This window comes from Acinetobacter pittii ANC 4050, from assembly GCF_000399685.1.
Taxonomy (GTDB): Bacteria; Pseudomonadota; Gammaproteobacteria; order Pseudomonadales; family Moraxellaceae; genus Acinetobacter; species Acinetobacter pittii_E.
The window spans coordinates 3,541,422-3,656,764 of the sequence record NZ_KB976987.1; the positions used below are offsets into that span (position 1 = coordinate 3,541,422).

Here is a 115,343-nt window from a genome sequence, read left to right on the forward strand (position 1 = left end):
GTAGTTCAAGATCACACGTAGACGTTGATAAATATTTAGTTAACCAATGTCTTGTTAATGCTGACTCTTGTCGTGCTGCTGACGCATATGCCAAGAAAAAATAGATATCAGCATGTTCATGATGTGCTAATGGCTTCAAAATTTGTTGAGTAATCAACGCAAAACGTTTTTCTTTATTTAATTCAAAATAAAGCATATACGCTTTGGCTAAGTGTAAAGACAAATTAAGGTACAAGCTCAATGGCATTTCTTCATATTCCATACGAGCTTGTTCAAGCAGAACAATAGCTTCTTGTAAAAAATGAAGTTGCTCTTGGCGAACACGACTTAACACTACAAGTTGCATGCGTAAATCAGCACGCTCTAAAGCAAGCTCAGGCGTATTTTCAGTCAAATAAAGTTGGTCTGTTTCACCAATTCGGTTGACAATTGTTTTACTTTCAATAGACATACGCCATCACCTTTTCTAATCAATAGCTTTTATATCGGGTTCATTTAGCAAATTTAAAGAGTAACCTTTAGACCCAGATGGAATTTCCACTACGAAGCCAAGCTGTAATAGAGAGTCTTTGTTGTTTTGAGGTTAATACTTCATGTAATAAATCGCTTTGAAATATTACCAGGCGATTGGGTTCAGGATTAACAATATGCCATTTCTCATTTTTATCTTGTAGTCGTAATTGTCCACCCCAATCTTCTTGCCATTCTGGATGTAAGTAATAGACAGTTGACATCATACGATCATTTTTTTGTTGGGGATTGTCTCGGTGTAAAGCATAGAATTCACCCAAATTATAACGAGCAAAATGAGCTTCAACTTCTTTAATTCCTAAATAGAATTCTTGATTTAAATTTTGTGAAAATAAACTTAAAGTTTCAATATGTTGCTGAGCAATAGGAAGCTGATCGTTAATCCAAAGAATATGGTCACTACGAATATTACTAACTACGCCGTTTTGAATACCTGCTTCTCTAAATTCATCCATGTGATGGCTGCACTCATTGGCGACCTGAGCGCGATATTGATCGGGATAGGCCTGATTTATAATGGCAAAGCCATGCGTATTTAAATCATCTAAAATTTGATCCAAATTCCATGAATCAGGAAGCGAGTGAGAGTGCATATAACCTCAGGTAGATCGTAAAAATATCAAGCAGCTCTATTTTAGATGATCACAACCTTACGAAAGAATATTTTTTTCATGTTAAACTATTTGTTGAATTGAGGAATTAAAGTCAACATGAATTACCGTCACCATTTCCATGCGGGCAACTTTGCAGATGTTATGAAGCATGTGCTTTTGCTACAGCTGCTCAACCGTTTAAATGCTAAAGATAAACCTTATCGTTATATCGATACGCATGGAGGGGCAGGCAAATATGATTTATCTCTGGCACCTGCACAAAAGTCTGGAGAGTTTCTCACAGGCATTCACCGTCTAGTTCAACTATCTGATATGGAAAAGCGTCAGGCACCTGAAGCGATCCAGCAATATTTGAAATTGGTTGAACAATTACGTTCTGAGGAAGGAAAGGGTAGTTATCCTGGTTCTCCTTGGTTTGCTTTGCAAGGCATGCGGGAAATCGACAAAGCGACTATATTTGAAATGCAGCGCGATGTATTTCAGCAATTACGTCATAACATTCGTGATAAACGTGCAGGTTTACATGAACGCGATGCATATGAAGGCTTGCTCGGTGTAATTCCGCCAAAAGAAAAGCGCGGTCTGGTTATGATCGACCCTCCTTACGAATTAGAACGTAAAGACTTTCCGCAATTGGTTGAACTTTTACAACAAGCCTATAAAAAATGGCCAACAGGCGTTTTTGCAGTTTGGTATCCAATTAAAGACCGAGCGATGATTGAACGTTTTGAAAAGAAAATGTTTAAAACGGGTATTCGCCGTCAGTTAGTTTGTGAAATTTGTGTATGGCCAGATGATACTCCTGTAGGTCTAAATGGTTGTGGTTTATTAGTGATTAACCCACCTTGGCAGTTCTCAGAACAAGCAGACCAAGCACTACAGTGGTTATTCCCGCATCTACGTATGCAAGAAACTGGTGGTCATGCTGCTGTTCGCTGGTTAGTAGGTGAGTAACAGTTAACTTAAATCAATGCACATGTTTGGAATAGAAAATAATGACAAATGCGCCTAAACCAGAGCAAGATTTAACTCATAATGAACATTCATTTGATGGGATTACATTTGAAGTGGTTGAAGAAGAAGATAATCCGGAAGGACAAAAAGTGAAGCGCCGAGGTATTTACCTTTGGCCTAACTTAATTACAACCGCTGCTCTGTTGTCCGGTTTCTATTCCATCATTGCAAGTATGAATGGGGATTTTAACCAAGCGATCTATGCCATTTTTATTGCAGCGCTACTTGACGGTTTAGATGGTCGAGTTGCTCGAGCGATTGGTGCACAAAGCGCTTTTGGTGAACAATATGATTCTCTATCAGACTTGTTAGCTTTTGGTGTGGCTCCAGCAATGCTGATGTATAGCTGGAGTTTGCATGATTTGGGTCGTATTGGATTAGCATGCTGTTTTGTTTATACAGCCTGCGCAGCCTTCCGTTTAGCACGTTTTAATGTGCAAATTGGAGTTGTTGATAAGCGTTATTTTATCGGCATAGCAAGTCCACTTGCTGCCATTATCATTATTTCACTTGTCTGGGTGGCTCGCGACTATCCTTTCATTTTTGACTTACGTGATATTGCGATTAAAACTATTAATGCCGTTCTTATGGTTGTTGTGGGATTACTCATGATTTCCAATATTAAATACTATTCTTTCAAGCAGATGGATCGTAAACGTGTTCCTTTTGTAGTTATGTTGCCAGTAGTACTGATTTTTGCGGCAATCATTTATAATATTCCAATGGGCATTTTGACTGTTTCGATTATCTATGCCCTCTCTGGTTTTGTTACAACTCTATTGGCACGCAAGAGTAATGAAACAATAAAAACATAAAATAGAAGAGGTTCAGTATGCCTAAGTTGATAAGTCAAATTAATCAATTACAGCAGCTGGGCCTTAATGCTAAAGAGGAGGTTGTTTATCGACCTTCTCGTGGCTTTTTTAAAATTGTTTATCAAGGCTTGATTCTTCCAAATTTACCAACCCCGCTTCGTTATTTTAATTACATTAGTTTGGTAGGACAGCCGCGGATCCCTCTTTGTTATAACACTCACAGCATTACAACTTCGGCAATTGATACTGCAACTGTGCTCGTAAGTAATAGCCAACATAGCGTGGGACATTTAAAAACATATTCTATTCGTCGCCAATGTCAGTTTGATTCGTCTCTCTATCAGTTTGATAAAATAGATGTGATTCAATGGCAAATTCCAACGATTCGCCTTCAGCGTTTAGACCCCGAAATGGGTTGTGATCTTTTAATTCAAGTCCCAGAGAATATTTCTAATGCCTCTGCATTACAGTGGGGCGTTTCTGACTATTGGTCAACACTGTGTGTTTGTAAAGGAGAAATTTTTTATAAAGGGCAAAAATATCAAATTGAAGGATTGGGGCGATTTAAACACGCAAGGGCTCTGCATTTACCGTTCTTATCTTTATGTTTCTATACATGCCAAATTATTAATTTGAATGAGACGACACAGCTTACATTCCTACAAATAAGAAATCAGTGGAATATCATTTTATGCTCAAGACTAGAAATACAAGAATTTGGGAAACCTGTTGAAAGCTTTACCGAAGATGTAAATTTACATATTCATCGGGTTTATCCAAAAGTTAAAACTCCGAATGGTAAAGAGATGTATTTGCCACGAGAATTTTCTTGGCAGTGTAAGAAAAATGGAAAAATAATTTTTGAACTATATGCACAAAGCCGTGGTGACTACAAGTTTGGATTGGCAGCTGGATATGTAGGAAGCTTTCAATATCAATTAAGCTGGAATGAACAGTGTCTACAGGGTGAAGGTGGATATTGTGAATATATTGATTGTCGGCCACTTAGATGGCAAGAAAAGAATCAAGATGAGAAAATTTTAGATAAATTGATGCTTTTACAGCCATGTTTATATAAAAAATGACTATTTTTATCATTTTTGATTAAAAAGCGAACTGTTGTTGCACTAATATTAAAAAAGGGGTTGCAAAGGGGATGGGATGGTCTATAATGCACATCCATCGGCGGTGATGCAGATAGAAACTTGTTGAAAAACAGTTACTTGTGATTAAGTTGGTTGCTTTAAGCGATGAATTTGATGAGAAGTTGGTTTTGAGATTAAGTTTTAAAAATATCGAAATTACCTGTTGACTTTTAAGAGATTAAGAGTAATATAGCCGACCTAGCTTGCTGGTGACGAACCAGGAAGAAGATCATTAAGAGAATTGAAGAACAACTTGTGTGGATTTTTACTGGTTGATTAATCGAAATAATTTTCATTGATTGATTGGTTTAAATTACTCGAAGTTTATTTGAGCGAAATTTAAGTCAGTAATTGATGAGCCAGAATTGGCACCTTGTCTTTAAATAAGGTGCAAAATGATTTTAACTGAAGAGTTTGATCATGGCTCAGATTGAACGCTGGCGGCAGGCTTAACACATGCAAGTCGAGCGGAGAGAGGTAGCTTGCTACTGATCTTAGCGGCGGACGGGTGAGTAATGCTTAGGAATCTGCCTATTAGTGGGGGACAACATTTCGAAAGGAATGCTAATACCGCATACGTCCTACGGGAGAAAGCAGGGGATCTTCGGACCTTGCGCTAATAGATGAGCCTAAGTCGGATTAGCTAGTTGGTGGGGTAAAGGCCTACCAAGGCGACGATCTGTAGCGGGTCTGAGAGGATGATCCGCCACACTGGGACTGAGACACGGCCCAGACTCCTACGGGAGGCAGCAGTGGGGAATATTGGACAATGGGCGCAAGCCTGATCCAGCCATGCCGCGTGTGTGAAGAAGGCCTTATGGTTGTAAAGCACTTTAAGCGAGGAGGAGGCTACTGAAGTTAATACCTTCAGATAGTGGACGTTACTCGCAGAATAAGCACCGGCTAACTCTGTGCCAGCAGCCGCGGTAATACAGAGGGTGCAAGCGTTAATCGGATTTACTGGGCGTAAAGCGCGCGTAGGCGGCTAATTAAGTCAAATGTGAAATCCCCGAGCTTAACTTGGGAATTGCATTCGATACTGGTTAGCTAGAGTGTGGGAGAGGATGGTAGAATTCCAGGTGTAGCGGTGAAATGCGTAGAGATCTGGAGGAATACCGATGGCGAAGGCAGCCATCTGGCCTAACACTGACGCTGAGGTGCGAAAGCATGGGGAGCAAACAGGATTAGATACCCTGGTAGTCCATGCCGTAAACGATGTCTACTAGCCGTTGGGGCCTTTGAGGCTTTAGTGGCGCAGCTAACGCGATAAGTAGACCGCCTGGGGAGTACGGTCGCAAGACTAAAACTCAAATGAATTGACGGGGGCCCGCACAAGCGGTGGAGCATGTGGTTTAATTCGATGCAACGCGAAGAACCTTACCTGGCCTTGACATAGTGAGAACTTTCCAGAGATGGATTGGTGCCTTCGGGAACTTACATACAGGTGCTGCATGGCTGTCGTCAGCTCGTGTCGTGAGATGTTGGGTTAAGTCCCGCAACGAGCGCAACCCTTTTCCTTATTTGCCAGCGAGTAATGTCGGGAACTTTAAGGATACTGCCAGTGACAAACTGGAGGAAGGCGGGGACGACGTCAAGTCATCATGGCCCTTACGGCCAGGGCTACACACGTGCTACAATGGTCGGTACAAAGGGTTGCTACCTAGCGATAGGATGCTAATCTCAAAAAGCCGATCGTAGTCCGGATTGGAGTCTGCAACTCGACTCCATGAAGTCGGAATCGCTAGTAATCGCGGATCAGAATGCCGCGGTGAATACGTTCCCGGGCCTTGTACACACCGCCCGTCACACCATGGGAGTTTGTTGCACCAGAAGTAGCTAGCCTAACTGCAAAGAGGGCGGTTACCACGGTGTGGCCGATGACTGGGGTGAAGTCGTAACAAGGTAGCCGTAGGGGAACCTGCGGCTGGATCACCTCCTTAACGAAAGATTGACGATTGGTAAGAATCCACAACAAGTTGTTCTTCATAGATGTATCTGAGGGTCTGTAGCTCAGTTGGTTAGAGCACACGCTTGATAAGCGTGGGGTCACAAGTTCAAGTCTTGTCAGACCCACCATGACTTTGACTGGTTAAAGTTATAGATAAAAAGATACATGACTGATGATGTAAGCTGGGGACTTAGCTTAGTTGGTAGAGCGCCTGCTTTGCACGCAGGAGGTCAGGAGTTCGACTCTCCTAGTCTCCACCAGAACTTAAGAGAAGTTCGGATTACAGAAATTAGTAAATAGAGATTATATGATCTTGGTTTATTAACTTCTGTGATTTAAGTATCACGGTATTAAGCATGACCTGACGAAGGCATGTTTATTCATTAACAGATTGGCAAAATTGAGTCTGAAATAAATTGTTCACTCAAGAGTTTAGATTAAGCAATTAATCTGAATGAATTGAGAACTAGCAAATTAACTGAATCAAGCGTTTTGGTATATGAATTTAGATTGAAGCTGTACAGTGTTTAAGTACACAGACAACAGATAGTAGCGATGAAGAATCGCACGGACAACACTCACTTGTAGGTGTTGACGACTGTTTGGGGTTGTATAGTCAAGTAATTAAGTGCATGTGGTGGATGCCTTGGCAGTCAGAGGCGATGAAAGACGTAATAGCCTGCGATAAGCTCCGGGGAGGCGGCAAATATCCTTTGATCCGGAGATTTCTGAATGGGGAAACCCACCTACTTTAAGGTAGGTATTGCAACATGAATACATAGTGTTGCAAGGCGAACGAGGGGAAGTGAAACATCTCAGTACCCTTAGGAAAAGAAATCAATTGAGATTCCCTCAGTAGCGGCGAGCGAACGGGGATCAGCCCATTAAGTTATGTGTGTTTTAGTGGAACGCTCTGGGAAGTGCGAACGTAGAGGGTGATATTCCCGTACACGAAAGGGCACACATAATGATGACGAGTAGGGCGAGGCACGTGAAACCTTGTCTGAATATGGGGGGACCATCCTCCAAGGCTAAATACTCCTGACTGACCGATAGTGAACCAGTACCGTGAGGGAAAGGCGAAAAGAACCCCTGTGAGGGGAGTGAAATAGATCCTGAAACCGCATGCATACAAGCAGTGGGAGCACCTTCGTGGTGTGACTGCGTACCTTTTGTATAATGGGTCAGCGACTTATATTCAGTAGCAAGGTTAACCGTATAGGGGAGCCGTAGGGAAACCGAGTCTTAATAGGGCGTTTAGTTGCTGGGTATAGACCCGAAACCAGGCGATCTATCCATGAGCAGGTTGAAGGTTGGGTAACACTAACTGGAGGACCGAACCCACTGTCGTTGAAAAGCCAGGGGATGACTTGTGGATAGGGGTGAAAGGCTAATCAAGCCTGGTGATAGCTGGTTCTCCCCGAAAGCTATTTAGGTAGCGCCTCGGACGAATACCATAGGGGGTAGAGCACTGTTTCGGCTAGGGGGTCATCCCGACTTACCAAACCGATGCAAACTCCGAATACCTATGAGTACTATCCGGGAGACAGACTGCGGGTGCTAACGTCCGTAGTCAAGAGGAAAACAATCCAGACCGCCAGCTAAGGCCCCAAAATCATAGTTAAGTGGGAAACGATGTGGGAAGGCATAGACAGCTAGGAGGTTGGCTTAGAAGCAGCCACCCTTTAAAGAAAGCGTAATAGCTCACTAGTCGAGTCGGCCTGCGCGGAAGATGTAACGGGGCTAAAACTATGTGCCGAAGCTGCGGATTTGACATTAGTCAAGTGGTAGGGGAGCGTTCTGTAAGCCGATGAAGGTGTATTGAGAAGTATGCTGGAGGTATCAGAAGTGCGAATGCTGACGTGAGTAACGACAAAACGGGTGAAAAACCCGTTCGCCGAAAGACCAAGGGTTCCAGTCCAACGTTAATCGGGGCTGGGTGAGTCGACCCCTAAGGCGAGGCCGAAAGGCGTAGTCGATGGGAAATTGGTTAATATTCCAATACTTCTGTGTAATGCGATGAGAGGACGGAGAAGGTTAAGTCAGCCTGGCGTTGGTTGTCCAGGTGGAAGGATGTAGGTATGTATCTTAGGCAAATCCGGGGTACTCTATACTGAGATCCGATAGCAAGCTGTACTTGTACAGCGAAGTGGCTGATACCATGCTTCCAGGAAAAGTCTCTAAGCTTCAGTTACACAGGAATCGTACCCGAAACCGACACAGGTGGTCAGGTCGAGTAGACCAAGGCGCTTGAGAGAACTCTGCTGAAGGAACTAGGCAAAATGGTACCGTAACTTCGGGAGAAGGTACGCTGTTGTTGGTGATGGAACTTGCTTCCTGAGCTGACGACAGCCGCAGAAACCAGGCCGCTGCAACTGTTTATTAAAAACATAGCACTCTGCAAACACGAAAGTGGACGTATAGGGTGTGATGCCTGCCCGGTGCTGGAAGGTTAATTGATGGGGTTAGCGTAAGCGAAGCTCTTGATCGAAGCCCCAGTAAACGGCGGCCGTAACTATAACGGTCCTAAGGTAGCGAAATTCCTTGTCGGGTAAGTTCCGACCTGCACGAATGGCATAATGATGGCGGCGCTGTCTCCAGCAGAGGCTCAGTGAAATCGAAATCGCTGTGAAGATGCAGTGTACCCGCGGCTAGACGGAAAGACCCCGTGAACCTTTACTGCAGCTTGACACTGAACTTTGACCTTACTTGTGTAGGATAGGTGGGAGGCTTTGAAGTTGGAACGCTAGTTCCAATGGAGCCGTCCTTGAAATACCACCCTGGTAATGTTGAGGTTCTAACTCTGTCCCGTTATCCGGGACGAGGACCGTGTCTGGTGGGTAGTTTGACTGGGGCGGTCTCCTCCTAAAGAGTAACGGAGGAGTACGAAGGTGCGCTCAGCGTGGTCGGAAATCACGCGTAGAGTATAAAGGCAAAAGCGCGCTTAACTGCGAGACCCACAAGTCGAGCAGGTACGAAAGTAGGTCTTAGTGATCCGGTGGTTCTGTATGGAAGGGCCATCGCTCAACGGATAAAAGGTACTCTGGGGATAACAGGCTGATACCGCCCAAGAGTTCATATCGACGGCGGTGTTTGGCACCTCGATGTCGGCTCATCTCATCCTGGGGCTGAAGCAGGTCCCAAGGGTATGGCTGTTCGCCATTTAAAGAGGTACGCGAGCTGGGTTTAGAACGTCGTGAGACAGTTCGGTCCCTATCTACCGTGGGCGCTGGAAATTTGAGAGGATCTGCTCCTAGTACGAGAGGACCAGAGTGGACGAACCTCTGGTGTACCGGTTGTGACGCCAGTCGCATCGCCGGGTAGCTATGTTCGGAAGGGATAACCGCTGAAAGCATCTAAGCGGGAAGCCTACCTCAAGATAAGATTTCCCTAGGAATTTATTCCTCTAAAGAGCCGTTCGAGACTAGGACGTTGATAGGTTGGATGTGGAAGCATAGTGATATGTGAAGCTGACCAATACTAATTGCTCGTGAGGCTTGACTATACAACACCCAAGCAGTTGTATATGAAGCATCAATCGATTCATAAACATGCAAAGCAACTTGATTTAGTTAAACGCTTAGCTAAAATGAACAGATAAAGTAAGATTCAATCAGCCCATCTGTAAAGATTTGGAAAACGCAACGTATCACCATGTGAATAAAACGAAGCAAGTATCCATACCAGTTGTGCTGGCGACCATAGCAAGAGTGAACCACCTGATCCCTTCCCGAACTCAGAAGTGAAACCTCTTAGCGCTGATGGTAGTGTGGGGTTACCCATGTGAGAGTAAGTCATCGCCAGCTCATTATTCAAACACCCCAGACTCAATGGTCAGGGGTGTTTTTTTATGCCTAAAAGATATTTGTGGGGAATTAAGTGGAAACTTAATCGCCAATTCTTCAAACATTAAAATTGAGTCAAATTATAAAGAAATAAAGCTAATCTAAAATTATTTACCTAATTAGAAATTTAATATGCAATGGATCGTAGTTAAAACTTTCTCGTTTCCTTATGAGGCTCAAAAGGAAAAAAAGATGTAAGCGTTGTGGACACTTTTGGAATTAAATATATAGTAAAAGATTATTTATTATCTTAACTATGGAACCTAATGTAGAGATATTGGATTTAGTTCTACTCTGCAATTAATGTTCGAGGCAGAGAAGCGCTAGATATTAAAGAAAGAAAATTAATTATTTTGATGGACGTTCAGTTTAAGAAATATAAGGATTTATTCCATGACAACTAAAAACCAGTTATCTCCAAAACAAATAGAGGTTTTAATTGAGCTATTAAAAGCTAGATTTGAAAAGAATTCACATCGCCATAAAGAAATTGAGTGGACAAATGTGCGAACAAAATTAATAGAGTCACCAGAAAAATTGTGGTCATTGCAAGAAATGGAGAATACAGGGGGAGAGCCAGACGTTGTCGCGTATAACCAGCAAAAAGATGAATATTTATTTGTAGATTGCTCTGCTGAAACACCCAAAGGTCGTAGAAGCCTTTGTTATGATCGTGAGGCCTTACAATCTAGAAAAGATCATTCTCCTAAAAGCAGTGCAATAGATGTGGCTCAGGAAATGGGAGTCGAACTCCTAACAGAAGAGCAGTATTATCAATTGCAACAGATTGAAGAGTTTGACCTTAAAACATCAAGTTGGATTGCAACCACAGCGGAGATTCGTAAATTAGGCGGAGCGCTTTTTGCTGATCGTCGCTATGGTCGAGTCTTTATTTATCATAATGGAGCACAATCATATTATGCTGTCCGTGGTTTTCGCTGTTGCTTAAGAGTATAGGTGTTTCACTCAAATAAAAATAATTCTATTTGATGTTTTATGCCAAGAAAATGGAGATTCTTGCAACTTTTGATTGAGGGCAAACATGACAAGATAGGTGCTGGATTTAAATAAAAACATCAGGACATTTCTACACATGCAACTCAACCCAATTTACTATAATGAACAACATATTGCTTTTGCTGATAATGTTCGTCGATTTGTACAAAAAGAAATGGCACCTTTCGTTAATGAATGGGATGAAGCCGAGACATTTCCTAGAGAGCTTTATAGAAAGGCTGCTGAAATTGGTCTATTGGGGCTAGGCTTTTCTGAAGAATATGGTGGCATTCCAGATGCAGATCCATTTTATTCATTACTGGCTGGTATCGAAATGGCAAAGGCGGGTTCGGGGGGAGTGCATATCTCGTTAATGGTACACACAATTGGTGCTCCACCAATCCAGCACTTTGGAAGTGAGGAGTTAAAAGCTAGAGTCCTGCCAAGTATTATTTCTGGTGAAAAAATTTCTGCACTAGCAATTACAGAACCGGGTGGTGGTTCTGATGTAGCCGCATTACAAACTAAAGCCATTCGTGATGGTGATTATTATATTGTCTCTGGTGAGAAGACCTTTATTACGTCGGGAATTCGTGCAGATTACTATACAGTTGCAGTGCGTACAGATCCGACAAAAACAGGTGCTGAAGGTATTTCAATGTTGCTCGTTGATGCGCACAGTGCGGGGATCACTAAAACACCTTTGAAGAAAATGGGATGGTGGGCTTCTGATACAGCTCATTTGCATTTTGATCAAGTACGAGTTCCTGCATCACATCTTCTTGGCAAAGAAAATGCTGGCTTTAAAGTCATTATGAATAACTTTAATATGGAGCGTTTTTTCTTAGGCGTGGTGGCTTATGGTTATGCTTTAGTCTGTTACGAAGAAGCTTTAGACTGGGCGCAGCAACGTAAAACTTTTGGTAAAAGATTAATTGATCATCAAGTGATTCGTCATAAACTAGTAGATATGGCAACGCAATTGACCTCAACACGGGCATTGCTTGAAGAAACTGCGTGGAAAATGACTCAGCCGAAGTTACAAGGACCTGAGTTAGTGGCACAAATTTCAATGCTTAAAAATGTTGCGACTCGTACTATGCAATTTTGTGCTGATGCAGCAGTACAAACTTTGGGAGGCATGGGATTTATGCGTGGGACTAAGTCTGAACGTATTTACCGTGAAGTGAAGGTCAATATGATTGGTGGTGGTGCCGAAGAAATTATGAAAGATTTGATTAGTAAGCAGTTGGGTTATTGATTCTTCTAAGGTGGTCATTGAGCCACCTTTTTTATTTCAAAGCCATTTCCCAAACCATTTCCGTTAACTCATCAATTTTAACTTTACCCTCAGATTTATACCAAGTTACGGTCCATGAAATCGCACCACCAACTAATCTTCGCCAAATAAAGGCATCATGTTTTATTTTGCCCTGAGTGTGCAACTTTTCAATAATATCTAGCCAGATTTGTTCATATTCATTACGCATTTTTAAAAGATAATTTTGTTTTTCTTTTGACAGTGCAAACCACTCATAAACCAAAACAGCCATTGCTGCACCCGTATCTCCGGTAATTGAGTTAAGTTCAGCTTTAATAAGGGCACGTAATTGTTGTTCTGGATCGGTAGATTGAGCTGCTGCATCTTCTAAACGAGCAAGATTGTAAATAATAGTTTCTTCCATTACGTGAGCAAGGATGTCATCTTTACTTTTGAAGTGATGAAATAAGCTCCCTGATTGAATCCCAATAAATTGAGCAAGTTCGCGTACAGTGGTTTTGTCATAACCTTGTTTGTGAAATAGATAGGCAGCCCCATGTAATAAACGACCACGTGGGCTGTCATCAAAACAAGAGATATTTGGAATCTGTTCAATTGAAGTCGCAATCATACGAAAGCTAAATCCTTTATATAAAAATACTTAACGGAAAAATTTGCCAAATTTTCTTCTGTTTTCACTTAATGGTTAAGTTTGGCAGTTTTAGTCAGTTTCACAATAACATTTTGCTCTTTACAAACCAAGCGCTTGCTTGGTAATGTTGAGTGTAATTTTTAAACAAAATAATGAGAAATAAAATGGTAAGTGATCAGCAGGATGGTAAGCGTGTCTTAAAAATAGGTTGTGCCTCAGGTTTTTGGGGGGATACCAATACTGCCGCTTTCCAATTAGTACATTTAGCTGATATTAATTATTTGGTTTTTGATTACTTATCAGAAATCACCATGTCGATTATGGCAAAAGCGAAAATGGTAGAGCCAAAACATGGCTATGCATTGGACTTTGTCAGTCGGGTGATGGCACCTTTACTTAAAAAAATTGCAGTAAAAAAGATTAAGGTCATTAGTAATGCTGGTGGTGTTAATCCATTGGCATGTCGAGATGCTTTGCAAAAAATAATTAAAGAATATGGTCTAGATCTGAGAGTTGCTGTGGTTTTAGGCGATGATCTTTTAGCACAGCATGAACAACTCAAGCAGCAAAATATTCGGGAAATGTTTAGCGGGGAAGCTTTGCCAGATCAGGTAGCGAGCAGTAATGCCTATTTAGGTGCGGTTGCTATTCGTGATGCCTTAGACTTAGGCGCCGATATTGTGATAACTGGCCGTGTGGTTGACTCTGCGGTGGTACTTGCACCCTTGCTTCATGAATATAAATGGTCGCTTGATGATTATGACAAATTGGCGCAAGGTTCACTGGCAGGTCATGTGATTGAATGTGGTGCGCAATGTACGGGTGGTAACTTTACCGACTGGCAATTGGTGCAGGGCTTCGACAACATGGGGTTTCCAGTCGTTGAAGTGAGTGAAGATGGCTCATTTATTGTGACTAAACCACAGGGGACAGGAGGACTGGTATCTCCGGCAACTGTTGCTGAGCAAATTGTTTATGAAATAGGTAATCCTCAAGCATATTTATTACCCGATGTAATTGCGGATTTTAGTCAGGTGCATTTAGAGCAAGTCGGGGAACATCGAGTTCGTGTGACAGGGGCAAAAGGACAAGCACCGACTGCACAGTATAAAGTCAGTGCGACTTACCCAGATGGATATCGGGTTTTAGTCAGTTTTTTAATTGCAGGTCGCGAAGCTCCACAAAAAGCACAAGTCATTGCCGATGCGATTTTGAGTAAATGTGAGCGGGTTTTAGCAATGCGCTCAGTGCCACCTTTTAGTGAAAAATCGGTTGAAATCTTAGGGATTGAAAGTACCTATGGTGCACATGCTCAGGCATTAAATAGTCGTGAAGTGGTCGTTAAAATCGCTGTAAAACACATGTTTAAAGAAGCCTGTATGTTCTTTGCTTCTGAAATTGCACAGGCCTCTACAGGCATGGCTCCAGCCTTGGCAGGAATTGTTGGAGGACGTCCAAAAGCGTCTCCAGTCATTAAGTTATTTTCATTTTTAATTGATAAAAATCAAGTTAATGTCGAAATCGATTTTGAAGGCAAACGTTATCCAGTTGAGGTTCCACAAATAATTTCTACAGAGCAATTACCTACATTAACAGCAGGCGAAAATGCAGTTTATCAAGGAGATGAAATTGAAGTTCCTTTGATTGAAATTGCACATGCCCGCAGTGGTGATAAAGGTAATCATAGCAATATCGGTGTGATTGCGCGTAAAGCAGCATATTTACCGTGGATTCGTGCGGCACTGACTGAACAGGCGGTTGCAAGCTATATGCAGCATGTTTTGGATGCAGAGAAAGGGCGAGTGATTCGTTATGAGTTGCCGGGTTTAAATGCACTGAATTTTATGCTGGAAAATGCTTTAGGCGGTGGTGGGGTTGCAAGTTTGCGTATTGACCCACAAGGTAAAGCATTCGCACAGCAATTATTGGATATGCCTGTCAAAGTTCCGGCACAGCTTTTAGAAAAATAAAATGAATGGAAGAAACAAAGATGAGTTATCAATCAACTTTTAGACCAGATGCTTTCGCCAATAAAGTCATTATTGTGACAGGCGGTGGCTCAGGAATTGGCCGTTGTACTGCACATGAGCTCGCTGCTCTTGGTGCCCAAGTAGTGATTACAGGACGCAAAATTGAGAAATTAGAGAAAGTAAGCCAAGAAATTATAGAAGATGGTGGTTTGGTTCATTTCATTGTTTGTGATAACCGTGAAGAAGAACAAGTGAAAAATATGATTGCCGAAGTGATTGAAAAATTCGGCAAATTGGATGGTTTGGTGAACAATGCGGGCGGCCAGTTCCCCTCAGCTTTAGAGAATATCTCTGCAAATGGTTTTGACGCAGTTGTGCGTAATAACTTGCACGCGACTTTCTATTTGATGCGCGAAGCTTATAACCAATGGATGGCAAAACATGGCGGCAGTATTGTCAATATGACTGCCGATATGTGGGGTGGAATGCCGGGAATGGGACATTCTGGCGCTGCGCGTTCGGGAGTTGATAACTTAACCAAAACAGCATCGGTCGAATGGGGGAAATCTGGTGTACGTGTAAATGCGGTTGCGCCAGGGTGGATTGTCTCATCTGGTATGGATAATTATAGTGGTGATTTTGCCAAAGTGATTATTCCAAGTCTTGCTAGCAATGTGCCGTTAAAACGTATGGGAACCGAGTCAGAAGTATCCTCGGCGATTTGTTATTTACTATCTGATGCTGCGGCTTTTGTGTCGGGTGTGACTTTGCGTATTGATGGCGCAGCATCACAAGGTACACGTATGTATCCACTAGGCGAAGCCACAAATAGTCAGTCTTATAATGGTTTCCACCGTGCATTTATTCCTGAAATTTTTAAAAAACAAACTGAGGAGGAATAACGATGACAATTCTTCCATCAGAGATTGCAGTAGGCAGTGAACAGTATCAAAACAATAAAGAAGCACTGCTTGCTCAGTTGAATGAAGTACGTGCAATTCAGCAAAAAAGTATTGAAAAGTCATATGCTGCCAAACCGAAGTTCGATAAGAAAGGCAAGATTTTGCCGCATGAGCGTGTACGGTTGTTGCTCGATGCCGATTCACCTTTTGTTGAGCTGTGTGGTTTGGTCGGTTACAACATGCATGATGATAAAGATGGTTCTGAAGCGGGTGGCGGCGTGATTGCTGGCATTGGTTTTGTCAGTGGTGTGCGTTGTCTCGTATCTGCAAGCAATAGCGCAATTAAAGGCGGGACCATGTCACCTATGGGTGTACAAAAAACGTTGCGTTTGCAAAAAATTGCATTAGAACAAAAGCTCCCGTTAATTACGCTGACTGAAAGTGGCGGCGCTAACTTAAATTATGCTGCGGAAGTATTTACCTATGGCGGCATGACTTTTGCCAATCAGGCACGTCTTTCTGCAGCAGGTATTCCACAACTTGCTGTGGTGCATGGTAATGCAACGGCAGGTGGTGCTTATCAACCCGGTCTTTCAGATTATGTCATTGCCGTGCGTAAGCAAACCGAGATGTTGCTTGCAGGTCCACCTTTACTTTTGGCTGCCACGGGCGAAGTAGCAACAGCCGAGGAATTAGGTGGGGCAGAAATGCATGCACAGATTGCTGGAACAGCAGAATATCTGGCTGAAAATGATGCTGATGGGATTCGACTGGCACGTGAAATTTTTGAACACCTGAACTGGAAAGAGCAAATCAAGCCAGTTGAAACGACTTATAAAGAACCTCGTTACGATACCGAGGAACTGTTGGGTGTTATTCCAAGTGACCCTAAACAACCATTCAATATGAAAGAAGTGGTTGCTCGTATTATTGATGATTCGGATTTTCTAGAATTTAAACAGGAATATGATGATTTAACAGTATGTGGCTGGGCAAAAATTGGTGGCTTGTATATCGGTATTATTACTAATAATGGCCCGATTACACCTCAAGGGGCAGCGAAGGCAGCGCAGTTTATACATCTGTGTGAACAGACCAAGCGTCCATTATTATTTTTGCATAACACCACGGGTTTTATGGTAGGAACTGACGCAGAGCAAAACGGTATTATCAAACACGGCTCGAAATTGATTCAAGCGGTTGCCAATTGTACTGTACCTAAAATTTCAATCGTTGTAGCAGGGTCATATGGTGCTGGTAACTATGCGATGTGCGGTCGGAGTTTATCACCAGATTTTATTTTTGCTTGGCCGAATTCGCATGTTGCTGTAATGGGTTCTGCACAGGCTGGAAAGGTACTACGCATTGTGGCTGAAGGAAAGCAAAAAGCTTCAGGGCAGGAGCCGAATCCGCAGATGCTCGATTTTCTTGAGCAAAGTACGGCGATGAAATTAGAGCAGCAATCTACCGCACTTTTCAATACGGCCATGCTACATGATGATGGCATTATTGACCCGCGAGACACTCGAAAATTATTAATTTTCCTTTTACAAACTATTTATGAAGCACAGCAAAGAGAGTTGAATCCAACTCGTTTTGGTGTATCTCGTTTTTAATCAACCTTTACCGCAATTAAAAAAATTAATAGGAATAACACCATGAAATTTACTGCCGAACATGAAGCATTGCGCCGTACAGCTCGTCAATTTGTTCAAAATGAGTTGAATCCACATATTCCAGAATGGGAGGCTGCGGGACGTTTCCCAATCCATGAAGTATTTAAGAAGATGGGTGATCTTGGTTTATTAGGAATTTGTAAGCCAGAAGAAAATGGCGGTTTAGCTCTAGACTATTCTTATAACCTTGTGGTTGCTGAAGAAATTGGCTATGCAGCTTGTGGTGGCGTGCCTTTGGCGATTGGTGTGCAAACCGATATGGCAACACCAGCTTTGGCCCGTTTTGGTAGTAAAGAATTACGTGATGAGTTTTTAACACCAGCGATTGCCGGGGAGTATGTCGCATCGATTGCGGTATCTGAAGTGCATGCCGGTTCAGACGTTGCTGCTATTAAAACCACAGCTAAAAAAGATGGCGATGACTACGTTATTAACGGCAGCAAAATGTGGATTACCAACTCATTACAAGCTGACTTCTTTTGTCTTTTAGCCAACACGTCTGATGATAAACCCCACGTTAATAAGTCAATGATTATTGTGCCCGCAAAAACGAAAGGGATTAGTTTTTCAGAACCCCTTAATAAATTAGGGATGCGTTCAACGACCACAGCGCAAGTTTATTTGGACAATGTCCGTGTACCGCAGCGTAATTTGGTTGGCGTTGAAGGCATGGGCTTTATGATGCAAATGATGCAATTTCAGGAAGAGCGGTTATGGGCTTGTGCTAATGCTATTGGTGGTTTGGAAAATTTAATCCAGAAGACTATCGACTATACCAAAGAGCGTACCACGTTTGGCCAGCCACTCATCAATAACCAATATATACATTTCCGTTTTGCTGAACTTATGACTGAAGTAGAAGCACTTAAAGCACTCACCTATCAGGCGTGTGAGCAGCATATTGCGGGTGAAGATGTGACCAAGCTGGCTTCTATGGCAAAACTAAAAGCAGGCCGTTTAAGCCGTGAAGTTGCCGATAGCTGTCTGCAATATTGGGGCGGCAATGGCTTCATGTGGGATAACCCTGCATCACAACTGTACCGTGATGGTCGTTTAGGCTCTATTGGTGGTGGGGCAGATGAGATTATGCTGGGGATTATCTGTAAGTTGATGGACATCCTACCTAAAAAACAGAAATAAAAATAAGGAATCGACCATGACACTTTCAGCATCTCTACAAGCTATAGATATTGACGACAGCATTCAATTAGAACAAGACGGCAGTATTTTATATCTCTGGTTAAACCGACCAGAGAGCCGTAATGCCATGAACTTCAAGATGGTCAATGCCATTCAACAAGTCTTTAATGCCATTCGCGATGACCTTTCGATTCGTGCTGTCATCATTCGTGGTGAAGGTGGAACTTTTTGTGCGGGTGGTGACATCAAAGACATGGCAGCTTTACGTGTTGAGGCAGCTAATGTTGGCAGTCTACAACCTTATGTGGACTTTAACCGCCGTTTTGGTGCCATGCTTGAGCAAGTTGAAGCCGCACCGCAAACGGTTGTGGTGATTTTAGAAGGCGCGGTGTTAGGTGGTGGTTTTGGTCTGGCATGTGTTTCCGATGTTGCTATTAGCCGTGACAATGCTCAGTTTGGTTTACCTGAAACCGGTCTTGGAGTGATTCCTGCGCAAATTGCTCCTTTTGTAGTGAAACGTATTGGTCTAACTCAAGCTCGTCGATTAGCTTTATTAGGTATGCGCTTTGAAGGGCATACGGCACTGAATGTCGGTGTGGTTCATCAAATTGCACATAATGAAATTGAACTTGAGCAAGCTTTACAAGAAACGATTCAGCAAATTAAACGAGCAGCTCCTCAAGCTTCGCGTGTGACTAAAGCACTGTTACATCGAACGCTTAATGAACCTTTAAATGAATTGCTCGATGACGCAGCTCAGCAGTTTGCCCAAGCAGTTGGTGGAGCTGAAGGACAAGAAGGAACGATGGCTTTTATCCAGAAACGTTTGCCAAATTGGGCCGATGAGTCATAAAAGATAAGGATAAAAATAATGAAATTTTCAAAAGTACTGATTGCCAATCGTGGTGAAATTGCAGTTCGAGTTATGCAAACAGCCAAAGCAATGGGCTATCAAACTGTGGCGGTTTATTCTGATGCAGACCGTAACGCTCGGCATGTACAAGAAGCCGATGAAGCTGTTTACATTGGGACATCTAAAGTATCCGAGTCTTATCTTTCCATTGCTAAAATTATCGAAGCCTGTAAAAAAACTGGGGCAGATGCTGTTCACCCCGGTTATGGTTTTTTGTCAGAAAACACTGATTTTGCTCAGGCATGTATCGATAACCAGATTACATTTATTGGGCCAACAGCTTCTGCAATTGAGCTAATGGGGAGTAAACGACTCTCAAAAATTGCCATGATTGAAGCAGGCGTCCCGTGTGTACCGGGTTATGAAGGTGATCGACAAGACCTTGAGTATTTAGCAGCACAAGCTGAGCAGATTGGCTTTCCGATTATGGTCAAAGCTTCAGCAGGTGGTGGTGGCCGCGGGATGCGTTTGGTACAGCAGTCATCCGAATTGATTGAGGCATTACAAACAGCACGTTCAGAGGCTGAAAATGCTTTTGGTTCAGGTGAGCTTATTTTAGAAAAAGCAGTGATTGCGCCGCGCCATGTCGAAATTCAGGTTTTTGGTGATACACACGGCAATTATGTCTATTTATTTGAACGTGATTGTTCAATCCAGCGACGTCACCAAAAGGTTGTTGAAGAAGCACCATGTCCAGTCATGACTTCTGAACTGCGTCAGCAAATGGGTGAGGCCGCTGTAGCAGCAGCTAAAGCATGTGCTTATGTCGGGGCAGGTACAGTTGAGTTTTTACTTGATGCATCAGGTACATTTTATTTTTTAGAAATGAATACCCGTTTGCAGGTAGAGCATCCTGTTACTGAACTCATTACAGGTTTAGATTTAGTTGAGTGGCAGTTGCGTGTTGCCAATGGTGAACCGTTACCCTTGCAACAACATGAGTTGACCTTAACTGGGCATGCAATTGAAGTGCGCCTGTATGCAGAAGATCCACGGCAAGATTTCTTACCACAAACAGGACAAGTTCTGCGTTGGCAGCCGGCAACTTTGCCAAATGTACGGATTGATCATGGGATGTTAGTAACTGATGAGGTTAGTCCGTTTTACGATCCGATGGTAGCAAAGGTGATCGCATATGGGAAAACCCGTGAGGATGCGATTCGCTTACTCGCTCGTGCTGTGGATGATTGTGTTTTGCTAGGTGTAAATAGCAATAAACAGTTTTTGGTCAATTTACTGAGACATCCAATAGTTGTTGCAGGAGATACTAATACTGCGTTCATTCAACGGCATTTTCAAAATGACAGCAGTCTACATAAGCAGGTTCTATCTTTAGAAACCTTAGCAATTGCTGCGGCATTATTTAGCCAAAGTAACGGTGCGGCAGTGTGGCAAACTGGCCTAGGTGTGCCATTACCATTAAAGCTTAAATATGATGATCAGCAAGTTCAATTGCAGCTTTCATCGCTAAATAATACGTTTACGGTACAGCTCTGCGATCAATCAGTTAGTATTGAAGTGCTCGAAAGAACGGCAGAGCAATTAGTTTATTTAATGGATGGTGTACGTCGCCGTGTGCAATATATACTGGATGATGATCAACTTTATTTAGATCGAGATAATGGCAATGTTGCAATTCGCAATGTAACTTATGCTGCCCCAGAAATAGTGGATGTGGCCGGCGATGGCAAAATTCGTGCTCCGATGGATGGCGCTGTAGTGAATATCTTGGTTGATAAAGGTGATCAAGTCGTGAAAGGTCAAACTTTACTAGTTCTTGAAGCCATGAAAATCCAACAACAGATTAAATCTGATGTTGAGGGGGTGGTTGATGATGTCTTAGGTCAACAAGGGCAACAAGTAAAAAAACGGCAAATATTATTTACGATTCAAATCTAATAAAAAATGCCACCTTTTATGGGTGGCATTTAGCGGATTGCATAGGCAAATTCTTAAGCAATTAATTGTGTATAAGCACAGTACAAATAGCCCAAAATTGCTAAAGCAACGACTGGGGCAATAATCTTTGACCATGTAGGTACAGAAATTTCGACAGCTTGTTCTTCAATATGCACGTCATCATGATGAGGTTGGGTTTGGTGAACCATTTGGTTGAACTCCTTCATTGTTGCATCCAATGATAGCTCTTCTTGTTCCACAGGTTTAGAACCAATTAATTCATTTAGATGGTTTGTTGACCAAACCCAATCTTCTGCTTGACCTGATAAATGCTCGATCTGACCTAAAATTAATTCTTTTAAGCCATTATGTCCAAAACCACCTGTCTCATCGAGCTGGTTAAGTTCTGCTAACTGCAAAGTTAAAATTTCAGAAATACTCTGTTCGAGTTCTGAATTTTTTAAAGTCGACTGATTATGTTTAGAAGTCGTTAAATGACGAGCAACTTCTTGAATATAAAGTGGATCTGAGGTTTTGATTTCTTGATAAATCTTATTGTCATTTTGACGCCATAAACTAATCAGTTTTCCAAGCGTAAGAATATTCACCTCATCAATCAGTTTATTTTTTTCATTAACTGGATATTGATTTAAAAGCTGAGGCTTTTGAATTTTTATCTGCTCAGCAAAGTATTGGACTAAATCAAATGCCATGCTTTCTTCCTCTAAATTTAATCTAAAATTCTTAACGTCGGTTTTTTCTTAGTCGATGTTGTTTCAGTTGCTTCTTGTACTTCTGACTCTACTGTATCTTCTATAGGCATTACATTGGCATATTCTTCAGGATCAAAGAATAAACCTTGTCCATTCTCACGTGCATAAATCCCTAGAACAGCTTGAATAGGAACATAAATATCTTTTGATGCTCCCCCAAAACGAGCTGAAAAGGTAATAGCTTCATTGGTAATAAGTAATTGATGAACAGCATGCGGCACGATATTTAAAACGATTTGTCCATCTTTAACAAATTGTTGTGGAACATCGGTATGTGGCTGTGTCGCATCAACTAATAAATAAGGCGTAAGTTGGTTATCACAAATCCATTCATAGATTGCACGAGCAAGATAAGGACGTGTAGGGGTTAAATCAATAGTTTGCTCAGACATATCACGCTATTCCATATTTAATAGTTCATTGTAACGGTTTTTCTCTTGAGGCGTCATCGATTTAGCAAAAGAAGGCCGTTCAAAGATACGTTTACAGTACAAAAATATAGGTCGACAGTGCTGTTTTGGTAAATCAATTCCCATGCTATTTAATCTTAAAAAGATAGGGGCAAGCATGCAGTCTAAGATTGTAAAATTCTCAGACATAAAATATGGAAAATGCTGAAATAGGGGAGTAAGTGAAATTAATGTTTCACGTAGTTCTTTTTGAGCTTTTTGCTTTTGTTCAACATTTAGAGTGTCTGCATGTTTTAACATGTGATCTGCTAACTTGAACCAGTCGTTTTCAAGCCTCCAGATATACTGACGCTGTTCTGCACGCATCATCGGTGCATCGGCATACAGCTTACTTTGACGATAACGATCATCTAAATATTCAGCAATAATAGGAGCTGAAAATAACTTAAGATTTTGTTCTACCAGCATCGGTAATTGGTTATAAGGATTTAAACTGGCCAAATCTTCGTCTTCATGGTCAGTTACGATCAATTGATATTTGATTTGTTTTTCTGCTAATAAGAAACGAATCCAGTGAGAACGGAAATCATCAGCATGACTGTAAAGGGTAATCCCCTGAATAGAGGTGTTTTCGACCGACATATCACAAGACGACGTGGTTGAGTGAATCGATTAGGATACTAAAAATGCTCTAGGAAATCACGGTTCTAAAGAGATAGTTTGTTTATATTTACAAGTTTGCATTTAATGCTTTTATTTACGTAATAAAAAAGCCTTGGAAAAATCCAAGGCTTTTTGTCCAACTCGATAAACGAATTAACGTTTAGAGAATTGAGGACGTTTACGAGCTTTACGTAAACCAAGTTTCTTACGTTCAACTTCACGAGCATCACGAGTAACGAAACCAGCTTGACGTAGAACAGGTTTTAAAGTTTCGTCAGCAGCGATAAGCGCACGAGTAATACCGTGACGGATCGCGCCAGCTTGACCACCAATACCACCACCTTTAACAGTGATGTAAAGGTCAAACTTTTCAGTAACTTCTAAAAGTTCTAAAGGTTGACGAACAACCATACGAGCAGTTTCACGACCGAAATATTGCTCTAAAGTACGGTTGTTAATAACGAGTTTACCTGTACCAGCTGACAAGAAAACACGTGCAGTTGCGGTCTTACGGCGACCTGTACCATAATTAGTAGCCATGTGCTGTATCCCTTAGATGTCCAAAACTTGTGGCTGTTGAGCAGCATGCGGATGCTCAGTACCAGCGTACACTTTCATTTTTTTGATCATTGCATAACCAAGAGGACCTTTTGGTAACATGCCTTTAACCGCTTTTTCAAGAACAGCTTCAGGTTTGTGAGCGATTAACTTCTCGAAGTTAGTCTCACGGATACCACCAGGGAAACCAGTATGGCGATAATATTTCTTATCAAGTGATTTTTTACCAGTCACTTGAACTTGTTCAGCATTAATCACAACGATGTAATCGCCAGTGTCAACGTGAGGAGTATAAGAAGTTTTGTGCTTACCGCGTAAACGACGAGCGATTTCAGTCGCAAGGCGACCTAAAGTTTTGCCAGAAGCATCAACAACATACCAGTCATGTTGAACTTCAGCTGGCTTAGCGCTGAGAGTTTTCATTAAACCACTACCTATTATAGTTGGTTTGGACTATGGAATCTGTCCAAACAAAAGGAGCGAGCATTCTAAACGAGTTTGTTCAAAGTCACAAGAAAAATCCAGTTTAAGCGAGATAATTTAATCCATAAACTGATGAATGTCAGATATGTTAAAATCAAACAAATTCTTGTTATGTGTCTGGAGTGATTGTGCTGCCATTATATGTCACTTCCGGTGAACCGGCTGGTATTGGACCGGATATTTGTTTGAGTTTAGCTAAGCGGGTCGATCAGCATCCAGTTGTAATCTTGGGTGATCGAGACTTATTAGCGCAGCGCGCCCAAAAACTTGGTGTGGATATTCAATTTATAGAATATACCGGACAGCCTGAGTCATCTTCTCTGAATGAACTTTATATAGAGCATGTGCCTTTGGAGGCTGCGGTAATTGATGGTCAATTAAATCCAGCAAATGCGGCTTATGTATTAGAACAACTACGTCGTTCAGCTGATTACGCAATGTCTGGTAAAAGTGTCGGGGTAGCTACGGCACCAGTGCAAAAATCAGTTATTAATGATGCTGGTATTTTGTTTAGTGGCCACACTGAATACTATCAAGAGTTTGCAGGCGTGGAACGTGTCGTCATGATGCTTGCAACTAAAACCTTACGTGTTGCTCTAGCAACTACACATTTACCTTTAAGAGATGTAGCAGATGCGATTACCAAAGAACGGTTGCATCAGGTTATTGATATTTTACTACACGACCTAAAAACTAAATTTAAAATTCCAGACCCACGTGTATTCGTGTGTGGTTTAAATCCCCACGCGGGTGAAGATGGCTATTTGGGTCGTGAAGAGATTGAGACTATTAATCCGGTACTCGAAAGTTATCGGGCGCAAGGGATTAAGATGAGTTTAAGCTTGCCGGCCGATACCTTGTTTACCCCCGAACATCTTAAAAATGCAGATGCTGTACTTGCCATGTACCATGATCAAGGGTTACCTGTGTTAAAATCACAAGGGTTTGGTGAAGCCATCAATATTACATTGGGTTTGCCGTTCATTCGAACTTCGGTTGACCATGGCACTGCGTTGTCTTTAGCTGGCACTGGTTTGGCAAAAAGCTCAAGTTTAAATGTCGCTGTTGATTTAGCTTTATCTTTAGCAGCGAGCTAAATTTTTCATGTTGGAAATGTTCTATGTATCAAATTAATGCCCTAAACCCGAAAGATGAAGGGCATAAAGCTCGTAAACGTTTTGGTCAAAACTTCTTACATGATCAGCGAGTCATTGCCAAAATTGTGCGCTCTGTAAGTCCGCGTACGGGTGACAATATTGTCGAAATTGGACCGGGTCTAGCTGCCTTAACTTCTCCTTTAATTGGGGAGTGCGATGCGTTAACAGTGGTGGAGTTAGACCGTGACTTAGCTGCGGGTCTACCAGAACGTGTTCCACATCCAGAACGTTTGACGATTGTAGAAGCTGATGCATTAAAATATGACTTTAGCGAACTGGTAAAAGATGGCCGACCATTACGTGTAGTCGGTAACTTACCTTATAACATTTCAACCCCATTACTTTTTCATCTCTTGGAATTTGGCAGCAAAGTTAAAGATATGCACTTTATGCTGCAAAAAGAGGTGGTTGACCGTATTACTGCTGAACCGAATACGAAAGAATATGGCCGCTTGTCGGTAATGATTCAATATTACTGTCAACCAACATTTTTATTTGAAGTACCAGCTGGTGCATTTAACCCACCACCTAAAGTAACGAGCGCTGTTTTCCGCCTTGTTCCTTATGATCAAAAGCCAATTACAGCAAAAGATGAAAAAGCTTTAGCTCGACTGGTCGCTCATGTATTTACTCAGCGTCGTAAAACATTAAGAAACAGTCTTAAAGGTATGATCGCAGAAGATGGCTTTGAAAAGGCTGGTGTTGATCCGATGGCTCGTCCAGAAACTTTAACACTTGCTCAATTTGTTGCTTTGGCCGATCAAATGGTGGCGTAAATGACTAAGCGTTTTAACTATGTTATTGGCGATGTGCAGGGATGTTTTGAAGCTCTAAAAGCCTTGCTTAAAGAAATACGTTTTGATCCAGATCAAGACTTTTTATGGTTTGCTGGTGACTTAGTCGCACGTGGTGAAAATTCAGTAGGGGCATTACGTTTTATTAAAAAACTTGCTGATCGTGGTGCTGCTGCAACTGTACTTGGAAACCATGACCTGACTTTAATTGCGGGTGCACGTGGTTTAAAAGAGATTAAAGCAAAAGATCGGACTCAAGATGTTGTTGATGCGATTGATGGCGATGAGTTAATCGACTGGCTACGTAAACAGCCATTATGTCTATTGCCAAATGAGCATACGATCCTTACTCATGCTGGTATACCTTGTATTTGGGATGCAGAAAAAACTGTAACGTTGGCGAAAGAGGTCGAGACTGTACTCGCAAACGAAGATTTATCTGTATTAGATGCTTTTTTGGCAGACATGTATGGTTCAAAGCCAGATTTATGGGAAGATAACCTAACGGGTTCGGCACGTTTACGTTGTATTACTAATTATTTGACTCGCATGCGTTTAACCAATGCAGAAGGGGCTTTAGAGTTTAGTTTTAAAGATTCTTTAGATGCGCCAATGCCGGAAGGTTATTTCCCTTGGTTTGAATTCCCGAGCAAAGCGGCACAAACTCATCAGATTATTTTTGGTCATTGGGCTGCGCTCGAAGGCAGAACTGTTAATGAGCAAATCCAGAATATCGATGGTGGCTGTGTTTGGGGCAGAAAATTAATGGCTTATCGACTTGAAGACAAAGAAATTTTTTCTGTTGAAAATCCTGTGCAAATATAAGAAAAGCAATGCTTTTCTCTGAGCGCAAGATGAAGTTTCTAACTGAATTAAAAATAAAAAAGCCACATAAGCGGCTTTTTTATTGGGAACTATTATTCTACGCGAATCCAGATTTGATTACGTCCCAAAGCTGAAACTCCGAGATAACCACGCATATGTAAGCGTTTGCCAGTTGAACTAAGCTTCGCCTTAAGACCGTAAACTTTGCCAGTATTCGGATCTAAAATTTTGCCACCAGTATAGTTAAGTCCATCTGTCTGTTTTAAACCCGTTGCGATATCCAGACCTAAAATCGGTTTATTGGTGTATGGCGCAGGGCAATTATCACAAATTTCTTTAGGCGTATAACCTGGGCGCGGCGTAAGTTTGACAATTTTCCCAGCATATGTCCCGTTCGCTTCTTTTCGTATTTCTACCTGTGCTTTGGGAGCACCTGTCTTATCATCAATTGTTTGCCAGAGACCAGTAATATCTGCTGCAAATGTAGCAGTATTAATCCCCAATAAGAGCAGAGCTCCAATAAATATTTTCCCCATAATTAAAAATCCTTTTAACTTTGAAAGGTCATCTTATTTGGAATTGTTAGACCGTTCAATGTTTATTTAATCCACTTTTTAATTATGGTGCTCCAAAAGACAACATTAGTGTTGGTAGCCAAATTGCAGTAAATACGCCGTTCAATGCCATACCAAATGCAGCGTAACGACCTGCAACTGGTCCGCGTTGCCAAGCTTGAGCCGTTCCGATTGCATGTGCTGCTAAACCTAAGGCTAAACCTGATGCTCTCTCATCATGAATATGTTTAAGTAAGAAAGGTGAAAAGGCTGCGCCGATTACCCCAGACAAAATAACAATAAGGGTCACTAGTGTTTCAGGAGCATGTAATAAAGTTGCGATGTTCAGAGCAATTGGAGTAGTTACTGCACGCGTTGCAAATGCAAGGATGGTAGATTCAGACATATGTAACAAGTAAGCCAAACCCATAGGTAGAGCAACGGCGCTAATACTTGCAAAAAGTAAAATACCAATGACCGATTTAATTGGAAGGTCATCGTAGCGCATTGCAGCTAAAGGAATGGCTAAGGCTACGGTGACATAACCTAATAGATGACCAAATAAGTCATTTACATAAAGACGATACTGCTCATATGGCACATGCAAAACCGAAAGTAAGCCAATTACAATGAACATGCCGAAAACTAAAAGTGGAACTTGCGGAAAACGTCGGTTTAAAGGTTTTGCACAAAGATAACCAATTAATGTGATCAAAAATCCGTATAAAATCGTAAACATCTTATTCTCCTTATAACCAACGTTTTGCCATTTTTGCATAAACCCACAAAGGTATAAGGGTACTGACCACTAAAACCAAAAGAAATAATGGAATTTCCTTACCCATATGTACTAGCATAATTAATGAACCTGCACAGATAGGCAAAAAAGCGAAACCACTTTCTTTCATGATTTTATTATTGGTATCGACTATTCGAAGTGGAATTTTTTTAAACTTTCTCCAAATGAGTAAAATAATAAGTAAGCTGATTAACCCAACCAGATTACCTAATTCTGGATGACCAAAAGCACGCATGACAACGACAGAGCCTTCACGAAAACCAATAATGAGTAGTAATGTAATTACCCATGCTGTCCAGTCTATACTTTTGATCTTATCCATATTTTTTATCTCTAAAAGTTTACTTATCAAGTTTTAACTGATATTGCCCTTGATTTCAAACTCTTCCAAGGGACGCTTAAATTGACTGGCGTGTTCACCTAATATCTCATCTAAGGGGAGTTTTGCTTGGCGAATCAGTTTTTCTAACTTATGTGGTGCAATCTTCACATCAATATGTAATAAGCCTGCATCATCATAATGTTCAGACTCAATCACATTTAAAGCATAAAGCTGAGTGCGCAATTTGCCATAAGCTGGTTTAAGCACGAGAGAAAACTTTTGAATTTGCCCCATTAAGCATTCTTGTACTGCTTTTTGAAGTAAATCTAGGCCTAGGCCAGAATGAGCCGAAACATAAACTCGATCTGGGACGTGTGGCTCAGCATAAATGATTTTGGCTTCTTCACCACTTAGATCGATTTTGTTATATACCCGAAGTACGGGAGCATCAGCGCCAATTTCTTTTAATACACTTTCAACTGTTTCAATTTGGTCGAGCATGTCATGGCTGTTGCTATCAATAACATGCAGTAAAAGGGTAGCTTCAAGTGTTTCTTCAAGTGTTGCTTTGAATGATTCAACCAAATCATGCTGTAAGTTTCGTACAAAACCTACGGTATCCGCTAGTACAACAGTGCCGATACCATCCCAGTCTAAACGACGTAAGGTTGGATCAAGTGTTGCAAATAGTTGATCGGCTGCGTAGACATCACTATTTGCTAAAATATTAAATAAAGTCGATTTTCCTGCATTGGTATAACCTACTAAGGAAACTGTTGGAATGGCTGCTTTTTGTCTTGCAGCACGCCCTTGCATACGAGTCTGATGTACTTTGTCTAATTTGTCTTTTAATTGAGTAATACGAACACGGATGAGACGGCGATCTGTCTCTAGCTGTGTTTCACCGGGACCACGTAAGCCAATACCACCTTTTTGCTGTTCAAAGTCGGCAGACCAACCACGAATGAGACGGGTAGATAAATGTTTAAGCTGAGCAAGTTCGACTTGCAACTTACCCTCATGTGTACGGGCACGCAGCGCAAAAATATCTAAAATTAAACCGGTCCGATCAATGACGCGGCATTTTAATATTCTTTCTAAATTTCGTTCTTGAGCAGGTGATAATGCATGGTCAAAGATAACCAGGCTCGCTTCTAGTTCCTGAACTTGCTCTGTAATTTCTTCGACTTTTCCTGAACCAATAAAAAATTTAGGGTTAGGCTTATTACGCTGAACCTTAATATGTTCAAGGATATCTGCACCCGCAGACTGTGCAAGTAGAGCAAACTCTTCGGCATCCAGGTCATCTAATAATTGTACAGAAACACTCACTAAGATTGTGCGTTCACCGCCTTGATGCCGATCAACATATTCCACGTGGCTATAAATCCTGAAAATGGGAAAACTTTATTCTAGAGGAAACTTAAGCAAAAGGGGAAAGCGTTTGTTCTTATCCTTTAGATTAGCGATATGAGATCAGCGTAATGTTCAGATTTATTTTATTTGCCGTGTTCTAACGTCAATGCAAGTTTATTCTGAAACGTATAGAATGACTTGAGATGGGTATAACAAAGATTAATCGTTAGTGAAATTTTATGGCTCAAACGCAAAGTATAGTTAATTCAACGTTAAAGAAATTATCAAAAATAGGTCTATACGGGAAAAAAGTCACTTCTGCCACGGCCGCAATTAGTGAGGGTTTTTATCTAGTTTATCGACATGGACTTTATAAAGATCCTAATAATCCTGTTAATACACGTTATGTCCAATACTTTTGCCGCCGTTTATGTCAGGTTTTTAATTTAGATATAGAAGTACATGGCACAATTCCGAGAGAACCAGCTTTATGGGTAAGTAACCATATTTCTTGGTTAGATGTTGCAGTTTTAGGTTCAGGTGCGCGAGTTTTCTTTCTTGCTAAAGCTGAAATTGAAAATTGGCCCATTCTTGGAAACTTAGCCAAAGGTGGCGGAACGTTATTTATTAAGCGTGGATCTGGAGATTCCGTCAGAATTCGTGAGCAAATTACTGAATTTTTAAAACAGAATATCCCAGTATTATTTTTCCCTGAAGCAACGACTACAGATGGGCACTCTGTTAAAAAAGTTCATGGACGATTACTGGGTGCAGCGATTGAAGCACAACGTCCGGTACAAGTATGCTTGATTTGCTATGTAAACCGCGATGGAGAGCTAGATACGGTTGCGCCATTCATTGGTGATATGACATTTGCCGAACATATTCAACGTGTACTTGAAATGCCGAAGGTAACCGCTCATTTATTAACTTTGCCTCCCATTCCAGTGGAAGGGCATGATGTCAAAAGTCTAACGCGTGAAGTTCAAGAAAAAATGGTAGAAGGTTTGGCTCAACTACATCAAAAAGTACTTAAGCCAAAAAATTAACTACATAAATCCTTCAATTGGCAGCCATGAAAGAAACTTCATGCCTGCTTTTTGCCACCACTTCATCTCTGGTTCCTGTCTATAAATTACAGGGCCATTTGAAGTTTCTTGCTGCCAATAAATATGGTTGTTAGCGTCGAGCTTTAATTTATAAGCATACTTATTTAAATTTTCATTCATCGTATGGTGAATCGTCTTAGCCAACGAAGGACTATCTAAAATCACGCCAATTTCAGTATTTAAATAAGCCGAGCGTGGATCAAAATTAAATGAACCAATAAAAACCTGTTCATCTAATGCCATAAGCTTAGTATGCAAACTTGAGCGACTTAATCCTTTCATATTTACTTTAGCTTTAGTGGCAAGCTCATCTGTATTCTTATTTAAATCTCTTTTATCAGGTGTCGGTAAAAACTCATAAAGTTGTACGCCGTTTTTAAGCAGCTCTTTACGATATTTCCCATAAAAGGCATGTACAACAGCAACGTCATTCGCTTTAAAAGAATTCGTTAAAACTCGAACTTCAACACCCTCTTTAGCAAGCGTGCCTAAAATTTTGGCCCCTTGTTTTTCAGGAATAAAATAAGCTGAGATTAAATCAACGTTACTTTCTGGTTTTTCCAAATGATTAATTAATTGGAAATTTAGGTGTTCTTCTTTTTTAGCTTTTGATTTGATTTTATCGGGCGAGTCTTTTACGACTTCTGCTTTTACCCAGTCGAATCGAATATTGCGATTTAACCATTGATCAAATGCATGAGACTTTGATGTCAAGTTTAGAAAGTTTTGAACGGTAGCTTGTTGGTAGTGTGCTTCAAGCTGTTTTTTTAATCCTTCATACCGTAAACGATGCTGTTCAGGACTTACGATACTTTGAACTGAATATGCATATTCATGATTCCAGTAATCATCGAATGAATTTACGATATCATCAACGGCAGCGCCTACCAGCATTACATCAACATCAGAAAACTGATAGCTATCGCTAACATTGTAATATTGATTAGTCATGTTACGTCCGCCAATAAGAGCAACCTCATTGTCAGCAATAAAACTTTTATTGTGCATACGACGATTAATTCGTTTTAAATCAAGCACCATATCCATCGCACGATATTTGCGAAAACGATAGGGATTAAAAAGTTTAACTTCAATATTTTTATGCTGAGAAAGGGCCAGTAAAATCCCTTCCATTTTTTTTGCATTATTGTCATCAATAAGAAGTCGGACTTTTACACCTCGATCAGCTGCACGAATAATAGCGTGCAAGGCTAAAGCACCAACTTTGTCATTATCCCAAATGTAATATTGTAAATCCAAAGTCTTTTCGGCTTTATCAATTAATCTGAGTCGGGCAGCTAGGGCCTCTAACGGATCATTTAGAACATGGAAACCCGTTAACTTAGGATTCTGTTGGCGTAAGGGGGTAATAATTTTGGCAAGTGAAGTCTCAGAGGTATCAATATCTTTTGCATATTGCACAGGCTCAACACCATGTTTTGGCAGAGTACTACAACCTGTCAAACCCACAGCAAAACTTGAACATAGGACTATAGAGGCTTTTATCAAAGAGCCTTTAGCTTGTTGATTCGTTTGAAGCTGTTTGGAATGAAAGGATTGTGCCATAATCAGTACATACGATAACGTGAGCTAGAGTATAATTCGTGCATATTGAAAGATAAATATTGAATTTGATTACTAGCAATCAATATAAGATAAGTCGAGAGTCGTAATGTGGAATCCAAATTCAATCATTTTTTGTTTTTACTTTATTTTTTCAATACTTGCTCTATGGGGAATTTCTGAGGCTTGGATTCATCAATCTCGCACCGAGACCATTCATCCATTTAAAGCTTTTGTACATCTACTCGCATTTTACCTCTCTTATCTACTTATTCCTCTCTGGTTTTTTAATTTATATGCTGCTTGGATTGGTTACTACTCAATTCATCAAGGTATTTTCATCTTTTTCTTAAGTGGCGTATTAATTTATGCCCGATTTATCGAGCCTCATTTAGTCCGTGTCGATACTCATCAATATCGCCTAAATCCAGATCGTAGTTTTGATAAGCCCGTAAAAGTAGCTCTAATTGCAGATTTACATATTGGTTTATTTTCAGGGCATGAACGTCAGCTCAAAACTATAGTTAGAAAATTAAATGAACAACAACCTGATTTAGTTGTCGTTGCTGGAGACTGGACATATGAACCAGAAGATAGACTGATTGATGAGTTAAGTGTTTTAAAAGAAATCCAGGCGCCCGTATATTCGGTTCCGGGAAATCATGATGAGCAATATCCTGGCCCACCGATTCAACAATTATTAAAAGATGCTCTGTTTTATAATGAAGTTATTGATATAGAAGGGAAGATTGTTGATTTTGAAGAATTTCGCTTGATTGGTATTGGTGATCTCTGGGCAGGAAAAACCGATATGCGTTCTATGCCAGATTTACCCCAAGACAAGCCTTGGTTAATTTTGTCTCATAATCCAGATACGGTTGACATGGTACCTAAATTACCGAGTCGTCCATTAATGTTATCTGGACATACGCATGGAGGGCAGGTCGAGCTTCCATGGTTGACTAATTATATTATGAAAAAAGTATCAATTTTAGGCCACAAACGTGGATTTTACTCTCATGAGCATGCGGATGTCTTTGTTACAGTCGGCACAGGAATGGTTGGAATCCCTTTACGTTTTAGAGTACCGCCAACCATTGATATTATTGAGCTAATTTAAAATAAAAAAGCCAATCACGTAGGATTGGCTTTTTTATGAATTAAATTTACTTATGGAATAACCACAATGGCAACACGTCGGTTAATCGCACGATTTTCATTGGTTGTATTTGGAACATAAGGCTGTGTTGAGCCGCGACCAATCACGTAAATATTTTCTTTTTTGAATCCACGAGCTAAGAAAAGGTTTGCCACACTTTGTGCACGTTCTTCAGATAGCTTCTGATTATATGCAGCATCACCAACATTATCAGTGTGACCCACAATTTTTAATTTATTCAGATCATATTTATTCAACTGATTGGCTAGACGCACTAACTCAGCTTCATGGCTTTGTTTTAACTCTGCATTATTAAAGTCAAATAATAAACGTTCTGGTAAACCTAGAGTCCATCCTTCATCAGTAAGAACGAAACCTTCTTTTTTGAGCAATTTTACTTGACGATATTTTAATGGTCCAAAACTCAGGCACCCTGCAAGAGTAATGCATAGCAATGCAATAAAGGAGAGTTTTAAAGATCTTGTATTCATAGATTAGCCTAAATTTAATTTTCAGGTTTATAGATAAACCAGTGTTCATCCGAATTCTTAGCCTTATACATTGCTTGATCTGCTTGCATAATGAAATCTTCGGGGCTAGATGCGAATTGTGATAAAGCAATACCTACACTGAAACTGAAGTAAATCGTTTGACCATTCAGATGCAAAGGTTCTTTACAGCTTTCGAGTAAATTTTCAGCAATAGATATTAAATGATCAGCATGACTAATGGAATGCAAAATGACAGCAAATTCGTCGCCACCTAACCGAGCAATAAAATCTTGATGACGTAGACGTGTTTGTAGTCGATTCGCCATTTCTTTTAAAACTTCATCTCCAGCTAAATGGCCAAATTGGTCATTAATCGATTTGAAGTTGTTGTTATCTATAAATAATAAAGCAGACTTATTGTCGAAACCTTTATCCTCAAACATATCTAAGAGGATTTGATAAAAATAATGCCTATTAGGCAATAAGGTAAGCTGGTCGTGATGAGCCTGAAAGGATAATTTACGATTTTCCTTTTGTAGCTGATTATCCCATATCTGAATTTCTTCAAGTAACTCGTTAAAAACGGTATTTAAATCTTGAAATTCTTTAATTCGATTATAAGGAAAACGAAGATTATAAGCTTTTTGTTCACTTACGATTTGAGCAATATTAGTAAGTGGATAAATAGCCTGCATAATTTGACGATACGTTAGGTTTACTGACCACCACAAAGCGCAAACAATAAACAACATCGCTATTGCAAGTCCAACCATAATCATTTTGAGGAACTGCAATATTTTTTCAGAACTACCAAAAAGTGTGAGTTCGCCTACATTTTGTTCATGATGGTAAATTGTAAGATGAACAGGCTCATTTAAAAACCAATGATCAAACCAGCCTTCTAAAATTGAAGTTTGACTTGATAATTTAAAACTTTGGGCAATTAAATGATGTTCAGAATCATAAATATGAATAGTACGAATTGAATGTTCATTCGTATATTCATTCAAAATTTGCTCTATGGTAATTTTATCATTAAATACTACAGCGGGCTGGATACGCTCTAATAGCGTGTGGCTAAGCAATTGCAAATTCTGTTTAGCATAAGTTTCCATTGTAAAAACAGAAATGGAAACAAATGTAAAAGAACAAATAAAAAAAGTGATAGCAAAAATAGTAAATTGAGATTTTCTAAATAATGCATGTAGTGAAGTGGACTGATACAACTTTGATATCATCATCCTTACTCCGCATTCTTAGCCAAGAGTAATACTCTCGGATCAATATGAACTTTGGAGTGACTTAAAGCGTCTAAGTTAACTTTAAAGGTAGTGTAATTATTCTGATTATATAAACAAAAAATACTTCCTATTTCGCACTCTGGATTATTAATGCTTAAAGAAAGTAAAGAGTGATAAGGATAATTTTGAATAAGATTCTGTTGTTGCTGGGGAGAGGTAGTAGAAAAATAAACAGCCTGACAATGAGATCGAGCAAAATCTTTCGCATTTACGGTTTGAACACGATAATTATAAGACATTTGCTGGATATAAGATTGAAAAGTAGATGTGATTGAAGGGTTATCAATAACACAAAGAGTAGGCGTGTTTACATTCTCCCATTTACTGTAGCTTAGAATAGATAAAGTAAGCACATAGAAGTTATGTTTTGAATTGGCATAACAAGGTGCACTCGTAGCAAGCACTACAAGTATGCAAACAAATACTTTTTTAGCGAACTGCCACATAATGAGTTAATGCCAAACTATTGCACGAATAATCTATTCTACATGAAGTTGATAACGTAAAAAAAGTTTAATATCTCATCTAAAAATGACCAAAAAGCCTAAAAATTAGCCAAGTGATAATATTAAATTAAAAAAGGGGTTGCAAAGGGGATGGGATGGTCTATAATGCACATCCATCGGCGGTGATGCAGATAGAAACTTGTTGAAAAACAGTTACTTGTGATTAAGTTGGTTGCTTTAAGCGATGAATTTGATGAGAAGTTGGTTTTGAGATTAAGTTTTAAAAATATCGAAATTACCTGTTGACTTTTAAGAGATTAAGAGTAATATAGCCGACCTAGCTTGCTGGTGACGAACCAGGAAGAAGATCATTAAGAGAATTGAAGAACAACTTGTGTGGATTTTTACTGGTTGATTAATCGAAATAATTTTCATTGATTGATTGGTTTAAATTACTCGAAGTTTATTTGAGCGAAATTTAAGTCAGTAATTGATGAGCCAGAATTGGCACCTTGTCTTTAAATAAGGTGCAAAATGATTTTAACTGAAGAGTTTGATCATGGCTCAGATTGAACGCTGGCGGCAGGCTTAACACATGCAAGTCGAGCGGAGAGAGGTAGCTTGCTACTGATCTTAGCGGCGGACGGGTGAGTAATGCTTAGGAATCTGCCTATTAGTGGGGGACAACATTTCGAAAGGAATGCTAATACCGCATACGTCCTACGGGAGAAAGCAGGGGATCTTCGGACCTTGCGCTAATAGATGAGCCTAAGTCGGATTAGCTAGTTGGTGGGGTAAAGGCCTACCAAGGCGACGATCTGTAGCGGGTCTGAGAGGATGATCCGCCACACTGGGACTGAGACACGGCCCAGACTCCTACGGGAGGCAGCAGTGGGGAATATTGGACAATGGGCGCAAGCCTGATCCAGCCATGCCGCGTGTGTGAAGAAGGCCTTATGGTTGTAAAGCACTTTAAGCGAGGAGGAGGCTACTGAAGTTAATACCTTCAGATAGTGGACGTTACTCGCAGAATAAGCACCGGCTAACTCTGTGCCAGCAGCCGCGGTAATACAGAGGGTGCAAGCGTTAATCGGATTTACTGGGCGTAAAGCGCGCGTAGGCGGCTAATTAAGTCAAATGTGAAATCCCCGAGCTTAACTTGGGAATTGCATTCGATACTGGTTAGCTAGAGTGTGGGAGAGGATGGTAGAATTCCAGGTGTAGCGGTGAAATGCGTAGAGATCTGGAGGAATACCGATGGCGAAGGCAGCCATCTGGCCTAACACTGACGCTGAGGTGCGAAAGCATGGGGAGCAAACAGGATTAGATACCCTGGTAGTCCATGCCGTAAACGATGTCTACTAGCCGTTGGGGCCTTTGAGGCTTTAGTGGCGCAGCTAACGCGATAAGTAGACCGCCTGGGGAGTACGGTCGCAAGACTAAAACTCAAATGAATTGACGGGGGCCCGCACAAGCGGTGGAGCATGTGGTTTAATTCGATGCAACGCGAAGAACCTTACCTGGCCTTGACATAGTGAGAACTTTCCAGAGATGGATTGGTGCCTTCGGGAACTTACATACAGGTGCTGCATGGCTGTCGTCAGCTCGTGTCGTGAGATGTTGGGTTAAGTCCCGCAACGAGCGCAACCCTTTTCCTTATTTGCCAGCGAGTAATGTCGGGAACTTTAAGGATACTGCCAGTGACAAACTGGAGGAAGGCGGGGACGACGTCAAGTCATCATGGCCCTTACGGCCAGGGCTACACACGTGCTACAATGGTCGGTACAAAGGGTTGCTACCTAGCGATAGGATGCTAATCTCAAAAAGCCGATCGTAGTCCGGATTGGAGTCTGCAACTCGACTCCATGAAGTCGGAATCGCTAGTAATCGCGGATCAGAATGCCGCGGTGAATACGTTCCCGGGCCTTGTACACACCGCCCGTCACACCATGGGAGTTTGTTGCACCAGAAGTAGCTAGCCTAACTGCAAAGAGGGCGGTTACCACGGTGTGGCCGATGACTGGGGTGAAGTCGTAACAAGGTAGCCGTAGGGGAACCTGCGGCTGGATCACCTCCTTAACGAAAGATTGACGATTGGTAAGAATCCACAACAAGTTGTTCTTCATAGATGTATCTGAGGGTCTGTAGCTCAGTTGGTTAGAGCACACGCTTGATAAGCGTGGGGTCACAAGTTCAAGTCTTGTCAGACCCACCATGACTTTGACTGGTTAAAGTTATAGATAAAAAGATACATGACTGATGATGTAAGCTGGGGACTTAGCTTAGTTGGTAGAGCGCCTGCTTTGCACGCAGGAGGTCAGGAGTTCGACTCTCCTAGTCTCCACCAGAACTTAAGAGAAGTTCGGATTACAGAAATTAGTAAATAGAGATTATATGATCTTGGTTTATTAACTTCTGTGATTTAAGTATCACGGTATTAAGCATGACCTGACGAAGGCATGTTTATTCATTAACAGATTGGCAAAATTGAGTCTGAAATAAATTGTTCACTCAAGAGTTTAGATTAAGCAATTAATCTGAATGAATTGAGAACTAGCAAATTAACTGAATCAAGCGTTTTGGTATATGAATTTAGATTGAAGCTGTACAGTGTTTAAGTACACAGACAACAGATAGTAGCGATGAAGAATCGCACGGACAACACTCACTTGTAGGTGTTGACGACTGTTTGGGGTTGTATAGTCAAGTAATTAAGTGCATGTGGTGGATGCCTTGGCAGTCAGAGGCGATGAAAGACGTAATAGCCTGCGATAAGCTCCGGGGAGGCGGCAAATATCCTTTGATCCGGAGATTTCTGAATGGGGAAACCCACCTACTTTAAGGTAGGTATTGCAACATGAATACATAGTGTTGCAAGGCGAACGAGGGGAAGTGAAACATCTCAGTACCCTTAGGAAAAGAAATCAATTGAGATTCCCTCAGTAGCGGCGAGCGAACGGGGATCAGCCCATTAAGTTATGTGTGTTTTAGTGGAACGCTCTGGGAAGTGCGAACGTAGAGGGTGATATTCCCGTACACGAAAGGGCACACATAATGATGACGAGTAGGGCGAGGCACGTGAAACCTTGTCTGAATATGGGGGGACCATCCTCCAAGGCTAAATACTCCTGACTGACCGATAGTGAACCAGTACCGTGAGGGAAAGGCGAAAAGAACCCCTGTGAGGGGAGTGAAATAGATCCTGAAACCGCATGCATACAAGCAGTGGGAGCACCTTCGTGGTGTGACTGCGTACCTTTTGTATAATGGGTCAGCGACTTATATTCAGTAGCAAGGTTAACCGTATAGGGGAGCCGTAGGGAAACCGAGTCTTAATAGGGCGTTTAGTTGCTGGGTATAGACCCGAAACCAGGCGATCTATCCATGAGCAGGTTGAAGGTTGGGTAACACTAACTGGAGGACCGAACCCACTGTCGTTGAAAAGCCAGGGGATGACTTGTGGATAGGGGTGAAAGGCTAATCAAGCCTGGTGATAGCTGGTTCTCCCCGAAAGCTATTTAGGTAGCGCCTCGGACGAATACCATAGGGGGTAGAGCACTGTTTCGGCTAGGGGGTCATCCCGACTTACCAAACCGATGCAAACTCCGAATACCTATGAGTACTATCCGGGAGACAGACTGCGGGTGCTAACGTCCGTAGTCAAGAGGAAAACAATCCAGACCGCCAGCTAAGGCCCCAAAATCATAGTTAAGTGGGAAACGATGTGGGAAGGCATAGACAGCTAGGAGGTTGGCTTAGAAGCAGCCACCCTTTAAAGAAAGCGTAATAGCTCACTAGTCGAGTCGGCCTGCGCGGAAGATGTAACGGGGCTAAAACTATGTGCCGAAGCTGCGGATTTGACATTAGTCAAGTGGTAGGGGAGCGTTCTGTAAGCCGATGAAGGTGTATTGAGAAGTATGCTGGAGGTATCAGAAGTGCGAATGCTGACGTGAGTAACGACAAAACGGGTGAAAAACCCGTTCGCCGAAAGACCAAGGGTTCCAGTCCAACGTTAATCGGGGCTGGGTGAGTCGACCCCTAAGGCGAGGCCGAAAGGCGTAGTCGATGGGAAATTGGTTAATATTCCAATACTTCTGTGTAATGCGATGAGAGGACGGAGAAGGTTAAGTCAGCCTGGCGTTGGTTGTCCAGGTGGAAGGATGTAGGTATGTATCTTAGGCAAATCCGGGGTACTCTATACTGAGATCCGATAGCAAGCTGTACTTGTACAGCGAAGTGGCTGATACCATGCTTCCAGGAAAAGTCTCTAAGCTTCAGTTACACAGGAATCGTACCCGAAACCGACACAGGTGGTCAGGTCGAGTAGACCAAGGCGCTTGAGAGAACTCTGCTGAAGGAACTAGGCAAAATGGTACCGTAACTTCGGGAGAAGGTACGCTGTTGTTGGTGATGGAACTTGCTTCCTGAGCTGACGACAGCCGCAGAAACCAGGCCGCTGCAACTGTTTATTAAAAACATAGCACTCTGCAAACACGAAAGTGGACGTATAGGGTGTGATGCCTGCCCGGTGCTGGAAGGTTAATTGATGGGGTTAGCGTAAGCGAAGCTCTTGATCGAAGCCCCAGTAAACGGCGGCCGTAACTATAACGGTCCTAAGGTAGCGAAATTCCTTGTCGGGTAAGTTCCGACCTGCACGAATGGCATAATGATGGCGGCGCTGTCTCCAGCAGAGGCTCAGTGAAATCGAAATCGCTGTGAAGATGCAGTGTACCCGCGGCTAGACGGAAAGACCCCGTGAACCTTTACTGCAGCTTGACACTGAACTTTGACCTTACTTGTGTAGGATAGGTGGGAGGCTTTGAAGTTGGAACGCTAGTTCCAATGGAGCCGTCCTTGAAATACCACCCTGGTAATGTTGAGGTTCTAACTCTGTCCCGTTATCCGGGACGAGGACCGTGTCTGGTGGGTAGTTTGACTGGGGCGGTCTCCTCCTAAAGAGTAACGGAGGAGTACGAAGGTGCGCTCAGCGTGGTCGGAAATCACGCGTAGAGTATAAAGGCAAAAGCGCGCTTAACTGCGAGACCCACAAGTCGAGCAGGTACGAAAGTAGGTCTTAGTGATCCGGTGGTTCTGTATGGAAGGGCCATCGCTCAACGGATAAAAGGTACTCTGGGGATAACAGGCTGATACCGCCCAAGAGTTCATATCGACGGCGGTGTTTGGCACCTCGATGTCGGCTCATCTCATCCTGGGGCTGAAGCAGGTCCCAAGGGTATGGCTGTTCGCCATTTAAAGAGGTACGCGAGCTGGGTTTAGAACGTCGTGAGACAGTTCGGTCCCTATCTACCGTGGGCGCTGGAAATTTGAGAGGATCTGCTCCTAGTACGAGAGGACCAGAGTGGACGAACCTCTGGTGTACCGGTTGTGACGCCAGTCGCATCGCCGGGTAGCTATGTTCGGAAGGGATAACCGCTGAAAGCATCTAAGCGGGAAGCCTACCTCAAGATAAGATTTCCCTAGGAATTTATTCCTCTAAAGAGCCGTTCGAGACTAGGACGTTGATAGGTTGGATGTGGAAGCATAGTGATATGTGAAGCTGACCAATACTAATTGCTCGTGAGGCTTGACTATACAACACCCAAGCAGTTGTATATGAAGCATCAATCGATTCATAAACATGCAAAGCAACTTGATTTAGTTAAACGCTTAGCTAAAATGAACAGATAAAGTAAGATTCAATCAGCCCATCTGTAAAGATTTGGAAAACGCAACGTATCACCATGTGAATAAAACGAAGCAAGTATCCATACCAGTTGTGCTGGCGACCATAGCAAGAGTGAACCACCTGATCCCTTCCCGAACTCAGAAGTGAAACCTCTTAGCGCTGATGGTAGTGTGGGGTTACCCATGTGAGAGTAAGTCATCGCCAGCTCATTATTCAAACACCCCAGACTCAATGGTCAGGGGTGTTTTTTTATGCGTGGGAATTAAATTGATTAATTTAGATGCAGTAAGACAATAAAAAAGGACTCTATAAATGTCCTTTTTTTATATAGGAAGGATAATTAATGAGAAGAGCCAACTTTTATTAAAAAGGACTCTTCTAGAATTGATTATTTCAACTGTCTACGTGCATGTTTTAAGGCAGTTCGAAGGCCTTCTTCTAAAGTTGGATGATAGAAAGGTTTTTCTAAAATATCACTTAGTGTTAATTCTTCACCGATTATCCAACTTAATAAATGAGCCATATGTTCAGTTGCTTCTGTAAATAGCTCAGCACCGAGAAGCTTTTGGCTTTCCCGTTCTATATATACTTCAATAGCCCCTTTATTTTTTCCAAGAACTATAGCTCTCCCTTGTCGTTCATAAGAGGCTTCGCCTGTAATAAAGTCTATGCCTTCGTCTTTTAGCTGCTTATAACTTTGCCCTACAATCGCCATTTCAGGATGACTAAATACAATGCCTAGTGGGGTAAGTGTCTTAACTGAGTTAACTTGTGGATAATTCAAACAGTTATAAACAACTTTTTTACCTTCTTGTGCTGCCTCATGTTGTAGGGGCGTTGAGGTGTAAGCGTCACCAACAACAAAAATTGGATATGCTTCTAATTGCTTAGTTTTTGCATTTATAGGTAATAACTTAATATCTTTAAAAGAATTATCTATATTTTCTAGTTTTAAAGTATCAAGTAAACTTGTACGGCCTGTTGCTGCTAAAACATATTCAACTTTGAGAGTCTTCTGTTCTTCATCAAGTTGATAAGTTAATAAAGCGTTTTCATCACTGCATTTAACTTCATTTGGTAGAGTTTCGAATAGAATTTTTAACTCTTTGCCTAGTTCTTTTTGTGCAAGTTGTTGAAGCCTAGCACTAGTAAGTACTCCAATACGTTTACTGCGAGCGAAGATTGTAGTTTCTACGCCTAAACGATGCATTGCTTGAGCAATTTCAAGGGCAATCACACCACTGCCAATGATAGCAATAGATTTAGGCAGTGTTTTTAACTCAAATATTTGGTCTGTAGTTATAAGTCGATTACCAAGTTCCTCTTTCCAATTTTTATCATAATTAGGAGTTGAACCGACAGCTAGAATAAAACTTTTTGCTTGGTACTGTTGTTCATTAACTTCTATAGTTTGTGCATCAATAAAATGTGCTTTGCCAGAAATTTTGTGCTCAGTTGGCCATTGTTCTACATCTTTTAAAGTGGCTTGTGTAAATCGGTCACGTAAAGTTTGTACATGCTGCATCACTTGATTTGTATTAATTTTTGCAGATACATCCAAAGCAACTTCTTGAGCATTTTGAATGTCAAACATACGGTTCGCTGTAGAGATGAGGACTTTACTTGGCATGCAGCCTACACGAGCACAAGTGGTATCCCATGGACCATCATTTATAATTAAAATATTATTGGTATGTTTAACGGCTTCTTTATAGGCACTAATACCAGCAGTGCCTGCGCCAATAATAATAATATCGAACATTATAAATCCCAATATCTGAATTTTTCATTCTATAAGTTACATAATAAAACATAAGGTAATTTATGTTTACAGAGTATAGTGAATATGATTACACTAATAATATAAATAATTAATAAATCTTATACCTTTAGGAAAGATTGGGGAAATGAAAAGTATGTATAAAAAACAACTTACCTTGAAGTTGTCGGCTATTGCTATATCAATTATGTTAGCAAGTTGTGGTGGGGGAGGCGGTGATGGTTATTATCAAAATGGTTCATCAAATAATAACTCATCTGGAAGTAATAATAGTGGATCGCAGCAAGCTGCTGCTACTGCTTTAAAGATAGAATTAGATAAATTATCAGTTGCAGCGACGAATGATACTTTAACAGTTACTGTTAGGGCTTTAGACAAAAATAAAGGTGGTGTTGCTGGCGCTAATGTTACTTTGGCATTAGTTGATCCAACAAATAATGTATCTATAGAAGGGGTATCATCTCAAATTACAGATGCAGCAGGTAATGCTGTATACATTATAAAGACTCCAAAAACATCAGGTTCAATAAGTGAATTGGTGAAAAATGGTTTTAAATTAATTGCATCTACAAATAATGGTAGGCTTACTCAAGAAAAGATGGTAACAGTGACAGGCAGCAACGGTACTGTCGAGGCTGATACCACTAGTATCGTATTGTTTGACGCTACTAAGACTTCTTTAAATGTTAGAGGCGATCAAACAACAGTTACATTAACAGCTGTAGATGCAAATGGTTCAACTTTAGCGAATCAGGCAATTACGCTTAAAGTTAGAAATTCAGTCTCAAACGGTGTCAAATTTACACCCAATGCAACGCAAACTGATGCCAATGGTCAGATCACCTATACTTTATCTTTTAATGAAAATCAAAGAGCTTCATCATATAGCGCTACAAAATTTGTGTCAGATGATCTTGTTTTAGAAGCTAACTTTGGTCAATCAACAAAAATTTATACTTATAAACTTGATGTGGTTAATTCTGATGTGCCAGTAGCAGTAGGTGCAATTCTTGTAGCGTATAATCCTACAACTATGGAAGATACAACTGATGGCGTCTATTACTATAAAAATATCTCAGTACAAGTAACGGATGTGGATGGTAAGCCGATACCAAATCAAGATGTAGTTATGGGGGTTAATGCTCTTGCCTACTATAAAGGAGTATTTGATTTTGTTGACACCTCTACTCCAGCTGATGACAAACCAGATGAATATCTATCAATTATTAGGTCAGCATGTACGGCACCAGTTCAAGCTGTAAATACTAATGGAGAGGTCATTAATCAATTAAAGCCGCTTAAAGAAAATTCAACAGTTCAGGTTGTATCGTATATTAATAGTGCAGGTACCGCTGCAACCAATAATAAATACACAACGGATGGGAATGGACGCTTTGATCTTAAGATTCAATATCCTAAAATTTATGCGTCTTGGTTAACTGTTCAGCTAACGGCTAAATCTACAGTTTCGGGAAGTTTGATTAAAGGGTCTACATCTCTTACTTTAGATTACTTGAAAAAGGATGTCATTGTTAGTGATCGTATTGCTCCGAATATATTAAGCCCATATGGAATAGATCCAAATTGTACAAATGGTAATTAATATAAAAAGAAGCAGCATATAAGCTGCTTCTTTTTTTAAAGGTGTGTACCCATCGTTACTCCAACTGTAGGTTTTACTTGCATTGAAGAACATGCGGTAACGATTAAACAGCTTAAAAGAATGAATATAAATTTATTCATAGAAAATTAATCAATGAATCAAAAGATTTAAGTACTCTAAATTAATATTATTTCTAGTTCTGTTGAGTTCGTGCAGAAATATGCAAAATAATTTATCTAAAAACCCTACTTTATAAAGAAATAGGGTTTTAAAGAGTAATAGTTTCTTAAACTTAGTCGTCTAACAAATCCATTTGTTTTGCTAATTGATATAGGTTGTTTGAACGGTTTCCTGTACGACAGAACATAAGTATAGGTTTTGGTAATTCATTGTAATGATTAGCAAAAGTACGTACATCGAGTTCTGTGATTTGTCCAGCTACAACAGGTTGATAAACGTAGTCTAAACCGACTTGACGGGCTGCTTCTTCAATTTGAGCACTTGTAGGTTGTTCTGGACCGCCTTCCATATCTGGTCGGTTATTAATAATAGATTTGAATCCTTTTTCTACAACTTGGCCAACATGTTCTGGGCCAATTTGACCTGCGAAACCAACATTATCTGACATTTCGTCACTCCAAAATTTAACAAAACCTCTTATGCTGTATCATAGCATTAAGCTTAACCTGAGATACAAGACACTAAAACGTTGTTCCTACATAGATAAAACTTATGTCATAGAACAGCTATAGATTTTTAAAAGGCAATCAGGATGTTTTTTGTAAATTCATTACTTCGACTATAATGCCACGGAGCACATATGCACGCTTATACGGTTGAGCCTTTATATGTTCCATGTGATCAGGAAGTGATCGCAGCTGATTTTTATATTCCAAAAACAAATAAGAAATCTGCAGTAATTATTATGGCGCATGGTTTTGCCGGATTGCGTCAATTCAAACTTATTCAGTATGCCCAGCGATTTGCGCAAGCAGGTTACGCTGTTATTTTGTTTGATTATCGATATTGGGGCGGGAGTACCGGCAAGCCGAGAGAAATGGTCTCGATCAATTCCCAGTTAGAAGATTGGAAAACAGTTATTCAATATGCTTCGAATTGCAAACTTGTAGATAACCGAAGAATTGTACTGTGGGGAACTTCTTTAAGTGGGGGATATGCGCTAAGTTTAGCGTCAGAGTTAAAGAACATTCAGGCAATTTTAGTACAAATTCCTTATGTAGATGGAGCCGAAACGGCCAAGCTTTATCCATTGCAGCGCTATCCTCAAGCATTGAAGTTATCAAGTCAGGATTATATGGGATCAAAAATGGGACTTAATCCCAAAAGATTACCTGTAGTTGATCAACATAATTTATGCTTTATGCCTACGGCAGATAGTTATTATGGCTATCTATCGATTGTGAATCCTGATTACTACTGGAGTGGGGAAGTCCCGGCACGTGTCTTTTTTAATCTGATGCGATACCGTCCAATCCAAGTTGTGCGCCAAATTAATATTCCTGTTTTATTTATTGCTGCTCAAAAAGATTCGCTTATTCCTATTGAGTCAAGCCGTGAAGCTGCGACAAATATTGCGCCTTTCGTGAGTTATCATGAGTGGGATATGAAACATTTTGATATCTATCACGGTTCATGGTTTGAAAAAGCAGTGATAACCCAATTAGAATTTTTACATCAGCATATAGGAGTGATGTAAATGATTATTGTATGTGCATCGTGTGGTGCTAAAAACCGCGTTCCGGAAGATAAACTTCCAGAACAACCAAGCTGTGGGCAATGTCATCAGCCATTACTACCGCTTGCACCTATTGAGCTAAATGAGCAAAATTTTAGTAACTACATCACGAATAGTGATCTACCTATTCTTATAGATTTATGGGCAGAATGGTGCGGACCCTGTAAAATGATGGCTCCACATTTTGCGCAAGTCGCAAAACAAAATCCAGGCGTTATCTTTGCCAAGATTGATACCGAAGAATCTCCTCGCTTAAGCCAAGCGTTTCACGTGAGAAGTATTCCAACCCTTGTCTTAATGAATAAAACGACAGAGGTCGCGCGTATTAGCGGTGCATTACGTGCGCCTGAATTACAGCAGTGGCTCGATCAACAACTTCAAACGAATTTCAGGAGCTAAGGTGTCAGAAGCTTATACCAAACCAGAAGGAATTTTGTCCTTACAAACGATTGCCATGCCAGCAGATACAAACTGGAGTGGTGATGTATTTGGTGGATGGATTGTGTCACAAATGGACTTGGCTGGAGCAATTCACGCAGAACGTTTCAGTCGTGGTCGCTGTGCTACGATTTCTATTAATCAAATGACCTTTTTGGTTCCGGTAAAAGTTGGCTTTGTCCTTAGCTGCTATACCAAAATCTTAAAAGTTGGAAATACTTCTATCCAGATGCAAATTGAAGTTTGGGACAGTCATGATGACTCTCGTGAGCCAATACGTATTACTGAAGGAGTCTTTACTTTTGTAGCAGTAGATGTAAAAGGGAATAAGCGTCAAATACCTGAAGAAGCCAAACTGAAGTTTCTTGCCTCTCAAGAATCATAATAAAAAAGCCCAAATATGAATTTGGGCTTTTTTCTATCTTTATTTCTTACGTTTAGGCAACCATGCCCACAGCATTTGACATTGAATTGGTTCGTTGCCTGCATCATCAATTACAGTAACTGGGATCACAAGTTCACCTTTCTCGTTATCTGCAATAAACTTTTGTTGTTCAGCAGATAACGTTGCTGTAGCAGTCAAACCGCCTTCAACCACTTTTAAATAATCTACATGTAACGATTTGATTAATAAAATTCGATTATCAGGAATATGTAAACCGGTTAGAAAGCCTGTAGCAGTTTCTGCTAAAAGAGCCATAGCCGCAGCATGAACTCCTTTAATATGGTTCTGCATATTTTTTTGGTTATCTAAACGGACAATAACGTGGTTTGAGTCTACTTCCAGATAGCGGATATTTGCTGTACCCACCATTGGCACGATACGACCAAACGCCTTGCTCCAAAGCGTACTCCGAATACCTTTGGGGAATTTTGAAGTTGCTTTTACCAGTTTTGATAGACGGTTGGATTGAGACATGGAATTACCTTAGCTTTAAATGGCCGATAAAATATTAATCTTTGAAGTTATTAAATTGTAATGGCACACCGAATTGTTGTTCACGTAAAAAAGTCATGACTTGTTGTAAAGTGTCACGCTTTTTATCAGTCACACGAATTTTGTCGCCTTGAATAGAAGATTGCACTTTAACGCCACTTTCTTTAATGGCTTTATTAATTTTTTTTGCAGTATCAGAGTCAAGACCATCTTTAAGTTTAATGACTTGTACAAAATTTTTGCCTGAAGCAGCGGCTTTTTGTGGATCAAGTGCTTGCACATCAATTTTACGTTTATAAAAATGATTTTCTAACATGTTATAAACTTGTTCACACTGGAAATCACTTTCGGTACTGATTTTAATCTCTTTATTTTTTTCATTTAATTCGATAGAAACATCGTGACCACGGAAGTCAAAGCGTGTTGCAATCTCTTTTTGTGTGTTTTGTACGGCATGATTAACTTCAAATAACTCTAATTCAGAGACAATATCGAAAGAAGGCATAGTTTAGACCTTTACAAAGTGAAAGAATATTTGAGATGCTAAGAGGGTTTTCTTCATTTGCCAAGTGTTGTTTACATCAAAGGAGTGCACAATGATCCGTAAACAAGAAATTACAACATTTGAATTCCCAGAAAATGCTGTTATCTGGGATGTCCGTGATACTAATGCTTATGCAGAAGGGCATGTTAAAGGTGCGGTGAATCGCCCAATTAATGATTTGAATGCTGATATTTTAAACCAGGTCTCTGCGGGTCAGCCGATTTATATTTTATGTGGTGGTGGTAGCAAAGCTCCTCGTGCAGCTGAGAAACTAGAAGGATTGGATGCCTCGCGTGAATATGTCGTGCTGATGGGCGGGACACGTGCAGCTCGTGATGCTGGCTTGCCCCTAGAGCAGGGCGCATAAAAAAAAGCACCTTCGGGTGCTTTTTTATTGAAGTAAATTATTGCGGCTTAAAATAAGGCTTTTTAGGTTTGACTTTCTTTTGGAACCGTTGAGGATTCAATTTTTGTAATAGGCGGTCCGGCACTGGACAAGCTTCTCCTAGTATTTGAGCCACTAAGATTTCACTGCATAGCGGGGCAAAAAGGAAACCTTTAGAGCCAAGTCCAGCAAAAGTAGCAATTCGGCTATTCTCAAGCATTTTTCCAACCAGAGGAAAATAATCCAAACTTTGTGCCCGTATCGATGCACGGCCTTGCCATGTCGAAGGTGATGGGAGCTTTTCTGCATATTCAGGGAATATACTGTGGATTAATTCAAAGTTATGCACATGGTCTTCGGTAAGTACATCTTGATCCTCACGATTTGGATAGAAAGACGCACCTAAAATCATTTGCGAGGCATCAAGTTGCATGCAATAGCCGCCATAGCTATAGGCTTTATTTAACGGCAGGGGAGCAAACGTATTATCAACCCAGCTCACTTGTCCACGTATTGGTTTTAACTGTGGATAGCTTTCAAATAAAGCCGCACTTTCTCGCGCACAGCACACGACGACATGATCTACTTCTGCAATAATTTCTTTGTCAGTTTGCAATTGAATTTTATTTTCAGAAGAAACAAGTGCTGTAACATGGGCAATTTTGAGATCGATAGATGGATGTTGCAAAATTTCATCACGTAATTGATGTGGTGAAACGGAACCTGCCTCGTTAAGTAAAATACTTGAATATGCAGTTTCAAGTGAGTTCACAGGGTGGGTAATTACCTGAGCTGGATATTGATTTACCAGATCAAGAAGTTTATCTGCATTTTTCAATGCAATTTGCTGTATTTGCAGTGTACGGAATGCTTTGAAATTTTTATAAAAATTTAAAGCATGTTGCCAACTTAAGGTCATGAGATGTTCATGACTTTGTTCAATTGGACATAGTTTTGGATTAAGTAACGCTAAAGGATTTCCAGAAGCGCCAGATAATGCTTCTGTTTGCTCATATAAGGTCACTTGATGCCCACGTGCTGCAAATGCCCACGCCGTGGTTAAACCAGCTACACCAGCCCCTACAATCGCAATATGCTGTTGCTTTGTACCGAATGAGGTTTGCGCTAATAATAATGACTCATCATCAATTTCAGGCAGTTTCCAGACCGCTTTAAGCATTTCTCGTTTATGTCCAAAACCACGTGGACGAGAAATATCGATACCGTGTGCTTTTAATCCCCGTTTTAAAATACCAGCGACACTAAAAGAGGCAAATGTAGTGCCATAGTCAGAAAGACGGACAATATTGTTTAAAACTTTTTGTTCCCACATGTCTGGATTACACGAAGGTGCAAAGCCATCTAAAAACCATGCATTCACAGCTTTAGTTTTAGCCATGCTTGGGAAAATCTCTTGCGCATCTCCAAGCCATAAATCGATGCTAAAACGTTCTTTAGGGAAAGTTAAGCGATGACATCCAGCAATAGGCAGAGGATATTGTTCAATTAACTGTTCTGCAAGTGGTTTAAGCTCATCCCAGACATTTAAAGCGCGAATAAGATCAGCTTTACTTAATGGAAACTTTTCAACGCTAATTGCATGTAAATGGCTTTGATTATCGGGACGGACTTGCTGCCAAAGTTGCCAGAGTGCAAGAATATTTAAACCTGTACCAAAACCGGTTTCTCCTACACTGAAATATTCAAAATCTTTTAAATTGGCTAATCGTTCTGATAAGTCGTTACCATTTAGAAAAACATGTCGTGTTTCCAGTAGGCCATTATCTTTAGAGAAGTAGACATCACCAAATTGTTTGGAAATGGGAATCTCGATACCATCGATGACTTCCCAGTCCAGCTCTGCTGTTTGGATACAGTTTGATACGTTCATTGGGTTTAATAGGTCGCTTGGAATTACCACTGGCGTCGACGTTTTGTATGAATATAACTAGCAATAAAGAAACCTAGCAATACGCCACCCGCTAAGGTCACAGCACCATATAAAAACATTTGAGCGCTGCGTTCGCTTTGTAAGACTTGAACCTGAACAGAGAGGTTATCATTTTTGAGCTGTAACTCTTGGTTCTGAGCTAGTGCCTCAAGGTTGGCATGTTCTAACTGTTTTAAGCGAGATGCCTGATCTTGAACTAAAGCTTTAATTTTTGCATCTTGCTGTTGCTTGTTCTTTGCAAGTTGCTCTGCTGTCAGTGGTTTAGTGGTTGTCGCAGCTAGTTTAGTGGCCTGAGTTGAAGGCGCACTTGGAGAAGGCGTTGCTGGTGTCGCAGCAGGTTCAACTGCTCCGGCAGTTGAACATATCAAACACAAGCCAAGAAAGCTTTTGATTGCAAGCTGCATGCGGTTACCCTTTTGGAAATGCTTTATTAAACGGTTTTACATCAACATGAGCATAAATGCCTTCTTTAACAAATGGCTCTTCTTTTAACCATTCATCTAATGCTTCGCGACTGTCAAATTCAACAATCATGGTGCTGCCATAGAAACCTGCTTGCGGATCATTAGGATCTTTTGGCATAGCACCTGCCGTAACAAGGCGGCCTTCATCATCGAGTTTTTGTAAACGTTCGATATGCTGAGGACGTACTGCTAAGCGTTTTTCTAAAGTTCCTTCGTTATCGGTACAGCTTAGTACAAAAAAAGGCATGTAATCTTATCTCTATAAACAATCAGGAAGCATTTTAAGCGTCTGGTGACTTAAAATGTTTACGTAAAATAATGAACTGAATAATGATAAATGAAAACATCACAATCATGTCACCAAATGCAGTGAATTCACCCCAATATTTTCCACCGTGAAATAAAAATGCGAAGAATACATGCAGACAAGACATCACAACAAACATCGCTGCCCAAGCAAAATTGAGATTTTTCCAACCTTTTTTACTTAAATCTAAAATAGGGTCAAATAAGCGTTGTATGAGTGGCTTACGGTCTTTACCAAACCAAGGTGAAACCAAGAATGCGCCAGCGAAAACTAAATTTAAAATTGCAGCTTTAAGACGAATATAAAAATCGTCACTTAACATGAGTGTGATGCCACCGAAAATCACAGTCATAAACAATACAAACCATTGTTGTTTGTCTAGACGGAATTTTTGGAAAATAAACAGAGCACCATATACCACAAGCATTGAAATAATTAAGCCAGTCGTCGCTACAAGAATATTATTATTATCGACACCGCCAGCAGACCCGATCAGTTTAAGTAAAGGATGTTGTGTGTCGGTTGGATCAACTGTTTTATATAAATAGAAGAAAATAATTAATGGAACAAAGTCCAGAAGTGCTTTCATGTTAGAGTATCTGATCAGGTTTGGTGAATGGCATAGTATAAAAGATGCAAGGCATAGATTTACATACACATAGCAATATTTCTGATGGAACTTTGTCTCCGGAATTACTGGTGCAAGCTGCTATAGATGTGAACTTGCATACGTTGGCTTTAACTGACCACGATACAATGGAGGGGTTACAGCGTGCTAAAATTGCTGCGCAAGAACATGATTTAGAAATCATTTCTGGTGCAGAAATTTCAAGCCAGTGGTCACGTCCAACCACTAAAAAGAGTTATGGAGTGCATATTGTTGCTTTAAACATGCAAGATGAAGCCCCAATTTTAGAAGCATTAGAACAACAAAAAAGAGTTAGGGCGCAAAGAGCTAAAGTCATTTGTGAACTGCTAGAAAAATGTATTGGTTTCCAGATTTATGATGATGTTCTTGCCAAAGTAGAACATCAGGCTGACAGAGTAACAAGAACACACATTGCTAAAACATTGGTCGAGAAAAATGTCGTGGCTCGACCTCAACAAGCTTTTGACCGTTTCCTAAAGGAAGGAAAGCGTGCTTCTGTAAAGTTTGAAGGCTTAGGATTAAAAGAAACAATTGATGTGATTCATCAAAGTAAAGGGTTTGCCATATTAGCTCACCCGACCCGTTATGATTTATCTGCAACTAACGTTCGCTATTTAATCGAATTGTTTGCCACTTCAGGTGGAGATGCAATTGAGTTACCTCCACCTATGGAACCTCTATCTACTCGCCAAATGATTGACCGCATGATTGAACAATATCAGTTGGCAGTTTCAATTGGCAGTGATTTTCATGGTGAAAATATGCCCTGGATTAAACTCGGAAATACACCTAAACCCACTGATAAGCAGCAAGGGATTTGGGAGCGTTTTCGTTAAACTTTTTACAGTAAGTTGTTATCTTGAGCTTGAATGGGCGGTGGAGTAGGTTTACCGAGCGTTCCTAAAAGTTCAATCTCGATACTACGTACCATAGCATCTAGCGGTAAATCATTACTTTGAGTACCAAAAGGCTCTTCAATTTCAGAGCTTAGTGCATCCAGACCTAAAAAAGTGTATGCCAAAATTCCGACCAGTAAAGGTGTTGCTAATCCAAGCAATGAACCCAGACTAAACGGCAACATAAAACAGAAAAAATAGACTGTGCGGTTGAGTAAAACTGAATAAGCAAATGGAATGGGTGTATTGGCAATTCGGTCACAGCCCGTCTGTACAACACTTAAGTCGGCAACATTTTTATTCATTTGTGCATAAATAATGTCTGAAATTTCACCTTCTTTAAGGGCTTGCAATAATTCCCAGTGAATGAGGCTGAGTGTGTACTGAGGAGCGTTATTTTGCTGGTAGAGTTGAGTGAGTGCTTGCTGACTCATACCACTGGTTTGTATTAACTCAGTTGGGTTTGCCGTCTGACGGCGTAAACGGTCACGCAGTACATTAGCAAAAACAATTACATGTTGAATAACGCGCTCACGGCGAGCTTGAGTTAAAATACGGCAATCACGGTCAAAATGGCGTGACGTTGCAATCAAAACGCCCCATAATTTTCGGGCTTCCCACCAACGGTCATAACACGCAGTATTTTTAAATCCTAGAAAAATAGAAAGTACGACACCAATGAGTGTAAAGCCAACCAAAGGGATCTCTGGAAAGCGATAAAGATTGATATATTCCACTCCACCAATGATTGCCGAGATCAGCATCACAACGCCTAGGGAAGGTAAAATTTTAGGTAAAATTGTGCCTCGCCAAGAGAATAAAACTTTGAAAATACTAGGCTGTTCCCGAACAATCATTTTATTTTAAACGTCGCTATTTTTGTTTTGATCTTCTAGGCTTAGTGGTACTTTGTCAATATCATTGAACTGATATTGTTGCTGGGTTGAGCAGTTGTTGTTCAGCAAAGGAAAAGCTCCCTTCTGGTGAGATAATAAAATGGTCAAGCAAACGAATTTCGACAAGCTGACAAGCCTGTTCAAGTTGCTGAGTTAAGGCAATATCTTCAGAAGATGGTTGTGCTGAACCGAATGGGTGATTGTGTGCAATAACAAGCTGACAAGCATGTTGCTGTAAGGCATAGCGTAGTGTTTGATTGACTGAAACCGAACAATGCTGAACTGAACCAAAGAATAGCTTTTTAAAATGTAGCTTTCTGAGTTCAGGATCTAGACATAAGACCGCAAAGACTTCTTGTTTTTCGCCCTTTAATTCGTAACGCAGATAATCTAAAACTAAGTCAGAGGAATGGAGGCTGAGGTGAGTTGTCTGAAAGTGATGATCGAGATAACGCCGTCCCAGTTCTTTGACTGCCAGTAATTGTGAATATTTGGTTGCTCCAATCCCATTAAATTGAGTTAACTCACTTAATGGCGCATCAAACACTGCATTAAGGCTACCAAAGTGATGAATGAGTAAACGTGATAGCTCAACTGCTGAATGTTGCCGTGAACCGGAGCGAAGAAAAATCGCCAGTAGTTCTGCATCGGATAGACTTTGTGGACCTTGTTGCAATAACCGTTCTCTTGGCCGTTCTTGTTCAGGCCAATTTTTAATAGAAGTATTCATATTCCCCAGCATAATTCGCTTAAAAATTTATTTTGTTTGCCCAATCAATCTTGGGTCTGCGCGTATTTAATGCTATTGTGAGCGCCACTGCAACAGAAAGGTATCCTGTTCGTGAGCTTTGATCTAAGTGTTATTTCTCATAAAAACATTGTTTTAGCTGTTACTGGCGGAATTGCTGCCTATAAAAGTGCCATCTTAGTCCGCCGTCTCAAAGATTATGGCTTTGACGTGCGAGTGGTGATGACACATGGCGCTCAGGCATTTATTACGCCACTAACTTTTCAGGCTCTTTCTGGTAATCCTGTTCATACTGAACTTCTAGACCCTGCGGCTGAAGCAGGTATGGGACATATTGAATTAGCGCGTTGGGCTGATTTGTTACTGGTCGCACCTGCAAGCTGTGACACATTGGCTAAATTTGCGAATGGTTTAGCAGATGACTTACTGAGCACTGTGTTTTTGGCAACAAAATCTCCTGTCTGGGTAGCTCCAGCCATGAACCAGCAAATGTGGGCTGCTAAAGCAACTCAGCGAAATTTACAAACTCTGGTTGAAGATGGCGTACATGTCATTATGCCGGATGCGGGTGAGCAGGCGTGTGGTGATGTCGGTTTAGGCCGTATGCCTGAGCCAGAAGAAATTGCTCGCCAAGTCGCTGGTTATTTCCATCAAGCTCAACGTGCCATCGCTGAGAAATTTGGTTTGTTGGCAGGTAAGCGAGTGGTTATTACTGCTGGACCGACACGTGAAGCGATTGACCCTGTTCGTTATATCTCAAACCATAGTACTGGCAAAATGGGCTTCGCTTTAGCCGCTGCTTGTTATGCTGCTGGTGCGCAAGTAACTCTAATTGCTGGGCCTGTGAGTTTAGATACACCAAATGGTGTTCAACGTGTAAATGTTGCCTCAGCACGACAAATGCTTGATGTCAGTATGGATTCACTAGAAACAGGCTGTGATATTTTTATTGCAACTGCCGCAGTCGCAGACTATCGCGTAGCAGAAGTTGCTGAGCACAAAATTAAGAAAGCAGGGGATGAGCTGAATGTTTCCCTTGTAAAAAATCCAGATATTGTGGCAACAATTGCAGGTCAGGAAAAACGTCCATTTATGGTGGGCTTTGCAGCCGAAACGCAAAATGTTGAAGAATATGCGGCAGGAAAACTAGTGGCTAAAAAACTAGATATGATTGCGTGCAACGATGTATCACGTGCTGATATTGGATTTGCTTCTGATGAGAATGCGATGACAGTTTTCTTTGCTGAAAGCTACCACATGAAAAAGCGTGAATTAGAGAAAGCCTCTAAACAAGAAATTTCTCAACAGTTGGTTGAAGCAATTTCGGATGCTCTACGCCGTAAATAATATATTTTAAATATAAAAAACCGCGAATAAATCGCGGTTTTTTATATGTCTTGGTTTAGACAACTTAAGGAATTTCATCCTCAAATTCAGGTTTAACCTGAACAATGAAGTCTTGACGGTTAAGACCACGCCATAATGCAAATGCAGTACCGATATAAATCGAAGAATAAGTACCGACAAATACACCAACAAACATTGCCACAGAGAACCAGTGTAGACCATCACCACCTAAGAACATCATTGCAAGTACAACAAGTAATAATGTCATTGAGGTATGAATGGTACGACGTAAAGTCTCAGTTAACGCAATATCGACGATTTCACGAGGAGTTGCACCGCGAATCTTACGGAAATTTTCACGAATACGGTCTGAAACTACAATGTTATCGTTAAGCGAGAAACCAATAACAGCAAGTACCGCAGCTAAAACTGTAAGATCAAATGGCCATTGGAATAATGCAAAAGCACCAATGATAATGATGATGTCATGAAATAAAGACATTACGGCACCCATCGCGAGTTTAAACTCAAAGCGAATGGTCACGTAGATCAACATTAAGATAAGTGCAAGTGCAACCGCGCCAGCAGAACGAACATAGAGTTCATTACCAACTTGACCACCTACAGAGTCAACTTTATGAACTTCGGCAGTATTATTCGGTAATTGTACAGCCTTAGTGATCGCGTTATTAAGATCTTCAACCTTAACTTCTTGTACTGGCATACGCACAAGTAAATCTTTATTACTACCTAAGGTTTGTACTACAGCATCTTTAAAACCAGCTTTATCGAGCGCCTGAATAACTTCTGACTGATTGGCTGGTTGAGCATAGTTAAGCTCAGCTGAAACACCACCTGTAAAGTCCAAACCTAAGTTAAGACCTTTAGTCGCAATAAAGAAAATACTCGCTAACGTAATAAGGATCGAGAAGATTGCCGCAGGTTTGGCAATCTTCATGAACGGGATGATTTTTGCATCATCCGGACGACCATATTGTTTTGAATCTTGTTGAGTCACTTTAGTCATCATCGATCTCCTTAAATGCTCAACTTTTTCAAGTTACGGCGTTTGCCATAAATGATTTGTACGATTGCACGAGTTACTGTAATTGCAGTAAACATTGAACAAATAATACCGATCATTAATGTTACGGCGAAACCTTTGATTGGGCCTGTACCAATTGCAAACAGGATGAATGCAACGAGGAACGTGGTTAAGTTCGAGTCAAAAATGGTGTTATAGGCTCGATCATAACCGGCCACAATGGCCTGTTTGGGTGAGGCCCCCCAGAGCATTTCTTCTCGGATACGCTCACATATCAATACGTTGGCATCGACCGCCATACCAATGGTAATAACGATACCCGCAATACCCGGTAAGGTGAGGGAAGCGCCAATCCATGACATGACGGTTAAAATCATTGCCAAGTTAAACACAAGTGCAAAGTTCGCGATTAAACCGAATACACGGAAGAAAACCACCATCCAGATTGCAACGAGCAAGAAGCCGATTTGAGTAGACAATACACCTTTATCAATGTTTTCTTGACCAAGGCTTGGACCAACTACACGCTCTTCAACAAAGTACATTGGCGCAGCCAAAGCACCAGCACGAAGCATTAATGCAAGTTCAGATGCTTCTTGAGGAGAACTTAAGCCTGTAATACGGAAAGTCGAACCTAAAACAGCCTGAACTGTTGCTGCGTTAATGACTACAGATTCAGTGTATGGCGTACGAACTTCTGTTTGTGCACCAGTTTTTGGATCTGTTACATAGTTAATTTTTTGCTTGTTCTCGATGAACAATACCGCCATGCGTTTACCAACAGCATTACGGGTTGCATCAGACATTAGCTTACCGCCAGCACTGTCGAGCGTAATATTTACCTCGGCACCGCCAGAGTCCTGACTAAAGCCAGAGCTCGCATTTTGAACACGCTCACCAGTCAAGATTCGGTTACGTTGCAACAAGAGTTGACGGCCGCTATCTAAAGACTCATAAGCAAAAACTTCTGTACCCGGAGGTAAAGGTTGACCATTATATTTACCCGTATATGGATCAATATATTGATCATTTGAGTCAGAAACTAAACGGAATTCGAGGTTCGCAGTACGTCCTAAAACACGTTTAGCTTCAGCAGTATCTTGTACACCCGGTAATTCAACAACAATACGGTTGCTACCCTGACTTTGTACCAATGCTTCTGCAACACCAAGTTCGTTAATACGATTACGTAATGTTGTTAAGTTCTGATTTACCGCATATGACTGAATTTCTTGGCGACGTACATCAGTATAAGTAAGCTTTAAAGTAGAACCTGTAGAGCTTGCTAATGCCTGTTGGGTATATTCATTCCCATTACGACGTAAAAAATCCATTGCTGCATCACGGTCAGCATTGTCAGCAAATTGAACAGTGATCACATTATTCGTTAATGCAAGACTGTTAAATTTGATCTTGTTTTCACGGAACTGACGACGCAAATCGGTGGCAGAGGTTTCCATACGTTGGGCAACGGCTTTGTCCATATCTACTTCAAGCAAGAAGTGGACACCACCACGTAAGTCCAAACCAAGTTTCATTGGTTTTGCCCCAATCTTTTGCAGCCATTCCGGTGTGGTTGGTGCAAGGTTTAGGGCGACAACATATTCATCACCTAAGTCACGACGTAATACTTCTTTTGCCTTTAACTGTGCTTCAGATGAACTGACACGCAATAGGGCAGCATTATTTGTAAAAGTATTGTCATGGCTTGCAATATTAGCTGTTTTTAAAATTTGCTCTGCTTTTTTCACCACACTTTGATCAATTTGGGTACCAGCTTTGGCACCGGAAATTTGAACAGCGGGCTCATCCGGATATAGACTTGGCAGTGCGTATAATGTACTGATTACCAGAACAACCAGAATCAGTAAATATTTCCATGCAGGGTAACGCATTCGCTTTCTTCTTAAATGAAAAAGCCGTGCTAAAGCACGACTGTTTTATGATTAAAGGTTATTTAGAGTGCCTTCAGGTAATACTGAAATTACGCTGGCACGCTGAATTTTTACTTCTACACCACGGCTAAGTTCAACAACTGCATAGTCACCTTCAATTTTGGTTACTTTGCCCATTAAACCACCAGCGAAAACAACTTCACTACCTACACCTAAGCTCTCGATTAAAGAACGGTGTTCTTTAGCACGTTTTGCTTGAGGGCGCCAAATTAAGAAATAAAAGATTGCAACGAATACGACAATCATCAAGATGTTTGGCAAAATACCATTAGTTGGGCCAGCTGCCGGTGCTGCATGAGCAGCAGAAATTAAAAAGCTCATTTTGATTTCCTAAAGTTAAAAATATGAGTCAGATAACTGACATAATCCTAATTCGTTTTGCAATTTACCTTGTCTTGAGGTTGAGCGCAAATCTGGCTTATTCATCAACAGGACATGGTGGAACTTCTAAACCACGACGGGCATAAAAGTCCTGAACAAATTCATCAAATGTGCCATTGTCTAATGCATCACGCATACCTTCAGTCAAACGTTGGTAATAACGTAAGTTGTGAATAGTACCGAGCATAGACGCTAACATTTCTCCACATTTTTCAAGATGGAATAGATAAGCACGGGTAAAGTTCTTACAAGTGTAGCAATCGCAATGTGGATCGAGCGGACTTTGGTCATGACGATATTTACTATTACGAATACGTACCAGACCATCCGTGACAAAATAATGACCGTTTCGAGCATTACGAGTCGGCATTACACAGTCAAACATATCGACACCACGGCGCACCGCTTCAACGATATCTTCTGGTTTACCAACGCCCATCAAATAACGCGGTTTATCATGTGGCATTTTATTTGGCAGATAATCTAAAACTTTGATCATCTCTTCTTTAGGTTCGCCAACAGATAAACCACCAATGGCATAACCATCAAAACCGATTTCTAAAAGGCCATTTAAAGACTCATCGCGTAAGTCTTCATACATGCCGCCTTGAATAATGCCAAATAACGCATTGTGATTTTTGAGCTCATCATGATGATGGGTTTTACAACGTTTTGCCCAGCGTAAAGAAAGCTGCAATGATTTTTGAGCTTCTTCATGGGTTGCAGGGTAAGGTGTACACTCATCAAAAATCATCACGATGTCAGAGTTCAAAACCTGCTGAATTTCCATAGAAATTTCAGGTGATAAAAATACTTTTGAACCATCAATCGGCGAGCGGAAAGTAACACCTTCCTCTTTGATTTTGCGCATTGCGCCAAGACTAAAAACCTGGAAACCGCCAGAGTCAGTTAAAATTGGCTTATTCCATTTAATAAAGTCATGCAAACCACCGTGCTCTTTAATTACTTCAAGACCCGGTCGCAAATATAAATGGAAGGTATTTCCTAAAATAATTTGTGCCTGAATGTCTTCGATGTCACGAGGTAACATACCTTTGACTGTGCCGTAAGTCCCCACTGGCATAAAAACAGGTGTTTCAACAACACCATGTTCTAAAGTTAAACGACCACGACGGGCGCGCCCCGACTGACCTAATTTTTCAAACTTCATCTAAAAATCCTGAACACGAGCAGAGGCGAAGAAACAGTTCGCTGCTAAAAAGAGGGCTATTTTCCTTGATTCTGCGACGTAGTTCTACTACTAAATGTAGTCGTTATATAAAAAGGTGGGAGAAACTAAGGATAGGTTTTATGGCATAGATATTTTAAAGAAGGAAATATCTAAAATTTAGGCTGGTAAAAATTATAATCGGCTTGGTAAAGCTAATCGATATTGCTAAATATTTACATCCTTTCATAGAGAACGTATATAGATGATTAACAATATCGATCAGAATTTTAATTTTTAAACTTCAAATTTATCAATCAGCATTGCATCGCCATAGCTAAAGAAACGATAGCGGTCTTTAACTGCATGTTTATAGGCAGCCAAAATGTTGTCTCGATTTGATAGTGCTGATACCAACATGAGCAGAGTAGACTCTGGCAAATGGAAGTTGGTAATTAAACGGTCTACGATGCAGAACTCATAGCCCGGATAGATAAAGATTTGCGTATCGCCAGTCCAAGCTGCAATTTTACCGCCATGAGCTTGAGCTGCACTTTCTAAAGCACGTGTCGCGGTTGTACCCACAGCAATCACTTTATTGCCACGTGCTTTAGTCGCCAAAATTAAATCAATGGTTTCTTGAGGTACATCACACCATTCACTGTGCATGACATGATTGGTAATGTCATCAGTACGAACAGGCATGAAGGTGCCAGCACCGACGTGTAAAGTCACAAAAGATTTTTGAACATTTTTTTGCTCTAACTTTGCTAATAACTCTTCATCAAAGTGCAGGCTTGCAGTAGGAGCGGCAACACTGGCAATTTTTTCAGGATTATGGAAAACCGTTTGATAGCGTTCCGTATCAATTTCCTCTGCTTCACGATTGAAGTAAGGCGGAATAGGTAACTGACCATATTGCTCAAGTACAGGCAAGATCGGCTGTGAAAACTCAACCACAAATAAGTTTTCATGACGACCACGTACAATCACAGGAATATTGTCGGCACCGACAAAAAGCTCAGCACCTGCTTTAGGCGAGTTGCTTGATTTAATATGACAATACGCTGTGGTGTGGTTCAGCATGCGCTCAACCAGAATCTCAATCGCACCACCTGTAGAGCGTTTTCCTTTAAGTCGAGCTTTCATGACCTTGGTGTCATTAAGCACTAACAAATCACCTTCTTCGAACAGATCGATAATGTCTGTGAACATGTGATCGTGATATTGACCCTTTGAGTCTAAGTGCAACAACCGTGAAGCACTACGTGATTCAAGAGGATAACGGGCAATAAGTTCATCAGGTAATTCAAAGGAAAAGTCAGACAGTTGCATATTTGAGAAAAAACACCGCAAAAATTGCGCCTAGTATAAACTTTTTCACTTTTGTATGGCTGTGCTTCTAGCCGAAATCATGAAAAATGTTTAAATGATCTAAAAGTGAACGATAATATTCACTTAGGGTTTGACAAGTTTTACAAACGCGCTAATATACGCAACACAAACATACTTCCTCTCCCGAGGTGGTGAAATTGGTAGACGCGGCGGACTCAAAATCCGCTGTCAGAGATGACGTGTCGGTTCGAGTCCGACCCTCGGGACCATATTCAGAATCGAAAGATTCTACGAAAACCCCTAAGCTAACGGTTTAGGGGTTTTTTGTTGGTTATCAAAAGTGGTTTGATCTTAAGAAATTACGTACTCACACTTTGGCTCCGAGGGTCAGACTCGAATTTTGAGTCATAAAACATAGACCTTATAAAAATCTTTCAATTTTTATTCTCACAAAAGCCCTTATTTCAATTGAGATGAGTTTACTATGAGCCACATTAAGTCTGACCCCTAAGCTCTTATTCAAATAGTACTTTTAAAGCCGCTTTCTGAACTCGCATTTCTGACATCTTTCAACTCTTCACCTTCAAACATTTGTTGTATTTTTCTAAAGTATACCCACTTTATGTATCTGAAAACCTTTAATTGAAACTTCACATTTCTATTTTGAAAAGAACGTTGCTCTTTTAATGTACTGTGTTAAAGTTTGTAGTAGATCATAATGATTATAAGTACATTTCTTAAGAGCGGTTCCGACCAAAAACGACAAAATCTGTGAGGCGGGCAATGACATTCCAACGTTTAGAACTAAATCAGGTTGAGCAGTTAAGTGCTTGTAGAATATCTTTGTTGCTTGGATTAAATGCCGAGCAGAACTATATCGAGCAATTTTTCCGATTTAGTCTTCGTCTTTTAAATTGTAAAAAAGCCTTGTTGACTTTTAATCAGGAACCTTACTTTTGGCACCGTTGCCCAGAAGGCATGACGGCAATTTCTTTTAAGCCTTCGAAACATTTAAAACAGTGCTTTGCCAAGCAACAGTTTATTAATCATTTACATCCTTCATATCAAAACTTAATCAATTATTTAAAAGAATTAAATATTGAGTGCAGCAGGGCATTGGCTGTGCATCTTTTACACCCCGATAAAACCTCAATGGGTTTTGCTGTGTTTTTTGATGACGATGCGGCAACGTTCGAAGATGATGATATTCAATTGTTGCTCGATTATTGTTCTACTTTTATGCAGCAGGTCGAGTTGAAGTTTAACTATGAAGAGTTAAACGAACTCTATGAACAACAAGTTGCGATTAATTCAAGTAAAACAAAATTTTTCTCAATTATTTCGCATGACTTACGTGCGCCTTTTCATGGATTGCTCGGATTCTCTGAGGTACTCGCCAAAGAGCGTGAAACTTTAGATGAATCGAGTATTCAAAATATTGCAGATTATTTATACGACACCTCACAATCGACCTATAACTTACTTGAAAGTTTGCTGACATGGGCGATGGCAGAGGGTGGGCGTTTTGTTTATCACCCAATTAACTTTAAGCTTAGACAAGTCAGCAATATCGTTTGTGATGTACTGCATACCTTAGCTTTAAAGAAAAATATTGAACTGGTGAATGATGTTCCGGAAGATCTAAAAATCTATGCCGATATAAACATGATGACCTCTGTAATTCAAAACTTAGTGTCAAACGCGCTGAAATTTACTGACATTGATGGATCGGGGAAAGTTTTTATTGAAGCTCGTCAAGCGGATGCAAATGTAGAAATTACTGTTCGAGACACAGGTCTGGGTATGACCGAGCAACAAATGGCAAACTTGTTCCATCCACGTATTACCGCTAGCTTTAAAGGTACTGCAGGGGAAAAAGGTGCTGGCTTAGGTTTGAGTCTTTGCAAGCGTTTTGTCGAGATTAATCAGGGAAAAATTAGTGTAAATTCCCAAAAAGGAGTTGGAACAACTTTTAAAGTTTTACTACCTTCAGCTCAAGAAAGTCATGAGGCGCTTACCGAACATCATTCTTCATCGGAAGCTAAATTAGTCTAATCCCTTTTCCTAGCACTACTCGAACTGCTATAACTAAAAAGAGAGTACGAGGAAAAGAGCTTTTTATATGAATGCGGAGCAGTTACAAAAAACATTGCGTGCGAGTCAGTACGCAGAACAAGTTTTAGGCTTGCATCAAGCTGTTTTAGAACAAGATTATCAAATAGATCAATTTACTGCACCGCTCTCGACCGAACAGATTTACCAACGGGTACAAACCACATTAGATGGGATTGGTGATGAAACGCTTTGGATGCGTGGTCTGCGTATTTTACGTAGTCGTTTAATGTTCCGCTGGATCTGGCAAGATGCCAATCAGCTTACCGATGTTGTTACACTTACTCGTGAACTTTCTGATTTTGCCGATGCCAGTATTTGTGCAGCAAAGGATTTTGCTCGTGTAGCACTTGTGGCGAAACATGGGGAACCGTTAAGTTATTCTGGCAAAGTTCAAGACTTGATTGTGGTTGCCATGGGTAAACTTGGTGCTCAAGAGCTTAACTTATCGAGTGATATCGATTTAATTTTTGCCTTTGATGAGCAAGGCGAAACCAATGGCCGCAAATGTATTGATGTACAGCAGTTCTGTATTTTGTGGGGACAAAAACTCATTTATTTACTTGAGCACATTACTGCTGATGGTTTTGTGTTTCGAGTTGATATGCGTTTGCGCCCTTGGGGAGATGGCTCGGCATTAGCGATTAGTCATGCAGCTTTGGAAAAATATTTAAGCCAGCATGGCCGTGAATGGGAACGTTATGCATGGATTAAAGCGCGCGTTGTGACTGGTGGTAAAGAAGGACAGGACTTGTTAGAAATGACTCGTCCTTTTGTATTCCGCCGTTATGTCGATTACACGGCGTTTGCTGCCATGCGTGACATGAAAGCGATGATTGAACGCGAAGTTCTGCGCCGTCATATTGAGGATGATATTAAACTCGGGGCAGGCGGTATTCGCGAAATTGAGTTTATTGTGCAGGTTTTTCAGCTTATTTACGGCGGCTCTAAACGTGAGCTTCAAGACCGTCAATGTTTAGTCAGCCTTGAGCATATTGGTGAAGCAGGCTTATTAGAAAAACAAGCTGTATTAGAACTTGAAGATGCATACCTGTTTTTACGCCGTGTTGAACATGCAATTCAAGCTCTTAACGATCAGCAAACCCAGTTATTGCCTGAAGAATTAGACCTAAGACAACGCATTATCGATACTTTGAGTTTCGCAAGCTGGAATGAATTTATTGATGTTCTTAATGAGAAACGTCAAAAAGTCAAAGTTCAATTTAAGCAACTCATTGAAGATACCAGCTCTAATGCAGCAACAGAGAATTATGGGCAGTTAGAGCAGCAGCTAGATGAAGTACTAGATGACAATGCAAAAAATCTAATTCATGAGTTCTGGCATGGGCATGCACTCAAAAAACTTCCTTCAAATGCTGTGCAACGTTTAAAAACGTTTTGGCCTCATTTAATTGAAGCGATCTTACAGTCAGAACAACCACAAACTGCATTATTACGTTTAATGCCGCTTATTGAATCGGTTATGCGTCGAACCGTGTACTTGGTGATGCTGATTGAAAGTAAAGGGGCTTTACAACGCTTAGTAAAAATGGCGACTGTAAGCCCGTGGATTTGTGAAGAGTTAACTCAATATCCGGTACTGCTGGATGAGTTTTTGTCGATGGACTTTGAGCTACCAAAACGTAAGGACTTAGAAGACTCATTACGTCAGCAGTTACTTCGTATTGAGATTGATCAAGTCGAAGATCAAATGCGAGCACTTCGCCTCTTTAAAAAGAGCAATGTATTAACTGTTGCTGCAAGTGATGTGCTAGCTGAAAGTCCTCTCATGAAGGTATCTGATGCATTAACTGATATTGCTGAAGTTAGTGTGAATGCAACACTTAATTTGGCTTATCAGACAGTAGCAAAACGTCATGGTTACCCGTGCGATGTTGATGGAAAACGCTGCTCACTCGACTATAAAGCTTTTGCTGTTATTGGTTATGGCAAAGTGGGTGGTATTGAGCTGGGCTATGGTTCTGACTTAGACCTTGTCTTTATTCACTATCTTGATGAACAAGCTGATACAGATGGAACGAAGTCTATTAGTGGCTTTGAGTTTGCGATGCGTGTTGCTCAAAAGTTTATGTCACTCATGACGACGCAGACACTCGATGGTCGTGTCTATGAAATTGATACACGCTTAAGACCTTCAGGTGAGGCCGGTTTATTGGTGACCAGTCTTAAGGCTTATGAGCACTATCAGTTGAAAAGTGCATGGCTTTGGGAGCATCAGGCATTGGTTCGTGCACGTTCTATTGCTGGCGATGAGGCACTTTGCCAGAAATTTGAAATATTTCGCCGCGAGATATTGACTCAATCTAGAGATGAGGCTTATGTTCGTGAAGAAGTGTTGAAAATGCGTCAGAAAATGAAAGACCACCTAGGTTCGTCTTCTGAACAAAAAAAACATGGTATTTTTCATTTAAAACAGGACGCAGGTGGTATCGTAGATATCGAATTTATGGCACAGTATGCTGTACTTGCATGGAGCGGGACGAAACCCGATCTCGCCCATTATTCTGATAATGTAAGAATATTAGAAGATGCTGCTAAAGCAGACTGCTTATCCAGTGAAGATGCCACAGCATTAATTCGAGCCTATCTTAGTGAACGTGCCGAAAGCCACCGTTTAGCCCTTGCAAATCAATCCATGCAAGTAAGCGCAGCGGACTGGCGTAGTACCCGTGCGGTCGTTTGCAATTTATGGCAAAGATTAATAGACCCAACCGCTTCGGTTGAGTTGGATAGTGAATGATTTTATAACAATTTGGAGTGTTCCATGAATTTGGCTGATCGTGATGGTTTTATTTGGCAAGATGGACAATTAATTGATTGGCGTGATGCAAAGATTCACGTTTTAACCCATACTTTACACTACAGTATGGGCGTATTTGAGGGTGTTCGTGCTTATGAAACTCCTAAAGGTACTGCCATTTTCCGTCTTCAAGACCACACAAAACGTTTGTTAAATTCAGCAAAAATTTATCAAATGAAAGTGCCGTATGATCAAGCAGCGCTTGAACAAGCACAAATCGATGTTGTTCGTGAAAATAAATTAGCTTCTTGCTATTTACGCCCACTCATCTGGATCGGTTCAGAGAAACTTGGTATTGCAGCAACAAATAACACAATTCATGCCGCTGTTGCAGCATGGGCGTGGGGTGCTTACCTTGGTGATGAAGCGATGGCGAAAGGTATTCGCGTTAAGACTTCATCGTTTACTCACCATCATCCAAACGTGACCATGTGTAAAGCAAAAGCATCTGGTAACTACACATTGTCAATTCTTGCTCACCAAGAAGTTGCACACTCAGGTTACGATGAAGCAATGCTCATGGACCCACAAGGTTATGTATGCCAAGGTTCAGGGGAAAACGTATTCTTGATTAAAGATGGCGTTTTACATACTCCAGATATCGCTGGTGGTGCACTTGATGGTATTACACGTCAAACAGTAATGACGATCGCTAGAGATCTTGGCTATCAAGTCGTTGAGCGTCGTATTACACGTGATGAATTCTATATTGCAGATGAAGCTTTCTTTACAGGTACTGCTGCAGAAGTAACACCAATTCGTGAGTACGATGATCGTCAAATTGGTGAAGGTTGCCGTGGTCCAATTACCACTGAAATCCAAAAAACTTTCTTTGATGCAGTTCAAGGTAAAAACCCGAAATATGAACACTGGTTAACTTACGTAAAATAAGTTAATCCGTTAACATAAAAAGGCGAACCTCGGTTTCGCCTTTTTTTATTTTTTGGCTTAGGGAGCTTCTATGCATATTGTCTATGTGTCTGATGGTAAGGCAGGACACCGCTCACAAGCATTAGGCTTGTTTCAGGCAATGCAAAGACAACAGCCAGAAACAACTTTTGAAGAGGTTCTAATTACTGATTTGCCGATTATTTCTTTAATTCAGGCACTTTTCTCTTCAAAAACCTCCTTATTTAAACAAGCGCCTGATTTTGTATTTGGCGTGGGAAGTCATACACATTTTCGTGTTTGGTTACTCGGTAAAATTTTCAAAAAGGCTAAAACGATTATTCTAATGAAGCCGAGTTTACCGATTGGTTGCTTTGACTATGCGGTTATTCCAGAGCATGACGGCATTCACGCCGACAGCCATGTGATTGTCACACGTGGCGCATTAAATCCTATTCGTAATGAAAATCGACATCAAATAGCTAGAGTTTTAATTGCATTAGGTGGTTCATCTAAACGACATCAATGGAACCAAGATAAAGTATTAAGCAGTGTTAAAAAAATTGTTGAGAATAATCCAGACGCTGAAATTATTCTGACGACTTCACGTCGAACTCCAGCAGAGTTTGTCGATATTTTAAAGCAACAAAGCTTTGCCCAGCATTTACATATATTTCCGGTTGAGCAAACACCTCAAGGCTGGATTTTTGAGGAAATGCAAAAATCAGAAGCTGTCTGGGTCACAGAAGACAGCGTGTCTATGATTTTTGAGGCACTTACTGCGGGTTGTCGAGTAGGGGTGATGGCAATAGACCGTTTGAAAGACGACCGGATTACGCACTCAGTTGATCAAATGTTAGAATCACAATTAATTTCACAGCAGACTTGTGTTGTACAGTTACCACAACCTTATGCTTTTAAAGAGGCGGACCGTGTGGCAACATATCTTTTATCAAAGAATTAAATTTTTTATTTTGAGTAAATAAATGAAAATATTGCATATTGCAAATTTTGGCTTTAATAAACAAGGCGCCCATTTTTACTGCACAGACCGTAAAATTTCTGCCGGATTAATTGAAAATGGCCATTTCGTTTATGATTTTAGTTTTCGTGACATGGCTCGTATGGGAACCATTTTTAAAACAAAAAAACTGGGCGCCAATTGGGCCAATAAAGAAGTTCTAAAGGTCGTTAATAATATTGAACCTGATCTGGTGCTCATTGGGCATAGTGACTTAATGAGTCCAGATGTTTTAAGACAAATTAAAGAATCTTATCCAAATACTAAAATTGCATTTTGGTATGTTGATCCGCTTTATCTTGAAAACAAACTCGACTTTGTCAAAGCATTCTCGCCGTACTTAGATGCTATTTTCTGTACAACAGGCGGAGAATATCTACAAAAGCTAAAGCAACCTCATTTAAGCGTGGCCTATTTGCCAAATGTCGGTCACCGTAATGTAGAAACACTACAGCAATTTTCAAACTCTAAGACTGACAAGACTTTTATTTTCTGCGGTGTGGTCTATAAAGAACCTGAGCGTGAAAAGTTCTTAAAGGACTTGGCAGATGCATTGCAACAAGGGCATGTGAACTATCAATATTATGGTTGTTTTGAACAACCTGGTGTTTATGGTAAAGCGTATTATAAAGTTCTCTCTGAAACAAAAATGGGACTTAATTACTCACGCCGTAATGATGTCACCTTGTATAGTTCTGACCGTATTGTACAACTGACTGGTAATGGTTTACTCACCTTTAGCCCAAGAATACCGGGCTTTGAGAAGCTCTACACCGAGCAGGAAGTGGTGTACTTTGATGATCAGTTTGATTTGGCCAAGAAGATCCAATTCTTTAATCAAAACCCAGATCAGGCTGAAAAAATAGCGAAAGAGGGTTGGGAGAAAACACGTAGGTCTTTCAATGCTAAACGCATCACCCAATTTATGGTTGAAGTGACATTTAAGCAGCCCCTTTCAGAAGATTATGAATGGTCACATGAGGTGTATGCATGATGTGGTTTTTGTACGTTGCGGTAGGCCTACTAGCACTTGCTGCACTGTTATATGTGCTGGGTAATTATACATTCTGGCTTCCGTTTCGTTCGAGTAAACTACCACGCATTGTGATGTTGCATCAGGTTACTCCTAAAGATGCAGCTTCGGGTATGAACATGCCTCCTGAGAAGTTTGAACAACTTTTACAGTTGTTGACGCGTAAAAAGGTTACTTTTTGCTTTGTTTCTGAGCTTGAACAATACCGTAATCAAAAGAATGTCGTTGCTTTAAGTTTTGATGATGGCTTTATGGATAATTATCTTTATGCCTATCCATTACTTAAAAAATATAATGCAAAAGCAACCATTTATTTGGCAACTCAAATTGAAGGAATTGAAAAGCTCACTCATGAGCAAATCCATGAAATGGCAGGCTCTGGTGTTATTGAGTTTGGTGCGCATACCCAACATCATGTGAACTTACTTAAGCTTGATGACCAAACCGCTTATGATGAAATGCTTCAGTCTAAACGTGACGTTGAAGCGTTAGTTGGAAAATGTCCGAGCTTTGCTTATCCATTTGGCCGATTTAATGAAAAGCACCAGAAAATGGCTCAAGAGATTGGCTTTAAAAACGCCGTATCGACTCGTAAAAAAATCGAAGCGTATGAAGTAAGTAATCAATTTAATATTCCACGTGTCAGCACGCATGGTGCCATGAATGCTTTACAGATGCGTATCGCCCTTGCTAAAGGACGTTATAAGTTATGAATAAAATTCCATGTAGTGTCTATATTGTCACCTTAAATTGTGGTGCTTGGTTAGAACGAACTTTGCAAAGTGTCAGTGAGTTTGATGAAGTAATTATTTTAGATTCAGGCAGCACTGATAATACTTATGAAATTGCTCAGAGTTTTGAAAATACTCAAATTTCTCATCAAGACTGGCAAGGCTATGCAGGGCAAAAAAGTTTGGCTCTAGCAAAATGCCGAAATGATTGGGTACTCAATTTAGATGGCGATGAAGTCTTATCTAACGAGTTAAAACAAGAGATTGTTGAGACCATCCAGCAGAACAGACTTGATGCTTTAGTCACTCCTATTAATGATGTATTTTTAGGTGTTCCGAATAGCAAACATACTAAAAAACATGCAAAAGTGCGTTTTTTCCGCAAGTCTAAAGGGCATTATGATCTTGCCAATAAAGTCCATGAAAATGTGATTGTAGATGGCGAATCTCAGCGTGCTCAACATGATATTTATCATTATGGCGAGTCGAGCATTTTCGTTAAGGTCGAAAAAAATAACCAATATTCCAACTTGAAAGCATTAGAGAAATACCAAAAAGGAAAGTCTCCAAGTGTGGCTAAATTGATTTTGGTGATGCCTGTGACTTTTATGAAGTCTTATTTTATTCGCCGTAGTTTCTTAAATGGTTGGCGTGGTTTCGTAAATAGTATGATTAACGCGTTTTATGCTTTTCTAAAAGAAGCAAAGCTGTTTGAACAAACCATGAATAAAGATAAGAAATAAGTAGGTGAGCTATGAAAATTGTTCAGGTATTGGCAACTAGCGGTGGAGTTGGTGGATTAGAGCAGCATACTTTTAATCTTGTTAATGAGCTCGCTTTAAATCATGAAGTACATGTGATTGCACATCCTTGCTATGTAGACAAGTTTAGCCAACAAGTACATTTTCATGCCGTCGATTTTGCACGTAGCCGTTGGAATATTCTTTTACTCTGGCAACTTAAAAATCTTATCCAGCAAATTCAACCCGCCATTGTTCATGCACAAGCAGGAAAAGCGGCTGAGCTGATTGCCCGCATTAAGCCATTTTTATCTGGTCCAAAGTTTGTAACGACTGTTCATGGTACTAAAAAGAATAAGTCTGTTTATTTAGCAGGTGATGCAGTTATTGCGGTGAGCCAAGCGCTCACGCAAGGCATCCCAGAGTCTAAAGCATACGTAGTTTATAACGGGGTATATCCTCAGCCCGTACTTACAACTGAAAATAAAGAAAAGTTACTTCAATCGATTCAAAAAGATTTTGCTGAGCTAGACACAAGCAAAAAAGTAGTTATGTGCATTGGGCGCCTAGAGCCAGTAAAAAATATCAGTTTACTGATTGAGTCGATGCAGCAGATTAATGCCAATTTATGGATTGTTGGCGATGGCTCACTTCGAGCAAGTTTGGAAAAGCAAGTCAGTGAATTAAACATGCAAGATCGGGTCGCTTTTCTTGGATTTAGAACTGATGCACGTGATCTGGTGCAGTTGGCTGATATTGTGGTTTTATCGTCAGACCGTGAAGGTTTTCCACTTGTTATGGTCGAAGCATTGCAGGCCGATAAAGCAATGGCTTCAACCAAAGTCAATGGTGTGATCGAGTGGTTGCCAGAACAATATCTGGCAGAAATTGGAGATGCACAAGGTTTAGCAAGAGCGATTCAATGTGCACTTCACCCAGAGGCACAAAGTGACTTTAGCCCGCTATATGCAAAAGCCAAGGCTGAACTGACTGTACCAGCCATGGCCGAGCAGACGTTTAATATTTATAAAGGCCTGCTAAAGACTTAATTATTTTTTGGTGTAAGGCGGATAGCATCGAGTACCACGAAGTTATCTTCAACATTAATAGTATGGCAACCGTCATCTGCTTGATTCCAATCTGGTAAAACCACTTCTAGTAATTTTTCTTCATAAGCTGTTAGGCTAAGCTGAGTAATCGCTTTTAATTCGATATTGCCGCCATAACGTTTTAATGAATCTTGGCTTGGTCGAACCAGTTGCCCTTTATAAATAAAAGGTTTGCCTGCCATACGGAACTGCTGACTGCCTCGGCACACTGGATTCATTGGGTGCTCTTGCCAGTTAGGATTTAAAATATCTTCGGTAAAGAATAGATCTAAACGGTCACCAAATTTCTTACAATCACGACGCGTTGAAGTAAAAAGATACCATAAGCCCTCATGGTAAAAAGGGGTGCTATCGACTGCTTCAATATTCTCGATCAGGTTAGAATGCTTTTCCCATTTTAGTGGAAACTCAGTACATTTCCAAAGTTCAATAGTTTTATTGGCAGATGTTTCAGGGATCATGTACCAAGTGTTATCTATTTTAAATACACAAGGATAGGAGAGGTGATAATCAAGTTTTAAAATAGTTTCAGGCGATGTGTAGGTTCCATCTTTAAAAACTTCCAAGACCGAAAGAAAGCCCACCGGATGTTCATCATCCACTTCTTCAAAAAAAATGAAATGACGACCATTTTCATAAGCATAAAAACTATCTGCAAAAGTAAACTTTCTAGGGGAATGGATCTCAAAGAGTGAATCTAATTGCTCAAGTGCTGTAAAAGGTTGTTCTAACCAGCCAAAACGCATATACCAATGAGAGTCAAAAGATTTTGCTTTTTTTGCTTGTTGGTACTTGTACCATTTTTTTTGAATCAGGCGATTTAGCATTAAATTTTACACTCGATATAACTATAATTAGATAGACTATCCCTGACTCATTTTAACATTTGAATGAAATGAAAAAATATTTAATCAGTATTGAATCTGCTAATAGTGAACGTTTAAAAAAGTTGTACTCTCAAGCAACATTTTACAAATATCGCGATGAATTTAAGCAATTTGGGGTTATAGGTAAAAATTTAAGTGTGAGTGAGTATTTTCAACAGGGTGTAGCAGGCAAGAAAAAACCAATGACGCCTGGTGAACTTGGTTGTGCAATGTCACATATTGCTGCATTAAAAGATTTTTTAAATTCTGATGACGAATATGCCATTATTTTTGAAGATGATGTAATTGAACGTTTTGAAATTGATTTCCAAGATTTAGAAAAACATATTCGTTCTTTGAACTTAGGGCCTTGCTTTTTCCTAAGCTTAGGCGGTATTCAAATGAAAATATGCAATCGTGTTCGTGGGAAGTTTTTACCCGAAGAATTGTATAACCAAAAAGTTTTAAAAGTTGATTACGACTATCTTGAAAAACTTGCTTATGCTTATGCCTATGTTGTAGATCGTAAAATGGCTCAAATGTTGGTTGATTATCATCAACCGATAAAAATTTATGACCATTGGCAAGATCTTGTGGGGCGAGGGGATTTTAGTTTCTATGTCAGCTTTTTATTCGATCACCCAATTATTGAAAATGATGATGCGTTAAGTTATCTAGAAAAGGAAAGAAGCTTAATCACTCCACTTTCACAAGATGACAGTGATTTATTACGTTACTTAAGAGTTAAATTAAAGAAATATATACTTAATAAATATATAATTTAGCCGTTTTTTCGGTTTTATTATTAATTTTATGATTAAGCAAAAAAATATTATTATCGGGTCGGCAACGGGATACAATGCTGACCTCATCTCTTCTTTTGTCTATTCTTTAGAAAAGGCTAACTTTGATGGAATATTGTCTTTAATTATCTATAAAGAGCAAATGACTGAGTTTGTGAGTGCATTCTCAGATATCAAAGGTTTTAAAATTGAATTTAAAGTTTCAACTATTGGAAAATTTAAATCAAAATCAAAATATTCAGGTATTTATAAGTTTAAGCTTGTAAAAAATCTTTTTAAAAAAATTATTAGCTTAACTGTAAATGAAGCAGTTCCTGATTCAAAAATTAAAGCTCTTAAAATTACTGGTTATCCACATGTGAGCCGTTTCTTTGAATATAAGGAAATTGTAGAAAGTCATCCTGATGCTTCACATGTATTGCTTAGCGACGTTCGAGATGTTTTTTTCCAGAGTAATCCTTTTAAAAATCTTGGCAAAGGACTATTGGTAGGGATGGAAAATCCAGATTATACGATTGGTACTGAGCAATATAATCAAAAATGGATTAAGGATGCGTATGGAGAGGGCTTTTATAATCTTGCAAAAGATGAGCAAGTATCTTGTTCAGGGGTCACTATTGGTGATCATGAATCAATTAAAGTCTATATCAATAAGATGATTGAGGAATTCTGCAAACAGCCATATCACAAAATGTCTGAAAGAATTTATGATCAAGCCATGCATAATAAATTATTAATTACTAATAATTTAGCTGATGTAACTCGCTGTCAGCCCTTTGAATCAATTATTGTAACTCTTGGGTTATACCCAATAGATCAAATTGCAGTTAATGAACAAGGTTTTATTATCAATCGTAATGAAGAAATTATTCCTATTGTCCATCAACATGACAGACATCCAGAACTACTTCAGTTATGTGATAATTATGTTGGGAAATAAATTTAAGATTTTCTAAATTTTATATGGAATGCGGATATTAATTTTTATCCGCATTTCCTTTTAAAACCATATAAATCAGCGCAACAAAAATAAGCAATGCACCTGCTAAGCTACTTACACAGAAATAAAGGATACGTTGACTTGTAGTGATGTTAAATAATTCATTTGCAAGGATATAGCGCATCAAAAACCATTGCGCAAGAGAGAATACAATCACGATTAAAGCATGTCGACGTACATCAGGGCGCATAGCCATAAAGCTGACCTCTAAATTAAAAGCAACCTATTATGCCACTGACCTGCTTATTCGCAAAGCATAGCTTAGATAAACCGAATATGTGGCTGATATTTTTCATTAAAAAACCCTGCATGAGCAGGGTTTTTTAATTTACAAATCTAAAAATTATTTAGATTCTTCAGCTTTTGGCTTTTCACGTAAGCGGATGCCCAAGTCACGAAGCTGATTTGTTTCAACAGGAGCAGGTGCTTGAGTAAGTGGACATTCAGCAGTCTTAGTTTTCGGGAATGCAATAACGTCACGAATAGAAGTCGCGCCAGTCATAAGCATAACTAAACGGTCAAGACCAAATGCCAAACCACCGTGAGGAGGAGCACCGTAACGAAGTGCATTCAGCAAGAAGCTGAATTTCTCTTCTGCTTCTTCATCAGAAATACCAAGCGCTTCAAAAATCGCTTTTTGCATTTCTAATGTGTAAATACGTAGAGAACCACCACCAACTTCAGTACCGTTCAATACCATGTCGTAAGCAACAGAAAGTGCTTCACCCGGATTGCTCTTCACATCTTCTACGCTAGATTTAGGTAGAGTGAATGGGTGGTGAACAGAAGTCCATTTGCCATCATCAGTTTCTTCAAACATTGGGAAATCAACAACCCAAAGTGGAGCCCACTCACAAGTTGAAAGATTCAAGTCGTGACCAATCTTGACACGAAGTGCACCCATTGCATCATTTACGACTTTAGCTTTATCAGCACCGAAGAATACGATATCGCCATCTTGTGCACCAACACGTTCCAACAGTTCAAGTACAATCGGTTCAATGAATTTCACGATTGGAGATTGAAGACCTTCAATTCCTTTAGCGAGTTCATTAACTTTAATGTACGCTAAACCTTTAGCACCATAGATGCCAACGAATTTGGTGTATTCATCGATTGCACTACGTGGCAATGATGCTGCACCTGGAACACGTAACGCAACAATACGACCTTTAGGATCTTTTGCAGGACCAGCAAATACTTTGAACTCTACTTCTTGCATTAAGTCTGCAACGTCAACGAGTTTCAACGGAATACGCAAATCTGGTTTGTCAGATGCATAATCACGCATTGCTTCGCTATATGGCATACGGCGGAATTTTTCAAATTTTACGCCAAGCAAGTCGTTAAATAGTTTAACAGTCATGCCTTCCATCAAATCCATGATTTCATCGTCATTTAAGAACGAAGTTTCAATGTCGATTTGAGTAAATTCTGGCTGACGGTCAGCACGCAAGTCTTCATCACGGAAACATTTTGCGATTTGGTAGTAACGATCGATACCACCAACCATCAATAATTGTTTAAACAATTGTGGTGATTGTGGAAGTGCGTAGAAGCTACCATTTTGTACACGACTTGGTACTAAATAGTCACGTGCGCCTTCAGGAGTTGCACGAGTTAAAATCGGAGTTTCAACGTCTAAGAAACCGTGATCGTCTAAATAATTACGGATCAAGTTAGTTACTTTAGAACGGAAACGTAAGCGATCTAACATTTCTGGACGACGGATGTCCAAGAAACGATATTTTAAACGGTGTTCTTCTGACACGTTGATAGTGTCATCATTTAACGGGAATGGCGGAGTTTCAGAAGCAGCAAGAACTTCGATTTCTTTGCCTAAAACTTCGATTTGACCACTCACCATATTTTGGTTTTCAGTACCTTCATAACGGCGACGAACACGACCTGTAATTTTTAATACATATTCAGAACGTGCTTTATCTGCAGTTGCAAATGCTTCTGGAGTATCTGGGTCAATAACCACTTGAACGAGACCATCACGATCACGCATATCAAGGAAAATAACACCGCCATGGTCACGGCGACGATGTACCCAACCGCATAGTGTAACGGTCTGGTCGATTTGGGCTTCAGTTAAAGAGCCACAGTAATGAGTTCGCATCATGATGAAGATTATCCAAACTATATTGGCTGAAAGGACGGATGCGTAAACCGCGCACCGTCAAAAAAGTAAGTTTTCGATTATGCCTTGTTGGATGGTTTGCCACAAGAACTAGATCAAAAAACCGCAGAAATTAAGCTGAAAATGAGCAATTTGGCAGCAACTTTAAGTATTCACCCCATTCTTTTTTGCCGATCTAAAATCAAGAATAGTAAGCATCCTAAGCTAAAGGTACTTAGCCAGCCTTGCATAAATTCATTAATAGAACGACCAGTGAAATAATAGGTATCGGCATGCCAAACTTCATGAGGAATGTAGCGGGCATAATCCCAAAAAGAGAATAAACCTAGCAGTGTAGATAGAATTAACAGGCACCATGCGAAAATTTTAATTTTATAGTTTACTTTCCAGTGTTGTTTATAGCGCTGATAATAGTGAACACTCATCCAGACAATAAAAGGTAAGGCAAGAGCTGAGGTGCCTAGCTGCAAAAGACGATGTAAGGGATAAGGATGCCCGAAAAGATGAACTGTGGTTGCTAATACATCTTTAAATGCAAAAGTCCGAAAGTCAGAATGTGTTAGACCATCCCAAATTAAATGAGTTGCAATCCCTAAAATAAGTGCAAGTAATGTTCCAATCAAAAATAAAAAAATACGTTTTATAGAGTGGAGGTCAAGATCATGTTGAATACCGAAAAAACGATAAATTACAGGTCGGTAAAGTAAATACCAAATGGCACAAAAAATGACGCCTAAAGTAAGGTTGGGATAAATCAGGCCTTTCCATTGATGAGTCAACATACCTGATTGCATTGTAAATAAGCGGTAAAGATCGGGTGTCATACTGCCAATTGCTAATGCAGCAATCGGTAAAGTGTTTTGACTAAGCTTGGAAAGAGGTGGTGCTATAACGGCATGAGAGATGGTAAAAGGCATTAGAAATTAGGATTTACTCACATCATTTAATTGGCCAGTCTAACGAATCATCTGATTAGAAATGTTTTTTATTGCAAAACAACTGAAATGTTATAATATAACAAAACAAAAGGCGTAGCGATCAGAGAATCACCTCATGTTGTTCTATAAAAATATTTTGACCATATCCATTTTGGCAGCAATATCGATACCTGTATTTGCAGCAGAAAGTGAAAATGTTGAAAAGTTAGAAACTATTCGGATTAAGGCCCATCCACTTGAGCAAACGTCACAAGATTTTGCAGTTGCAGATACTGTGGTTGATCAAAAGCATTTAGCGCAAGGTGCTGCCACCATTGGGGATGCACTCAGTAGTGAAGTTGGAATTTATGCCAATCAGTTTGGGGCGGGTTCGAGTCGTCCAGTGATTCGTGGACAAGATGGACCACGTGTTAAAGTTCTTCAAAATTCATCAGAAAATATTGATGTCTCGACATTGTCTCCTGACCACGCTGTCACTGTAGATCCTGTGCTTGCGAAACAAGTCGAAGTAATTCGGGGACCTTCAACTTTATTGTTTGGTGCTGGAACTGTCGGTGGTTTAGTCAATGTAATTGATAACAAGATCCCTACGCAAATGCCTGAAAACGGTTATGAAGGACAAGTTGGCTTACGTTATAACACTGGAAGTGATGAAAAACTGGCAAGCGCTGGCGTAACTGTTGGCTTGGGTAGCCAAGTTGCTTTACGTGTTGAAGGGTTAACACGTGATGCAAATAATTATATTGCACCAAATTATGTTCATGAAGGTGAAAAAGAGCGCCGTGTAGACAATACTTTTGCTCAGGGTGATTCAGTTAACGTTGGTTTGTCTTGGATTTATGACCGTGGTTATACGGGTATTTCTTATAGCAATCGTCGGGATCAATATGGTTTGCCTGGGCATAGCCATGAATACGAAAGTTGTAGCGCTCATCTAGGTGGAAGACCACATTTGCATTGTGATCCACATGAGCATGAGCACGAAGATGGGGAAGAAGCTCACGATCATGGACATGAAGAACATGATCACGAACATGGCGGCCCATGGATTGACTTAAAATCTGAGCGTTATGATTTTAAAACCGAGTTAAATGATCCATTCGCGGGCTTCCAAAAGTTACGTGCACAAGCGAGCTATACTGACTATCAGCACGATGAAATTGAAGAGGGAACAATTGCGACCCGATTCCAAAACAAAGGCTATGATGGTCGTATTGAGTTAGTACATAACCCAATTGCAAGTTGGGAAGGGGTGATCGGTGCTCAGTTAGGTCAACAGAAATTAGATTTAACTGGTGAAGAAGCTTTTATGGCTCCGACCACTACCAAAAAATGGAGCGTATTTGCTTTAGAACATAAACAATGGAAAGACGTACATTTTGAGCTTTCTGCACGTGCAGATCAGCAAGAGATCGATGTAGACGATAATTCTAAACAGGATTTTGATGGCTCGGCATTTTCTTACGCAGGTGCTGCGAATTGGGAGTTTGCACCGAACTATAAACTTTCTTTTGTCGCATCCCATCAAGAGCGTTTACCTTTAGCTCAAGAGTTATATGCAAATGGTGGACATTTTGCGACGAATACTTATGAGTTGGGGAATGATCAACTCAGTAAGGAAAAATCGAATAATGTTGAATTAGGTTTACATTTTGATAATGACAAACTTGATTATCATCTGCATGTTTACCATAACTGGTTTGATGACTACATCTATGCACAAACCCTTGACCGTTATAAAGACTTCCGTTTAGTCCAATATACTCAAGATAAAGCACGTTTCTATGGTGCTGAGGGTGAAATTGGTTATCAAATTACCCCAATGTACAAGATCAGTGCTTTTGGTGACTATGTACGCGGTAAAATTGATGCAGAAGGAAACGCTCCACGTATTCCAGCGGGACGTTTAGGCACTAAAGTTGATGCAGATTTTGGCGATGGCTTTAGTGGTTCTGCCGAGTACTACCATGTCTTTAATCAAGATAAGATCGCAGCTTACGAGACTGAAACTGAAGGCTATAACATGCTCAATCTTGGTCTAGCATATGCTGGACAATATGGTGCAAAAACAGATTACCGTGTTTATATGAAAGCGAATAACTTGTTAGATGACACGGTTTATCAGCATGCTTCGTTCTTATCAAATATTCCACAAGTTGGACGCAATTTTACAGTAGGTGTTGATTTTAGTTTTTAAGGCTTTAACACGAAACTAAACTTGAAAAATCAATCCAAAAGACCTAATTTGAAACCATCAAGTTAGGTCTTTTTTATGCGTATTTTTCAACGAATTCATCAAAAAATAAATTGGTCAGGGCGTCGTTATATGGCGGTATTACTTTGCGTTGTTGCTATTGCATATCTTGCATCGGCGATTTACCACACAGTAAAACCATTACCACAAGGGATTAACTTTAGTGGCAAGCTTAGACATGCCGATGTCAAATTTTTAGCTGATAAAACCTATCTTGATGCCAAAGGACAGCAACAGGTTGATCAACACATTTTTGATGAAATTTTAAAAATGATTGATGAGGCAAAATCCACAATTGTGGTGGATATGTTCTTGTTTAATTCAGAAGTGGGTGACTCGAAACTCAAGCAAAGACCGTTAATGCAAGAGTTAACCGATGCATTAGTGAGTAAGAAAAGACAGAACCGCCAAATTCAGATCGTTATGATTACCGACCCGATTAACTCAGTCTATGGTGGTCTAAGCCCTGAACACTACCGTCAATTACGTCAGGCAGGTGTCGATGTGATTGAAACCAATTTAACTCCTTTGCGTGCTTCTAACCCGTTTTGGTCAGGGTTCTGGTACATCTGCTGTCAAAATGTTGGTAATAATCCTGAAAAGGGCTGGTTACCAAATCCATTCGGCGATGAAAAAATTACACTGCGCAGCTATTTAAATTTATTTAACTTTAAGGCAAATCACCGTAAAACTGTGGTAGTCGATACTGATACTGGTTGGAAGTCATTGGTGACCTCAGCAAATCCTCACGATGGCAGCTCTAGACATTCTAATGTCGCGTTGGTTGTAACAGGGGCGACAGCTGCTGATGTTCTCCAAACTGAAGCTGCTGTTGCGCAAATGTCAGGCAGTAGTTCACCATCACTTATATTAGGCGATTTTGAAAAAGACGTAACCAAACCTCAAGTTCAGGTGTTAACTGAAGGGGCGATTTATCAATCTGTACTTAAATTGATTAATTCAGCGAAGCCGAAAGAGCATCTTGATTTAAGTATGTTCTATTTGTCTGAACGTAAAATTATTCAAGCACTAAAAAATGCTCAAGAGAGAGGCGTTATTGTCCGAGTTTTACTTGACCCAAATAAAGATGCGTTTGGTCGACAAAAGAATGGTATTCCTAACCGTCAGGTAGCTTCAGAACTACACGCTGCCGGCATTCCAATCCGCTGGTGTGATACCCATGGTGAGCAAAACCATAGCAAAATGATTTTGAAATATAGTGCCCAACAAGCTGAGTTGATTGTAGGATCTGCCAATTTTACGGCCCGTAATTTAAAAAATTACAACCTTGAAACAGATATGTTGGTCATTGGCAAAGTTCAAGACCAAGTCTTTAAAGATGCGCAAGATTACTTCAATACTTCTTGGTCAAACTTACAAGGTAGACAGATGAGTGTGGACTATGCGAAGTATGCAGATGAGTCTAAAGTGAAGTATTGGATTTATCGCTTTATGGAATGGTCAGGATTGTCGACTTTTTAATCACAATCTTTGGAGTTTTTCAAAAATTGGCTTGCGCCTAGAGTCATCCACAACCTGCCCAAAATCTGAGAATAAATTGTTTTTGCAATAAAATTAGATAAGCGAAAACAGTGAACAGGTTTTGTGGATGACAAATGCTTTTGGTTACTTTGGGCGAAACCAAAGTAACGAATTAGCTACTACAAGTAGAGGTCAGAGCGGTAAGACACCGTCGTGCTCATTACAACATAGACAGTAAAACTTTAAAAATTCTAAGGTGCAGGCGGAATCAATTGATCCAACGCTTTATCATCAAGTTTTTCTATTTCACTCAAATCAGTCTTAATTTTCCACTGTGTCTCATCATCTACAGGGTTTGGTAAACGTGCCTCAAGCCAGTCACAGACTACATCTGGGTTAAATTCAGGATGGTTACACTGAATAATCCACGATAAAAAGTCTTTCGCTTCACCGTTCATGTAAGGCGGTGGTGAAACAGGAAAGAATAATGTTGGTAGGCGTTCATTCGTCGATAAATAATTTAAAACATGACCGAGTTCTTGTACGGTTTGCCATGCAAGGGCATGCTCTACGTCAATACTGAACTTAAACCACCAAGCATGTTCGCCATCTGCTCCATGAGCCATAATTCGGGCTTCTTGTACACTTGGAACTTTACAAAAAAATTGATGAAGACGCTCAAAACTGATTTCAGACACAGCAATTGACCTAGTTTGAAAAATGCTAATGGTAGCACAGATACAGATTCTTCATATTTTCTTTATAGTCATTACAAAGTTTAGCAATCAAAGCGGTTTTATACATGGTTTCTCCTTGAGTCTCTTCTAAGCTAGCTTCATATCAAGATTAAAAGGAAATAGGCCATGAAAAAGCCAATCATTCTTGTACTTTCGACATTAATGTTAGGTATGTCGGCTACCGCGATGGCCGATTCTGGGCACCGTTGGGACAATAACCATGGTAAACACTATGATCGATATGAGCATCGTGATGACCGCCGTCATGATTACCGTAATGATCATCGGGCGCCAGTTTGGTCAAATGCTGATCGTGGTAAACACTATGGCAACTATGTTGCTTTTAAACGTGGCGAACGTATTCCTACCCAATATCGCCATAGCCGTTATTATGTTTCGGACTGGCGTGCACACCGTTTATATGCGCCACCACGTGGATACCATTGGGTTAAAACCCCTAATCAATACTTATTGGTCGACTCGAGACACAACATTTACCGAGTTCGTTAAATGTAAAAATAAAAAGGCCTCAATATTGAGGCCTTTTTTATGCTAACTCGTCATCTTGCGGTTGAGGTGGTTTTAAGTTTGTTGATGTTTTTGCATGTTTTTCTTTCATCACTGATGGGTAGTGCCATGAAGCAAATCGTACGACGAGAATAGATAAGGCTAAAATCAAAATTGAGCCAGTAATAATGACTTGATCGATATCCGCTTTGTGGTCATGTTGAATATCTGAAATAAGTAGACGGGTTAAGGCCGTAATCGCGACATAAATAAGAAATCGCACTGGCATATGATTGGTTTTAAAGTAAATTCCAACCATTGCTCCCAGTTCTAAGTAGATAAATAATAATAAAATATCATCAATTGAAGCATACTTTTTGACAGTTAGAATTTCAAAAACTGTATTGGCTGCGGACCAGGCCACCATACAGCCAATAATAAACAGGGCTAAATAATGAAAAGCTTCAACGGCATAATGACCAAATCGGTCCAGAATACGTTCATACTTTTTGGAATCGGGCATAGTAAGATCTTTTGTTTACTTAATAATGCTTAGAAATTAAACAAATTTCATGCCAATTGAAATAGTAAATATAAAATAAAAAAACGCCTGAATTTTCAGGCGTTTTTGTGGAAAACTTAATTAAGCTTGATTTGTAAAGTAATCCTCACTAAAGCCCATAATTAAGTCTGAACCAGCTTTAATTTTAGCAATACGCGCATCAATATCTGGCAAGATACGTTCAACAAAGTACTGAGCCAAAGCAAGTTTGTTTTGATAGAAATCACCAGACTTATCTTTAGCAGCGGCAGCAATTTTCGCAAACATATATGCGAAGCTGAGTAAGCCCACTGCATGTAAATAATCAACCGCAGCTGAGTTCGGGAAATCTACCTTTTCAGCAGCTTGTTCAATAATAAACTGCGTGATCGCTTCAATTTCAGTTGCAGCATCTAAAGTTGCATCTTTAATGAAGTTTAAATCTGTGTCTAAGTCATTTGCGAAGTCACGAATTTCAGTGATGTATTCAGCAATGAACGCACCGCCACATTTAATGGTTTTACGACCAATTAAATCTTGAGATTGAACGCCGTTAGTTCCCTCGTAGATTTGAGCAATACGAAGATCACGGATACATTGTTCCATTCCCCATTCACGGATATAACCATGACCACCGAACACCATCTGAGCATCTAAAGTTGCTTGGAATGCTGTATCTGTAAGGTAAGCTTTTGCAATTGGAGTTAAAAGCGCAACGCGGTCATTGGCTTTTTTCACTGCTGCTGCATCAGTTGAGAATTTAGTGATATCGAGTTGTTGACCTACATACACTGCAAAAGCACGAGATGCTTCATTATTTGCACGTGCGTTTAACAACATACGACGTACATCACCATGGACTAAAATGCTGTCAGCAGGTTTATTTGGTGATTGAACACCAGCTGCACTACGGCCTTGTAAACGATCAGTCGCGTATTGAGCAGCATTTTGATAAGCAAATTCAGATGCACCTAAACCTTGAATCCCCATTGATAAACGTTCGTAGTTCATCATGACAAACATGGCAGCAAGACCTTCGTTCTCTTTACCAACGAGGTAACCTTTTGCTCCATCAAAGTTCATCACACAAGTTGCAGATGCTTTGATACCCATTTTATGTTCAATAGAGCCTGGACCAACATGGTTGCGGTCGCCTAAAGAACCATCTTCATTTACAAGGTACTTCGGTACGATAAATAGCGAGATACCACGTGAACCCGCAGGAGCATCTGGAGTTTTAGCAAGGACCAAGTGAATGATGTTTTCAGCTAAATCGTGGTCACCGCCAGTGATGAAGATTTTAGTACCTGTGATGTTATAAGTACCGTCTTCATTACGTTCTGCTTTAGTTTTGATAATACCTAAGTCAGTACCGGCATGTGGCTCGGTTAAGCACATAGTGCCTGACCATTCACCTGAATAAATCTTAGGTAAATATGTTTCTTTTTGCTCTTGAGATGCGTAGCTGCTTAAAGCCATACCTGCACCCACTGAAAGAAGCGGGTAGAGCATAAATGATGGGTTAGTTGCAAATAACATTTCATCAGAAAGAACGGTGAGCATTTTTGGCATGCCTTGACCGCCCCATTCTTCATCGGCACCTAAGCCAATCCAGCCACCTTCTGCATATTGACGAAATGCATCTTTAAAACCAGCTGGTGTGAACACCTCGCCGTTTTCATAGCGAGCACCTTCTTCATCACCGGTACGGTTTAATGGATGAGTTACGTTCTGAGCAAATTTAGCCATTTCTTCTAAAATTGCTTCAGCTGTTGCAGCATCTACATGAGCAAGTTTCTCATTAGACTGCCAAAATTGTTCTGCTTTAAATACATCATTTAAGATGAATTTCATATCAGCTAAAGGAGCATTGTAAATTGGCATAATCGTTCACCTTTTTTGTGCACATTGGCCTGTGCTAGATATCCTGTAAAACGAAATGGATATGGAATTTAAAGTGTAAATTTATCATTGATTTTATAAAAAAAGGACCGTCAAAACTGAGCAGTCCTTTTTTGTTTTTTAACATTGCATATCGCAACTAACTATGGTTAGAAAGCGAAATGTTCAGCGTCTAATGACATCAATGGATCTAGACCACCTGCAATCACATCAACGTGTGAGCGAACACGTGGTAATACTTTCTTGAAGTAGAAGCGAGCAGTAGTTACTTTCGCATTGTAGAAGTCAACATCGGTAGTACCGGCTGCTAATTTCTCTTGTGCTACAAGCGCCATACGAGCCCATAGGTAAGCTAAAGTGATATAACCTGAGAAGTAGAGGTAATCTACAGCAGCAGCGCCTACTTCATCTGGGTTTTGCATCGCACGCATACCGATTTGCATTGTGAGATCGCCCCATTCTTTGTTAAGAGCCGCAAGCGGTTCAACAAATTCTTTCATAGCAGCGTTGTCTTTGTTTGCTTCTACGAATTTATGGATGATCTTAGTGAAGTCACGTAGCATTGCACCTTGAGTTTGCAATACTTTACGACCTAACAAATCAAGTGCTTGGATTTCAGTTGTACCTTCATACAAGCAAGCAATACGTGTATCACGTACGATTTGTTCCATGCCATGCTCAGAAATAAAGCCATGACCACCGAAGACTTGCACACCGTGCTTAGCAGATTCAGAACCTGTTTCAGTCAAGAATGCTTTCGCAATTGGAGTCAATAAAGACAAGATGTTGTCAGCAAACTTACGTTCTTCTTCAGTTTCGCCTTTTTCAACGATATCAGCATATTGAGCAAGTAAGTAAACAAGTGCACGACCGCCTTCAGCAAACGCTTTTTGTGTTAAAAGCATGTTGCGAACAGCAGGGTGAACAATAATTGGGTCTGCTTCTTTTTCTGGAGCTTTAGGACCAGAAAGTGAACGCATTGCTAAACGTTCTTTCGCATAAGTCAACGCACCTTGGAAAGAAGATTCAGACGCTGCTAAACCTTGAACAGCAGTACCAATACGTGCTGTGTTCATGAAGGTGAACATACAGTTCAAACCACGGTTTTCAGGTCCAATCAAGTAACCTTTCGCTTGGTCAAAGTTAATGACACAAGTTGCGTTACCATGAATACCCATTTTGTGTTCGATAGAACCACAACGTACCGCATTACGTTCGCCAATAGTTCCATCTGCATTTACATGGAATTTAGGAACGATGAATAATGAGATACCTTTAGTGCCTTTTGGTGCACCTGGTAGGCGAGCAAGAACGATATGGATGATGTTCTCAGCCATGTCATGTTCACCAGCAGAGATAAAGATTTTCTCGCCAGAGATTGCATAGCTACCATCAGCATTTGGTTCTGCTTTAGTACGGATAATACCTAAATCTGAACCTGCATGAGACTCAGTTAAGCACATCGTACCTGTCCAAACACCTGAAACAAGGTTTGGTAAATAAGTATTTTTTTGTTCATCAGAACCGTGATGTTCTAATGTACGTACAGCTCCGTGAGACAAGCCTGGGTACATACCCCAAGACCAGTTTGCTGTACCAACCATTTCAGAAATTGCAATACCTAAAGAGTTAGGTAAAGCCTGGCCACCGTATTGTTCTTCTGCTGATAAAGACGGAAAGCCAAGTTCAATATATTTTTGATAAGCTTCTTTAAAACCTGTTGGAGTAGTAACTACGCCATCATTCCAAGTACAACCTTCGCGGTCACCAACTTGGTTTAAAGGAGAAAGTTCATTTTCACAGAAATCTGCCGCAGCTTCTAAATATTGATCAACCAATTCACGGCTTACGTTACCTTGGAAATCAGGTAATTTTGCATAGTGTTCTTCAGCATTTAATAATTCATGCAAAACGAATTGCATATCACGTAAGGGCGCTTTGTATTGTGGCATATCGGGTTCCTCAATACTGGTGAAACCAGAGTTATAATCTTAATCTATGATAATGTGCCATGAGGCACCTTGGACTACTACATCGTGCAACAACTTGCATAACTGTACAAGCACCTCAGGACCTTTACTTTGTGACTGCAAAGTCAAGAAAAAAATACTTAAATGATGTAAGTGCTTTGAGTGTAAATACTTTTGATTATGTTTATATGATACAAATAGTCAAAATCGTAAATAGTTATGTATAAGCAAAAGGCGCCTATAGGCGCCTTTTGCTTTATGATTTTTAGAGTTATTTTGCTTGAACAGCTGCAGGAGCAGGGGCATTAACGGGTGGTTGAGGACGTTTTGGTTCAAAACGAAGGTTACATGTCCCTTCAAGTGTTTTATCGCCAACTTGAACATTTACTGTTTGTCCATTGGCCTTGCCATCACAAGCTTTTTGGATTTGTTCAAAACGCGCTTTGCGTTCTGCACGATGTTGTTCCCATGCTGCTTTTTGTTCTGGAGTAAATTCACGGTGCTTCATACGGTGGTGACCCTCACGTGGGCCATCTTGCATCATTCCGCGCTCTGGCTTAGGTGGTTGAGTTGTCGATTGACACGCCGCTAAACTTCCCATTGTTACAATTGCCGCACTGAATAATGCAATTTTTGCCGTCATTTTCATATTTAAAGCCCTTTAATGTTGTGTTTTAAGATGGCTTAAAGATTAGATAATAAAGATGTAGAAACAATGGAGAGTTTTTCTTTTCGTTGTTGGTTACAATGCCAAATATAGCGTAAAAATGAGAGAGTGCTTTTGAACGTTCTACGTGTTCCCATTGCATTACGGTTATTTTTGACAGTCTTGCTCACCACATTACTTATTGCGACTGCAAGCTTGAGCGTTTTGCACTGGACAATGCAAAAGAACTTTGCCAAATATGTGGCTGACGTTGAAATGCAGAAGCTTGACCGTCTCATTACCAATTTGGGTGATGTCTATACGGTTTACCATGATTGGGGGAATGCGATTCAGGCACAGATTTTACAAATCGAAGGAACCGCGGCTCCCGATGACTACGATCGTCTCTCACAGTGGTGGCTTCGTCGTCAATATGACATTGCGATACAACAGCATTCTTTCGATGAACATGCCCTTATCAATATCTCACCTCAAGTTGCACCCACTAATAAAAATAGTATTTTTAGTGAGGAAGAGTTAAGAACGCTTGAGCAAAATTTACCTTCTCAATATCAACCCTTTGAAGGATTGCGTTTCCCTTTAAGTGCAAACCAGTTTCGTCCAAGTGATGATAAAAATAAATCAAAGAAGGGAAGCTTAAAAGATATTGAAACTCAAAATGGTAAGAAGCGTTTTATCGCTTTGCCAGACCGCTTAGGATTGAGTTCGCGTTTATCTCTATATGACGCGCAGCACCAGTTTGTAGTCGGTGAACCGCCTTCTTCAGATCAGATGTCATTTCGCCCGATTATCTTAAACAACCAAGTGGTTGGATATTTGGGTTTAAAACCCGTTTTGGATAAAGAAGACGCTTTGAGTATTAACTTCTTTAGTAATCAAAAGCGTTATTTACTCTTAATTTATGCTTTAACTTTGTTATCAAGTTTAGTTGCAGCACTATTAATGGCAACTTATTTTAAAAAACCGATTCAGCGTTTATTAAATGCAACCAATGAATTAACCAAAGGAAATTATCAGCATCAGGTAGTCATTAAGCGAAATGATGAGTTGGGCGACCTATCCACTCAATTGAACCATTTGGCAGAGATTTTACATCAGCATGAAGAATCACGACGTCAATGGGTGGCAGACACTTCTCATGAATTAAAAACGCCGCTGGCTGTATTGCAGGCTCAAATTGAAGCCATGCAAGACGGGATTCGAAAAGCAACACCGGAACATTTAGATGCGATGATGCGTCAGGTATCAAGTCTGAAAAAATTAACCCAAGACCTTGCGGATTTGGCACAGGCAGATGCTCAGCAGCTTAAGTGTTATTTAAGCTCTGTAAATCCATGGGAAGTGGTATTACAGGAAGTTGAAAACTTTAAACCAAAACTTGAGCAGGCTGGGCTTGAAATTCAAGTTGAAGGAACAAGTTCTCCGCTATTATTAGATCGTGATCGGTTTAAACAGATTGTTGTTAATTTAATTAGTAATAGTATTCGTTACACAGAAACAGGTGGCAAAATTCATATTCATACAAGCCAGACTCCTCAAGAGTGGACTTTATATGTCGATGATAGCCCGTTTGGTTTAAGTGATGAGCAATTATCCCGTTTAGGTGAGCGCTTCTATCGTGTAGATGATTCGCGTACGCGTAGTACAGGTGGAACAGGGCTGGGCTTAGCTTTGTCTTGTAAAATTGCGCAAGCGCTTGGTGGTACACTTAGTTTTGAACATTCACCGTTAGGTGGTTTACGTTGTGTACTTACTTTCAAAAAGCAGAGTTAAATATAAAAGGAAAAATATCTCATGAAACATGTGATGTTGGTTGAAGATGAAGTCGAATTAGCGCATTTGGTACGTGATTATCTTGAAGCTGCCGGTTTTGAAGTAAGTATGTTTCATGATGGTCAGGATGCCTATGCGAGTTTCCAGCAACGTAAACCAAATTTGATGATTCTGGACTTAATGGTTCCACGAATGGATGGTTTGACTATTTGCCGTAAAGTTCGTGAGCAGTCAGATTTACCGATTATTATGGTCACTGCCCGTACCGAAGAAATTGACCGTGTACTAGGTCTCAACATGGGCGCTGATGATTATGTATGTAAGCCATTTAGTCCAAAAGAGTTAGTTGCTCGTGTACAAGCTGTACTACGCCGTTTAGAGCGTAAGGCAGAGCCTGAACAAAATGATTCTTTCCGAATTGATAAAGCTCAGCAACGAATTTGGTATCAACAAAAATCGCTAAGCTTAACGCCAACCGAATTTCGCTTACTTGAGCTATTTTTAGAACATGTAGGGCAAGTGTATTCACGTGCACAATTATTGGATCATATCAATCCGGATAGCTTTGATGTTGCCGATCGCGTGATTGACAGCCATATCAAAAACTTGCGCCGAAAAATTAGTGAGGCGGCTGAAACTGGTAACCGTCATGAATGGATTCAAGCTGTTTACGGTGTAGGTTACCGCTTCGAATATCCTGAAGAGTAAGTCTTCATGAAAGTTATTCTGTGGATAACCACAATGTTATCCACAGAAAATGTGGATAAAAAATTAAGACGAACAACTCACTGCCACATCAGGCATATCGCTTGGTAACGGGCCTAAATCTTCCGGTTTTTCCAAATCTGGCTGTCTTGTGTAAGGATGGTTGAGTAGTTTAAATAAACGGTCAACTTCACTAAAATCATCTCGGTCAGCTGCTTCAATAGCACGCTGCGCCATGTGGTTCCGTAAAACATAAACTGGATTTACTTTTTGCATATTGGCATCAAGTTCATCAATATCTTGATGCTCACGGATGCTGTCATATTGGCTAATAAACGCATCAAATTGACGAATATCAAGACAATCATCTCGTAAAGCTTTGTATTCTTTGTTTTGAAGACGAATAAAACTTTGCGTGTAATCGAGTTGTTCAGTTTGTAAGATTCTTAAAAAAGCAAAACTACAATCAAGACTGTCTTTATGGAAATGGGGAAGTCCCATTTTTTGACATAAACCTTGCCCATAGTGCTCTAAAAAGATCGGTTCAAATTGTTCTAGGCAACGCGCTAATTCTTCTTTGAACTGATCTTTTTGTTCAGGTTCAGCAAGAGGAATTAAGTTATTTAACCACGTCCATAAGTTCCAATGGCCTATACTTGGTTGATTTTGGTAAGTATAACGACCTTGGTAATCCGAGTGATTGTTGATCCAGTTTGGGCGAAAACGCTCCATAAAGCCATATGGACCAAAATCGAGTGTTGAACCTGTAATATTTAAGTTGTCGGTATTCATTACACCATGAGCAAATCCAACCAATTGCCATTTCGCAATCATAATTGCAGTACGTTCAACTACCTTTTTGGCAAAAGATAAAATTGGATTTTCAGTTTCTAGGCATTCTGGATAATGCCATTCAATACATTTTTGAGTAAATTCTGACAGCAACTCAGGTGCATATTGATTAATCCATTCGAAGTGTCCTAAACGAATATGACATTCAGATGTTCTAAGTAGCATTGCACCTAACTCTATTTTCTCACGCTGTACACCTTGAGTCGAGGTTGTAAAACCGACTGCATGACTAGAAGCGACGCCTAAAGCATTTAGCGCATGTCCTGCTAAATATTCACGGACCACAGAACGTAATACTGCTCGCCCATCTCCCATTCTTGAATAAGGTGTAGGGCCTGCACCTTTGAGATGAAGGTCGATGGTTTGGCCGTTTGTATTGAGTATTTGCGCAATCAGTAAACCACGACCATCACCAAGTTGTCCTGCCCATTGTCCGAATTGATGGCCAGCGTAAACCATCGCAAGTGGAGGAAATTCAGTGAAAGTACGTTGTCCACTACAGATCTCAACCCATGCATTTTTATCGTCTTCTGACCATTGCAGTTCATCAGCCAATGCACTGTTAAAATGTCCTGCCTTTGCACCACGTAACGGTGATGGCTGCTGAACATGGAATAATTTAGACGGAAGTGAAGGGTAGAGCGGATTAAACTGCATAGGCTTAGCAAAATAAAGAGAGCGGATTTCACTATAACACAGTTAAAAAGCAGGCATAAAAATAGCTCCCGAAAGAGCTATTTTAGATCAGAATTTAATTTAGTCTGACACCACATTGGTATTCTTTTTAACACTACGCATAAGTGTTTCTAAGCATTCACGGTGATGACTTAGACGATGTTCAAGCAATTGGAAATCAACTTTAAGCTTATGATCCATTCTATGAATCTTTTCAGCCATTGCTGCTTTTTTAGCTTGTAACTCTTGTTCTTTAAGTTTTGCCCAATCATTTAAGGTGTGTGTAAATGCTTCGTACTCTTGTGCAATACGTTGCTTCATTTGAGTAATGTCTGCATTTACATCATGACCATAAATAGCAAGGTCTTGTTCAGCATATTTAAATTTCATCGCCAATTCTGCTTTTTTAATATTAAAGCTTGGAATACGACGTAAATTTTTAGCTAAACCAATTTTAGAACATGACCAGATCAACCATTTTGTTGGGTCATACTGCCACCATTTAACACCATTACGATAGTCGTATTGGAAAATATGGTGATAGTTGTGGTAACCCTCGCCCCAAGTGGCAATGGCTAACCAGAAATTGTCACGTGCTGAGTTTTCGTCTGTATAAGGACGTTTACCAAACATATGGCAAAGTGAGTTAATAAAGAAAGTCACTTGATGACTAATGATTAAACGTACTAAACCACCCAAGAGTACTACACCCCATAGGTCGCCAGTCGCCCAACCGATTAAGCCTAAAATACCAACATGAACTGCAACTACCAGTAAACCATAGTATTTATGTTGGAACATGACCAATTTATCGTTGAGTAGGTCTGGTGCATTTTTAAAATCTGGCTCAGATGGTGAATGATCACGGATCATCCAACCCATATGAGCATACCAAAAACCACGCTCAATTGAATATGGATCTTCATCAACATCATCAACATGTCGATGGTGAGTACGGTGACCAGATGCCCAGAACAAAATACTATTTTGCACGGCAAATGTACCACCGATCATTAAAAGAATTTTAAGCGGTAACGACGCTTCATAAGCTCGGTGAGCCCAAAGGCGATGGTAACCAGCAGTAATCCCCATACTACTTAGAGCTAAAAGAAAAAATAGGCTTACCCATGCGCTTACACTAAAATCATAATAATACGCATAAATCGGGATTATGATTGCGGCAAGAATTGGTAAACCAATTAAGGTAATGCTAGCGGTCCAGTTAATTGGGGCTTTGAGTGGGGCGGAAGTCATATCCGGCAGCGCTCCTAGAATCCTTGTGAAACAAGGTACAAAGACAAAACGACATAGCAAAACCAATCATCAAGATATATTGCTATTCTATCCTTCATATTAGCACGTGCTTAGTGAGAATCACTAGCATTATTGTACAGATGTATTGAAAGAACCGTAACAGAATTAAACTATGTCAAAGAGTTTTTCAAGCAGGAGAAGTTGTTTAATGAACGTACAACGATTGAAAAAAAAGAACCGCATTGATATTTCAAGAAAATTATCTTTGAAGTGTGTCTTGGTCACAATCAGTCTTGTATTAGCCGCATGTCAAAGTGCACCCGAACAGAATACAAAAAACGTTCAAGCAAAAAGAACAGTTCATCAGATTCAAGCTCCTATTGTAAAAAAGAGAGTGAGTCCGGATGGCATTCAAGATATTGATTGGCAGATCACTCAGATCAGCGGTCATAAGGCAAAATTTTTTACACAGTGGCCGACTTTATCTTTAAATTCTGCGGTCAAAACAGTGTCTGGACATACTGGCTGTAATGGAGTTTTCGGTCGTTATACATTTAATTTCAGCCAGCAAAAACTTGATATGCAAGTAAATGCAGGCCATTCAAGTTGTGATGGTGCTTTGGCTCAAGAGGCAGAATTGGTAGATGCTTTGCAACGTATTCAACGCTTCCAGCTCGTAGGTAATACGCTATATTTACTTGATCAGAACGGGCAACGCCTCATTCAGGCACAAAAGAAATAAAAGGTGGTTTTTACCACCTTTTTTATATTTATAGGATCTGTAACATCGTGGTAGGAATATCTGTAATTAAGCCCTGAACTTCTAAATCACGTAGCCTTGTTGCTCTTTCTACATCATTGACTGTCCACACACTAATGTTCAAACCAGCTTGATGAGACAGTTTAATCATTTCATCGGTGGCAAGTTGATCGTGCCAGCCAATATGACAGCAACCATATTGATGGGCGAGTTCTATCGCAGTTACCCCAACAGGAAGCTCGACTAACAATCCGCGTTTAAATTGAGAGTTTATATCGCGTAAAGCAGTTAAAATTTGAAGATCAAAACTTGTGATGGTGACGACTTTCTCAAAGCCCTGTAATTCCGTCTCGAGCTTTTGAACGAGTTTTTCGGCCAATGCCATATCTCTTACAGCTTTAACTTCAACTTCAATATGATCGAAGTTATCAAGTAAATTTAAAACGCCTATAAGTGTAGGTGTTGGCTCTGAATTTGGCCAGTCAGGCCAGTTTTGACGATGGTCAAATGATAACGCTTGAGCCAAAGTCGAATGCTCTACAATTTGATCGACTCCAGCTGTACGTAAAAAATTGTCATCATGAATGACAACCAACTCTTCGTCTTGAAGTTGACGAATATCAAATTCGACACCGCGAATACCTAAATTCTTTATGTGCTGAAACCCACCTAATGTATTTTCAGGAGCTTCTCGGCGTGCACCACGATGACCAATAATGCGCATAATTTTCTTCTATAAAATCTTTTGCCTATGGTCTCTTTAAAAAAGTAGAGACCATGTTTAATCTAATCTATTTTTAAATAATTTCATTAATATTTTTTTGCCAAAGCACTTCTTGACCACCTTCGGCACGCTGTAAAGCTCGTGATGCAACAAATAACCAGTCAGATAAACGGTTAATTAACTGAAGGGCAGTTGTCTGAATATTTTGATCACGAGTTTGTACCGACATTAGAGATCGTTCTGCACGACGACAAACAGCACGTGCTTGATGAGCGTAACTGCACGATAAAGTACCAGACGGCAGAATAAACTCTTTCAACATAGGTAAATCTTCATTCATACGGTCAATTTCTTTTTCAAGAAATTCAATACAAACGGGCTGGAGTAGGTTGTAGTTTGGAATACAAATCTCTCCTCCTAAGTCGAACAGCCAATGTTGAATCAGACTTAAGCTTTTATCCCAAGCGGCCTTATCCGTTACTTGGCTATCGGTGATTTGAGCACGCAGTACCCCAATAATGGCATTGAGTTCATCAACATCACCAAGTGCGGCAACTCGTAAGTCATCCTTGGCAACACGAGAACCATCGCCTAAACCTGTGGTGCCTGAGTCGCCTGTACGTGTATAGATTTTGCTTAAACGGTGTCCCATGATGGATATCCTGAACATAAAAAAGGGATAATGTCGGTCAGAACATTACCCCGAAACTGGAGTTAAGAAAATATTTTTATAATAAAGTTTTGCTTAGTAGCTTAAGGTCACACCAGCTGATGCAAGGCGGCCGCCGTTGACATAATAGATACCTTTGTCGTAGGAAGCAGTTTTATATTTCACATCACCCATATTTTGGATATTAGTGAAGAGTTTAATGTTTGGCGTAGCATTCCAGTAACCATTAAAGTCAACTGTTGTATAGCCAGGCGTATCTTGGTTGTAGTCTTTCGCTTTAGATTTTGCAGAAAGTGAAACACTTAAGCCATAAAGTTCGTTTTGTAAGCCAGTGCTTAACGTAAAGCTTTGACGAGGGCGTCGTGATAACTCTTGATCTGTTTCGTCATTGATGGCTTTAACATAGTTATAAGATGATTTAATAAATAAGTCATCTTTGGTCCAGTTTGCATAAACTTCGCCACCCCGCATAGATGCTTTGTCGATATTAATATTTTGATAAATAGGGAATGTATTTACCCAATCGCCATTACATACAGCTATACAGCGTGATTCAATTAAGTTGTCAATTTTAGTGTAATACGCTGAAAGTCCAGTTGAAATGTTGTAGTTTAGCTTCTGATCTATACCGGCCTCATAAGAAATACTTTCTTCTGGTTTTAGGTTTGGATTCCCCCCAGAACCATACATGTCATTAAGGGTAGGTGCTTTGAAAGCTGAACCAATGTTGGCATAGATACTTGTCAGTGGTAAAAGTTGATAACGGATAGCACCTTGTGCAACTGTATGTGTACCATATTTTTGATTATCTTCTACACGAACACCGACTTGAGTGTTTAAACCATTATTTTGATATTGGTGCTGTACAAAATAGCCTGTGCTATTAACGTCTTCATCGTAAGGTGAGCCATAAGAGAGTACATCGCCATCAATATTTTGATGAGTTACGCCTGCCAATACATTTTGAGATGAGGTGAATTGCCATTTGCCGTAAACCTCAGCCTCTTTTGTCGTACTATGTACAAAATCACTTGAACCATTTTGATCAAGTTCATCTTTAAATTGAGATAATCTTGCATTTAGAGAAATATCCGAATTGAGATTTACACGTCCACGAATATTAAGTAATTCATTTTTGAAATCTTGAGAAGTCAATGAACCATCATAACGAAAAGTATCGTATTGGCTTGTTCCTTCATTTTGTGTGTAGTCAACAGATGCTCCGAAATCTTCTTTTTCTACTCCAACTTTAGTACTAAAGCCTTTTTGATCATAAGAGGCTTTTTTAATGTCATTACCTTTTAGATCAGTAATACGTGAACCATCAGACTCTAAACGTTGACCGCGAACTTGCGCATAAAATCCGTTTTCGGCAAGATCTGCGCCTACAATCGATTTATAAGTTTTATTTTCGCCAATTTCGCCTGTTACAAATGCAGAAGTTTTTTCTGGAGTCTTGGAAATAATTTGTACAACACCACCAATAGCGTCAGTACCATAAAGAACTGATGCTGGTCCTTTCAGAATTTCAATTTGTTTAATATCTGTGGTATCAATAAATGCAAGATTTGCTGCACCAGTTGAGGCAGTGTTCAGACGTGCGCCATCACGTAAAATTAAAGCATGCTCAGAATTAGTACCACGAATAAAAATTGAAGATGTTTGTCCTAAGCCACCACTTTGAACCATATTAATAGCTGCATCACTCATTAATAAGTGTGGTAATTCAGCAATAGGTGACTGTTCTACAATTTTAGGTTCAATAATAGAAATCCGCGCCGGAACCTCACTCGCTTTTTCAGCACTTTTTGAAGCAGTGACTACAATTGGATCAAGTTGAGTTGCGTTCGTTGTATCTTCAGCAAAAATAACAGGTGAAAACCCCATCGCAATAGCGATAGCCCCTACCAGACGAGTAGGTTGAAAAGACTTAGACATAACATGCTCCATACATTCACCCCACGTGAATGATCGGGTAGATAGATGAAACAAGTAGGTCTCCGGACTTCAGCGCCATATTCATGTTATGGACATATTCACCTTCCCACATGACTGCAGTGGTGTAAGTCGCTCTCGACTTAAAAAAATATGCTTTACATTGTTACCGTTGCGGGGGCAGTGCCGGACTTTCACCAGCTTCCCTAAAGCATTAATTGCTTACACTTGCTTCCAATTTTACGCAGTATAAAGTGACGATTTATTTCATACAATGTCATTTAGCCCAATTCCCAGAGAACTTTTACGCAAGGGGCAAAAATTGCATTACAATGGCGCTTATTTTAAGAAATGGTTGTAGTTTAAACAGCTCATGAGCCAATCAAACCAAAAACGTACACGAGCAAAAATCTGTGGAATTACTCGCATTGAAGATGTTCAAGCAGTTATTACTGCTGGAGCAGATGCGATAGGTTTTGTTTTTTTCCCGCCGAGTCCAAGAAACGTGACAGTTGAACAGGCAGAAGAATTAGCAAAAGTAATTCCACCTTATGTACAAATGGTTGGTTTGTTTGTTAATGCAAGTGCTACTGAAATTCAGGATGTACTTGATTGTGTTCCCCTAGATGTATTACAACTACATGGCGATGAAACTCCAGAACAATGTCAGGAAATAGCTCGTCATTGTAAACGTCGCTGGTATAAAGCGATTCAGGTTAAACCTGATTTAGATGTAATTGCTGAAATTCAAAAATATCAGATGGCTGGTGCCAGTGCTGTATTGCTCGATGCGTGGCATCCTGAGCTTAAAGGGGGCACAGGACATCAGTTTGACTGGTCTAAATTTCCAAAACTTGATATTCCTTTAATCTTGGCAGGTGGTTTAACCCCTGACAATGTCATTGACGCTATTCATACTACCGGTGCTTTTGCAGTAGATGTGAGCGGAGGCGTAGAGTCCGCAAAAGGTATAAAAGACCAACAACTCATTGAACGATTTATGCAAGGAGTCCAACGTGGATCAGCAAAACAATGTGATTGACTATACACAGTACCCAGATGCTGCAGGGCATTTCGGTATCCATGGCGGACGTTTTGTGTCAGAAACACTCATGGCGGCATTAGAAGATTTAGAAAATCTCTATTCTCGCATGAAAAATGATGAACAGTTTCTGGCAGAATTCGACCGCGATCTAGCCTACTATGTAGGTCGTCCTAGTCCACTTTATTATGCTGAGCGATGGTCAAAAGAGTTAGGTGGTGCGCAAATTTATCTTAAACGTGAAGACTTAAACCATACAGGCTCACACAAGGTAAATAACACGATTGGTCAGGCGTTATTGGCAAAGCTTTCGGGTAAAAAACGTATTATTGCTGAGACTGGTGCAGGGCAGCATGGTGTAGCAACTGCAACAATTGCAGCACGTTTGGGTCTTGAATGTGTTGTTTATATGGGTGCCGAAGACGTTAAGCGTCAAGCCATGAACGTTTATCGTATGCGTTTGTTGGGTGCTACAGTTGTTCCTGTACAAAGTGGCTCTAAAACGCTGAAAGATGCCATGAACGAAGCGATGCGTGACTGGGTAACCAATGTTGATACGACTTACTATGTCATTGGTACAGTTGCAGGCCCGCACCCTTACCCACAACTCGTTCGTGACTTCCAGTCGATTATTGGCCGCGAAGCACGTAAACAGATCTTGGAGCAAGCGGGTCGCTTACCAGATGCATTGGTTGCATGCGTGGGTGGTGGTTCAAATGCAATGGGCTTGTTCTATCCATTCTTAAACGATGCCAACGTGAAAATGTATGGTGTTGAAGCAGCTGGTTTTGGTATTGAAACTGGTAAACACTCGGCGCCGTTAAATGCGGGTCATGTGGGTGTATTACACGGTAACCGTACTTACTTAATGAGTGATGAACAAGGCCAGATCATTGAGACACATAGTATCTCGGCGGGCCTTGATTATCCGGGTGTTGGCCCTGAACATAGCTTCTTGAAAGATATGAAGCGCGTAGAATACGTGCCGATTAATGATACAGAAGCTCTGCAAGGTTTCCGTGATTTAACCAAAATCGAAGGGATTATTCCTGCACTTGAAAGCTCACATGCGATGGCGTACGTCTCTAAGCTTGCGCCAACGATGTCTAAAGATCAGATTATTATTGCGACTGTTTCAGGCCGTGGTGATAAAGATTTAATGACAGTTGCACGCATTGATGGCGTAGAAATGGTCGAGATGTAAGAGAACTATAATGCCAAGCTTGTTTATGGTGATGTTGGGCGGGCGCCATGCCCGCGCTAATATAGAAGTTCATGATGTTGTTATGGCGGTAGGGGATACTTTGGAAGAAGTTTATCCTCAACTTAAACAGGCTTGGTTTGGTGAGGCTCAAGGGTTGCATATCGATGCTTGGGCCAAGCTCTCAGGAGTTAGCTCTCAAGGGCAAAATTATCAAATTCATTTTACAGATGCTGCACCACAACCAGATGATTTAAAATTATATTTAATTAATTTGGGTGGATATAATGCGCGTGAATTCGGTGAGCTTCATCGTTATGAGTTTGTGGTTGCACCCAATGCGGTCGTTGCCAAACAATTAGGTAAACAATTTATAGATCGGCAGTGGCAAAAAGCACATACAGATCGAGTTATTGATATTGATGACTGCTTAGCGATAGATTGTGTAGCAGGGCGCTATATTCATTTAATAAAAGGCGATTTTACTGCAGCAATTTGGGAAAATACGTATTTGACCGTGGTATAGGTCATTTGAAATCTAATATTCATATGGAAGTGGGTAAATGGATTTAATTCAAGAAAATGGGCAGCCTCGTTATGGGCGTTTTGAATCTGTACCGTCAACCATTCATGTACAACATTATATTTATAAAACGCCGTATGGTAAGGTCTTAAAAGGCTGGCGTAAGCAATTAAAATATAAAAAATTCAAATTCTGCGGCATTCAACATAAACACTATAGTATTGGTCTGGCCATTGCAGATATTGGCTGGGTTGGGCACAGTTTTTTCTATATTTATGATCATGAAACGAGGCAGGTCATTGAATGGAATGCCATTCAGCCTTTGGGGCATAAAACCTATCTTGATGAACAGCCGTTGTTTAATCAAAGTTATTTTTCTAAATCTCCTTATCAGTTTGATGTCCAGCATGCCAATGGTGTGCGGTACATTCGAGTCACGAAATATGGTGAGATTCAACTTAGCGCTCGAATTTTTTGTGCTGGAACAGACATATTAAGTTTATGTACACCAACTGGCATTAACGGTTGGACTTATACCCAAAAGCAAACCACGCTTGCTGTAGAGGGAATGTTTATTAATAAACAAAACCAAGTTGTACAATTTGATGAAAAGACATTTGCATCGCTAGATGATACTTGTGGTTTTCTGCGACCTGAAACGGCTTGGTTCTGGCTCTCATGTAACTTTTGGGATGAACAAGGGCGGCGTATTGGTTTAAATTTAGCTTCAGGGGTTAATGAAAGCTTTGGTAATGAAAACTGCTTATGGATTAACGGAGTTTTATTTCCGCTAACAGATGTTTTATTTGAAAAAGTAAATGATGAGCTTTGGCAAATTAGCTCTCTAGATCAAAAACTTAATCTACAAGTGCATATTGGTTGGTGCAGATACGAAAATATTAATTTAAGAATGATCGGCAGCCAGTTCAATCAGTGGCAAGCTAAAATTAGTGGCACGATTGAGCATGAGGCAACCGATATAATCAATTGCAATGAACAATACGGTTTACTAGAACAACATTATGCAAAATGGTAATAAGCAGGTTATAAACCTGCTTGCCAGAATGCCTCACCAGCCGCAATCGGGTCATTCGTCTTTTCAAGTGTTTCGATCCAAACTGGATATTGACGAATTACAGGATGCTGGCTTGGATGAAAATCTTTTTTAAACCAATCTAAATATTGGCTTTTCATAGCGGTTAATGTGCCATTTTTACCAAAGAACCAAGGTAAACCTTTAAGGCTTATCAAGAGTCTTTCTCTTGGACTAAAGCCATCACATTTCAACATGATATTGGTACGGTAAAGCGTAAAACCGAACATGAGTACGGTTGTTAAAACAAGCACAAAGCGACGTGTTGACTCTGGTACTTCACCTACTTGTTTCATGACATCAAAAGCAACATCACGGTGCTCCATCTCTTCAATGGCATGCCAAGCAAACAGTGCTCGAACATAGGGGTGAGCATTTTCCAAAGTTTTTTTATTGCTATAAAACGTTTCTGCCATTAACGCTGTTAAATGTTCCGCTGCCGCTGTCATCGCAATATTATATTGTGGTGAGCGTTTAGTGAGTTCAAAACGAAAAATTCTTTTTAGTGTAGCTGTGAATTGGTCAACAGGCATACCTTGCTCTTTCATGAGCTGATTCATTTTGTCATGTGCAATACCGTGTTGAGCCTCTTGTTTAATAAAGTCTGCAACACGTTTTTGTAGTTCTGGATCATCAATTTTGTCACGGAACATACGAACACATTCGATAAAATAACGCTCTCCATCTGGAAAGGTTAAGCTGAGTGCATCAAACATACGAGTCAAAAAAGGATCATTATTAAACCAAAAGCGTGGTGCTTCGTTTAAATGAAAATCCAGATCTTTACGAACCACGGGTTCGACTTGATAAGAAACATGTGCGTTCATATTTTTATTTCTCGCATCTAACATGTTCATTAGTATGTCGCGAATGGTCGGCTTTGTTTTGACAGTTATTGCCAATTTTTATACAGTTTGCGACAAGATGGCATTAAAAAAAGGATGAGCCATGCAGGATTTTACGATTTCAAATGGCTATTTTTATCTGTGGAATACTTACTTAAAAGAAAAAGGAATCGATTGGCAGGGATTAAATCTTACGGACGTTCAGGCCCGTCAGGTTCAAAATATTTTAGCTTCATCTATTGATGCTCAATCTTCTTTACACTTTTTTCTTGAACTTTTAGAGCTGACAGAGTCTCGTCTACAAGTTTCTAATTTGGCCTTGGAAATGGCAACTTGTATTACACCTGCCAATTTTGGTGTATTGGGTTATATGGCTTCTCGAAGCGGCAGTTTCGCAGAGGTTCTTGAATATGTCATGAAATTTCATCGTCTCGTTATTGACGGTGAGCAAGTCGTGCCTATGAAAATCGAACAAGATACTTCTAGCATCCGTTTGTATTGGCCTTTGGTTGATGCCAGCAATATTATACTTTGTGAGCTAACTTTGGCTGCTATGGTACAACTTGCTAAACAAATTGCTCCTTTTCATGATTTCCTCTTGCAGCATGTTGAGTTTGTGCACCGCTCCCGTGGAGCATTAGTACATTATCAGCGTTTCTTTCAATGCAAATTATCATTTGAGCAACCTTACTATGCATTAACTTTTGCAAGTGAAGGATTAAGTGTTCGCCCTCGTCAGGCAGACCCAACGCTAATGCAACTTTTGGTGAAACAGGCAGAAGAGGCATTGGCTCAGCGGAAAATACATACAGATTTAGCTCAGCAAATACATTGGATTGTTCATGAATATTTTAAGCACAAGCAACAAGCCCCGAAAATAGAGGATATTGCTATTGAGTTGAATATCTCAGTACGAAGCTTACAACGCCAACTACAGTCGTTAAATACTTCATTTAAATTAATTTTAGATAATGAACGTATGAAACGCTGTGAAATATTACTTCACCAAAATGAAAGCCTGACTGTAATTGCTGAACAGTTGGGATATTCGGATCAGTCAGCACTTGCACGTGCCCATAAAAATTTGACAGGACAAACTTTACTCACACGTAAAAGGCAATTACAACTCGCGCATAAAAATATTGAGAAATAACTTTTTGGTGGTGGTTTTTTTGTTCATTCGGGGTCTAATAATGGCTCGAAAATAGGAAGCTTTGATCATTGAGAAAAGTTTCAAAATATTGATAAATGTACGCCATGGGTTGTATGAATCATACAATCGAATATCGCCATAATGTTAGAGCTGTTCAATGGACAAAAAATAGCGTTAAAATGCGATATTCTTGTATTTCTACAAACAACTCCTCAATTTTAAATAATTCAAGGAAAGCACAACCCTATGTCACGTCTTGCCACCCGTTTTGAAAAGCTTAAGTCCCAACAACGTAAAGCGCTTGTATCTTATGTTATGGCGGGTGATCCACAGCCACAAGTAACGGTTCCGTTACTGCATAAAATGGTTGCGGCAGGAGTAGATGTCATTGAACTTGGTTTACCATTTTCAGATCCAATGGCTGATGGCCCGGTAATTGCGCTTGCAGCTGAACGTGCGCTTGCAGCAGGGACCAATACGTTGGATGCACTTAACATGGTAAAAGAGTTCCGTGAGCAGGATCAGGAAACACCTGTTGTTTTAATGGGTTATCTAAATCCGGTTGAAGTGATTGGTTACGAGAAGTTTGTTTCTCATGCGAAACAATGTGGTGTAGATGGCTTATTACTTGTGGATTTACCACCAGAAGAGTCAAAAGAATTTGGTGCTGTGTTGAAACAACATGATATGGACCAAATTTTCTTGCTTGCACCAACTTCTACAGATCAACGCATTCAACATGTGGCAAATCAGGCAAGTGGATTTATCTACTACGTTTCACTGAAAGGTGTAACGGGAGCCGCAACACTTGATACGGCAGAAGCTGCTGCACGTATTCAAAAGATCAAAAGTGCTACTGATATTCCAGTAGGTGTTGGTTTTGGTATTAGTGATGCCGCTTCAGCAAAAGCAATGGGTAACGTTGCTGATGCCGTGATTGTAGGTAGTGCTTTCGTTAAAAATTTTGCAACGTTGGCAGCGGATGACGCTGTTGAACAGACGGTGAGTAAAGTCAAGGAGCTTCGAGCAGCGCTCGATGAGTTAGTATGAATCAAGAAGTGAAACCAGGGAAAGTTCTTAGCCCTTCGACACCATGGACAAAACGTCCGGTTCCAGGTATTGAGGTCGCAGATGAGCAACAAATTCTCAAAGCAACATTTACTGAGCCAACGATTGAATGTCCTGAATGTCATGCACTAGTGACACGTACAGCAATATCTTTCAATGCGTATGTTTGTCCGCAATGTGATGAACATTTACGAATGAAAGCTCGTGACCGCTTGAACTGGTTCTTCGACAATGTTGTAACTGAATTGGGTCAAGAATTTAGTGCCAAAGATCCACTAAAGTTTGTTGACTCTAAACCGTATCCAGATCGTATGCGTGAAGCGCAAACTAAAACTGGTGAAACGGAAGCTTTAATTGCCATGCAAGGTAACTTAAATGGCGTGGATATGATTGCATGTGCTTTTGAGTTCGACTTTATGGGCGGCTCAATGGGTACGGTTGTAGGTGATCGCTTTGTACAGGCTGCCGAGCTTGCAATTGAAAAACGTCAACCATTAATCTGTTTCGCAGCTTCTGGTGGCGCGCGTATGCAAGAAGGTATGTTATCGCTTATGCAAATGGCGCGTACTTCTGCTGCGATTCAAAAATTAAAAGATGCTGGCTTACCGTATATCGTGGTGTTAACACATCCTGTATATGGTGGTGTAACAGCTTCATTAGCAATGTTGGGTGATATTCATATTGCTGAACCTAAAGCGATGATTGGCTTTGCTGGTAAACGTGTAATTGAGCAAACTGTACGTGAAACTCTTGAAGAACCGTTCCAACGTGCTGAATATTTGCTTGATCATGGTGTAATCGATCAGATTGTTCATCGTCATGCTTTACGTGATACTGTATCTCGACTTGTATCGAAATTGATGAACTTACCTTGAACCAACAAGCTCCACTTTCAATAGACTCTTTAGATACATGGCTCAATTATTGGAGCCATGTTCACGTTACAGGGATAGATCTTGGTCTGGAACGTGTAATTCCTGTTGCAGAAAAGCTGGGTGTAACTCAGCCTCATGCTAAAGTTTTTACAGTAGCTGGAACGAATGGTAAAGGCTCAACGACAACCACACTGGCTGCGATATTAAACGCACAAGGTTATAAAGTTGGGCTATATCAGTCACCGCATATCTATCGCTTTAATGAGCGAGTCAAATTAGGTGGAGTCGAAGTCGATGATCAAAGTCTGATTGATGCTTTTGTTCAAGTCGATCAGGCTCGTCGCGATTGCGATTTAAGCTTATCTTTTTTTGAAGCAACCACTTTGGCTGCTTTTGTTATTTTTAAACAACAACAATGTGATGTATGGGTGCTCGAAGTCGGTTTGGGCGGGCGTTTAGATGTCGTCAATGTGATTGATCCCGACATTGCAGTAATTACTAATATTGGCCTAGATCACACAGACTGGTTAGGCGATACCATCGAAAAAATTGCTTTTGAAAAAGCAGGTATTATTCGTCCACATATTCCGGTTGTTTTTGCAGGTGAACAGCCATTACCACAAGCAATTCAAGATAAAGCACAAAGTACACAAGCAGAGTTATATACCATTAATCGTGATTATTTTTATAAGCTCGCAGATGATGGACAAAACTGGTACTTTGCTTCGGAAGGAACTACTTTAACACTTCCGTTAGGTACATTAGCGATTGAAAATATTGCTGGGGCAGTTGCTGCCATTTTAAATAGCGGACTTGAGATTTCTCAGTCAGCATTAGAAAAAGGTATTCAATCTGCTCGCTTAGCAGGGCGTTTTGAACAGCGCCAAGTGGATGGGAAAACGGTAATTTTTGATGCCGGACACAATCCTCATGGTGTTGAATTTTTGTTAAAGCAATTGCGAAATTTCTTAGAATACAATAAACAGTACACAGAAGTTGTCGCAGTATTTTCAATGCTGGCAGATAAAGATATAAAATCAGTAGTAGATTTATTGAAACCTACTGTTTTACATTGGAAAATTGCTGAATTGAATGTGCCGCGTGCTGCATCGATTCAGCAACTCAATGATGCCTTGCAAGGCCAGACAGTACAACAATATGGCAATATCAAAGAGGCTTTTAAATCAGCGCTTGAGCAAACAAATAACAATCAGCTGATTTTGGCCTGTGGTTCGTTTCATACTTTAGAAGCGATTTGGGAGTATTTGGAAGAATGTCAATGAATAACAAACAACGCTGGATGGGTGGCGTTGTTTTACTAGGAGGTGGTGTTTTATTGGCAGCATTACTTCTAAAAGGAAATGAGGAAATAAAACAGGTTGAAGTTCAACCATCCGCATCCACATCGCCAAAAACTCAAACTAAACCAAAACAGACAACTGAAGGGCAAATGGTACAACTACAACCGCTTGCGGTTGATGTTGAAACTGAAAAACGTTTGCTTGAAGAACAACGTCGTGCGCGTGAAAAGGCTGTTGCCGAACAAGAAGCACGTGCAGCTGAGTTTTTAGCAATGCAGCAGCAGGCTGAGGCTGATGCTGCTCGTAAAGCCGCAGCAGAGTACGCTGCAATTAATGCACGTCGTACAGCGGCTCAAGAAAGTTCAGATAATATTCCACCAGAGTTAGTGGGTGAGGCGAAAGCTAAAAACCAGCAAACCAATACGGTGAATAAAACAACTGCTACTTCAAAAGTAGATGCAGACAAAAAAGCTGCTGAAGCAAAACGCCAAGCAGAAGCAGATAAAAAAGCGGCAGATGCTAAGCGACAAGCAGAAGCGGACAAAAAAACAACTGAAGCCAAACGCCAAGCGGAAGCTGATAAGAAAGCAGCCGAAGCCAAACGCCAAGCAGAAGCAGATAAAAAAGCGGCAGATGCTAAGCGCCAAGCAGAAGCAGACAAGAAAGCAGCTGAAGCCAAACGCCAAGCAGAGGCTGATAAGAAAGCAGCCGAAGCCAAACGCCAAGCAGAAGCTGATAAAAAAGCTTCTGATGCTAAACGAAAAGCGGAAGCTGAGAAAAAAGCTGAAGCTGAAAAGGCGCGTGAACTGCTTGAAAACGGTGATAAAAAGTGGATGGTTCAAGTGGCTCTGGCTGCTAACCAAGCAAATGCAGATGCAGTGGTTTCTAAATTACGAGCTAAGGGCTATAAGGTAACTACAAGCCCAACCAGTAAGGGAATCCGTATTATGGTTGGTCCTGCGAAAGACCGTGATACAGCAGATGCAGCTCGTAAGAAAATTACTTCTGATTCAAGCTTAAATATGAAATCAGCTTGGGTAATTGACTGGGTGCCGCTTGATCAGCGATAAAGGCTGATCATCCCCTAAATCAAATCAGGAACACTTCAAAGGCTGTATTCTTGTGAGGAGTGTTCCATTCAATAGGGGATCTTGAAGATGAATACAACAATTAAAATATTAGAAAAATTTGTTTTTGCACAAAATTCAATGATTAGCGCGCTGTCTGGAGTTGCTTGTGCGGGGGAGGATGTTTATTTTGTTGGCGATAATCTCCCTTATCTATTAAGAATCAAGCGAACCCAGAACATGGCCGATGCAAAGGTCTTTGAAAAAATTCCATTATTTGATCCTTCAGAGCAAATACCGCTCAGTGTATTAACCAAAGAACAGAAACCCGATTTTGAAGCTTTAACCTCCATAAGTTGGAACGGACAATTACAGCTTTTGGTGATGGGTTCGGGTTCTACAGACAATCGAAAACGAGCATTACTCTATAATCCTGCCAATGATCAGGTCAGGACCTTCTTGGATGCGGTTGATTATGATTTTTTGCAGCATCAGGGTGAGTTAACAGGTGGGGCTGATCTCAATATAGAAGCCCTATGTTCGGACCATTGTTATCTCTATATTTTTCAACGTGGTAACGTAAATCGCCATCATGGGGTTTTAATCTTTGATTTAATCAAAATTCAAGCAGGAGAATCCTTAGCAAATGCACTTATACATTCCCTCAAACTGAGCTTAGCTGAGCTTGATGGTTCAGCAAGCGGCATTTCAGATGCTTGTTTTTTAGCGGATAAAAATTTGATTGTTGCTACAGCTACGGTCGAACAAACACTCAATACCTATGATGATGGTGCTGTCTTAGGAAGTTTTATCTTGGTGTTTTCACCTGATGGTAAAGCTTTAGCGACTCATTTGATTCAAGATGCGAAAGGACAGACGCTGCCAATCAAGGTTGAAGGGATTACTTGGTTTGAGTCGAGATCTGATGGCGAAGTCTTTTTATTAGTAACAGATAGTGATGGTGGTGATTCTGAGATTTTGAAGATATTGCTTAGCAACGCCGCTTTGGGAAAATCATAAAAATAAAACATATTTTTGATAGTTATCTCTTTTTAAATGTATATTTTTCGATGTATTTAATAAAAATGAAAATGATAAATAAGTGGGTAATTGAGCCAATTTATATGCCTAATAAGTGGGTTTGTATACAAAAACACTCGAGTCTTTAGCTGCTAGAATTCGATAGTTGTTGTTGAATCCATCTTACATTTTCAGGGGTAAATAATCGGTCAATGTTCTTCCAAATAATATGATAACCATAACCCCCGTGTTTCATTTCTTTAACTGCATCATCAATTGCCCAGTTTTCAAAAATAATGCGATACATGGCAACGCTGGCCCCTGTACGATCTGAACCATGGTAACAATGCAATAAAACGCGTTGATCATTCTGCTTAGCCATTTTGATTTGTTGCATGACTTCTAATAAATCTTGTCGGTTAATTGCCCATGTGTTGATAGGAATGTGTACAAGATTAAAATTTTCATTTTTAAAAACTAAAGTATCTGCGTCTTTGGCCCTTAAATTAATGATCGTTCCAATTTGATTCTTCTTTAATTCTGAAATCATGGCAGCATTTGGTTGTTCACTGCGAAAAACATCATTACTAATTTGGTAAAAGTTATGGGTTTGAGAAACTAAGCTTCCCCAATCTTGTGGTCGATGCTCATGAGCAATACTTTCGTGCTGCATACAGCCTTGTAGATTTATACAGATCACAAGTGTAAGGAGCGATAATTTCTTCATGTTTGATACCGTTTCAGCTCATCAGGGTCGTGAGCACAAATTATTTCAATTGTTGGCTCATGTTGAGCTAAATGCTGTAAGCGTTTGAGGTTGAAAATACGTTTTTCATTATCCTCTGCAAATGTTTTTTCCAGCAGATTGAGCGATCTTAATTTATTTTTAGGATTTAACTCTAGGTGTGAGTAGTAAGCATCTCCACAAAATAATAACCATTGATTCTGTTGCTTTATAGCAATACCACAATGTCCAGCCGAATGACCTAGTAGCGGTACCATTAAAATTTCATCTTGAAACAGGGGGAAACCTTTTACTTTTTCGAGGTTAAACCATGCTTCACCTTTTTGATATTCAACAAAGTTCCAATATCGATGATCTTTATATTGATTGGTTCTATAGCGAAGTTTGCCTTTAAAATTTGGAAGTTGGGCTGCGTTATACTCTGATGCTAAAACATGGACTGTGGCATGAGGAAAATCTGAGATTCCACCTGCATGATCAAAATCAAGATGAGTAACAAAGATGTGCTGTACATCTTTAGGGCTAAATCCGAGCTTTTGGATTTGCTGGATCGCGCTAAATTCAAGATTATGCTCAATCTTGCCTAGACGTTTCACTAATGAGCCTAAGCGCTGCTTCATATGTAAGTAGTCTTGCAAGCCAAAGCCCGTATCGATAAGTACTAAGCCTCGATCAGTTTCAACCAGAAGGCAATGACAGATTACCTCAGCTCGGAACCCCTTTTGTCCAAACAATGGGGCACAAACCGGGCACATGCTGCCACACTTTAAATGATGAATTTTATAGATCATGATTTTTATTTTTTTACCGAATCGGTCCGAGTTATAACTGATCTGAACAATAAAAACCATGAGTATTCAATACATAAATAAAAAAGCCACCGCGTTGGATGACTTTTTAAGGTGTGATATTTAATCTCTTGTGCCTACGCGCTTTGCTTGTCTTGTAGGGAACCTTTCAGATGTTTGCCTACGCACTGCGTTTGTCTTGCAAGCAATAAAACCTTTAGTCGGTTTTATTGCTTTCAGGCTGTGGTGTGAGGCGTAAATAAGGTTTAACAGCCGTATAACCTTTAGGGAAGCGCTGTTTAATTTCTTCTTCATCTTTAAGTGATGGCACAATAACGACATCTTCACCCTGCTGCCAATTCGCTGGTGTAGCGACTTTATGCTTATCTGTTAACTGTAAAGAATCAACAACACGTAAGACTTCATTAAAATTTCGGCCAGTTGAAGCAGGGTAGGTAATGATTAAGCGAACTTTTTTGTTAGGATCGATAATCACTAATGAGCGTACCGTCAGTGTTTCACTGGCATTAGGATGGATAAAGCCATAGAGCTCAGATACCTTACGGTCTTTATCCGCAATGATGGGGAAGTTGACAGTTGTATTTTGTGTTTCATTAATATCGTTGATCCAGCCTTTATGAGACTCTACATCGTCTACTGACAAAGCAATCGCTTTAACATTACGCTTCGTAAATTCATCTTTTAATTTTGCTGTGTAACCTAACTCAGTTGTACATACGGGTGTATAGTCAGCTGGATGCGAAAATAAAATCCCCCAACTATCCCCTAAAAAATCATAAAAATTAATTGTGCCTTCACTCGATTCTTGTTGAAAATCGGGAGCAGTATCTCCTAATCGTAGTGTCATGATCGTTCCTCAATTGCTCATAATTTGTTATTCGATCAAAAGAATATGCAGCATTTTCTTTATGATTAAAATTATTGTTTTTGTATTTTATTATGAATTTTTTATATAAGTGTAAATATATATGACTAAAACTCATTATTTTAACTGCTTAATCAATGTAACTTTAAGGTAAATTTGCTAAATTAGATTTCTCGGAAGTTATGCTTAATCGATGAGCGTTAATGGTGTGTTTTTGGTGCTCGGCACATTAAGGGGAGATTAGATGAATGAAAAACCGTTCATCTAACTATCAGATTTTTTTTAGGGGTTTTGTGCAAACCCCTTGTACTTCAAATTTCTGGCACCATAATAAACGACTGAGAAAAAGTTTATTCATTTGACCAAGCAAGATTTAGAGAGTTTATCCATGTTGGCAAGTCTGATCGGAGGTATCTTCGGTACAAAAAATGAGCGTGAACTCAAACGCATGCGCAAAATTGTTGAGCAAATCAATGCGCTCGAGCCGACGATATCAGCTTTAAGCGATGCAGACTTATCTGCAAAAACTCCAGAATTCAAACAACGTTATAATAATGGCGAAAGTTTAGATAAATTACTTCCAGAAGCATTTGCAGTGTGTCGTGAGGCCGCTAAACGTGTGATGGGTATGCGTCACTATGACGTTCAGTTAATTGGTGGTATTACCTTACATGAAGGTAAGATTGCCGAGATGCGTACTGGTGAAGGTAAAACCCTCATGGGTACTTTGGCATGTTATTTAAACGCTTTGAGTGGCCAAGGTGTACATGTCATTACTGTGAACGATTATTTGGCACAGCGTGATGCCGAGTTGAACCGCCCATTATTTGAGTTTTTGGGTCTATCAATTGGTACGATTTATTCAATGCAAGGTCCATCAGAAAAAGCGGCAGCTTACCTTGCTGATATTACTTACGGTACCAATAACGAATTTGGTTTTGACTACCTTCGTGACAACATGGTGTTTTCTTTAGCAGAAAAGAAACAACGTGGTTTGCACTATGCCATTATCGATGAAGTTGACTCCATCTTGATTGATGAGGCACGTACACCATTAATTATTTCTGGTCAAAGTGAAGATTCTTCACACCTCTACAGTGCAATCAATACGATTCCACCTAAATTACATCCGCAAAAAGAAGAAAAAGTAGCAGATGGTGGGCATTTCTGGATTGATGAAAAGCAGCGTTCAGTTGAAATGACCGAAATCGGTTATGAAACTGTTGAACAAGAACTTATTCAAATGGGCTTGTTGGCCGAAGGCGAAAGCTTATATTCAGCAACAAACCTAAATCTTGTTCATCATGTGTCGGCTGCTATCCGTGCGCATTTCCTGTTCCAACGCGATGTTCACTATATTATTCATGAGGGTGAAGTCGTTATTGTTGATGAACATACGGGTCGTACGATGCCGGGTCGTCGTTGGTCAGAAGGTTTACATCAAGCTGTTGAAGCAAAAGAAGGCTTGGAAATTCAGCCTGAAAACCAAACCTTAGCAACAACAACATTCCAGAACTATTTCCGTCTATATAAAAAGCTTTCAGGTATGACAGGTACTGCTGATACTGAAGCTGCGGAAATGAAAGAAATTTACGGCCTTGATGTTGTGATTATTCCAACGCATCGCCCAATGATTCGTAACGACCAAAACGATTTAATTTATTTAAACCGTAACGGCAAATATAACGCGATTATTCAAGAAATTATGAATATTCGTCAGCAAGGTGTTGCTCCGATTCTGATTGGTACGGCAACGATTGAAGCCAGTGAAATTTTATCTTCTAAGTTAATGCAAGCTGGTATTCACCATGAAGTGTTGAATGCAAAGCAGCATGAGCGTGAAGCGGACATTATTGCTCAGGCGGGTAGCCCGAATGCAGTAACGATTGCAACTAACATGGCTGGCCGTGGTACGGACATTATCTTGGGTGGTAACTGGAAAGCTAAGCTTGCCAAACTAGAGAACCCAACTGCAGAAGATGAAGCACGTCTGAAAGCACAATGGGAGCAGGACCACGAAGATGTATTGCAAGCGGGTGGTTTGCATATTATTGGTTCTGAACGCCATGAATCACGTCGTATTGATAACCAGTTACGTGGTCGTGCCGGTCGTCAGGGTGACCCTGGTGTTTCTCGTTTCTATTTGTCTCTTGAAGATGACCTTATGCGTATTTTCGCAGGCGACCGTGTCGTTGGTATGATGCGCGCGATGGGTTTGAAAGAAGACGAAGCGATTGAACATAAAATGGTGAGCCGTTCGATTGAGAATGCTCAGCGTAAAGTTGAAGCGCGTAACTTCGATATTCGTAAAAACTTATTGAAATACGATGACGTGAATAATGAACAGCGTAAGATTATTTATTCACAACGTGATGAAGTATTAGCTGAAAATACCTTAAAAGAATATGTTGAAGAAATGCATCGTGAAGTGATGCAAGGCATGATTGCTAACTTTATTCCACCAGAGTCAATTCATGACCAGTGGGATGTGGAAGGTTTAGAAAATGCTTTACGTATTGATTTAGGTATTGAGCTGCCAATTCAACAATGGTTAGACCAAGATCGTCGTTTAGATGAAGAAGGTTTAGTTGAGCGCATTAGCGATGAAGTGATTGAGCGTTATCGTCAGCGCCGTGCTCAAATGGGTGACGAATCGGCAGCAATGCTTGAACGTCATTTCGTTTTAAACTCTCTTGATCGCCATTGGAAAGACCACTTAGCTGCAATGGATTATTTGCGTCAAGGTATTCACTTACGTGGTTATGCGCAAAAGAATCCTGAACAGGAATATAAGAAAGAAGCTTTCAACCTGTTTGTAAATATGTTGGGTATTATTAAAACTGATGTTGTAACTGATTTGTCTCGTGTACATATCCCAACACCAGAAGAACTTGCAGAAATGGAAGCTCAACAGCAGCAGCAAGCTGAATCAATGAAGCTTTCTTTTGAACATGATGATGTAGATGGTTTAACTGGTGAAGTTACACTTTCTCAAGAAACCATGAACGAGTCTGCCGATCAGCAAACTTTCCCTGTTCCAGAAAGTCGCAATGCGCCATGTCCATGTGGTTCAGGACTAAAATATAAGCAATGTCACGGTAAGATCTAATCTGCCTTCACAAAAAAGCAGAACAATTGTTCTGCTTTTTTTATGTTTGTAGTAAGCCTGTGAATAATGTTTGCAGTTTTAAGCATTAAATGATATTTACTTCTCATCCAGAGTGTATGTTGGAAAGACAATGAAAAAAGTATTACAACCTTTATTTTTAACTGTTCTTGCTGTGCCTAGTTTTGTTTTCGCAGCAGAAACAGCTTCAGCCCCTCAAACGACAACGGTTGATAAAGTTCTTGCATCAAAAGGCCCAACTTCGGCTCAAGCTGTAGTGAAGCAAGAAAATACTACAGTGATTAGCCCACGTACCGGTATTCGCTATACGTTGGGAAACACAAATAATCGCCCAATTATTTTACAAACTACTGCGATTGCTCCAGCAAACTCAGCAAACATCAATCGTATTGTGGCAACTAACCCAGCTCTCTCTGTAAAGAGCCAAGAAAAAGCAAAAGTGGCTTTAATCGGTGAAGCAGCCGTAGCAGGACCAGCAGCTGTTGCAGCAAGCAATGTTACAGCTCCAGCTGTATCAAATAGTATGGCACCTTCAAATCCAGCAACAATGAATTAAGACATATATGTATAAAAAAGCCGGTTCAATTTTGAACCGGCTTTTTTATGGGGTGTTTTTAAAACTTTAAATCTGGTTATTT

At 40.3% G+C, this 115,343-nt stretch carries 101 protein-coding genes, 5 tRNA genes, 6 rRNA genes, 1 pseudogene and 1 riboswitch (2 of these 114 cut by a window edge); of the genes and pseudogenes, 62 read left to right on the top strand and 51 right to left on the bottom strand.

The window, feature by feature from the left end; translation table 11 throughout:
- A protein-coding gene (locus F931_RS20435; protein WP_016143003.1) for a hypothetical protein crosses the window boundary here: on the bottom strand, positions 1-451 show its 5' portion. Its footprint begins 77 nt before the window's first position; 451 of the gene's 528 nt are visible here — the first part of the coding sequence; it begins with the start codon at positions 449-451; the stop codon falls past the left edge of the window.
- 67 nt (positions 452-518) lie between these two features.
- Positions 519-1,124, bottom strand: coding sequence for a 2OG-Fe(II) oxygenase (locus F931_RS20440; RefSeq protein WP_016143004.1), 606 nt, complete (start codon positions 1,122-1,124; stop codon positions 519-521).
- A 117-nt stretch (positions 1,125-1,241) separates the two neighbouring features.
- Here F931_RS20440 and F931_RS20445 point away from each other — a divergent pair, with 117 nt between their 5' ends.
- From F931_RS20445 to F931_RS20490, 10 genes and pseudogenes are all read left to right on the top strand, one after another.
- The gene (locus F931_RS20445) at positions 1,242-2,099 is read left to right on the top strand and encodes a 23S rRNA (adenine(2030)-N(6))-methyltransferase RlmJ (RefSeq protein ID WP_016143005.1); all 858 of its coding nucleotides are present in this window, start codon (positions 1,242-1,244) and stop codon (positions 2,097-2,099) included.
- Positions 2,100-2,140: 41 nt separating this feature from the next.
- Complete coding sequence (gene pssA / locus F931_RS20450; RefSeq protein ID WP_016143006.1) at positions 2,141-2,974, top strand: CDP-diacylglycerol--serine O-phosphatidyltransferase; 834 nt, start codon at positions 2,141-2,143, stop codon at positions 2,972-2,974.
- A gap of 17 nt (positions 2,975-2,991) precedes the next feature.
- Positions 2,992-4,078, top strand: a pseudogene (locus tag F931_RS20455) (DUF6670 family protein).
- A gap of 443 nt (positions 4,079-4,521) precedes the next feature.
- A 16S ribosomal RNA gene (locus tag F931_RS20460) occupies positions 4,522-6,059 on the top strand.
- A 59-nt stretch (positions 6,060-6,118) separates the two neighbouring features.
- A tRNA-Ile gene (locus F931_RS20465) sits at positions 6,119-6,195 on the top strand.
- Between the two features lie 56 nt (positions 6,196-6,251).
- Positions 6,252-6,327, top strand: a tRNA-Ala gene (locus F931_RS20470).
- A 354-nt stretch (positions 6,328-6,681) separates the two neighbouring features.
- Positions 6,682-9,572 (top strand): 23S ribosomal RNA (locus F931_RS20475).
- A gap of 186 nt (positions 9,573-9,758) precedes the next feature.
- A 5S ribosomal RNA gene (rrf, locus tag F931_RS20480) occupies positions 9,759-9,873 on the top strand.
- Together the 16S, 23S and 5S rRNA genes with 2 tRNA genes alongside form the textbook arrangement of a ribosomal RNA operon.
- 432 nt (positions 9,874-10,305) lie before the next feature.
- Entirely contained in the window at positions 10,306-10,869 is a 564-nt protein-coding gene (locus tag F931_RS20485; RefSeq protein ID WP_016143008.1) for a DUF4256 domain-containing protein, read from the top strand.
- Positions 10,870-11,005: 136 nt separating this feature from the next.
- Positions 11,006-12,169: an acyl-CoA dehydrogenase family protein gene (locus tag F931_RS20490; RefSeq protein WP_016143009.1), complete on the top strand. Its 1,164-nt coding sequence runs from the start codon at positions 11,006-11,008 to the stop codon at positions 12,167-12,169.
- A 31-nt stretch (positions 12,170-12,200) separates the two neighbouring features.
- On the opposite strand, the gene F931_RS20495 is transcribed toward F931_RS20490, so the two are convergent.
- Positions 12,201-12,800 (bottom strand): TetR/AcrR family transcriptional regulator, encoded by a 600-nt coding sequence (locus F931_RS20495; protein ID WP_016143010.1) that lies wholly within the window; start codon positions 12,798-12,800, stop codon positions 12,201-12,203.
- A gap of 185 nt (positions 12,801-12,985) precedes the next feature.
- On the opposite strand from F931_RS20495, the gene F931_RS20500 reads away from it, so the two are divergent.
- From F931_RS20500 to F931_RS20525, 6 genes are read left to right on the top strand one after another with little or no spacing between them, the layout of a single operon-like run.
- Complete coding sequence (locus F931_RS20500; protein WP_016143011.1) at positions 12,986-14,791, top strand: acyclic terpene utilization AtuA family protein; 1,806 nt, start codon at positions 12,986-12,988, stop codon at positions 14,789-14,791.
- 20 nt (positions 14,792-14,811) lie between these two features.
- Entirely contained in the window at positions 14,812-15,693 is an 882-nt protein-coding gene (locus F931_RS20505) for an SDR family oxidoreductase (RefSeq protein WP_016143012.1), read from the top strand.
- 2 nt (positions 15,694-15,695) lie between these two features.
- Positions 15,696-17,309, top strand: a complete 1,614-nt coding sequence (locus F931_RS20510; RefSeq protein ID WP_016143013.1) for an acyl-CoA carboxylase subunit beta — start codon at positions 15,696-15,698, stop codon at positions 17,307-17,309.
- A gap of 42 nt (positions 17,310-17,351) precedes the next feature.
- Positions 17,352-18,509, top strand: coding sequence for an acyl-CoA dehydrogenase family protein (locus tag F931_RS20515; RefSeq protein WP_016143014.1), 1,158 nt, complete (start codon positions 17,352-17,354; stop codon positions 18,507-18,509).
- 16 nt (positions 18,510-18,525) lie between these two features.
- The gene (locus F931_RS20520; protein WP_016143015.1) at positions 18,526-19,362 is read left to right on the top strand and encodes an enoyl-CoA hydratase/isomerase family protein; all 837 of its coding nucleotides are present in this window, start codon (positions 18,526-18,528) and stop codon (positions 19,360-19,362) included.
- 18 nt (positions 19,363-19,380) lie between these two features.
- Complete coding sequence (locus tag F931_RS20525) at positions 19,381-21,321, top strand: acetyl/propionyl/methylcrotonyl-CoA carboxylase subunit alpha (protein ID WP_016143016.1); 1,941 nt, start codon at positions 19,381-19,383, stop codon at positions 21,319-21,321.
- A 53-nt stretch (positions 21,322-21,374) separates the two neighbouring features.
- Here F931_RS20525 and F931_RS20530 read toward each other — a convergent pair whose 3' ends face one another.
- The 5 genes from F931_RS20530 to rplM all read right to left on the bottom strand — a co-directional run bounded on the left by F931_RS20530 (position 21,375) and on the right by rplM (position 24,148).
- Positions 21,375-22,034, bottom strand: a complete 660-nt coding sequence (locus tag F931_RS20530) for a hypothetical protein (RefSeq protein ID WP_016143017.1) — start codon at positions 22,032-22,034, stop codon at positions 21,375-21,377.
- Between the two features lie 17 nt (positions 22,035-22,051).
- Positions 22,052-22,486, bottom strand: coding sequence for a ClpXP protease specificity-enhancing factor (gene sspB, locus F931_RS20535; RefSeq protein ID WP_016143018.1), 435 nt, complete (start codon positions 22,484-22,486; stop codon positions 22,052-22,054).
- A gap of 6 nt (positions 22,487-22,492) precedes the next feature.
- Entirely contained in the window at positions 22,493-23,146 is a 654-nt protein-coding gene (gene sspA / locus F931_RS20540; protein ID WP_016143019.1) for a glutathione S-transferase N-terminal domain-containing protein, read from the bottom strand.
- 174 nt (positions 23,147-23,320) lie between these two features.
- Positions 23,321-23,707: a 30S ribosomal protein S9 gene (rpsI, locus tag F931_RS20545; RefSeq protein WP_002048725.1), complete on the bottom strand. Its 387-nt coding sequence runs from the start codon at positions 23,705-23,707 to the stop codon at positions 23,321-23,323.
- A gap of 12 nt (positions 23,708-23,719) precedes the next feature.
- On the bottom strand, positions 23,720-24,148 hold the full coding sequence (gene rplM, locus F931_RS20550) for a 50S ribosomal protein L13 (RefSeq protein ID WP_002117832.1): 429 nt from the start codon (positions 24,146-24,148) through the stop codon (positions 23,720-23,722).
- Between the two features lie 173 nt (positions 24,149-24,321).
- On the opposite strand from rplM, the gene pdxA reads away from it, so the two are divergent.
- Genes pdxA through apaH form a run of 3 tightly spaced genes read left to right on the top strand, consistent with a single transcriptional unit; the run spans position 24,322 to position 26,984 of the window.
- A complete protein-coding gene (pdxA, locus tag F931_RS20555) occupies positions 24,322-25,305 on the top strand; it encodes a 4-hydroxythreonine-4-phosphate dehydrogenase PdxA (RefSeq protein WP_080649555.1) in 984 nt (327 codons plus the stop codon).
- 23 nt (positions 25,306-25,328) lie between these two features.
- A complete protein-coding gene (rsmA, locus tag F931_RS20560) occupies positions 25,329-26,141 on the top strand; it encodes a 16S rRNA (adenine(1518)-N(6)/adenine(1519)-N(6))-dimethyltransferase RsmA (protein WP_016143021.1) in 813 nt (270 codons plus the stop codon).
- Positions 26,142-26,984 (top strand): symmetrical bis(5'-nucleosyl)-tetraphosphatase, encoded by an 843-nt coding sequence (gene apaH, locus F931_RS20565; protein ID WP_016143022.1) that lies wholly within the window; start codon positions 26,142-26,144, stop codon positions 26,982-26,984.
- A 92-nt stretch (positions 26,985-27,076) separates the two neighbouring features.
- On the opposite strand, the gene F931_RS20570 is transcribed toward apaH, so the two are convergent.
- The 4 genes from F931_RS20570 to hflX form a co-directional block, all read right to left on the bottom strand.
- Positions 27,077-27,520 (bottom strand): DUF2147 domain-containing protein, encoded by a 444-nt coding sequence (locus tag F931_RS20570; protein ID WP_016143023.1) that lies wholly within the window; start codon positions 27,518-27,520, stop codon positions 27,077-27,079.
- Between the two features lie 82 nt (positions 27,521-27,602).
- Positions 27,603-28,277, bottom strand: coding sequence for an LrgB family protein (lrgB, locus tag F931_RS20575; RefSeq protein ID WP_016143024.1), 675 nt, complete (start codon positions 28,275-28,277; stop codon positions 27,603-27,605).
- A 10-nt stretch (positions 28,278-28,287) separates the two neighbouring features.
- Entirely contained in the window at positions 28,288-28,659 is a 372-nt protein-coding gene (locus F931_RS20580; RefSeq protein ID WP_016143025.1) for a hypothetical protein, read from the bottom strand.
- A gap of 33 nt (positions 28,660-28,692) precedes the next feature.
- Positions 28,693-30,036 (bottom strand): ribosome rescue GTPase HflX, encoded by a 1,344-nt coding sequence (hflX, locus tag F931_RS20585; RefSeq protein WP_016143026.1) that lies wholly within the window; start codon positions 30,034-30,036, stop codon positions 28,693-28,695.
- Positions 30,037-30,254: 218 nt separating this feature from the next.
- On the opposite strand from hflX, the gene plsC reads away from it, so the two are divergent.
- On the top strand, positions 30,255-31,064 hold the full coding sequence (gene plsC, locus F931_RS20590) for a lysophospholipid acyltransferase family protein (protein ID WP_016143027.1): 810 nt from the start codon (positions 30,255-30,257) through the stop codon (positions 31,062-31,064).
- Here plsC and plD read toward each other — a convergent pair whose 3' ends face one another.
- Positions 31,065-32,690 (bottom strand): phospholipase D family protein, encoded by a 1,626-nt coding sequence (gene plD, locus F931_RS20595; RefSeq protein WP_016143028.1) that lies wholly within the window; start codon positions 32,688-32,690, stop codon positions 31,065-31,067.
- A 106-nt stretch (positions 32,691-32,796) separates the two neighbouring features.
- On the opposite strand from plD, the gene F931_RS20600 reads away from it, so the two are divergent.
- A complete protein-coding gene (locus F931_RS20600) occupies positions 32,797-33,807 on the top strand; it encodes a metallophosphoesterase (RefSeq protein ID WP_016143029.1) in 1,011 nt (336 codons plus the stop codon).
- Positions 33,808-33,857: 50 nt separating this feature from the next.
- Here the strand turns inward: F931_RS20600 and psaB are convergent, their stop codons facing one another.
- From psaB to F931_RS20615, 3 genes are read right to left on the bottom strand one after another with little or no spacing between them, the layout of a single operon-like run.
- Complete coding sequence (psaB, locus tag F931_RS20605) at positions 33,858-34,337, bottom strand: outer membrane lipoprotein YfiB (RefSeq protein WP_016143030.1); 480 nt, start codon at positions 34,335-34,337, stop codon at positions 33,858-33,860.
- Positions 34,338-34,351: 14 nt separating this feature from the next.
- Positions 34,352-35,575, bottom strand: coding sequence for a diguanylate cyclase DgcN/YfiN (locus F931_RS20610; protein ID WP_016143031.1), 1,224 nt, complete (start codon positions 35,573-35,575; stop codon positions 34,352-34,354).
- A gap of 5 nt (positions 35,576-35,580) precedes the next feature.
- Positions 35,581-36,084: a regulatory sequestration protein YfiR gene (locus F931_RS20615; RefSeq protein WP_016143032.1), complete on the bottom strand. Its 504-nt coding sequence runs from the start codon at positions 36,082-36,084 to the stop codon at positions 35,581-35,583.
- Between the two features lie 541 nt (positions 36,085-36,625).
- Here F931_RS20615 and F931_RS20620 point away from each other — a divergent pair.
- The 5 genes from F931_RS20620 (at position 36,626) to rrf (F931_RS20640) (ending at position 41,977) form a co-directional block, all read left to right on the top strand.
- Positions 36,626-38,163: ribosomal RNA gene (locus tag F931_RS20620) — 16S ribosomal RNA — on the top strand.
- 59 nt (positions 38,164-38,222) lie between these two features.
- Positions 38,223-38,299, top strand: a tRNA-Ile gene (locus tag F931_RS20625).
- A gap of 56 nt (positions 38,300-38,355) precedes the next feature.
- A tRNA-Ala gene (locus tag F931_RS20630) sits at positions 38,356-38,431 on the top strand.
- A gap of 354 nt (positions 38,432-38,785) precedes the next feature.
- Positions 38,786-41,676: ribosomal RNA gene (locus F931_RS20635) — 23S ribosomal RNA — on the top strand.
- Positions 41,677-41,862: 186 nt separating this feature from the next.
- Positions 41,863-41,977, top strand: a 5S ribosomal RNA gene (gene rrf, locus F931_RS20640).
- A 181-nt stretch (positions 41,978-42,158) separates the two neighbouring features.
- On the opposite strand, the gene pdhD is transcribed toward rrf (F931_RS20640), so the two are convergent.
- Positions 42,159-43,532: a dihydrolipoyl dehydrogenase gene (pdhD, locus tag F931_RS20645; protein ID WP_016143033.1), complete on the bottom strand. Its 1,374-nt coding sequence runs from the start codon at positions 43,530-43,532 to the stop codon at positions 42,159-42,161.
- 145 nt (positions 43,533-43,677) lie between these two features.
- Between pdhD and F931_RS20650 the strand changes: the two genes are divergently transcribed.
- The gene (locus F931_RS20650) at positions 43,678-45,153 is read left to right on the top strand and encodes an Ig-like domain-containing protein (RefSeq protein WP_016143034.1); all 1,476 of its coding nucleotides are present in this window, start codon (positions 43,678-43,680) and stop codon (positions 45,151-45,153) included.
- A 35-nt stretch (positions 45,154-45,188) separates the two neighbouring features.
- Here F931_RS20650 and F931_RS22695 read toward each other — a convergent pair whose 3' ends face one another.
- Both F931_RS22695 and F931_RS20655 read right to left on the bottom strand, forming a co-directional pair.
- On the bottom strand, positions 45,189-45,293 hold the full coding sequence (locus F931_RS22695; RefSeq protein ID WP_410374417.1) for a lipoprotein: 105 nt from the start codon (positions 45,291-45,293) through the stop codon (positions 45,189-45,191).
- 152 nt (positions 45,294-45,445) lie between these two features.
- On the bottom strand, positions 45,446-45,781 hold the full coding sequence (locus tag F931_RS20655) for a protein tyrosine phosphatase family protein (protein WP_016143035.1): 336 nt from the start codon (positions 45,779-45,781) through the stop codon (positions 45,446-45,448).
- 192 nt (positions 45,782-45,973) lie between these two features.
- Here F931_RS20655 and F931_RS20660 point away from each other — a divergent pair, with 192 nt between their 5' ends.
- Genes F931_RS20660 through F931_RS20670 form a run of 3 tightly spaced genes read left to right on the top strand, consistent with a single transcriptional unit; the run spans position 45,974 to position 47,732 of the window.
- Entirely contained in the window at positions 45,974-46,870 is an 897-nt protein-coding gene (locus F931_RS20660) for an alpha/beta hydrolase (RefSeq protein WP_016143036.1), read from the top strand.
- Positions 46,871-47,308: a thioredoxin TrxC gene (gene trxC, locus F931_RS20665; protein ID WP_016143037.1), complete on the top strand. Its 438-nt coding sequence runs from the start codon at positions 46,871-46,873 to the stop codon at positions 47,306-47,308.
- 1 nt (position 47,309) lies between these two features.
- Positions 47,310-47,732, top strand: a complete 423-nt coding sequence (locus F931_RS20670) for an acyl-CoA thioesterase (protein ID WP_016143038.1) — start codon at positions 47,310-47,312, stop codon at positions 47,730-47,732.
- Between the two features lie 39 nt (positions 47,733-47,771).
- Here F931_RS20670 and F931_RS20675 read toward each other — a convergent pair whose 3' ends face one another.
- Together F931_RS20675 and F931_RS20680 are read right to left on the bottom strand one after the other, a co-directional pair.
- Positions 47,772-48,266, bottom strand: a complete 495-nt coding sequence (locus tag F931_RS20675; protein ID WP_016143039.1) for a DUF4442 domain-containing protein — start codon at positions 48,264-48,266, stop codon at positions 47,772-47,774.
- A 34-nt stretch (positions 48,267-48,300) separates the two neighbouring features.
- Positions 48,301-48,789, bottom strand: coding sequence for a YajQ family cyclic di-GMP-binding protein (locus tag F931_RS20680; RefSeq protein ID WP_002051423.1), 489 nt, complete (start codon positions 48,787-48,789; stop codon positions 48,301-48,303).
- Between the two features lie 91 nt (positions 48,790-48,880).
- Between F931_RS20680 and glpE the strand changes: the two genes are divergently transcribed.
- Positions 48,881-49,195: a rhodanese-like domain-containing protein gene (gene glpE, locus F931_RS20685; protein ID WP_002116171.1), complete on the top strand. Its 315-nt coding sequence runs from the start codon at positions 48,881-48,883 to the stop codon at positions 49,193-49,195.
- A 37-nt stretch (positions 49,196-49,232) separates the two neighbouring features.
- Here glpE and mnmC read toward each other — a convergent pair whose 3' ends face one another.
- The 4 genes from mnmC to ispZ are packed head-to-tail and all read right to left on the bottom strand — an operon-like array spanning position 49,233 to position 52,524.
- On the bottom strand, positions 49,233-51,104 hold the full coding sequence (mnmC, locus tag F931_RS20690; protein ID WP_016143040.1) for a bifunctional tRNA (5-methylaminomethyl-2-thiouridine)(34)-methyltransferase MnmC2/FAD-dependent 5-carboxymethylaminomethyl-2-thiouridine(34) oxidoreductase MnmC1: 1,872 nt from the start codon (positions 51,102-51,104) through the stop codon (positions 49,233-49,235).
- A 23-nt stretch (positions 51,105-51,127) separates the two neighbouring features.
- A complete protein-coding gene (locus tag F931_RS20695) occupies positions 51,128-51,568 on the bottom strand; it encodes an SH3 domain-containing protein (protein ID WP_016143041.1) in 441 nt (146 codons plus the stop codon).
- Positions 51,569-51,572: 4 nt separating this feature from the next.
- Positions 51,573-51,875, bottom strand: a complete 303-nt coding sequence (locus F931_RS20700) for a YciI family protein (RefSeq protein ID WP_005804733.1) — start codon at positions 51,873-51,875, stop codon at positions 51,573-51,575.
- Positions 51,876-51,909: 34 nt separating this feature from the next.
- Positions 51,910-52,524, bottom strand: a complete 615-nt coding sequence (gene ispZ / locus F931_RS20705) for a septation protein IspZ (RefSeq protein WP_016143042.1) — start codon at positions 52,522-52,524, stop codon at positions 51,910-51,912.
- A 44-nt stretch (positions 52,525-52,568) separates the two neighbouring features.
- Here ispZ and trpH point away from each other — a divergent pair, with 44 nt between their 5' ends.
- Entirely contained in the window at positions 52,569-53,420 is an 852-nt protein-coding gene (trpH, locus tag F931_RS20710; protein ID WP_016143043.1) for a PHP domain-containing protein, read from the top strand.
- A 5-nt stretch (positions 53,421-53,425) separates the two neighbouring features.
- On the opposite strand, the gene F931_RS20715 is transcribed toward trpH, so the two are convergent.
- Positions 53,426-54,337: a bestrophin family protein gene (locus tag F931_RS20715; protein WP_005064169.1), complete on the bottom strand. Its 912-nt coding sequence runs from the start codon at positions 54,335-54,337 to the stop codon at positions 53,426-53,428.
- 61 nt (positions 54,338-54,398) lie between these two features.
- Entirely contained in the window at positions 54,399-55,118 is a 720-nt protein-coding gene (radC, locus tag F931_RS20720) for a RadC family protein (protein WP_016143044.1), read from the bottom strand.
- 99 nt (positions 55,119-55,217) lie between these two features.
- Between radC and coaBC the strand changes: the two genes are divergently transcribed.
- Positions 55,218-56,471, top strand: a complete 1,254-nt coding sequence (gene coaBC / locus F931_RS20725) for a bifunctional phosphopantothenoylcysteine decarboxylase/phosphopantothenate--cysteine ligase CoaBC (protein ID WP_016143045.1) — start codon at positions 55,218-55,220, stop codon at positions 56,469-56,471.
- Positions 56,472-56,535: 64 nt separating this feature from the next.
- On the opposite strand, the gene secF is transcribed toward coaBC, so the two are convergent.
- The 5 genes from secF to queA all read right to left on the bottom strand — a co-directional run bounded on the left by secF (position 56,536) and on the right by queA (position 62,355).
- Positions 56,536-57,501 (bottom strand): protein translocase subunit SecF, encoded by a 966-nt coding sequence (gene secF, locus F931_RS20730; RefSeq protein ID WP_025470453.1) that lies wholly within the window; start codon positions 57,499-57,501, stop codon positions 56,536-56,538.
- Positions 57,502-57,509: 8 nt separating this feature from the next.
- Positions 57,510-59,411 (bottom strand): protein translocase subunit SecD, encoded by a 1,902-nt coding sequence (secD, locus tag F931_RS20735; RefSeq protein WP_016143047.1) that lies wholly within the window; start codon positions 59,409-59,411, stop codon positions 57,510-57,512.
- 51 nt (positions 59,412-59,462) lie between these two features.
- On the bottom strand, positions 59,463-59,792 hold the full coding sequence (gene yajC, locus F931_RS20740; protein WP_002116168.1) for a preprotein translocase subunit YajC: 330 nt from the start codon (positions 59,790-59,792) through the stop codon (positions 59,463-59,465).
- Positions 59,793-59,889: 97 nt separating this feature from the next.
- Positions 59,890-61,023: a tRNA guanosine(34) transglycosylase Tgt gene (gene tgt, locus F931_RS20745; protein WP_002116306.1), complete on the bottom strand. Its 1,134-nt coding sequence runs from the start codon at positions 61,021-61,023 to the stop codon at positions 59,890-59,892.
- Between the two features lie 294 nt (positions 61,024-61,317).
- Positions 61,318-62,355, bottom strand: a complete 1,038-nt coding sequence (queA, locus tag F931_RS20750) for a tRNA preQ1(34) S-adenosylmethionine ribosyltransferase-isomerase QueA (protein WP_016143048.1) — start codon at positions 62,353-62,355, stop codon at positions 61,318-61,320.
- A 182-nt stretch (positions 62,356-62,537) separates the two neighbouring features.
- Here queA and F931_RS20755 point away from each other — a divergent pair.
- The 9 genes from F931_RS20755 to lpsE all read left to right on the top strand — a co-directional run bounded on the left by F931_RS20755 (position 62,538) and on the right by lpsE (position 72,750).
- Positions 62,538-62,624: transfer RNA gene (locus tag F931_RS20755), tRNA-Leu, on the top strand.
- Between the two features lie 514 nt (positions 62,625-63,138).
- The gene (bvgS, locus tag F931_RS20760; RefSeq protein WP_016143049.1) at positions 63,139-64,410 is read left to right on the top strand and encodes a sensor histidine kinase; all 1,272 of its coding nucleotides are present in this window, start codon (positions 63,139-63,141) and stop codon (positions 64,408-64,410) included.
- A gap of 67 nt (positions 64,411-64,477) precedes the next feature.
- Positions 64,478-67,228 (top strand): bifunctional [glutamate--ammonia ligase]-adenylyl-L-tyrosine phosphorylase/[glutamate--ammonia-ligase] adenylyltransferase, encoded by a 2,751-nt coding sequence (gene glnE, locus F931_RS20765; protein WP_016143050.1) that lies wholly within the window; start codon positions 64,478-64,480, stop codon positions 67,226-67,228.
- 24 nt (positions 67,229-67,252) lie between these two features.
- Complete coding sequence (ilvE, locus tag F931_RS20770; protein ID WP_016143051.1) at positions 67,253-68,179, top strand: branched-chain amino acid transaminase; 927 nt, start codon at positions 67,253-67,255, stop codon at positions 68,177-68,179.
- Positions 68,180-68,249: 70 nt separating this feature from the next.
- Positions 68,250-69,140, top strand: coding sequence for a mitochondrial fission ELM1 family protein (locus tag F931_RS20775; RefSeq protein WP_016143052.1), 891 nt, complete (start codon positions 68,250-68,252; stop codon positions 69,138-69,140).
- A 22-nt stretch (positions 69,141-69,162) separates the two neighbouring features.
- Entirely contained in the window at positions 69,163-70,191 is a 1,029-nt protein-coding gene (locus F931_RS20780) for a glycosyltransferase family protein (protein WP_016143053.1), read from the top strand.
- Positions 70,188-70,943, top strand: a complete 756-nt coding sequence (icaB, locus tag F931_RS20785; protein ID WP_016143054.1) for a polysaccharide deacetylase family protein — start codon at positions 70,188-70,190, stop codon at positions 70,941-70,943. The genes F931_RS20780 and icaB overlap by 4 nt, the downstream gene beginning before the upstream one ends.
- Complete coding sequence (gene lpsC / locus F931_RS20790) at positions 70,940-71,704, top strand: glycosyltransferase family 2 protein (RefSeq protein ID WP_016143055.1); 765 nt, start codon at positions 70,940-70,942, stop codon at positions 71,702-71,704. Before icaB ends, lpsC begins: the two co-directional genes overlap by 4 nt.
- 11 nt (positions 71,705-71,715) lie before the next feature.
- Complete coding sequence (gene lpsE, locus F931_RS20795; protein ID WP_016143056.1) at positions 71,716-72,750, top strand: glycosyltransferase; 1,035 nt, start codon at positions 71,716-71,718, stop codon at positions 72,748-72,750.
- Here the strand turns inward: lpsE and ghy are convergent.
- Entirely contained in the window at positions 72,747-73,637 is an 891-nt protein-coding gene (gene ghy, locus F931_RS20800; RefSeq protein WP_016143057.1) for a glycosyl hydrolase Ghy, read from the bottom strand. The two genes, lpsE and ghy, sit on opposite strands and share 4 nt — an antisense overlap.
- 68 nt (positions 73,638-73,705) lie before the next feature.
- Here ghy and F931_RS20805 point away from each other — a divergent pair, with 68 nt between their 5' ends.
- Both F931_RS20805 and F931_RS20810 read left to right on the top strand, forming a co-directional pair.
- On the top strand, positions 73,706-74,461 hold the full coding sequence (locus tag F931_RS20805) for a glycosyltransferase family 25 protein (protein ID WP_016143058.1): 756 nt from the start codon (positions 73,706-73,708) through the stop codon (positions 74,459-74,461).
- Positions 74,462-74,489: 28 nt separating this feature from the next.
- Positions 74,490-75,419 (top strand): lipooligosaccharide outer core biosynthesis glycosyltransferase GtrOC6, encoded by a 930-nt coding sequence (locus tag F931_RS20810; protein ID WP_016143059.1) that lies wholly within the window; start codon positions 74,490-74,492, stop codon positions 75,417-75,419.
- 37 nt (positions 75,420-75,456) lie between these two features.
- On the opposite strand, the gene F931_RS20815 is transcribed toward F931_RS20810, so the two are convergent.
- The 3 genes from F931_RS20815 to F931_RS20825 form a co-directional block, all read right to left on the bottom strand.
- Complete coding sequence (locus F931_RS20815; protein ID WP_009389608.1) at positions 75,457-75,675, bottom strand: hypothetical protein; 219 nt, start codon at positions 75,673-75,675, stop codon at positions 75,457-75,459.
- Positions 75,676-75,822: 147 nt separating this feature from the next.
- The gene (gene aspS / locus F931_RS20820) at positions 75,823-77,607 is read right to left on the bottom strand and encodes an aspartate--tRNA ligase (protein WP_016143060.1); all 1,785 of its coding nucleotides are present in this window, start codon (positions 77,605-77,607) and stop codon (positions 75,823-75,825) included.
- A 170-nt stretch (positions 77,608-77,777) separates the two neighbouring features.
- Positions 77,778-78,542: a DUF4184 family protein gene (locus tag F931_RS20825; protein ID WP_016143061.1), complete on the bottom strand. Its 765-nt coding sequence runs from the start codon at positions 78,540-78,542 to the stop codon at positions 77,778-77,780.
- 136 nt (positions 78,543-78,678) lie between these two features.
- Between F931_RS20825 and znuD the strand changes: the two genes are divergently transcribed.
- Together znuD and F931_RS20835 are read left to right on the top strand one after the other, a co-directional pair.
- Positions 78,679-80,760: a zinc piracy TonB-dependent receptor ZnuD gene (gene znuD / locus F931_RS20830; RefSeq protein ID WP_016143062.1), complete on the top strand. Its 2,082-nt coding sequence runs from the start codon at positions 78,679-78,681 to the stop codon at positions 80,758-80,760.
- Between the two features lie 75 nt (positions 80,761-80,835).
- Positions 80,836-82,299 (top strand): phospholipase D family protein, encoded by a 1,464-nt coding sequence (locus F931_RS20835; protein ID WP_016143063.1) that lies wholly within the window; start codon positions 80,836-80,838, stop codon positions 82,297-82,299.
- Between the two features lie 251 nt (positions 82,300-82,550).
- Here F931_RS20835 and F931_RS20840 read toward each other — a convergent pair whose 3' ends face one another.
- Positions 82,551-82,997: a hypothetical protein gene (locus tag F931_RS20840; protein ID WP_016143064.1), complete on the bottom strand. Its 447-nt coding sequence runs from the start codon at positions 82,995-82,997 to the stop codon at positions 82,551-82,553.
- Between the two features lie 165 nt (positions 82,998-83,162).
- Between F931_RS20840 and F931_RS20845 the strand changes: the two genes are divergently transcribed.
- On the top strand, positions 83,163-83,546 hold the full coding sequence (locus F931_RS20845) for an RcnB family protein (RefSeq protein WP_016143065.1): 384 nt from the start codon (positions 83,163-83,165) through the stop codon (positions 83,544-83,546).
- Positions 83,547-83,583: 37 nt separating this feature from the next.
- On the opposite strand, the gene F931_RS20850 is transcribed toward F931_RS20845, so the two are convergent.
- The 4 genes from F931_RS20850 to F931_RS20865 all read right to left on the bottom strand — a co-directional run bounded on the left by F931_RS20850 (position 83,584) and on the right by F931_RS20865 (position 88,605).
- Positions 83,584-84,066: a phosphate-starvation-inducible protein PsiE gene (locus F931_RS20850; RefSeq protein ID WP_016143066.1), complete on the bottom strand. Its 483-nt coding sequence runs from the start codon at positions 84,064-84,066 to the stop codon at positions 83,584-83,586.
- Between the two features lie 120 nt (positions 84,067-84,186).
- Positions 84,187-85,968 carry an acyl-CoA dehydrogenase C-terminal domain-containing protein gene (locus F931_RS20855; RefSeq protein WP_016143067.1) on the bottom strand — a complete coding sequence of 594 codons (1,782 nt, stop codon included), beginning with the start codon at positions 85,966-85,968 and terminating at the stop codon, positions 84,187-84,189.
- A gap of 167 nt (positions 85,969-86,135) precedes the next feature.
- Positions 86,136-87,938 carry an acyl-CoA dehydrogenase C-terminal domain-containing protein gene (locus tag F931_RS20860; protein ID WP_016143068.1) on the bottom strand — a complete coding sequence of 601 codons (1,803 nt, stop codon included), beginning with the start codon at positions 87,936-87,938 and terminating at the stop codon, positions 86,136-86,138.
- Positions 87,939-88,227: 289 nt separating this feature from the next.
- Positions 88,228-88,605, bottom strand: coding sequence for a hypothetical protein (locus tag F931_RS20865; protein ID WP_016143069.1), 378 nt, complete (start codon positions 88,603-88,605; stop codon positions 88,228-88,230).
- A 132-nt stretch (positions 88,606-88,737) separates the two neighbouring features.
- Between F931_RS20865 and baeS the strand changes: the two genes are divergently transcribed.
- On the top strand, positions 88,738-90,396 hold the full coding sequence (gene baeS / locus F931_RS20870; protein ID WP_016143070.1) for a sensor histidine kinase efflux regulator BaeS: 1,659 nt from the start codon (positions 88,738-88,740) through the stop codon (positions 90,394-90,396).
- Between the two features lie 21 nt (positions 90,397-90,417).
- On the top strand, positions 90,418-91,104 hold the full coding sequence (baeR, locus tag F931_RS20875; RefSeq protein WP_002116101.1) for a response regulator: 687 nt from the start codon (positions 90,418-90,420) through the stop codon (positions 91,102-91,104).
- A 63-nt stretch (positions 91,105-91,167) separates the two neighbouring features.
- Here the strand turns inward: baeR and F931_RS20880 are convergent, their stop codons facing one another.
- Both F931_RS20880 and F931_RS20885 read right to left on the bottom strand, forming a co-directional pair.
- Entirely contained in the window at positions 91,168-92,610 is a 1,443-nt protein-coding gene (locus F931_RS20880; RefSeq protein ID WP_016143071.1) for a protein adenylyltransferase SelO, read from the bottom strand.
- A 99-nt stretch (positions 92,611-92,709) separates the two neighbouring features.
- Complete coding sequence (locus F931_RS20885) at positions 92,710-93,882, bottom strand: acyl-CoA desaturase (protein ID WP_016143072.1); 1,173 nt, start codon at positions 93,880-93,882, stop codon at positions 92,710-92,712.
- Positions 93,883-94,090: 208 nt separating this feature from the next.
- Here F931_RS20885 and F931_RS20890 point away from each other — a divergent pair, with 208 nt between their 5' ends.
- Positions 94,091-94,624: an META domain-containing protein gene (locus F931_RS20890; RefSeq protein WP_016143073.1), complete on the top strand. Its 534-nt coding sequence runs from the start codon at positions 94,091-94,093 to the stop codon at positions 94,622-94,624.
- Between the two features lie 28 nt (positions 94,625-94,652).
- On the opposite strand, the gene ugpQ is transcribed toward F931_RS20890, so the two are convergent.
- The 3 genes from ugpQ to F931_RS20905 form a co-directional block, all read right to left on the bottom strand.
- On the bottom strand, positions 94,653-95,366 hold the full coding sequence (ugpQ, locus tag F931_RS20895) for a glycerophosphodiester phosphodiesterase (RefSeq protein WP_016143074.1): 714 nt from the start codon (positions 95,364-95,366) through the stop codon (positions 94,653-94,655).
- Positions 95,367-95,439: 73 nt separating this feature from the next.
- The gene (locus tag F931_RS20900; protein ID WP_016143075.1) at positions 95,440-96,018 is read right to left on the bottom strand and encodes a cob(I)yrinic acid a,c-diamide adenosyltransferase; all 579 of its coding nucleotides are present in this window, start codon (positions 96,016-96,018) and stop codon (positions 95,440-95,442) included.
- 93 nt (positions 96,019-96,111) lie between these two features.
- The gene (locus F931_RS20905; RefSeq protein WP_016143076.1) at positions 96,112-97,974 is read right to left on the bottom strand and encodes a TonB-dependent receptor plug domain-containing protein; all 1,863 of its coding nucleotides are present in this window, start codon (positions 97,972-97,974) and stop codon (positions 96,112-96,114) included.
- 35 nt (positions 97,975-98,009) lie between these two features.
- Positions 98,010-98,218: riboswitch (cobalamin riboswitch) on the bottom strand.
- Positions 98,219-98,344: 126 nt separating this feature from the next.
- Here F931_RS20905 and trpF point away from each other — a divergent pair.
- The 4 genes from trpF to F931_RS20925 are packed head-to-tail and all read left to right on the top strand — an operon-like array spanning position 98,345 to position 101,773.
- On the top strand, positions 98,345-99,013 hold the full coding sequence (gene trpF, locus F931_RS20910; RefSeq protein ID WP_016143077.1) for a phosphoribosylanthranilate isomerase: 669 nt from the start codon (positions 98,345-98,347) through the stop codon (positions 99,011-99,013).
- Positions 98,988-100,217 carry a tryptophan synthase subunit beta gene (gene trpB / locus F931_RS20915; RefSeq protein WP_002116129.1) on the top strand — a complete coding sequence of 410 codons (1,230 nt, stop codon included), beginning with the start codon at positions 98,988-98,990 and terminating at the stop codon, positions 100,215-100,217. The genes trpF and trpB overlap by 26 nt, the downstream gene beginning before the upstream one ends.
- Positions 100,218-100,227: 10 nt before the next feature.
- A complete protein-coding gene (locus tag F931_RS20920; RefSeq protein ID WP_016143078.1) occupies positions 100,228-100,740 on the top strand; it encodes a DUF1543 domain-containing protein in 513 nt (170 codons plus the stop codon).
- Positions 100,741-100,777: 37 nt separating this feature from the next.
- On the top strand, positions 100,778-101,773 hold the full coding sequence (locus F931_RS20925) for a DUF2804 domain-containing protein (protein WP_016143079.1): 996 nt from the start codon (positions 100,778-100,780) through the stop codon (positions 101,771-101,773).
- A gap of 8 nt (positions 101,774-101,781) precedes the next feature.
- On the opposite strand, the gene F931_RS20930 is transcribed toward F931_RS20925, so the two are convergent.
- Entirely contained in the window at positions 101,782-102,657 is an 876-nt protein-coding gene (locus tag F931_RS20930; RefSeq protein ID WP_016143080.1) for a metal-dependent hydrolase, read from the bottom strand.
- A 121-nt stretch (positions 102,658-102,778) separates the two neighbouring features.
- On the opposite strand from F931_RS20930, the gene F931_RS20935 reads away from it, so the two are divergent.
- The 6 genes from F931_RS20935 (at position 102,779) to F931_RS20960 (ending at position 109,159) form a co-directional block, all read left to right on the top strand.
- Positions 102,779-103,828 carry an AraC family transcriptional regulator gene (locus tag F931_RS20935; RefSeq protein WP_016143081.1) on the top strand — a complete coding sequence of 350 codons (1,050 nt, stop codon included), beginning with the start codon at positions 102,779-102,781 and terminating at the stop codon, positions 103,826-103,828.
- Positions 103,829-104,074: 246 nt separating this feature from the next.
- Positions 104,075-104,878: a tryptophan synthase subunit alpha gene (gene trpA, locus F931_RS20940; protein WP_016143082.1), complete on the top strand. Its 804-nt coding sequence runs from the start codon at positions 104,075-104,077 to the stop codon at positions 104,876-104,878.
- Complete coding sequence (gene accD, locus F931_RS20945) at positions 104,875-105,771, top strand: acetyl-CoA carboxylase, carboxyltransferase subunit beta (RefSeq protein WP_016143083.1); 897 nt, start codon at positions 104,875-104,877, stop codon at positions 105,769-105,771. Before trpA ends, accD begins: the two co-directional genes overlap by 4 nt.
- Positions 105,768-107,054: a bifunctional tetrahydrofolate synthase/dihydrofolate synthase gene (gene folC / locus F931_RS20950; protein WP_016143084.1), complete on the top strand. Its 1,287-nt coding sequence runs from the start codon at positions 105,768-105,770 to the stop codon at positions 107,052-107,054. The genes accD and folC overlap by 4 nt, the downstream gene beginning before the upstream one ends.
- Positions 107,045-108,142: an SPOR domain-containing protein gene (locus tag F931_RS20955; RefSeq protein ID WP_016143085.1), complete on the top strand. Its 1,098-nt coding sequence runs from the start codon at positions 107,045-107,047 to the stop codon at positions 108,140-108,142. Before folC ends, F931_RS20955 begins: the two co-directional genes overlap by 10 nt.
- A gap of 87 nt (positions 108,143-108,229) precedes the next feature.
- A complete protein-coding gene (locus tag F931_RS20960) occupies positions 108,230-109,159 on the top strand; it encodes a DUF6929 family protein (protein ID WP_016143086.1) in 930 nt (309 codons plus the stop codon).
- A 145-nt stretch (positions 109,160-109,304) separates the two neighbouring features.
- Here F931_RS20960 and F931_RS20965 read toward each other — a convergent pair whose 3' ends face one another.
- From F931_RS20965 to F931_RS20975, 3 genes are all read right to left on the bottom strand, one after another.
- Positions 109,305-109,886: a dual specificity protein phosphatase family protein gene (locus F931_RS20965; RefSeq protein ID WP_016143087.1), complete on the bottom strand. Its 582-nt coding sequence runs from the start codon at positions 109,884-109,886 to the stop codon at positions 109,305-109,307.
- On the bottom strand, positions 109,883-110,695 hold the full coding sequence (locus F931_RS20970) for an MBL fold metallo-hydrolase (protein ID WP_212749813.1): 813 nt from the start codon (positions 110,693-110,695) through the stop codon (positions 109,883-109,885). Before F931_RS20970 ends, F931_RS20965 begins: the two co-directional genes overlap by 4 nt.
- A 214-nt stretch (positions 110,696-110,909) precedes the next feature.
- On the bottom strand, positions 110,910-111,560 hold the full coding sequence (locus F931_RS20975; protein ID WP_005050084.1) for a peroxiredoxin: 651 nt from the start codon (positions 111,558-111,560) through the stop codon (positions 110,910-110,912).
- A 406-nt stretch (positions 111,561-111,966) separates the two neighbouring features.
- Here F931_RS20975 and secA point away from each other — a divergent pair, with 406 nt between their 5' ends.
- A complete protein-coding gene (secA, locus tag F931_RS20980) occupies positions 111,967-114,687 on the top strand; it encodes a preprotein translocase subunit SecA (protein ID WP_016143089.1) in 2,721 nt (906 codons plus the stop codon).
- Between the two features lie 130 nt (positions 114,688-114,817).
- Positions 114,818-115,261, top strand: coding sequence for a hypothetical protein (locus F931_RS20985; protein WP_016143090.1), 444 nt, complete (start codon positions 114,818-114,820; stop codon positions 115,259-115,261).
- A 66-nt stretch (positions 115,262-115,327) separates the two neighbouring features.
- Here F931_RS20985 and yhjE read toward each other — a convergent pair whose 3' ends face one another.
- Positions 115,328-115,343, bottom strand: the 3' portion of a protein-coding gene (gene yhjE / locus F931_RS20990) for an MFS transporter (protein WP_016143091.1). Its footprint extends 1,295 nt past the window's final position; only the last 16 of its 1,311 coding nucleotides appear in the window; its start codon lies beyond the right edge, outside the window; the stop codon is at positions 115,328-115,330.

What these genes read in the sequence shown, in the direction of transcription:
- F931_RS20960 (WP_016143086.1), top strand. Translation starts at nt 108,230, where the DNA reads ATGAATACAACAATTAAAATATTAGAAAAATTTGTTTTTGCACAAAAT.
- apaH (WP_016143022.1), top strand. Translation starts at nt 26,142, where the DNA reads ATGACTAAGCGTTTTAACTATGTTATTGGCGATGTGCAGGGATGTTTT.
- F931_RS20660 (WP_016143036.1), top strand. Translation starts at nt 45,974, where the DNA reads ATGCACGCTTATACGGTTGAGCCTTTATATGTTCCATGTGATCAGGAA.
- F931_RS20440 (WP_016143004.1), bottom strand. Translation starts at nt 1,124, where the DNA reads ATGCACTCTCACTCGCTTCCTGATTCATGGAATTTGGATCAAATTTTA.
- F931_RS20775 (WP_016143052.1), top strand. Translation starts at nt 68,250, where the DNA reads ATGCATATTGTCTATGTGTCTGATGGTAAGGCAGGACACCGCTCACAA.
- trpF (WP_016143077.1), top strand. Translation starts at nt 98,345, where the DNA reads ATGAGCCAATCAAACCAAAAACGTACACGAGCAAAAATCTGTGGAATT.
- sspA (WP_016143019.1), bottom strand. Translation starts at nt 23,146, where the DNA reads ATGTCGGTCGAAAACACCTCTATTCAGGGGATTACCCTTTACAGTCAT.
- F931_RS20445 (WP_016143005.1), top strand. Translation starts at nt 1,242, where the DNA reads ATGAATTACCGTCACCATTTCCATGCGGGCAACTTTGCAGATGTTATG.
- ilvE (WP_016143051.1), top strand. Translation starts at nt 67,253, where the DNA reads ATGAATTTGGCTGATCGTGATGGTTTTATTTGGCAAGATGGACAATTA.
- F931_RS20930 (WP_016143080.1), bottom strand. Translation starts at nt 102,657, where the DNA reads ATGAACGCACATGTTTCTTATCAAGTCGAACCCGTGGTTCGTAAAGAT.
- psaB (WP_016143030.1), bottom strand. Translation starts at nt 34,337, where the DNA reads ATGAATACAAGATCTTTAAAACTCTCCTTTATTGCATTGCTATGCATT.
- F931_RS20815 (WP_009389608.1), bottom strand. Translation starts at nt 75,675, where the DNA reads ATGGCTATGCGCCCTGATGTACGTCGACATGCTTTAATCGTGATTGTA.
- ispZ (WP_016143042.1), bottom strand. Translation starts at nt 52,524, where the DNA reads ATGAAAGCACTTCTGGACTTTGTTCCATTAATTATTTTCTTCTATTTA.
- F931_RS20505 (WP_016143012.1), top strand. Translation starts at nt 14,812, where the DNA reads ATGAGTTATCAATCAACTTTTAGACCAGATGCTTTCGCCAATAAAGTC.
- F931_RS20810 (WP_016143059.1), top strand. Translation starts at nt 74,490, where the DNA reads ATGATTAAGCAAAAAAATATTATTATCGGGTCGGCAACGGGATACAAT.
- yajC (WP_002116168.1), bottom strand. Translation starts at nt 59,792, where the DNA reads ATGAGCTTTTTAATTTCTGCTGCTCATGCAGCACCGGCAGCTGGCCCA.
- F931_RS20865 (WP_016143069.1), bottom strand. Translation starts at nt 88,605, where the DNA reads ATGAAAATGACGGCAAAAATTGCATTATTCAGTGCGGCAATTGTAACA.
- F931_RS20655 (WP_016143035.1), bottom strand. Translation starts at nt 45,781, where the DNA reads ATGTCAGATAATGTTGGTTTCGCAGGTCAAATTGGCCCAGAACATGTT.
- F931_RS20805 (WP_016143058.1), top strand. Translation starts at nt 73,706, where the DNA reads ATGAAAAAATATTTAATCAGTATTGAATCTGCTAATAGTGAACGTTTA.
- F931_RS20985 (WP_016143090.1), top strand. Translation starts at nt 114,818, where the DNA reads ATGAAAAAAGTATTACAACCTTTATTTTTAACTGTTCTTGCTGTGCCT.
- F931_RS20510 (WP_016143013.1), top strand. Translation starts at nt 15,696, where the DNA reads ATGACAATTCTTCCATCAGAGATTGCAGTAGGCAGTGAACAGTATCAA.
- F931_RS20845 (WP_016143065.1), top strand. Translation starts at nt 83,163, where the DNA reads ATGAAAAAGCCAATCATTCTTGTACTTTCGACATTAATGTTAGGTATG.
- F931_RS20900 (WP_016143075.1), bottom strand. Translation starts at nt 96,018, where the DNA reads ATGGGACACCGTTTAAGCAAAATCTATACACGTACAGGCGACTCAGGC.
- F931_RS20615 (WP_016143032.1), bottom strand. Translation starts at nt 36,084, where the DNA reads ATGTGGCAGTTCGCTAAAAAAGTATTTGTTTGCATACTTGTAGTGCTT.
- trxC (WP_016143037.1), top strand. Translation starts at nt 46,871, where the DNA reads ATGATTATTGTATGTGCATCGTGTGGTGCTAAAAACCGCGTTCCGGAA.
- rsmA (WP_016143021.1), top strand. Translation starts at nt 25,329, where the DNA reads ATGTATCAAATTAATGCCCTAAACCCGAAAGATGAAGGGCATAAAGCT.
- F931_RS20530 (WP_016143017.1), bottom strand. Translation starts at nt 22,034, where the DNA reads ATGGCATTTGATTTAGTCCAATACTTTGCTGAGCAGATAAAAATTCAA.
- sspB (WP_016143018.1), bottom strand. Translation starts at nt 22,486, where the DNA reads ATGTCTGAGCAAACTATTGATTTAACCCCTACACGTCCTTATCTTGCT.
- icaB (WP_016143054.1), top strand. Translation starts at nt 70,188, where the DNA reads ATGATGTGGTTTTTGTACGTTGCGGTAGGCCTACTAGCACTTGCTGCA.
- plD (WP_016143028.1), bottom strand. Translation starts at nt 32,690, where the DNA reads ATGGCACAATCCTTTCATTCCAAACAGCTTCAAACGAATCAACAAGCT.
- F931_RS20570 (WP_016143023.1), bottom strand. Translation starts at nt 27,520, where the DNA reads ATGGGGAAAATATTTATTGGAGCTCTGCTCTTATTGGGGATTAATACT.
- F931_RS20955 (WP_016143085.1), top strand. Translation starts at nt 107,045, where the DNA reads ATGTCAATGAATAACAAACAACGCTGGATGGGTGGCGTTGTTTTACTA.
- baeR (WP_002116101.1), top strand. Translation starts at nt 90,418, where the DNA reads ATGAAACATGTGATGTTGGTTGAAGATGAAGTCGAATTAGCGCATTTG.
- F931_RS20610 (WP_016143031.1), bottom strand. Translation starts at nt 35,575, where the DNA reads ATGATATCAAAGTTGTATCAGTCCACTTCACTACATGCATTATTTAGA.
- F931_RS20485 (WP_016143008.1), top strand. Translation starts at nt 10,306, where the DNA reads ATGACAACTAAAAACCAGTTATCTCCAAAACAAATAGAGGTTTTAATT.
- F931_RS20905 (WP_016143076.1), bottom strand. Translation starts at nt 97,974, where the DNA reads ATGTCTAAGTCTTTTCAACCTACTCGTCTGGTAGGGGCTATCGCTATT.
- secD (WP_016143047.1), bottom strand. Translation starts at nt 59,411, where the DNA reads ATGCGTTACCCTGCATGGAAATATTTACTGATTCTGGTTGTTCTGGTA.
- F931_RS20500 (WP_016143011.1), top strand. Translation starts at nt 12,986, where the DNA reads ATGGTAAGTGATCAGCAGGATGGTAAGCGTGTCTTAAAAATAGGTTGT.
- F931_RS20675 (WP_016143039.1), bottom strand. Translation starts at nt 48,266, where the DNA reads ATGTCTCAATCCAACCGTCTATCAAAACTGGTAAAAGCAACTTCAAAA.
- F931_RS22695 (WP_410374417.1), bottom strand. Translation starts at nt 45,293, where the DNA reads ATGAATAAATTTATATTCATTCTTTTAAGCTGTTTAATCGTTACCGCA.
- F931_RS20935 (WP_016143081.1), top strand. Translation starts at nt 102,779, where the DNA reads ATGCAGGATTTTACGATTTCAAATGGCTATTTTTATCTGTGGAATACT.
- F931_RS20975 (WP_005050084.1), bottom strand. Translation starts at nt 111,560, where the DNA reads ATGACACTACGATTAGGAGATACTGCTCCCGATTTTCAACAAGAATCG.
- F931_RS20835 (WP_016143063.1), top strand. Translation starts at nt 80,836, where the DNA reads ATGCGTATTTTTCAACGAATTCATCAAAAAATAAATTGGTCAGGGCGT.
- queA (WP_016143048.1), bottom strand. Translation starts at nt 62,355, where the DNA reads ATGCAACTGTCTGACTTTTCCTTTGAATTACCTGATGAACTTATTGCC.
- F931_RS20850 (WP_016143066.1), bottom strand. Translation starts at nt 84,066, where the DNA reads ATGCCCGATTCCAAAAAGTATGAACGTATTCTGGACCGATTTGGTCAT.
- F931_RS20520 (WP_016143015.1), top strand. Translation starts at nt 18,526, where the DNA reads ATGACACTTTCAGCATCTCTACAAGCTATAGATATTGACGACAGCATT.
- pdhD (WP_016143033.1), bottom strand. Translation starts at nt 43,532, where the DNA reads ATGTTCGATATTATTATTATTGGCGCAGGCACTGCTGGTATTAGTGCC.
- secA (WP_016143089.1), top strand. Translation starts at nt 111,967, where the DNA reads ATGTTGGCAAGTCTGATCGGAGGTATCTTCGGTACAAAAAATGAGCGT.
- F931_RS20965 (WP_016143087.1), bottom strand. Translation starts at nt 109,886, where the DNA reads ATGAAGAAATTATCGCTCCTTACACTTGTGATCTGTATAAATCTACAA.
- trpH (WP_016143043.1), top strand. Translation starts at nt 52,569, where the DNA reads ATGCAAGGCATAGATTTACATACACATAGCAATATTTCTGATGGAACT.
- F931_RS20490 (WP_016143009.1), top strand. Translation starts at nt 11,006, where the DNA reads ATGCAACTCAACCCAATTTACTATAATGAACAACATATTGCTTTTGCT.
- F931_RS20920 (WP_016143078.1), top strand. Translation starts at nt 100,228, where the DNA reads ATGCCAAGCTTGTTTATGGTGATGTTGGGCGGGCGCCATGCCCGCGCT.
- accD (WP_016143083.1), top strand. Translation starts at nt 104,875, where the DNA reads ATGAATCAAGAAGTGAAACCAGGGAAAGTTCTTAGCCCTTCGACACCA.
- F931_RS20780 (WP_016143053.1), top strand. Translation starts at nt 69,163, where the DNA reads ATGAAAATATTGCATATTGCAAATTTTGGCTTTAATAAACAAGGCGCC.
- F931_RS20885 (WP_016143072.1), bottom strand. Translation starts at nt 93,882, where the DNA reads ATGACTTCCGCCCCACTCAAAGCCCCAATTAACTGGACCGCTAGCATT.
- F931_RS20495 (WP_016143010.1), bottom strand. Translation starts at nt 12,800, where the DNA reads ATGATTGCGACTTCAATTGAACAGATTCCAAATATCTCTTGTTTTGAT.
- F931_RS20825 (WP_016143061.1), bottom strand. Translation starts at nt 78,542, where the DNA reads ATGCCTTTTACCATCTCTCATGCCGTTATAGCACCACCTCTTTCCAAG.
- F931_RS20925 (WP_016143079.1), top strand. Translation starts at nt 100,778, where the DNA reads ATGGATTTAATTCAAGAAAATGGGCAGCCTCGTTATGGGCGTTTTGAA.
- mnmC (WP_016143040.1), bottom strand. Translation starts at nt 51,104, where the DNA reads ATGAACGTATCAAACTGTATCCAAACAGCAGAGCTGGACTGGGAAGTC.
- znuD (WP_016143062.1), top strand. Translation starts at nt 78,679, where the DNA reads ATGTTGTTCTATAAAAATATTTTGACCATATCCATTTTGGCAGCAATA.
- secF (WP_025470453.1), bottom strand. Translation starts at nt 57,501, where the DNA reads ATGATGACTAAAGTGACTCAACAAGATTCAAAACAATATGGTCGTCCG.
- glnE (WP_016143050.1), top strand. Translation starts at nt 64,478, where the DNA reads ATGAATGCGGAGCAGTTACAAAAAACATTGCGTGCGAGTCAGTACGCA.
- F931_RS20715 (WP_005064169.1), bottom strand. Translation starts at nt 54,337, where the DNA reads ATGATTGTTCGGGAACAGCCTAGTATTTTCAAAGTTTTATTCTCTTGG.
- F931_RS20680 (WP_002051423.1), bottom strand. Translation starts at nt 48,789, where the DNA reads ATGCCTTCTTTCGATATTGTCTCTGAATTAGAGTTATTTGAAGTTAAT.
- F931_RS20525 (WP_016143016.1), top strand. Translation starts at nt 19,381, where the DNA reads ATGAAATTTTCAAAAGTACTGATTGCCAATCGTGGTGAAATTGCAGTT.
- plsC (WP_016143027.1), top strand. Translation starts at nt 30,255, where the DNA reads ATGGCTCAAACGCAAAGTATAGTTAATTCAACGTTAAAGAAATTATCA.
- radC (WP_016143044.1), bottom strand. Translation starts at nt 55,118, where the DNA reads ATGCTGGGGAATATGAATACTTCTATTAAAAATTGGCCTGAACAAGAA.
- glpE (WP_002116171.1), top strand. Translation starts at nt 48,881, where the DNA reads ATGATCCGTAAACAAGAAATTACAACATTTGAATTCCCAGAAAATGCT.
- F931_RS20700 (WP_005804733.1), bottom strand. Translation starts at nt 51,875, where the DNA reads ATGCCTTTTTTTGTACTAAGCTGTACCGATAACGAAGGAACTTTAGAA.
- F931_RS20855 (WP_016143067.1), bottom strand. Translation starts at nt 85,968, where the DNA reads ATGCCAATTTACAATGCTCCTTTAGCTGATATGAAATTCATCTTAAAT.
- lpsE (WP_016143056.1), top strand. Translation starts at nt 71,716, where the DNA reads ATGAAAATTGTTCAGGTATTGGCAACTAGCGGTGGAGTTGGTGGATTA.
- lrgB (WP_016143024.1), bottom strand. Translation starts at nt 28,277, where the DNA reads ATGTTTACGATTTTATACGGATTTTTGATCACATTAATTGGTTATCTT.
- bvgS (WP_016143049.1), top strand. Translation starts at nt 63,139, where the DNA reads ATGACATTCCAACGTTTAGAACTAAATCAGGTTGAGCAGTTAAGTGCT.
- F931_RS20650 (WP_016143034.1), top strand. Translation starts at nt 43,678, where the DNA reads ATGAAAAGTATGTATAAAAAACAACTTACCTTGAAGTTGTCGGCTATT.
- tgt (WP_002116306.1), bottom strand. Translation starts at nt 61,023, where the DNA reads ATGAAGTTTGAAAAATTAGGTCAGTCGGGGCGCGCCCGTCGTGGTCGT.
- ghy (WP_016143057.1), bottom strand. Translation starts at nt 73,637, where the DNA reads ATGCTAAATCGCCTGATTCAAAAAAAATGGTACAAGTACCAACAAGCA.
- F931_RS20600 (WP_016143029.1), top strand. Translation starts at nt 32,797, where the DNA reads ATGTGGAATCCAAATTCAATCATTTTTTGTTTTTACTTTATTTTTTCA.
- F931_RS20880 (WP_016143071.1), bottom strand. Translation starts at nt 92,610, where the DNA reads ATGCAGTTTAATCCGCTCTACCCTTCACTTCCGTCTAAATTATTCCAT.
- aspS (WP_016143060.1), bottom strand. Translation starts at nt 77,607, where the DNA reads ATGATGCGAACTCATTACTGTGGCTCTTTAACTGAAGCCCAAATCGAC.
- F931_RS20695 (WP_016143041.1), bottom strand. Translation starts at nt 51,568, where the DNA reads ATGCAGCTTGCAATCAAAAGCTTTCTTGGCTTGTGTTTGATATGTTCA.
- rpsI (WP_002048725.1), bottom strand. Translation starts at nt 23,707, where the DNA reads ATGGCTACTAATTATGGTACAGGTCGCCGTAAGACCGCAACTGCACGT.
- trpA (WP_016143082.1), top strand. Translation starts at nt 104,075, where the DNA reads ATGTCACGTCTTGCCACCCGTTTTGAAAAGCTTAAGTCCCAACAACGT.
- F931_RS20860 (WP_016143068.1), bottom strand. Translation starts at nt 87,938, where the DNA reads ATGCCACAATACAAAGCGCCCTTACGTGATATGCAATTCGTTTTGCAT.
- F931_RS20580 (WP_016143025.1), bottom strand. Translation starts at nt 28,659, where the DNA reads ATGGATAAGATCAAAAGTATAGACTGGACAGCATGGGTAATTACATTA.
- lpsC (WP_016143055.1), top strand. Translation starts at nt 70,940, where the DNA reads ATGAATAAAATTCCATGTAGTGTCTATATTGTCACCTTAAATTGTGGT.
- ugpQ (WP_016143074.1), bottom strand. Translation starts at nt 95,366, where the DNA reads ATGCGCATTATTGGTCATCGTGGTGCACGCCGAGAAGCTCCTGAAAAT.
- rplM (WP_002117832.1), bottom strand. Translation starts at nt 24,148, where the DNA reads ATGAAAACTCTCAGCGCTAAGCCAGCTGAAGTTCAACATGACTGGTAT.
- F931_RS20515 (WP_016143014.1), top strand. Translation starts at nt 17,352, where the DNA reads ATGAAATTTACTGCCGAACATGAAGCATTGCGCCGTACAGCTCGTCAA.
- pssA (WP_016143006.1), top strand. Translation starts at nt 2,141, where the DNA reads ATGACAAATGCGCCTAAACCAGAGCAAGATTTAACTCATAATGAACAT.
- F931_RS20970 (WP_212749813.1), bottom strand. Translation starts at nt 110,695, where the DNA reads ATGATCTATAAAATTCATCATTTAAAGTGTGGCAGCATGTGCCCGGTT.
- F931_RS20890 (WP_016143073.1), top strand. Translation starts at nt 94,091, where the DNA reads ATGAACGTACAACGATTGAAAAAAAAGAACCGCATTGATATTTCAAGA.